The sequence below is a fragment of the Pseudomonas sp. FFUP_PS_473 genome (genome assembly GCF_002858665.1).
Classification (GTDB): Bacteria; Pseudomonadota; Gammaproteobacteria; order Pseudomonadales; family Pseudomonadaceae; genus Aquipseudomonas; species Aquipseudomonas defluvii.
In genome coordinates this window covers 1-113,257 of record NZ_PJQQ01000019.1, presented here as the reverse complement: position 1 = coordinate 113,257, position 113,257 = coordinate 1, and the positions used below count along the sequence as shown (strand labels likewise).

Sequence of the window (113,257 nt, the reverse complement as noted above, 5' to 3'; positions counted from 1 at the left end):
CGCTGACGACTCATGGCACCTCCTATTTGGGCCTCATTATGAGGCTTGGAGGTGTCTACGAAACCAGGGGCGATTCACAATGAACCCCTTGCATTGCGACATCGACCGCCTCGATAAGAATCTCCGCATGCTCTTTCGTAAACGCCAATAGCGGTCGTATCTTGAGCACGTTTTCGAGCGGGCCGGCGGCACTAATCAGCACCCCATGCTCACGCATTGAGTTGACGATCTTGCGAGCCTGCTCGGCTGCAGGTCTCTTCGTCGCACGGTCAGTGACGAGCTCAACACCGAGGAACATGCCAGCCCCCCTGACGTCACCGATCATTTCATGGCGCTCCGCAAGCTTTGTCAGGCCACTCAGCAGATAACCGCCAATGTCATGCGATCTCTGCTGCAGATGTTCTTCCTGGATGACGTCCAGGACAGCTTGGCCTGCTGCACACGAGACTGGGTTGCCTCCAAAAGTATTGAAGTAGCGCATGTTCTTTCCGAAGTCATCAACTACCTCAGAGCGTCCAACGATACCGGCTATGGGCTGACCATTACCCATGGGCTTACCGAGCGTGACAATATCCGGACGCACGTTATGCCTCGAAAAACCCCACATGTTCAGACCGGTACGAGCAAAGCCTGGCTGTACCTCATCTGCGATGTACAACATTCCTTCTGCCTGGGCCAATGCAACACCTTCAGCGAGGAAACCAACTGGCCCCGGCAGGACACCGTCGCTGGAGAAGATGCCATCCAGCAAAATAGCCGCGGGACGGATACCGTGCGCGTTCAAGTCATCGATCGCGGCACGTACGTCTGCGGCGAAAATCGACGCCACGTTTTCGGCCCCCAGACGGTAAGCGTCAGGTGCGCGAACGGTACGGACATGCTCCGGGAGCACCATGCCGCGACCGAGCGACGGCGATAGCTCGGCTATATCTCCAGTTACACCGTGGTAGGCAAATTGGGTGATGATGACGCCGGTACCGCCTGTGTACTGCTTGGCGATCCGAAGGGCGAGGTCATTCGCTTCACTCCCGGTACACGTGAACATGACTCGATCCAAGTCACCAGAGAATGTGCCCAACAGCTGTTCGGCATAATCGAGAATCCCCTCTTGCAGGTAGCGGGTATGCGTGTTCAGCAGAAGTGACTGCCGATACATTGCCTCAACCACTCGGGGATGGCAGTGACCAATGGAAGCGACGTTGTTATAGGCATCCAGATAACGACGGCCCTGCTCATCGTAGAGCCAAACGCCCTCCCCTCGAACGGTATGGAGCGGTCGTTCGTAGAAAAGACGGTACGCAGGGCCCAACAGACGCTCGCGGCGTTCAATCAAGCGTCGTTCCGTTTCCGAAAGCCGGGTTGCGTCCTCTGAAGTGAAACCGTTGATCATGCTCATGCTTTGACCTCTCGCAGGCACGCTGAAGAAATTCGATCTTCAATTTCAGATCGAGACAGAGACGACATTGCCTTCAAATTTGCCCACGCGCGCTGGGCGTTTCGAAGGATGTACTTGCGATTCTCAGGATGGAGCTCGGCGCGCCATGAGTTGATGCAAAGGGCCAATGCCAACCGCGTGGCCAGCAGCTCCGGCAGCAGCGCCAACTCATCATGCGTAAGCCGATTGTGCTGGTGGTAAGCGCCAATGACATCCAATGCCGGCTCCAGGACATCTCCGACCTGCCCAAGGTGGTATGAAGCGGCAACCGCTACTTCGTTGACCAATGGTGCGTACACCATGTCACCGAAATCAAGGATGCTCCGCAGCACATTAGGGCTCTTGGCATCCACGATAATGTTGTGCGGGTTCGTGTCATTGTGAATAACTTGCTTTCGGAGCCGAGGGATCCGGGGCAAGACGACGGATTCGTACAGGTCAAGACTTTGCTCGACCATGCTTCGCTCCTGACCAGGCTCGATGTGAATCAGGAGCGGTCGAAGGTGCGGGGCATGCTGCATGTCCCAGAGCAGAGCATGCCCGGCGGCCGGATGAGTGAAACCTTCCAGCGCTACGTCAAGCCGAGCAATGGACTGCCCAATGACTCGGCGAAACGCCGTTGTGGTGTGACTCACACAATTAAGAGGCATACCGTCTTCAAAAGACAGGAGTCGAGCTAGCATGCGCTGCCCATCAATCTCAACAGAGGTGGCGTATTGGCCCTCAAGTGACGGATGCACGCGTTGAACCGGAAGCTCGGGATCTCGACGCTCGATTCTTCGCATCGCCTGGTTGTGGAAGTCGACCACATCGGGGTTCTCAAGCGGATGGGAGAGCTTGAACAAACGAGATGACCCGTCTTCAAGAATCACGCGGAAATTGAGGTCTCGCTCTCCGCCCAATTTTTCGAGCTTGCCGCTTAAACCAAATTGCTGCTGGAGCACTGCGGACGCTTGTGCATCAGTAACCAGAGCTGGAGCAGCTTCCAGTAAGCTGTCATCAACAGCTAAATTTTCAAGTGGCATGACTCACGTCCTCATCCGGCTTTCGAATGGCGCCCCTGTTTCCAAGGGCACCATGCATCACTTATTGACCCAAGCGTTGAATCGCTCCTCCAGATCTTCACCATGATCGATCCAAAACTCGGCGTCGGTAGCCCGGGCGTTTTTTAGATTTTCGGGTGCAGTCGGGAGTTTTTCGCCAACACGTTTATCTACCAAGCTCATCGCGTTTGTGTTGCTGGGCCCATAGGGAATGGCTTCGACGTAATTCTTCTGTTGAACAGGCTCGCTAGCGAAGGCGATGAAGCTCTCTGCCAATTCCTTTTTCGGAGATCCTTTCACGATCGCCCAGTGGTCGAGGTCGTAAAGGCTTCCATTCCATTGCATTGCAAATGACTGGCCTTCCTCTTGGGCAGAGGTGACACGACCGTTGTAGGCGGAGGTCATGACCACGTCACCGGCTACCAGCCATTGCAGAGGCTGCGCGCCGGAATCCCACCATTGGATGTTGGATTTGATTTCGTCGAGCTTTTTGAAAGCGCGTTGAATACCCGCTTCAGTGCCGAGAAGCTTGTAGATGTCTTGGTTGCTTACTCCGTCCGCAAGCAGCGCGAACTCCAGCGTAAATTTCGCTCCGCGACGAAGGCCTCGCTTACCGGGATATTTTTTCATGTTCCAAAAGTCGGCCCAACCTTGCGGGCTAGAGGCTAGCTTCTTGGGATCATAGGTCAGCACAGTCGACCAGATGAAAATGCCGACGCCACAGTCGCTGACAGCGGCAGGAATGAAATCCTCCTTCTTCCCTATCCGGCTCCAGTCCAAGGGCTCGAACAACCCCTCACTGCAACCACGGATGAGCTCAGGAGATTCGACCTCCACAACATCCCAACTGGTTTTACCGGTGTCGGCCATCACCTTGATCTTAGCCATTTCGCCATTGTAGTCATCAGCCGTTATGGTCGCGGCGCTCTTGGCTGTGAAGGGTTTGTAGAACGCCTTTTCTTGAGCCTGGCGATTGTTCCCGCCAAAGGAAACCACGGTTAGCTTTTCAGCGGCACTCAGCGGGCCTGCAATTGTTCCAAGCAAAAGTACAGCTGCGATTTTCTTATTCATGCGTCTCTCCAGGTCAGCTACGGGTCGTGGGCAGCTTTAAAGGGATGGCAGTTTTCTTGTAGTGGCAGCAATCGATCGAATGTGACGCTTCCCCCGGTGGGGACAGAATTCATTAAAACACATAATAAATATGATGCATCATATTTTGCGCTACACTTGTTCTCACCACTGAGAGGGATCCCGCCATGACCGATCAACGTACTCTGCTTCTCACCGGTGCGAGCCGTGGCATAGGCCATGCGACCGTGAAACATTTCAGCGCCGCGGGTTGGCGAGTCTTTACCGCTTCGAGGCAGGATCTGGGCGAAGGCTGCCCATGGGCCGAAGGGATGGCCAACCACATTCACCTCGACCTCGGGAACGTGGAGGATGTACAGAGCAGACTGCCGGAAATAAGAGAGAAGCTCGGTGGCCGACTGGATGCCCTGGTTAACAACGCCGGCATTTCACCAAAAGGCTCAGATGGGGAGCGGCTAGGGGTTTTGGAATCCGACTATTCGACCTGGCTGAACGTTTTCAATGTGAACATCTTCTCGACAGCACTGCTGGCTCAGGGGCTTTTTGAGGAGCTCAAGAGGGCAAAAGGCTCAGTAATTAACGTCACCTCCATTGCGGGTTCGCGCGTCCACCCGTTTGCAGGTGTCGCTTACGCCTGCTCGAAAGCGGCGCTATCCGCCCTGACTCGTGAGATGGCACATGACTTCGGGCCTCACGGTGTTCGCGTAAACGCAATCGCTCCCGGGGAGATCGATACCTCCATCCTCTCCGCCGGCACCGAGCTGATAGTTGAGCGATCGATTCCAATGAAACGCATGGGTAAGCCAGAGGAAGTCGCCGCACTTGTGCATTTCCTCTGCACGCACGGCGCTTCGTATATCAATGGCGCAGAAATTCACGTAAACGGTGGGCAACATGTCTGAGTTACTCGATAATCGCTGCCGGTAGCCTCCCCTATCCAGCCGGGCATGTGCCGCACACGAGTACGCGATGAATTACCCTATTGAGAACCTAAAACGCTCCTATCTTGGCAGCGGTATCTATGGCTTGCTACGGGAAGCTTTGATCACAGGCCGCTTCCAGCCTAACGACCGGCTACGCATACGCGATCTTGCTGAACAATTAGGTACGAGTGTCACGCCTGTTCGGGATGCCATTCTTCAATTGGCGAAGGAGCAGGCTCTTGTTCTCAAGACGCCGAGAGACATTCGCGTCCCAGTACTGACCTCCAAGCAGTACCTGGAAATCAGAAGCATTCGGCTCTCGCTCGAAGGATTGGCAGCCGAAACCGCCGCGTCCTTAGCGACCCCGCAGCAGTTGATACGGCTGGAAACCTGCATTCAAAACAACCTCGCAGCGATTAAAGGCAATGACTTGACGTCAGCATTGACCTTCAATCACGAGTTTCACTTCAGCTTGACGGAAATCGCTGATATGCCGGTACTTGCAAGCCTGCTGGACGGCTTGTGGATGCGTACTGGGCCGCTGATTGCTCGCGCCTATGGAAGCTTCAACGAGCGCATGGCGATTGACCATCACTGGGATGTACTCGACGCGCTCAAGAAACGGGATGGCGCTAGAGCTCGCAAGGCAATCTGCAGTGACATTCTTGATGGGAGTCAGAAAATGTTGGAATACGTTCAACTTGAGCATGATTGAATACCCTGCGTCTGTTGAGGCTGGGTTTTGGCAACGTTACCGGGGCGTTGGCCACGATGGATGACAACATAAATGCGGTGCGCATTGGGATAGCTGACATCCTGTACGTGCGAGTTCGTGCCTGATGCAATCGTCGTAGTAAGCGCTGAAGTCGAAACGTGCCAAGTCACGATGCATGGATAGCTTGGCCACGTCCATCTGATGGCTCAAATAGCTGCGGTCGCTAAAAATAGAAAACCCCTGAAACCATTAGGAGTCAGGGGTTTAGAAGTAGTGGTGCCCAGAGACGGAATCGAACCGCCGACACGGGGATTTTCAATCCCCTGCTCTACCGACTGAGCTATCTGAGCCGCAGCGAAATTAAACGTTTTTACGGCTGGGGCGTCAAGCACGAAATCAAAAAAAATCAACTAAATCCTATGCTTAGGATTTTCCGTAATGTGGAAAAGCCACGAAGCTATTAGCGCTAAATAAAGCTGATGCCTCTCTCGCAAGGTCGCGAACACGATGAACAATTGAGCCTGATCACACTCAATTGAACACCCAGAGCACGCGGGTGAGCGCGTCCGTCAGGTTGGCATAACGGAAGCTTGCATGGGGTTGTAGCTGAAAACTATCGTTTGCGTAGAGCGTCACGGGATCGCCCTCATCCAGCCAGACGGTCAGCTCGCCTTCAAGCACGAAGCAGCCCTGCTCCGAACTGTCGTCCAGGTACTCTTCCCCACTGGTTGCCCCAGGCTCAAGACGGCTGTCAAGCATGGAGAAGCCTCCAGCTATCGTGGGCGAGACCAGGACATCGGTAATACCACCTCCGAAATACAGCGTACGACGTTCATGCGGACGCGTTACCCAACTAAGGTCACGGGGCTTGTTCAGGTTGTAAAAATAGGCTGTTGATACACCGAGTGTTTCGCTGATAGCCGTCAGGTCCGCCACGGTTGGACGCGACACACCCCGTTCAACCTGGGAAAGAAAGCCAACCGATCGGCCAATGCGTTGAGCCAGCTCGCCCAGCGTCAGCCCTTTGAATTTGCGCAAGTCGCGAATAAGTATCGCCAGGCCTTCAACTTCTTCGTGCATTTTCATCATTAAACCCATAGATCAAAAAAGTGCATGCGCTGAAAAGCCCTTGCTCAACGCCTCAAAAACCGACAACACGAATGCTTGCGCCTTATTGTCCAGGACACGGTTCACATACGTGTCAATCAACACCGGAGCTGCCGAAATTTTTGTGAAACGTGAGGGTAGAGAGCAGAGGAGATAGAACCCATCGCCCCCAAAGCGCTGCGCAGAGGTCGGCCAGGCAAGATGTCAGTATCGCGAGCAGCATGCTGTGAAGCGAGCTTGTGGGCCATGGTTAAGCGCAGCTGTAAAATTATTTAGTTATTTTCATGAAAAAATACATGAATAATTTCACAAATCAAGCGCGTCACGAAACTCGGCCGCAGCGTCGAGCGGTGCACGTTGTCGCTAGCGGGGCAAAACCCTGACGATGTACCAGGGCAAGTCAAGATCAAGGGCTCTGAAGGGTGATTCCTTTCAGCGACTGAGCGCAAAGCGAGCACCTCGGCATGAGTCTGCAGACTGTCAGCAGAATCATGCCGAGCTGCTATGTGTTAATGGATAGCCTGATAGGTCAGGTCCAGGCACTTGCGCGCCTTTTCCACCAATTCGTCGATCTCTTCAATGCTGATCACCAGCGGTGGTGCGATGATCATGGTGTCGCCCACCGCGCGCATGATCAGGCCGTTGTCGAAACAGTGCTGGCGGCAAACCATGCCGACACCCTTGCCTTCGTAACGCGCCCGCGTGGCCTTATCCTTCACCAGCTCGATCGCACCAAGCATGCCCAGGCCGCGCACTTCGCCCACCAGCGGGTGGTCAGCCAGTTCACGCAGGCGTTTTTGCAGATACGGCGCGGTCACTTCGCGAACCTGCTCGATAATCTTCTCTTCTCGCAGGATACGCAGGTTTTCCAGGCCCACCGCCGCCGCTACCGGGTGGCCGGAATAGGTGAAGCCGTGGTTGAAGTCGCCGCCTTCGCTGATCACCTTGGCCACTTCGTCACGCACGATCACACCGCCCATGGGGATGTAACCGGAGGTGAGGCCCTTGGCGATGGTCATCAGGTCGGGCTTGAGGCCGTAGTAGTCAGAACCAAACCACTGACCGGTACGGCCAAAGCCGCAGATCACTTCGTCGGCGACAAAGAGGATGTCGTACTTGGCGAGGATTTCCTTGACCTTCGGCCAGTAGGTCTGCGGCGGGATGATCACGCCGCCGGCGCCCTGGATCGGCTCGGCGATAAAGGCGGCGACATTGTTCTCGCCGACTTCCAGAATCTTCTTCTCCAACTGCTCCGCCGCCCACACGCCGAACTCAGCTTCGGTCATGTCGCCGCCTTCGCCGAACCAGTAAGGTTGCGGGATGTGCACGATATCCGGGATCAGGCCGCCCTGCTGGTGCATGCCGGCCATGCCGCCAAGGCCCGCGCCAGCCACGGTGGAGCCGTGGTAGCCGTTGATGCGGCCAATGATGACCTTCTTGTCCTTCTTGCCCTTGATCGCCCAGTAATGGCGAACCAGGCGCAATACGGTGTCGTTGCCTTCGGAGCCGGAGCCAGTGAAAAACACATGGCTCATACCTTGCGGGGCCACATCGGCAATCGCCTTGGCCAGTTCCAGCGCTGGCGGGTGCGCGGTCTGGAAGAACAGGTTGTAGTACGGCAGTTCCTTCATCTGCCGGCTGGCCACCTCGGCCAGTTCGTCACGACCGTAGCCGACTGCCACGCACCACAGGCCAGCCATGCCATCGAGAATCTTGTTGCCTTCGCTGTCCCACAGGTACACGCCCTTCGCCGAGGTGATGATGCGTGGGCCTTTCTCGGCAAGTTGTTTGACATCGCTGAAGGGTGCCAGATGATGATCACGGCTCATCGCTTGCCAGGCAAGCGTTTGCGAATTCTTTTCACTCATCTACTTCTCTCCATCAAAATACGCAGCTTGGCTGCGTGGGCATTTTTTTATATTGATAACGGCCAGTTTTCAGGCGGACTTCAGCATCAGTTGGCGCAGTACCGAGCGTTGCCGACAGGCTTTTCCAAATGACTGGAAGATCGTTAGGTAATGCGGGTTTTCAAGTACCTGAAACTCTGGATGCCATTGAACGGCCAGGGCAAAACCCTTGCTGTTTTCAACCGAGATCGCTTCCACCAATCCATCGGGTGCGCGTGCTTCCACTCTTAGCCCAGGCGCCAGTGCATCAATGCCCTGGCCATGTATGGAATTGACATCGATGATCGGCGGCAAGCCCATGCGATCCATCACGCCGCCCGGCTGTATATGCATCTTGTGGCGTGGGCCATATTGCTTTTCCATGGGTTCACCCTTGACCTCACGATGGTCCATGAACAAACCGGTCTCATGAACTTTCTGGTGGAGGGTGCCTCCCAGCGCCACATTCATCTCCTGAAAGCCACGGCAAATACCGAGCACCGGAACACCCGCCGCGATAGCCGCACGCATGAGTGGCAAGGTCGTGGCATCACGCGCTGGGTCGTGATGGCTGCCCGGCGCACTGGCCGGACCGTTGTAATGGAACGGTTCTATATTGGATGGCGAGCCGGTGAAGATCAGCCCATCCACCAGGTCAATGATGTCGGCGGTATCCATCAGGTCGGCGAGACTGGGAATCACAATCGGCAAACCGCACGCCGCCTTGCTCGCAGCACGGGCATACTTCTCACTGATGGTCTGGGTAGCATGCAGCTCAATTTCGCTGGTGCATGCAGTGATGCCGATAACTGGCACACGTGGCATATCATTCTCCGGCAAATCAATCTTTCGAGTTGTATTCAAACGTGTAGGTAGAGCGTGCGGCGTAACGAGAGCATCAGGACTTACAAAAACCAGCGATATTCGCGCGCATTGATTTCATTCAGAAAATCCAGTTGCTCCTGGCGCTTGTTTTCGCAATAGACCATCACGAACTCACTGCCCAGCCCTTCATTGATCACCGGATGGTGGCGCATGGCAGCCACTGCACTCAGCGCATCCTTGGGGAAGTCGATGCCGCTCTGGCGGTTGTCGTTCAGCGGCGCAATGGGTTCGACGCCGCGATCCAGGCCGTGCTCCATCCCCGTCAGAATGGCCGCCAGTACCAGATATGGGTTGGCATCGGCGCCAGCCAGCCGGTGTTCGATACGCAGGTTGCGCGGGTCGGACTCGGGAATGCGAATGCACGCGTCTCGGTCTTCAAAGCCCCAGCTAGCAAGGCTTGCAGCGTTGACCATCGCGCCGTAGCGGCGGTAGGCGTTGTGGTTGGGCGCGAAGATAGGCATGCAATGGGGCAGCAATTCCAGGCAACCCGCCACCGCATGGCGCAGGTTGCGCTGTTCGAAGCGTGCCAGGAGGTTGTTTCCGGCCTCGTCGTACAGGCTGACATGTACATGCATCCCACTGCCCGGAGCGTCCAGATAAGGCTTGCTCATGAAGCTGGCGCGATAGCCGTGTTTCATCGCAACGCCGCGGGTACTGCGACAGAACAGCGCCGACCAGTCCGCCGCACTCAGGGCATCATCACTGTGAGAGAAGTTGATTTCGAATTGGCCAGGGCCCAGTTCTGCCGTAATGACATTCGCCGGCACGCCCTGCTCGTTGGCGACATCGACCATTTCGTGCAGTACCGACGAAAAACGCGACAGTCGTTCGATATGCATGTTCGGCTGGTCGTCTTCATCATCGGTCGACGTATCGCGTGGGAACTGTGGCAGGCCGTCCTTAAGCTTGCGATCGAACAGGTAGAACTCAAGTTCGAAGGCAACCACCGGGCGCACGCCACGTCGGGCAAGGCGTTCGATCACACGGGCCAGCACTTCACGGGGCTCGAACTCGATAGGCTTCGAGGTGCCGTCCGAAGTGATCAGCATCTGCGCGATCACGTCCTTTTCCCAGCGCACCGGTTTCAACGTACCCGGCACCAGGCGCCGTGATGCATCCGGGTCGCCATCGGCAAAGCAATAGTCGCCAATATTGTACAGGCCGCCCTGGGTACCCAGCAGTACACAGTTCTGAGGCAACTTCAGGGGTGCACCCGCTGCGACTTTCTCAAGCATATCCATGGGGTAGCGCTTGCCATAGAAGTGCCCGGGAATATCCAGCGCAATCAAGTCCACGTAACGAACTTCAGGGTACTTCGCTCGAAAAGAGCGCACTTCAGTCAGCAGATCCGGAAAGATGGCACTCATCTTCTTTTCCTTGTGAGGTGAACGAATTCAATTGAATACCCAGAACACGCGGGTGAGGTTGTCCGTCAGGTTGGCGTAACGGAAATGCGTGTGGGGTTGCAGCTGGAAGCTGTCGTTTGCATGGAGTGTCACGGGGTCGGCGTCTTCCAGCCAAACCGTCAGTTCGCCTTCGAGCACGAAACAGCCCTGCTCAGAACGGTCGCTCAGGTACTGATCGCCACTGGTGGCACCCGGCTCAAGACGGCTGTCGAGCATGGAGAAGCTGCCAGTAATACGAGGCGAGGCCAGTACATCGGTAATACCTGAGCCGAGGTACAGTGTGCGCCGCTCATGGGGGCGAGTAACCCAAGTGATGCCACGGGGCTTACTCAGGTTGTAAAAGTACGCGGTCGATACACCGAGTGTTTCGCTGATAGCCGTGAGGTCCGCCACTGTCGGGCGCGACACCCCCTGTTCAACCTTGGAAAGAAAGTCATCCGAACGATCGACACGTTCAGCCAATTCGCCCAGTGTCAGGTTCTTGAATGTGCGCAGATCGTGGATAAAGATCGCCAGGCCTTCGACTTCTTCGTGCATATTCATTGTTCAGGAGCATGCCGTGAAAATATTTGAGTTATTTTTCATGAAAAAATACATGAAAAATTTCACAGGTCAAGTCGAACGCTGAATTTGGCCGGACCATTGGTCAAGGCAGGTGCTGGCGCAGCAGCAAGCGCTGGGTGAAATCCAGCGCCAGCTACTCAGGTCATAGGGTTTGATTCAAACGAAGGGGACGGAGCAAAAGCTCACGCTGAAGAGGCAGGCCAAGCGGTCGCTGCGTCTTGGAAACGTCATGTTCTAGCGTCTGTCACGGGGCATCAAAGCAGCCTGTAAATCTCGGAAACCACCAGCATCGTTGCGTCTTCGAGCGTTCCTTCATTGCGGCACAGAAACCAGCCGTGATCGGCAATCGCTCGCTCGAACGCCTTGGTACTCGCGACCTGCTCCTCCTGGGTATGGAGCAGCGTACTGCTCAGCCCACGCGACCGTGCCGCTGCCCTCGCCCATGAGATATCAGGGGCGGTGACAACCCCTACATGCAGGTCTGGCACTCGCACGTTTCGCTCAATGTTCAACTGCAGAATCTCTGCAAACGGGACTATCCGGCGAAACGCGGCATCCGACGGGTACCAGCGATCGATCAAGATGATGCTGTCCGGTGGCTGTTTAACCAGCACGTGCTGGGAAATCCAGGTACGGCTATCAGCAAAGCGTTCACAAACCCCCAACTCCAAATCCCGGCTGGGATTTCTGACGAGCGTGTTAACGAGGGCCATCGTTTCACCCCTGTAGGGATCGCTTTTTTTCTCGCAAAGTCGGATCACCTTCTTGTTGTCCGCCCTCAGCACTTTCGTAACGGCCTCCAACAGTGTGGTTTTGCCGGTCCCCTTGGGCCCATCCAGAGAAATAAATAACTGACGATTCATTCTTCACATAACGAGTGATATACGTCTTTTCCAAGACTCGAATCGCACAATAGCATTTTGCTTCCTTGACCATTGGATATAAGCAGTGAGGGCTGTCAGGTAAAACACTGCGATCGGGCGCAGCTTTGCCCAAGGGAAGTCATCTAGCCCGCGCGATCTGGTGCATAGGCTAACACCCTGCTGTTTTACCCTCTTGACCAAACAGTGATTCGATTTGCTCACCCTTGATCAGCACAGCACTGTTTTCTGACGCTCAACACGTCCAGCAATATAAACGAAACCATACTTTCGTTTTCATTGAATATCCGGCTCAAATCGTAAAAACGAAGCTATGGCTTAGTTTTCCTTGACTTCATGGGTTTCGCCCACATAATCGCAGTCATAGCTTCGTTTTTACTGACAGCCAGACAGGTTGACCACACCATGAGCGCGCTCGTACAGATCCATACCCCTGATGACTTGGGGAAGGCGGTACGCAAGGTTCGAAAGGCCCAAGGCATCACTCAGTCAGATCTGGCATTGATCGCTGGGAAGAGTCACGTATTGCTGAGAGATATCGAGACAGGAAAAGGCACTGTCTCTCTGGCCAGCGTTCTGCTCGTGATGCAGGAGTTAGGCATACGCCTCTACATGGATATACCCGGAAAATGAGAACACTCGAGGTTGTCATCAACGCGAATCACGTCGCGACGTTGAGAGATACCGCAGGCGTCTGGAGCCTTGAATACACCCCTGAATGGATTGCCAGCGCCGACGGTTACGACCTGTCTCCCGCCCTTGCAAGAGCAAAGGGCGTGATCGTTGATGGTTCTTCAGAGCGCCCTGTTCAATGGTTCTTCGACAACCTGCTACCTGAGGAGCAGGCGCGCTCATTACTGGCCAGCGATGCAAAAATCGAATTTTCGGATGCCTTTGGCCTGCTTGGCTATTACGGGGCCGAGTCCGCCGGCGCAGTGACGTTGCTCAACGACCCACACTTGCCAGCGGAGGGTGGGCTCAGACCGCTCCCCGATACAGAACTCAGCGAAAGGATTCGCAATCTACCACGCGTTGCATTGACCACCGGCGCCCCGAAGCGCATGTCGCTGGCCGGCGCACAGCACAAGCTGGCTGTCGTGCTGGAAAATGGCAAGCTGTTTGAGCCTATGGGCAGTACCCCCTCCACCCATATCCTCAAGCCTGATCACTCTCAGCGCGATCTGTATGACGCAACTGCCGTCAACGAGTGGTTTGTGATGAGCATTGCCCAGGAAGTAAAGCTGGGCGTTCCGGCGGTGTACATTCGTCGTGTGCCTGAACCGGTGTACCTGATTGAGCGGTTTGACCGCCGACGGGTGAACAATCGGCTAGAGCGGGAACACGTGTTGGATGCCTGCCAGATGCTGGGGTTGGATAAAAGCTTCAAGTATCAGCAGGCGACGCCTGAAACGTTGCGAAAAATCCTGGGCCTCGTGCGGAACGTTGCGCAGACGCGGATACAGTTGTTCAAGTGGTTGGTCTTCAACATCCTGGTTGGCAACAATGATGCCCACCTGAAAAATCTCTCATTTTTCGTGCGTGCGGACTCCTACTACCTTGCCCCTCACTACGACCTCTTGTGCACGGCGGTCTATGGAGAGTCCGCAGCACCTTGGCTAGAGGCCGAACTGGTGTGGAAGCCAGAGGGTATCCGTACGCATGCGGAGGTCACCAGGGCCGGTGTTATCAGCCTGGGTGAAGCCATTGGCGTGAACAAAGCCCTGGCAACCAAGATCATCAATGAACTGGCCGAAGGTGTGAGCAACGCAGCCAGCACAATTCTGAACGAATACGCTCATGCAATGAATGCCGGTGAGAGCAGGCTTGTCAGGCGAATCGTTCATGGTGTGATCGCTGACATGGTGCGACAGCTGAAGGATTGATCGGGATATCTGTGAAACCAATTGCAGTAGCTACCATTAGACATTGCACATCCTTGCCGACGGCGATGCATTGCAGCTCGGCAAAGGCACGGACCTTCACTTAGCTGTCGTTCACTTTATAACCTGAGGGCGGAGTCAAGCATGCTGTACTTTCAGGAAATGCTGGGCACCGCCGTGTTTGCCATTACCGGGGTGTTGGCGATCCATAAGGTTGGTGTCGATTTGTTTGGGGCCGTGGTCCTGGGCATCATCACGGCAATTGGGGGTGGCACCCTTAGAGACCTGTTGCTCGATCAACCGATATTCTGGATTGCAGATTTCAACTACATCTGGGTTGCCTTGTTCGCAGCGCTGCTGGCTTTTTTTCTCACCAAGCGACTGCAACGACGCTATCGTCTGTTGCTCTACCTTGATGGCTTGGCGGCTGCCCTCTTTGGGTTGGTCGCTACCGAGAAAGTGCTGGGACTGCATCTTGCTGCGCCGCTGGCGGTGATGATGGGCCTGTTGACCAGTATTGGAGGTGGTATCGCGCGTGATGTTCTGGCCGCAAGACCCTCGCTGCTGATCTCACGTGAGATCTACGCCACGCCGATCCTGTTTGGGTGCAGCCTTTATGTCCTGCTGCGCAGTGCATTTCCGTCGATCTGGATTGCCGGTTGGGTGGCCTTGATATTCACCTCGGGCTTGAGGTTTCTCGCCATCTACAAGGAACTGCAAATGCCCGCGATTTTCTCCACCAAGCAAGGGTAAGGACTGGCCCAAGGTCGTGACCGCTCACACGTAACGTGCGGCCTTTCTCGAGATCCGGCGTCGACTCCAGTACTTGCGAAACTCTTCAAGCCCGATCAGCGCCAGCACGAACGGTATTAACAACAGCCACACCTGCCAGGAAACCGGGCTGGTTCCCAGCAACTGGTTGCCCCAAGGGGTATAGGCGAACACCAGGATCAGCAAGACCTCGAGCATGACACCCCAGGTTATCAAGCGGTTCCCCCGCAGCCCTGTTTGCAGGCAAGACCGGCTTGCGCTACGGCACATGAAGACATTGACGATCTGCAACACGACGATTGCGACCATGCTGGCCGTGGTTCCCTGCAAGTAGAGCGCATCGCTGGAAGGCAGTGCCTGCCCCCACGTCCACCCTCCCCGCGTCAGCACAAAAAAGAACGCTGCCAATGTGCCAAGCGCTTCAACAAGCCCGAGAACCAGATAGCCTCGTAACGCCAAGGCCAGATTGAACAGACGTTGCTTGGGAGGGCGTGGTGGCCTGCGCATGATATCCGCGTCCGCCCGCTCTACCCCAAGCCCCAGCGCGGTCAATGAGTCGGTCCCCATGTCGATGGCCAGCATCTGCAGCGGCGTGATTGCCAGCGGAACCCTGGCAAGTGCGAAACACAGATAGGGGATCAGCTCAGCCATGTTGTGGGCCAGGATATAGGTCAGGAACTTGCGGATGTTGTCGAAGACTGCCCGGCCTTCAGCGATGGCGGAAACGATGCTCGCAAAGTTGTCGTCCAGCAGCACCATGTCGGCCGCTTCCCTGGCGACATCGGTTCCCGATACGCCCATGGCGATACCGACATGCGCATGCTTGAGCGCCGGCGCATCGTTAACCCCATCCCCCGTGACGGCAACGATCTCGCCCTTGCCTTCAAGCGCCGTGACAATACGCAGCTTCTGATCCGCCGAAATACGTGCACAGATGATTTGCGGTGCATCGAGCGCCAGCAGTAGCTGGGTATGCGACAGGTTCGTGATCTGCTCGCCACTGAGCACCAGCGGCGACGCAATGGTCACAAGGCCAATCTGCCGGGCAATGGCAACCGCGGTGTTAGGATGATCACCCGTGACCATGATGGTTTTGATGCCGGCCTGCCGACAGGCCATGATTGCCGCAGGCACCTCTGGCCTCGGTGGGTCCTGCAGGCCTGCGAGCCCTGCCAGTATCAAGCCTCGCTCACACGGTTCCTGCCCAGGTGGCAACCATCGCCAGGCCAGCGCCAGGACACGCAACCCTCGATCGGCCATGCGTTCTTGCGCGTTGAGAATGTTCGCCCTCAGCTCGCGTGAAAGCGGTTCTGGGCGCTGCAAATTCCAGGTCGACTCGCACAGCGGCAGCAATTTTTCCAATGCCCCTTTGCACAGCAACACCCGCCCTTCGGGGAGGTCATAAATCACCGACATACACATGCGAACGGCGTCGAAAGGCAGCTCGTCGATACGCTGTGCCCCATTCCACGGGGCGATCTGTGGCGCGGCCATGTGCATCAGCGCTTGCTCCATCGGGTCGCCACAGTACGTCGCGGTTTCACCCTGCCCGACAAGGCGCACGTTATGGCAAAGCCCGGCAACCCAGAAAAACGGCAGGTTCGCCTCGCACAATGTCGGTGGCAGGCCTTGCTCGACGTCCGGGTACTCACTGCCGTCCAGCCATAGGGTTTGTACGGTCATGCGGTTTTGCGTCAGTGTCCCGGTCTTGTCGGTACAGATCACCGTCACAGACCCCAACGCTTCCACACACGGCAAGTGTCGAATCAGTACCTGCTGGCGAGCCATGCGCTGAGTAGCCAGCACCAGCGCCAACGTCAGTGTCGGCAAGAGCCCTTCAGGTACCATCGCCACAATCAGGCCGATGGCGAAGATCAAGTCTTCCCAGAACGGAACGCCAAACAGGTTGCCCAGAAAGAAAAACAGCACGCTGATGCCCAATGAAAGTGCCAGGATGCTTCGGCTCAGGCGGATGATCTGAAGACGCAACGGCGACATCTGATCACCGCTGACTTGAGTCAGGTGTGCAATTCGCCCGAACTCGGTGTGGAGCCCCGTGGCAAATACGACGGCAGTGCCTTTACCGGACGTGATGGATGTACCGGCCAGCACGATGTTGCGGGCATGCAGCCGGTCTTCACTGTCGCAGGCAGATGCATCGCGCAGTTCGGCAGTGGCTTCGCCGGTGATCGTGGCGTTGTTGACCCGCATGCCAGAGGCTTCGATCAGCCGACCATCCGCAGGGACACTGTCGCCTTCCGCTAACAGCATCAGGTCCCCGGGCACCAGATCATCAATCATGATCGCTTGAACGGTTCCATCACGTTGTACCTGCACCTGCTGTGGCAACAACTTGACCAAGGCGCTTAAAGCCTTTTCGATGCGGTACTCCTGCCAGTATGAGAACACCCCGCTAATCAGGATGACGGCAACGATAGCCACGCCAAGGCGCCCCATGCCCTCACCGGGTACCTGCCATTCAACGGCAAAGGCCAGCAGTGCAGCAATCCAGAGCACAACGGAGAACAGTTGCGTGAACTCTGCGAGCAATGCCCACAAGCGGTTTCGGCGCTTGGCCGGTGCCACGTGGTTTGGCCCGAACTGCTGCAAGCGCCGCTGTGCCTCGCCAGAAGACAACCCCTGGGCCGTGGTGTGGAGGCTGGCCAGGGCATCGGTAACCGACTGCTGATGTATGTTCATGTGCGTGCCATTGGTGCCGAAAAGGAATGGACCGCTTCAATCACCCCATCAACAGCAAGTTAAGCTCAGGCAGAACTTGAGCTCAGGAATCCCTTGAGCGCCTTCAGCGAGCGGGTATTGAGCACGTCATGTTTTTCCAGCCAGGCACGGCGTGCCTGTGCGACCCCATACTGCAAATAGGCAAAGTCGGCGCTGCGGTGGGCATCCGAGTTGATGCTGATGAGCACACCTTCATCCTTGGCGTACCGGCACTGCAGGTCTAGCAGGTCCATGCGTTGGGGCTGTGCATTGAGCTCAAGGCAGCAGCCACGCTGGCGGGCAGCCTTGATGATTGCGGGCAAATCCAGGTTCAGCGGGTCGCGCTGGTTGATGAGTCGGCATGAGGGGTGCGCCAGCATCGTGAAATAGCGATGATCCATGGCCCGTAACAAGCGTTGGGTCTGCTGGCGCAGTGTCAGGAGAAAATGACTGTGTACTGCGCCAACCACCACGTCCAGCCGGCCCAAGATGTCATCCGGCAGGTCCAGGCTGCCGTCTTCGAGAATGTCCACCTCGATGCCCTTGAGCAGGGTAATGCCCTTCAGACGGGCATTTAGCGCATCAATCTGATCGATCTGCTTGAGCAACCTGTCGACATCCAGGCCATGGGCGACCCTGAGGGATCTCGAATGCTCGGTGATCGCCAGGTACTCCAACCCGGCCTGTTGTGCGGCCAACGCCATCACTTCCAGGCTGTGACTTCCGTCCGAAGCATCGGTGTGGGCATGCAAATCGCCTTTAAGGTCGCCCAACTCAATCAGCTTGGGCAAGGTGCCCGCTTGTGCCGCCGCAATCTCGCCGCGATCCTCACGCAGTTCAGGTGTCATCCATTCCAGCCCCAGCGCCTGATAGACAGCGCGCTCAGTGGCGCTGGCCACGCATTTTCTTGCGCTGAATACGCCGTACTCACTGAGTTTGAGACCTTGCTTTTGGGCCAGCTGGCGAATCGCAATGTTATGCGCCTTGCTGCCAGTGAAATACACCAGGGCTGCGCCATAGGCAGTTGGTTCGACCACACGCAGATCCACTTGCATACCGGTGCCCAGCACCACGCTGGCACGCGTGCGCCCGCGCACCAGCACAGTGGAAACGTCCTGATGCTTGAGCAAATGTGCGGTGACGTCCACCGACCGCGCAGCGGCAACCAGAATATCGATGTCCCCGACCGTATCGCGCATGCGTCGAACGCTGCCGGCAACCGTGGCAGCCTCAACACCGGGAAGCTGTTTCAGGTAATCGGCAAGCCGACTGGCCACGGGAGCCACAAAAGCCAGCGGCAGCCTGTGGTCCCTGCCGATCCCCTTCTGTGCCGCCTGCAGCAGCCGGGCCTCCATCTTTTCACCGAAGCCGGGCACATGACGAATGAGCCCCTCTTTGGCGGCATGGCACAGTTGCTGAACGGTTTCGATACCCAGGTCGTGGTAGAGGTGTTTGATTCGCCTGGGCCCCAAGCCGGCGATGGAAAGCAGTTCGACCAAGCCCGCAGGCAATGCGGTACAGAGCCGTTGGCGTAGCGCACAGTCGCCGCTGGTGACGATTTCATTGATCTTGCCCGCAAGATCAACGCCGATACCACTGAGTTTAGGAAGCGGCTCCCCCCGTGCGATCAGCTCTGCCACCTCGAAGGTCAAGGCCCTCAAGGTCCTTGCTGCATTGCGGTAGGCCCGAATACGGAAGGGATTGGCGTCCTCGATTTCCAACAGATTGGCGATATCTTCAAAGACCGCGGCGATCTGATCATTTCCGACCAACTGCCCCGCCGTGGCCGAAGAAGGCAAAGCGGGTGCCGACTCTTGAAGAGGTGCCACGGTCAGCTTCATAGCGCAATCGACTCGATGGACGTCATCAGATCAGCATTGCCGATCCTGCCACCCTGTCATTGATATACATCAGACATCGCCTGAATGTCGGTTCAATTTCACCCCCTGAAAATGTCGAACGGCTCGATTCTGAGCACCTTGCGTATCCCGACATAACTGGAGGCTGCGGCAATCAGCAGCACCAGGCCGAAGGCCAACCCCAGATTCCAGAATGTGATGATCGCGGCATAATTGGGCAGATAGGTGCGTACCGTGACGATCATCAACGTGACAAGGCCGACACCTAGACCGTACCCCGTGAGGGCTGTGAAGGTCGCCATGAAGAGGATCATGTAGATCAGCTCGCGGCCTTTGGCGCCAATAGCCTTGAGGGCTGCAAACTTGTCCAGGTTTTCCAGGATGAAGGTGTAAAACGTTTGCCCCGAGATGGATAGCCCGACCAGGAAACTGATGATGGTCATCGTCAGTATGTTGGTGCCAACCCCGGTCTGATAAATGTAGTACTCGGTGATGCGCTGATTGAACTCTTCCCTGGTCAAGGCGAGATAACCCAACTGGGCAACCTGCCGTTTGATGGCGGCTTGTGCGGCCTCGTTCCTGGGCTCCAGCAGAATGTAAGACACCGTAAAGCGGGTGGTCGGGATGTATTCGATGGCGCGTCGGTAGGTGGTGTAGAGCGTCGGTACACCGGTCAATCCGCTGGTCAGCACCTTGGCGATACCGACGATGGTACCGCGGTGGTCATTGAGCTCGAAGGCGGTGCCGATCCCGGGGCTCTCCAGTTTCGAATATTCAGTATCGCGAACGACGATAAATGCGTTGTCTGCGTAGATGTCTTCGATAGCCCCCTGTTCAAGCTCTGGGCGACCGAACAGGCTGGTGTCGTCCAGGCCTACCACACTGACCGCTTGATAGGTGCCACTGGCTAACCTGACTTGCGCCCCGCCAATGAATACAGGCACTGCATAGCGCACCTGCTCCATGCTGCGTACAGCATCGAGCAGGTAATCCGGCAGCGGAATGACACTGGTCGGCGTATTCACGGCCGGGTCCATGATCCACATCGCTGCACCGATATTGGTCACCGTCGAGTAGGCGCGGTTCAGAATGCCGGCGAACATTGCAGTCATCTGCATCATCAGGAACACCGAGAACGTAATCCCGACCAGCAACGCCGAAAACTTGGCCTTGTCGTTCACCAGCAGTTTGAAGCCGATTTTCAGGATGCCTGAGTACTTCATGGCATTTGCCTGCTATCGGCGCTTGGGGGTGCATTCCACCAGCCGCCCCCAAGCGCAGCGAACAGCCCGACGGTGTCCTGGTGCCGCTGAGCCAGTGCTTGCAGATAGGCAATATTGATCTGCTGAAGCTGGACGTCGGCCACCAGCAGGTCCAGATAAGTCACCAGGCCGGATCGGTAGTTGGCTTGCAGCAAGCGCAACGCCTCCTCAGCACTGGCCTGCGCCTGCGCCTGCTTCAGAAGGACCTTCGCATCGAACTCCAACGCCTTGAGGGCATCGGCCACCTGGGCGAAAGACTCAAGCACGGTCTGTCGGTAATTCGCCGCCGCTTGCTGATAAGCATCAATCGCGGCTTGACGACCAAACCACAGGCTCCCCCCCTGAAACAACGGGATGTCGATCGAGGGGCCGATGCTCCAGAACCTCCCGGCACCCGCAAACAGTGAGCCCAGGCTTGAGCCTGCCGTCCCATAGGTCCCGGTCAGGCTGAAACTGGGAAACATCGCCGCCGTTGCTACGCCGATGTTGGCACTGGCGCGGTGTAGCTGCGCTTCAGCGGACAAGATATCCGGTCGCTGCCTCACCAGTTGCGAAGGCAGGCTGACCGGCAAATCGGTGGGCAGTGAAAGCGCTGTCAGTTCGATCTCGGGGACGCGCACCTCCGTCGGCGCGACGCCTTCGAGGGTGGCCAACAGGTGTTCGGACTGGCTGATTTTCTGCTCAAGTGCCGGCAGCAAAGCCTCGTTCGTGGCAATCAGGCTGCGTAGGCTGAGGCTGTCCGAATAAGGCGCCGTACCGCTACGTACCTGCACCTCAATGGTCTGTAACTGTTGCTTTTGCAGCCCGATCAACTGCTCCGTTGTGCGCAGTTGTGCGGCATAGCCCGCCCGTGCAATGGCTGTATTGACGACATTGGCGGTCAGGGCGAGGTAGGCCGCGCGGGTCAACCAGGTTTGGTGGTCGACTTCTGCCTGCAGCCCCTCCACGGTGCGGCGCGCGCCCCCAAAGATATCGAGCGTATAGCTGATCGTTCCACTCAGGGTGACAACATTGAACGTCGACCCTGCACTGTTCAGCCCTGGCTGTACCGGAGAACTACGCTCACGGGTCGCACCAGCACGCGCATCAAGCTGCGGATAGAAAACGCCATGACCGGCCATGAGTGTATTCTGGCTTTGCCGCAGGCTGGCCTCGGCAGCCTGCAGGGTCTGGTTGTTGGCGATTGCCAGGCGGACCACCGAGTTCAGAGCGTCAGACTTGAACAGTCGCCACCAATCGAACGCAACGTCAGCACCCAGCGAAAAATGTTGCCCCTGGCCCTGCGCAGGGAGGGTGGCCGCTACCGGATTACGCACATAGGCGGTCTGCGGCGGCGCTGCCGGGCGTGAAAAATCAGGGCCTACCGTGCAGGCACTCATCAACATCAGCACGAGCATGGACAGCGCCCGTGCCTGTGGCCACAAAGGTCGATAGACGCTGAACAGGTCCATCATTTGCGTCCTATGAAGACATCCACCAACTGCCCCGGATACACCATCGGGAGGTCTTTTTTCTCGAACCGGAAAAGCACCGGCAACACCCTGAGGTCGACTTTCTCCTGCCGCTGATTGGACAACTGGATTTTCGGCGACACGTACGGCTGTACACGGACAAATTCCAGCGGCACCTTGATGTCCGAGCCATGAATCAGCATCTGTGCCTGGATATGTTCAGGCGCGGGCAAGCGGGTAATCAGGATCTCGTCCACATAGCAGCGTACCGCCAGGTGCGTCTGTTCAGCCCCCATCACCAGCAGCGGACTGAATTGCTGGGTGTATGGATCATAAGCGCCCTGAGGCGATACATAACTGCCCACCGTGGTATTGATAGCCAGGACCACGCCATCCACCGGCGCCATGATCGCGTATTGCGCCAGCGAGGCCTGCGTGGCCTTGAGCGCAGCCTGTGCTTGAGCAGCGTTATTTTTTGCAGTGTCCAGCGTGTCCTTGCTGATGGACTTGGGATCAATCTGGTATGAAGCCACGCGCTTGAGGTACTGATCCTGGGCGGTTCGCAGGTTGGCCTGGGCCAATTCAACGTTTGCCCTGGGCACTGCATCATCGATGCTCACCAAAGGCATGCCGCGGGTGACCACCTGCCCCTCGTGCACCAAGACGTGAGTGACCGGCCCGGAAACCTGCGGATAAATCACGATGTTGGAGCCACCGGACTGCTCGCTTTCGATGATGCCATTGGCATAAATGGCGGTTTCATAGGGGCTACTCGCCGGGGCGAAGGCTGGCGGCAAGGCATGGGGCGTACGCCCGAACAGATACGCAGCAACCAGGCCGGCCAGTACGCCGATGATCGCCAGCACAAACAGCACCCGGTTCTTCATGATGAAGTCCAGTCAGGTTCGCTGATACGGCCGTCCTCCATGTGGATGATTCGGTCGGCGTACTCGTTGATCCGCACATCGTGAGTGACGATCAGGATGCAACGCTGCTTGTTGAGGATCTTAGACTTTACAAAGGCAATGATCATCTTGCCCGTGTCGCCATCAAGAGAGGCAGTGGGCTCATCGAGAATCAGTATCTGCGGGCTGCCGATGATCGCACGGGCAATCGCCACGCGCTGTTGTTCGCCGCCGGACAGCTTGAGCGGCAGCACATCGCCACGGTCCTTCAGGCCTACCACTTCAAGGCTCTGCTTCGCCTGCGCGATGGCCGCGTCCCAGTCACAATGCTTGAGGATCAAGGGAATCGCGACGTTCTCGGCAGCGGTCAAGCGCGCAAAAAGATGGTAGTCCTGAAACACGAACCCAATGCTATTGAGGCGTAACGCTGCCAATTGATCATTGTTCAAGGCCCAGATATCACATCCATTGATATGCACGGTTCCGGCGTCAGGCCTCAGGATGCCCGAGATCATGCTCAGGAGCGTGGTCTTGCCGCTCCCGGATGGGCCGACGATGAATACCATTTCGCCAAACTGAGCAACCAGCGAGACCTGGTCGACCGCTTTCATCCGTGCGTCGCCCTCCCCGAACCATTTGGTCAGGCCGCGCGAGACGATCGCTGGATGCGGGGCCGCAGCCGTTTGATCTGAACTCATGGGCACTCACTTGGCTTTATCGCCAGAACACTGCACGGCGCCTGGTGCAGCAGGTACTCGGCAGTGCTGCCCAAGCGTTTGTTCAAACCGCTGTGCTGCACCGTTCCCATGACGATCACGTCAGTCTGATGATCAACTGCAAACGCACAGATACTCGGCAAGGGTGTGCCCTCGATAAAGTGGCAGCGATCCGCTGGAACGCCATTGCGTTCGATCAGGGCCGAAAACGCTTCGTGCTGGGCCTCTGACAACGCTTCGCAGATACCGGTGGCCAGCGGCAATGCACCGACCCCCATATCCATGGCATACACCGCGGCCCAGTCATACACATGGACCAGGTCGAGCTGTGCGTTGCATTGTTCGGCCAGCTTCACGGCTGCGGCGATGATCTGGTCGTTGAAAACCAGGTCCTGCGCTTCACTGCGTAATACATCGACGATCGCCAGCACGTTGCGCGGCCTTGGGTGGAGGGCATTGGTGACCAGATGCACGGGCGCCGGACAATCGCGCAACAACCGCCAATCCAGTGGCGTAAAGAAGATCCGTTTCAACACCGACTCCTCCTGGGCATCCTTGATGATCAGCGCCAAGGGCATCTCATTGACGAAGTGCAGGATTTCCTCATAGGGGTCTTGAACCCAGACCACCTCACTGGTCACCTCGATCCGGTGCTTTCTCGCCTGCGCGGCTTGCTCCTCAAGCCATTGCCGATGGCTCTCCAGGTAGCCGTCACGGGCTTGCCGGATTTGCTCGGGGGCAAAAAAACCGGCCACCGCCAAGGCTTCGAGGTAATCGAATGCCACGATATGCAAAGGTAGTTGCATCGCCTGAGCCAAGGCAGTTGCGCGTTCAAACGCAGGCGTACGGGTCATTGATGACGAGGCAATCAGGAGCAAACGCTGGGTCTGGGACATGAGGCACCTCGGCGCGGGGCCATTTCAATGCGAGAACGACCACTCAAGGTTGAGCGCTTCGGGCGCGGACGACTTGATTTTTATCAGTTCGAGGCAAGTCGTTTACGTTGAAGTCCGTTTCGAAGGGGGAATGCAGTGGGCAGGTCACGGGGGCGCCGCGCCAAAGGCCTGGAAATCGCTTTTTTAACGACTGAATTTGCCCGTCGAATAATCTCGAACTACAGTTTCAACGCGCCATCGCTCGTGTTTCAGGAGTCTTGTCTTTCACACATCCCGCAATAGCCAGTCAGTGCAGAATGGAGTTCTCATATGGCAATCAGCGCTATCGTCAATGCTGTCTTCAACATCGACAGCAAAACCTACACCGCGTCCCTCAACATCCCGAGTTCCGCCCCCACCAAGGACGCACCTTTCCAGTTCAGCGTGATCTCGCAGGCTCCGACGCCCGATGGAGGTAAAGCACCGGCTCCGCAGACACTGCTCGAGGTCGCCGTAGGCAGTACCAACCAGGTGTTCGTTGCCGTTTCACCGCCCATGGATGTGATTTCCGGTGCCATCGGCAGTGATGTGGTTCAAGACCTGAATGTTGTCGTGTCGGAAGGCACCTACAACCGCGAGAAGCATACCTTCAGCTAAGCAGCGCTCGAGTGTGCGACGGGGTGTTCCTGACCACCTCGCCGCATCGAAGCCTATCGTCTGCGGGAGGGCCCTTCGCCCATGGATATCCGCATCTCGGCCCAGTTCGGCTGGTCAGAAATTTTTGGTGGAAAATTCAATAGCCAGAGCACCTGCGAACTGGACTTATCGCGGCAATACAGTCTGATCTACGCCGATCTGGCAACTCCTGGCGGCACCGGGCTCGACGTTTTCTCGTTGTTGAATGATGCGTTCGACACGCAACTGCCCACAGGAAAGATCCTGGTGCAGGATGCCGGCTTTTTCACCTTCAGCCATTTTGGCGATGGCGCGCCACCGAGCGGTACGACGCTGCTCAATGTATTCCCTCAGACGCCGATTCCCATGAGCGTGGCTGAAACGACTCTGTCCATGGACAGCACCTGTGGCTTCTGGCTCACGGTGCGACTCAAGGACATCGAGTTGTTCGACAGCTTGATCCAGATCGGTTATGACACCTCAGCAGGCGCCGGAGACACGCTCTCGCTGTCCGCACTATTGGCCAGCGGCACATCTGCAGGCTCTGCCGTAAAGCAGGCCGTCTATGAGGTGGCCCTGCCGAACTTCAAGTTGTTCGGCATGTTCGGTTTCGAGAACATCAAGCTGGGCTACCAGTTCACCACGGCCAGGCGACTGAGCATCAGCGGAAACCTGACCGTGACGGTGTTCAGCAACGACTATGCCTTCTCCGGTGCGCTGATTTCCGATGACGCAAAGAAAACCGTAACGGCCTGCCTGCAGGCGGCGCAACTTGATGCCACGATACCCTCGCTGTTCGGGGGGGCCATGACCGGCATCTCGTTCTCAAACCTTGTGTTCGGCGCCTATGTCCAGTATGGCGATGCCTCGGCACAGAAGCATTTTCAGGTGCAAGGTTCGGTGAAGGTGGGATCGGCTCAACTCACCGGGCAGATCTACCTGCAAAACGGCACGCCTCAGGTGGCAAGCGTCAAGGTCGACCAGACCCTATCAATCGGCGATCTGTTCAGGCAGTGCCTGGGTATCAAGCAGCCGCCCACCTCGCTGATAGACATCACCTTCAAGGCCGGCAGCCAACTCTATTACTGCGCAACCGCAGGCTCCGCGCCGCTGAGCCTGAATACGTTCGCCTGCCCGGCGTCGGGAGGGACAGGCGTGGTGCCCGTCGCACCACCGGCCAGCAGCATTCCGTACCTGCCCGGTTTCAATATTCAGGCTGTTTTTGACCTGACGCTCGTCAGCACCCTCGAAGTGATCGGAAACATTCAGATTGCCAAGGATGGCATCACCGCGTCCATTGCCCTGACCAAACCCATCGACATCTATATTCTGACCATCGCTGCACCGAAGGCGACCAGCGCCACAGGCGGGCCGACGCTGTACATTTCCACGGTCGGCGATAAAGCGTCCATGGGGTTCGCCGGCAGTCTGTGGTTCATGCAAGCGTCATTTGGCGTCGATATCACCGTGGCGGCAAGCAAGAACCAAAGCGGCAACCTGCAGATCGATGGAACGCTCACCGCCCTCTCCGATTACGCCCCCTTCCTGCCCAAGAACACGTCATTGGGGGTGCGCTACAGCAAGGATGGCGGGTTCCAGATTACCCACTGGCCAAACTTTGAATACCTGACCAAGGCCATCGACTTCATCAAGACCCTGCAGAAGCTGTCAAGTGAAGGCAAGCCTGGCTGCGGCCAACTGGCAGATTTCGCTTTCAATACGCTGCTCAAGTCCAGCTTCACCATCAGCGTGTCGTTCAGTACGCAGAGTAACGGCGTAAGCTTGCAACTTGACGGCAATTACACCCTTTCGATCGCCGACACCGCCCTCACTGCTGTGGCGATCCCCTTTCCCGGCATCGTTTCGATCCCCCTGCCCAACACTGCCAAGCTCTCTGAACTAGGCGCTTACATCGATAAAGCGCTTGAACAAGCGGCAGAGTCGTTCGTGCAGGGGCTACTCAAAAACAGCGAAGCCATTGCCACGCTGATCGCCCTGACAGCCGGCAAGGCGGCCGCCTCCTACGCTGCCACACTGGCGTGCCAACATCTGATCGAAGGTGCGGCCGCCGACGCAGTAGCGAGCACCGCAGCGGCGGCACTGGCGGCTGCCGAAGCCGCTGCCGCCGGTGCGGCGGGTGCTGCCGCCGCCGTAGCCGGTACGGTAACGGCTGTCGTGGCGATCCTGAACGGTACTGGTACTGGCACTGGCACTGGCACTGGCACTGGCACTGGCACTCAGAGTGCTCCTACCCATCCCGCCGTCAATATCAACAACACGGTGGTGACACTGACGTGGGGCGGAGGCCAGGGTAACAGTGGCTATCATGCACAACTGCTCGACAGTGCCGCAAAAGTTCTGCTCGACCAGCCTGGGCTGGCCATCGAAGCACGCCAGACCACTTTCGAGTTCGCCTCCAGTTGGCCTACCGGCACCTACAAGGCCCAGGTGCAGGGCACCAATGCGTCATCCGCCAGCGCCTGGGTTGAGGCGCCGTTTCAGCGCCTGCCGACACCCGCGGACCTGGCCGCTCATCCCGACGACAGCCTCACGCCCCCGAACACCGGCGTAACCTTGACCTGGACGGCTGTGCAGAATGCCCTGTCATACGTGCTTTCCAGTACCCATGCAGGCAGCACCTGGACGCCGGATCAAACGCTCCAGCCGACGACGCCGGGGCAGGCGCCGCCCACTCGCTGCAATGTGTTGTTCGATACGGTCGCGCCGGCTGGCGACTTCAGCTTCACCCTTGTCGCCCACGGCAACTCTGCCACGGTGCCCAGCCTGCCGACCGAGGCTCTGGTGCTGACTCGCCTCGGCACGCCGGAGAACCTTCAGGCAACAAGCACAGGCGTCACCGCGACCCTTCGTTGGCAGCCAGTCACCGGTGCCTCCGGCTATCAAGCGCTGATCACCGACGCAGACAGCGCCCTTCAGGTCAGCCTGCTGAACGCGAGCACCCAGGGCGACAACCTGATTGCGTTACTGACGCTCAAGGGTGCCCCTGGAAAGTCGCTCGTCTACCAATTGGCCGTGCAGGCGCTACCCGTTGCGGGTCAGTTGAATGTCATTGCCGGGGCACCTTCGAACGCGGTAAACGTTACGATCACAGCGTTTTCGAGCGCCGCCGACATGGCCAAGGCCCTTATCGCCGAAGCAGTCGAGGGGGGCCGATGCGGCCAATTGCTGCTAGACGCGTTCCCGAACCTGAGCCTGGACACCCTGGCCAGCGCCATGGCCCAAGCCGGTTATGCAGCCGCCGACACCAGCAAAGGACTGCTCCGCGCCTGGCCAGACACACCGCCGGCTGCGTTGGCGGCGGCGTTGACCCAGTCCTATCCGGACCCGGTTCAAATCGCGCGGGATATGCGCCGTCAGGGAGCCCCTGGCACGGATTGCGCTCAGGCCCTGATCAAGGCGTACCCTGTCCTGACCGCCAAGGAGATGGCAAGCGCCATGGCGCAAGCCGGGTATCTGGCCAATGACACGTCAAGCGGATTGAAGGCGGCCTTCCCTGCCCTGTCGCCACTGGAGATGTCCGTCGCGCTAGTGAGTGCTTATCACTGAGGCAAAGAGCATGCGGTCACGCAAAGTGTGCTGATCGCCCCAAGGTCGGGTGGCATTCGACCGCCCTGTACAAACGCACGACCTGCATTATCACTACAAAGGAGCGTCACCATGATGATGGACGTACAACACATAGTCAGCCTCTTGGCCCCCTTGAAGCAGCAAGGCATGAGCCCGCTTCAGGCGGTGAATGCCCTGCTGTCGCAAGCATCGGCGGGCGACGGTTCGGTTGCGTTGGTAGTGCCCCATGAGGCGATCATCGCCAGCAGTGAAGCCGTGGCACGCGCCCTGACCCAGGTATTCGCGCCACTGAACCCTGCAGAACTGGCCATGATCCTGCATGAAAGCTACCCCGCACTGTCGGCCCTCGACATTGGCAACGTCATCCTTGCCGCCGAGGTCTTTCCAGACACGCCGGCAGCAGTGATGTTAAGCGCCCTGACCGGCGCCGGGTTCGATGCGAACACCGCAGCCGATGCCGTGAATGTGCTTTACCCCATCACAGTCTCGGTGCAATCCAATCAGCCCTGGCAAGCCACCGGGTTGCATGTCACAGGTCGCCAGGACACACAAATCAGCGCACAGGGCTCATGGACCGCCAACCCCGCAACCGGCATGGTGGGCCCCGCTGGCAACCGCGCATTCATCGCCAAACCCGGGTATACCCTGCCCGGTGCACCGGAAGGTGCGTTGGTCGCCAGGATTGGCGACAATGCGCCTTTCCTGGTAGGCACCCTGGGCCAGGCACCGGTCGGGCAGTCCGGGCAGATGCACCTGTGTATCAATGATGACGTCAATGGGATCTATGGCGCTGGGCTGAAGGATAACCACGGGACACTAGAGGTACATATCGTTACCCAACCCAGCTAGTACACAGCCACCAGGCAGCCGTTGCAGATAATCGGGCGGCTGTCTGGCAAACACCCGAGTGGGCTGATCGGGAGCCTGTGCGGTCATTCTGTGCCTGAGCGTTCCCGCTCGCCATAGAGCAAGGTTATGTTGACTCTTTTGTCAGCATAACCCGGTCGGAATCTGATCGGCGCCGTCGCATGAAACAGGTCCGAGTTGAAGATGATTGCCCGGTTACAGCGATACGGTATGACCACAGGCTTCGCACCTGCGTCTCTCAAAAAGGCCGAGATCCTGTCCCCTTGTCGGTTGTAGACCTCGAAATCCCAATCCATTGGTGCTTCCACGTCATAGATCAGCAGCCCACCAGACGCCTGGTCCAGATTCGCCTCATCTGGCGTAATCCAGAAGTTCACGTTCACCGCTGCAAAATCCGCATGAGGGTGCGTTGCAGGTTGGTCATGCCGGTACTTGAACCCCCACATCTGCAACAGCGGATGCCGGCGACCAATCACATTCGGGAATGCCTGCTGGATCTCTTCGGCAATCTGCAACAACAACGGGCAATTGAAGCCGTCCCTGAAGAACGCGCCCAGGCGGTCATAGGCATACCTGTTGGCATGCCAGACGGTGGATTCCAGGCAGAACGTCTGCAACTCCGAGAGTGCTTTCGGCGTCAGGAAATCATCGATTACCACGATACCCAGCGTGCTTGCCAGATAGGCCTTCTCAGCGTCCAGGTTTACCCCAGTGCGCGACAACGCGTTTTCAGGCAGCCTCGCCGCCGGATAATGATGAACGATGCGCCCGTAAGTGCTCTTCATGTGCACAGCGTCACCCACGCGCTGCCCCAACGCAGCGTCGTTTTCGTCAAAACACTGAACCGCCTGGCCATAGCAGTCGATGATGCCATCGAAGACCTCGCCCAGCAGGCCGTGACTGCGCAAATACCGGTACTGTTCTAGGTCATGCTGCAGCTTGCCCTTCGATAACCTTGGCTCGGGTATCGTTACCAGGGGCGGATGGGCTGGCATCGGGTGATAAACACTGGCCCGGGTGACTGCGGCATACCGGGTCGCCCAGTAGCCCGCATCGACGAGATCGTTGGCCTTCAATGCCGTGCTGATCAGGTTGTCCAGTATTTCCGGGTCATGCGGGTAGCGCTCGACCAGCACCCGCCACATTGCCCTTGCTTCGTCGAACTTGCCAATGTGGACATACAAATGGGCGAGCAGGTAGGCAAGGTTCGCACGCGCCAGTTCAAACCCGGGGTCACGTTGCAAAGCCGTCTTGTAGCTGGCCAAAGCTTCTTCATTCCTGCCTTGCGCCTGCAGAACCCAGCCCAGGTTGTTATGAGCCATAGGCCAGTCTGGCTGCTGTTTCGCAACAGCCCTGAAACAGACCTCGGCATCCTCGTAGCGACGAGAGAGGCACAGCCGGTGCCCCTCTTCGATCTGTGCGAGCCCGTCACCGGCTGCAGGCTGCTCATGCGCAGCCCGACCAGTACCCACCGCTGTGCCATAGCGAGGTGTTTGTGGCGCCAATGCTAGACAAACCCTCGAAACTGCTCCAGATACAAGCTCAGTTGCCTGGCATCGTCTATCGCTTCGTTGACGGTGCTTTCTACTGCGTCATTCCACGCGTGTATTTGCTCCCTGGCGGTATGGGTGTCGTCAAGCGCGGCCCAACTGGACTCTTGAACCTTAGTAACATCGAGCGCCCTTCGCTGACCATTTTCAGAAGCATTGAGCACAAAGTCATAGTTGAACAGAAAACTGCTTTCTATCAGTTTCGCCAGCATGCCGGTGCATCCGATAAACCCGACATAAACCTCGCCGTCGGCTGTGGCGATCGGAACCCCGGAGGTGGTCACTATCCCGCCAGGCGTCCTCATTTTGCTGATCTGGCCACCGGGCTGACTGTGCTCCTTGAGGCGAGTCTCCAGCGTGCGGGATGTATAGCCGCAATAGACCGGGAAGCACGCGCCGTCCGCGGTCGACGTGACGAAATAGAGAATATAGAGGCCAGCGCTTGTTACTGCCGGGGTATAGGTTCTGGTCATCTTGTAGGATGAGCCGCCATAGGCACGGATAATACCGGTTATGACCCGACTGTCCTGTTCTGCGTTCATGTGCACGTCCTTGTAGCCAGGGGTAGGAAATCATTCGTACAAGAGCATAGCTGACGATTATCCAGCGGCCAGTTCCGCCTCTTTCTGCGCCCTGCGTCAGGGCTGTGGTCGCGGCGACTCCTCACGAGCAGGTGCTCGATGAAAAGACAAATAATTGATAACCATTACCATTAGTGTTACTTTCAGCAGCCCTACTTCACGCGCCCTGACTGCCGGGGCTATTGCGAAAACACGATGTTTGAACTGCAATCGGTCAGCTTCAGTGTTCCCGGACGAACCCTGCTGCACCCGCTGAACCTGAGAATCCCCCACGGCCGCATGGTCGGCCTGATCGGGCATAACGGCTCGGGGAAGTCGACATTGATCAAGCTGCTGGCCCGTCAGCAACTGCCAGCCGAAGGGCAGATCACGCTGGACGGCAAACCCCTGTCAGGCTGGCAGAACCGTGAATTCGCGCGACAGGTCGCTTACCTGCCGCAGCAACTGCCACCTGCCGACAACCTCACCGTGCGAGAACTCGTCAGCCTTGGCCGCTACCCGTGGCACGGCGCCCTGGGGCGTTTTGGCAAAGAGGATCGCGAGCAGGTACAACGCGCCCTGGAGCTCACCCACACGCTCGTCTTTGCCGAGCGCATGGTCGACCATTTGTCCGGCGGCGAACGTCAACGTGTCTGGCTGGCGATGCTGCTTGCGCAAAACAGCCGCTACCTGCTCCTGGATGAACCCACCTCGGCCCTGGATATCGCCCATCAGGTAGAAGTGCTCGCGCTGGTCAAGAACCTGAGCGTTCAGTTAGGGCTTGGCGTGCTGGTGGTGCTCCACGACGTCAACATGGCTGCACGCTATTGCGACCATCTGCTCGCCCTGCATCAGGGGCGCCTGATGGCCGAAGGCAGCCCTGCCGAACTCATGCGCAGCGACACCCTGGAAAACATCTACGGCATCGCCATGGGCGTGCTGCCCCACCCTCAAGGCGGCTCACCCATCAGCTTCGTCTACTGACCCGGAGAGCATCCTGTTGCCTGCCATCGCGCTGCGTGCCGCTCTAACGATTGTGCTCTCTGTGTTGCTACCTGCCGCCTTCGCACAGCCTGTGACCTGGAACGATGATTTTGGTCCCGTCACCTTCAAGCAACCACCACGCCGGGTCATCGTGCTCGACTGGGGGCTTGTGGAGCAACTGCTGGCCATCGGCGTCACTCCCGTAGGGGTCGGCGAACCAGACGGTTATCGTCGCTGGGTATCGACCCCGGCGTTACCGACCAGCGTGGCCGATGTGGGGGCTCGTCGCGAGCCTAATCTGGAAGCCATGAGCCAGTTGCGCCCGGACCTGATCCTGGCAACACCCGAGTACGCCTCGATCCTGCCGCTGTTGAACGCGGTGGCGCCGACCATGCTCCTGGCCACGTTCGATGACAGTGGCCAGCCGTTGCAACGCTCGCGGCAGATCACAACGCTGCTTGGGCGCATGCTCGATCACCAAGCGCAGGCGGATGCCCTGCTCAAGCGAGTCGACAATCACTTCGCCGAAGCCCGGGCCGCGCTCGCCGGGCAAGCCCTGGAACCCTTGTACCTGGTCACCTTTCTTGATGAGCGGCACTTGCGCGTCAACGGTGGGCAAGGCCTTTACCAGGCGGTGCTCGATGAGCTCGGTTTACGTAACGCCTGGCACGGCCCCACCAGTTCCTGGGGGTTTGCGACCATTACCTTGGCGGCACTTGCCACCCCGTCCGATGCACGCCTGGTCCTGTTCGAGCCGTTGCCGGACGCCGCTGCGCTGAATCGCAACCCCATCTGGAAAGCCCTGAGCGCCGTGCGTGAGCAGCGCGTCGACAGCCTTCCTGCCGTATGGCCCTACGGCGGCGTCAGCAGTGCCGAGCGCCTCGCCCTGCTGCTAAAGCAGCGTTTTGCCCCGAGCGCCCAGCCATGATCCTGCGTTACATCAATCGCCACCCCGCACCGCTACTGACCCTGATGCTACTCGCAGCACTTGCCCTGGCAACCGGCAACCTTGCCACGCACCTGCCCCCTGGCCTGTGGTGGCAAGCCGTCAGCGCCCCCCAGACAGAACAACTCGACCAACTGCTGGTGCATTACAGTTGGCTGCCGCGAATGGCCATGGCCTGGTTGTGTGGCGCAACCCTGGCGCTGACCGGCTGCATACTGCAGCAAGCGTTACGCAACCCATTGGCCGAGCCTGCCACCCTTGGCATTGCTTCAGGCGCGCAACTGGCGTTGAGCATGGCCACCCTGTGGGCACCCGGGCTGCTCGTCCATGGCCGCGAATGGCTGGCGCTGTCCGGCGGCGCGGTGGCGCTGCTGCTGGTGTTCGCCCTGGCCTGGCGCAGAGCCTTCAGCCCGTTGGCACTGATCTTGGGCGGCATTCTTGTGTCGTTGTACTTCGGTGCGGTCAATGCCGGGTTGATGATCATCCACGGCCAGGAACTGGGGCCACTGTTCATCTGGGGAGCCGGCTCACTCGTGCAACAGGACTGGCAGCAAGTAGCGTTTTTGCTGCCACGGCTGCTGCCGGCCCTGGGTGTGCTGCTGCTGATTCGTCCGCTGACCCTGCTTGGCCTGGAAGATTCCGGCGCCCGCGCACTGGGCCTTTCACTCAATGGCAGCCGTGTGATTGCCTTGGTGCTGGCCCTGTGGCTCAGCGGCTGCGTGGTGGCCAGCGTCGGCATGATCGGTTTTATTGGCCTTACAGCCCCCAGCCTGTGCAGCATGCTCGGTGCGCGCCGGCTGAAGGATCGACTGTTGTGGTCACCGGTGCTCGGTGCGCTGCTGCTATGGCTCACCGATCTGTTGGTGCAAAGCCTGGAAGGCTTTGACAGCGGCTTCCTGCCCACCGGCGCAGCGACGGCGCTGGTGGGTGCCCCACTGTTGATCTGGCTGGTACAAGGCTTGCGCTTGCGCGGCGATGCGCCGCACTCAAGCGCCCACAGCAGCCGCCCCCGGTATTCAAACCGCATACTGTTGTCAGGCCTGGCGCTGTTGCTGGTCGCCACGGTGATGGTAGCGCTGGCCGTGGGCGATGGCCCGCAAGGCTGGACCTGGAGCCACGGCCCGATGCTTCAGGCGTTGCTGGAATGGCGCACGCCACGGGTGTTCGCCGCACTGGGCTGCGGAGCCTTGCTGGCGCTGGCGGGTTGCCTGATCCAACGCCTCACCGGCAACCCACTGGCAAGCCCGGAACTGCTCGGCATCAGTTCAGGGGCAGCCATGGGCATGTTGCTCGCCTTGATCGCACTGCCCGCTGCCAGCAACGGTACGCTGGTCGGGGCCAGTACCGCAGGCGCCGTGCTCACCTTCGCCGCGTTGCTGGCCTTGAGCCGACGTGACAACTTCTCGCCAACCCAACTGTTGCTGGTGGGGATCGCCGTCGGCGCGTTGTTCGATGCCCTGCTGCAAATACTCCTGGCCAACGGCGACTCACGCGCACAACACATGCTCAACTGGATGGCAGGCTCCACCTACCGCGCCAATGAGCAGACGGCGTGGCTGCTTGGGGGGATGTTGATGCTGTTCGGCGGGCTGTGCCTGATGCTTCATCGCTGGCTGGACATTCTGCCACTGGGTGAGGCCGCAACCCGAGGCTTCGGTGTCAGCCTTCGTGGTAGCCGCCTGGCATTACTGGGCTTGAGTGCGTTGATGACAGCCTGCGCCACGGTGGTCATTGGCCCCTTGAGCTTCATTGGCCTGCTGGCTCCGCACTTGACCCGTATGCTCGGGCTGGTGCGGGCACGGGCACAACTGATGGGCGCCATTCTGCTGGGGGCCTTGGTGATGGTCGCGGCAGACTGGCTGGGGCGCAATGTGCTCTACCCTTACCAGATGCCCGCCGGTTTGCTGGCGGCGCTGATCGCGGGGCCCTACCTGATGCTGCAGTTGTGGCGGCGCTGAGCCGTCGGCTCATTCGACGCTCAGGCCGCGCTCAGCCAAGGCATAGCGCAACAACAGCTCATCGCTGATCAGCGGGCAATCGCTACAGCATTCATAACCGGGTAGCCCGTCACGCAGGCAACACTGGCGGCGCTGGCGGATCTGCAGCGGGCCTTGTGGCCCTGGCATCTGCACATAGCGCACCGGCTCGAACAGCCGGTTGCGCTTGCCGTGCGGCCACTCGCGAACCCTGATCAGCGCCTCGCCATGGGCCAGGATATCGGCCGGAAAACCACGCCTGGCCAACACACCGACAATGCTCTCCACATAGTTGCCGGCGTTGCTCCATAGCACCCGGGGCGACAGCTTGACCACGCGTGCCAGCGCATCGATGAAAGGCTCCAGGTTGCCCTCTATCAAGGGTGCAAATCGCTGCCAGGCATCATCAGGCGCTACCCGCTCACCAGGGTTCGGCAATACCAGGCGGGCAGGCAGCCCTTGCGCATCGATGACCACCTCGATGTCGTCCAGCGTGACGGGCAAGTGCCACCCCAGCACCAGGCTTGACGCCACCACCGCAGGCAGCACGGTCAGGAAATAGTCCTTGGACCATAAGGAGGCCAAGGCGCGCCGGTCGGCACCGGGATACCCCACGGCATACAGGTCCAGGCACTGTTCAAGCTGCTCGGCTTCAACAAAGCGCCGCCCTGACACCACCGGCTGGTCGCCGGCACTCAGGCTCAGGCCTTCGGCGTATACCGCCAGTTCTCCACAAAACAGAGGGGCCAATACATCGATCAAGAGCTGTACATCCGTGTAAGAGGCGGGCTAAAAGTCATTTCAAAAGGCATTACTGTGCCCGGTTTGCAGGCACAACGCCCAGTCGCTGGCGACAATGACGCAGGGCATCACGCAGGAGAAAATTGATCAGGGTCGGCGAGGCGTCCTCACGGCGTGCGGCTTCGCGCTGGGTATGCCCTTGCAGTTGGGTCATTTCAAAAATGCGCCGGGTGCGCTCGGGCAATTCCAACAAGGCGCGGTGCACCTGCTCAAGCATTGCCCGATGGATAACGGCAGCCTCCGGCGAGGGTTTTGAACACAACAGGACATACGCCTGCTCTTCCCCAACGCTGTGGCAGTTCTCCCAGTGCTGACGCCGCAGGCGGTCGATGGACAGGTTGCGCACCATCCGGTAGAGATAACCCAGCGGATGGGCCACAGGCAGACAAACAGGCTGTTCACACAATTTGAGGTAGATATCCTGAGCAACATCTTCTGCCTGATAACGACAGCCCAGTATGGCGTTGGCTCTGTCGATCAATGCCTGGCGATTGTCCAGAAAAGCCATCAGTAGCTCCGGGTTGTTGTTCGTTCCATGAGTCGTCAAAGCGAAACACCTTCAGGTCAATAAGAAGGGGTGAGTCCGATCGCGAATAATGCTATTACAAACCATTATCATTAGCAATTAATGACAAGGTGTTACTACGCCGCGTTCGAGGCGAATCCGCCTGTGCGCTCATGAAGCCAAAACCACGTGCATGGCCCCATCCAGGCACGTGGTTAAGTTGCGTTCAAACCATTCAGGCGCCAGGCAACACCTCAGCCAGGCTGCGCAGGAACGCTGGCTCCCGGACGATTCCGGCATGACTGCCCTCGATCTCCTGCCTGCTTTGCGCCTGCACGCCAATCCCCCGCTCCAATGCGGTCTGCGCAGCCATGGAAACCTCTGCCACTTCGCTTGACCACCAGCACTGCGGTGCCACATCGCAAGGCTTCAATGTGCAGTTAGCCGTCAGACTATTGAGGTGGCGCATCACGGCGAAACCTTGAGCGATATCCCCCTGCTCGATACGCGGCGCATCGCCACGTGATTGTGCGACCGCCCAGGCCAGTACGCCCTCGATCAACTCGGCATCGCTGCAGCCCTCCCGTCGCGCCTCAGCGATACGAGCCTGGACAGCGGACAGCGGCACATCGCCGAACAACTCCACCAGATAACGGGCAAAACCGCTGTCCAGGTCGGCGTGCTGCGCCTCACCCGTCGCAGCACCCACGCCAGGAACGAACGGGTCGACCAACCCGAGGAAGGCTACCGGTTCACCGGCCTCACGCAGCAACCGCGCCATCTCCACGGCGAGGGCGCCTCCCAGGGACCAGCCCAGCAGGTGATACGGCCCCTGCGGTTGAACCCGGCGAATCGCCTGTACATAGTCGTGGGCCATCTGCTCCAGAGAGCTGTCGCGCCAGGTCGGCTCTACAAAACTGCGGCACAACAAACCATCAACCTGCCAGGTCGCTTCCAATGCACGCGCCAGAGGGTAGTAACCAAACAGCGTGCCGCCGCCCGGGTGTACGCAAAACAACCGAGGGGCTCCTGCGCTGGCCTGATTGAGAGGCACACGCGGTGACACCTCAGCAGATGGCCCTTGCACCCGTTGCAACAGCTCACTCAAACGCGGGTACTGCATCAGTTGATCGAGCCGGACCTTCAGGCCCAGTCGGTCTTGCAGTGCAGCGGTCAAGGTCAATGCCAACAGCGAATGGCCTCCGAGGTCGAAGAAGTTATCGTCAAGGCCCACACGCTCTACCTCCAGCACCTGCGCCCAGATACGGGCAACAGCCTGTTCAGTATCAGTCTGCGGCGCCCGGTACTCGCGGCCTGCAGCAGCGTCCGGCTCGGGTAGCGCGCGACGGTCGAGCTTGCCGTTGGCGGTCAGCGGCAAGCTCGCCAACACCACGATCTGTGCCGGGACCATGTACTCCGGCAGCCGTTCGTGCAGGTGGGCCTTGAGCTCGTCCTGAATCGCCGGGTCCGAGCTGGCGACATAACCCACCAGCCGGGGGCCACCGGCCCCTTCCTTGACCAGCACCGCCGCTTCGTTGACCTGCGGATGGCTCTGCAACTGCGCTTCGATTTCACCCAGCTCGATGCGGAAACCACGAATCTTCACCTGCTGGTCGATACGTCCCAGGTATTCCAGGCTGCCGTCGACCCGACGCCGGGCCAGGTCGCCGCTGCGGTACAGACGTTGGCTGGCATCGAACGGGCTGGCGATGAAACGTTCGCTGGTCAGCTCCGGACGGTTCAGGTAGCCACGGGCCAAACCAGCACCGCCGACGTACAGCTCACCGGCAATGCCGACCGGTTGCGGGTTGAGGTTGGCGTCCAGCACGTGCAGGCTGAGGTCGGCCAACGGCCGGCCAATCGGGCTCGGGCCTTTATGAGCAAGGTCTCGCTCGGTGATTTCCCGGTAGGTCACATGCACCGTGGTTTCGGTGATGCCATACATATTGATCAAGCGCGGCTGGCGATCACCGTAGCGCTCGAACCAAGGCCGCAGGCTTTCCAGTTCCAGGGCTTCGCCGCCAAAAATCACGTAACGCAGGCTCAACGGCGCCGTGTTTTTCTGCGCCAGCGGGATCAACTGACGGAACGCCGACGGCGTCTGGTTCAACACCGTCACGCCCTCGTCGACCAGCAACGCCAGGAACTCTTCCGGTGACCGGCTGGTGAAATACGGCACGATCACCAAAGTGCCGCCATGCACTAGGGCGCCAAAGATTTCCCACACCGAGAAATCGAAGGCATAGGAATGGAACAGGGTCCAGACGTCGTCTTGGGTGAAACCGAAATCGCCCTGGGTGGCCTGGAACAGCCGCTCGACGTTGCGCTGGGTCAACTGCGCGCCTTTCGGCTGACCGGTCGAGCCCGAGGTGTAGATCACATAGGCAAGTTGCTCCGGGTCGATGGTCACCTGTGGCGCGCTGCACGGCTCATGGGAAAGGTCCAGGGTATCCAGCGGCAATACCTGTACCGGCAACTGCAAGTCCAGGCTGGACAGGCTGATCACCTGTTGCAGGCCGGAGTCCTCGACCATGTAGGCCAAGCGCTCCGCCGGGTAGTCCGGATCCAGCGGCACATAGGCACCGCCGGCCTTGAGCACGGCCAACAGGGCGACGACCAGTTCCGCTGAACGGGGCAACGCAACGCCGACCAGAACATCGGTGCCCACGCCCAGGCGGATCAGCCGATGGGCCAGTTGGTTGGCACGTTGCTCCAGCTCGGCATAGCAGAGGCTGACGCCCTGATGACGGATCGCCACCGCGTCAGGGCGCAGGGCAGCCTGTTCGGCAATGCGGGACGATACCGGCACGAACGCCGGGAAATGCTGCTGCACTGCGCTCCACTGGGCCAACTGTCGCAACGCCACGGCATCGTTGAGCGGGATACGCCCCAACGCAACCTCGGCATCCTGGGCCATATTCAGCAAGATCTGCCGCAACTGCCCATCCAGGCGCATCAGTGTAGCTTGATCAAAGCATGAACAGTGGTAGCTGTAGCCGATCTCAAGGCGTTCACCGAGGTTGACGGTCAGGGCCAGCGGGTAGTTGGTCATCTCCAACTGTTCCATGGGGCCAAAGCGTGGGCCGCTGTCCGATGCCTGACGCAATGCCGCATCCACCGGGTAGTTCTCGAACACGATCAGCGTATCGAACAGGCCTTGGCCACCCTGCCCGGCCCAGCCCTGTATCGCGTACAGCGGCGTGTGTTCGTGCTCGCGCAGCGCCAGGTTGTCGGCCTGCAGCTTGCGCAAGTAGTCACCCACCGCCTGCCCGGCGTCGAGCCGAACCAGTAGCGGCAAGGTATTGATGAACAGCCCCAGCCAGGATTCGGCGCCCTCCAGCTGTGTCGGACGCCCAGCCACGGTGACACCGGTGCACACGCTCTGCAGGCCGGTATAGCGTTGCAGCAACAGCAACCATGCGCCCTGTACCAAGGTGTTGAGCGTAATCCGCTGGCGCTGGGCGAACGTTTGCAGAGCGGCCGTCTGCTCGACCGTCATTGCCTGTTTCCAGTTGCCCGAGCCCTCGCCGGCTGCAGGCGCGACCATGGTATTGGCCAGCAGGCATGACTCATCGAGCAGGCTCAAGCGCTCACGCCAGAACGCCTCGCTGACGGTTGCATCCTGAGCCTGCAACCACTGGATGTATTGGCGATAACCTCCAGTGACTGGCCGCAGGCTGTGCGGGTCGGCATAGGCCTGCAGCACCTCACCGATCAGTTGGGCGCTACTCCAGCCATCAAGCAGCAAATGATGGCTGGTCCAGATCAGCCGGTAACGTTCGGGCTCGAAACGGATCAGGGTCAAACGTAGTAAAGGCGCCTTGTCCAGCTCAAAGCCACGGGCGTGATCGGCAGATGCGAATTGCTGCAACAACGACTGCACGTCACCCCGGTCACGGTAGTCAAGTACCTGCAATGGCACCGCGACCTGGCGCCGAACCAGTTGCAGCGGTACAGGTAGATCACCGCGCCAGACAAAGCCCGTACGCAAGATGCCATGGCGTGCCAGCGCTATGTGCCAGGCGGCGCGAAAACGCTCGACATCCAGGTTGTCGACGTCCACACAAAGCTGATTCACATAGGTTCCGGCCTCGGGTGCGTACAACGAATGGAACAGCAGGCCCTGCTGCATCGGTGCCAGCGGGTAGATATCCTCAAGTGCATCAGCGCCCAGCGGCAGGCCATCAAGTTGCGACTGGCTCAAACGTACCAGCGGAAAGTCACTCGGCGTCACGCCGCCAGTACCGGCCTCCAGACAATGGTCGAGCAGCGCCTGCAAGGTGTCGCGGTAGTGATCCACCAGCGCTTGCATGCGGGCAGTGCTATGGCGGGAGGTGTCAAAGCGCCAACTCAGGCTCAGTTCGCCGCCATAGACCTGGCCATTGATTTCCAGGCGCCGAGCCGGGCCGGATTGCGCGCCATGCTCACGACCGGCAGACTCAACGGCCGGTTGCAGCAAGCCGCCTTCAGCAAAGCTGCCATCGAACTGGCCGAGGTAGTTGAAGGTGATGTCAGCCCGCGGCAATGCCTGCATCGCGGCCCGGACCTGTGGCGTACCGAGGTAGCGGAGTGCGCCGAAACCGACGCCCTTGTGAGGTAGATTGCGCAGGGCCTCCTTGCAGTCCTTCAGTGTCGTTGCCGGATCGCTGTGAGCGCCAAGGCGCACCGGGTACAGGCTGGTGAACCAACCGACGGTACGGGTCAGGTCGAGGCCATCAAACAACGCCTCGCGGCCATGGCCTTCCAGATCAACCAGCACGCTAGGCTGCCCGCTCCAGGCGCACAAGGTACGGGCCAGGGCCGTCAGCAGCAGTTCGTCAATGCGCGTGCGGTACGCTGTGTTCGCGGTTTTCAGCAACTGGGCGGTGCGGACCTTGTCCAGGGTCAGGGTCAGGCTTTCGATACCGCCGCCAGGGGTACCATCTTCGGGGAACTGATCCACGGGCCCGGCCAACTGCTGTTGCCAGTACGCCACTTCCGTTTGCAGCACCTCGCCGTGGGCAAAGGCCTCCATGTGTTCGGCCCAGTACTTGTAGGCGCTGGTCTTGGCTGGCAACGGTAACCCGGCGTAGGCCTGCTGCAGATCCTCCAGCAGAATGCGCCACGACACGCCATCAACCACCAGGTGATGCACCACCAGCAGCAAGCGGGCCGTACCATCGGCCAGCCGAATATGCACGGCGCGCAGCAGTGGGCCGTCTTGCAGGCTGAGGCTGGCTTGCGCTTCGTCGCAATGGGCGGTGATTTCTGCGGCAGAAGACGCTTGGCGCTCCCACAACACGCCCTGTTCGTTCGGAGCTCGATGGTGTTGAACCCAGCGGCTCCCCTCCTGCTGCCAGCTCAAACGCAACGCGTCATGGTGCGCCACCAAGGCCTGCAAGGCGCGGTTCAGCGCCTGGCTGTCCAGCGGTTGCGCAGCCTTGAGCAGCACCGACTGATTCCAGTGGTGCCGCTGAGGAATCGACTGTTCAAAGAACCAGGCCTGAATCGGCGTCAGCGGTACCGCGCCACTGACCGGGCCCTGGTCAATGGCCAACCCACCTTCCAGCGGTTTGGCCGCACGCGCCAGGGCTTGCAGGGTCTGGTGTTGGAACAGGTCTTTGGGGGTCAGCGCCAAACCGGCCTGCCGCGCACGACTAACCACCTGGATCGAGACGATGGAGTCGCCACCCAACTCAAAGAAGTTGTCGTGCAGCCCGACCTGTTCCAGCCCCAGCACCTGTTGCCAGATCACGGCCAGTGCAAGTTCTTCCGGCGTGCTTGGCGCCTGATAAACCTGGCTTTCCCACACTGGCTCCGGCAGGGCCTTGCGGTCCACCTTGCCATTGGGAGTCAACGGGAAGCGTTCCAGCACCAGGATCTTGCTCGGCACCATGTAGTCCGGCAACGCATCCTTGAGCTGTGCTTTAAGTTCATCGCCCAAGCCTTCATCGCGGCTCGACACCACGTAACCCACCAGGCGTTTGTCGCGCAGCAGCACCACCGCCTCACCGACGTCGGCATGGGCCTGCAGCCGCGCTTCGATTTCACCCAGTTCGATGCGGTAGCCGCGCAGCTTGACCTGTTGGTCGATACGCCCCAGGTATTCCAGATTGCCGTCGGCCAGCCAGCGTACGCGGTCACCGGAGCGGTACAGCCGACCACCGGTGGTGGAGAACGGGTCCGGCACAAAGCGCTCGGCGGTCAGGTCTGGGCGCTGGTGATAACCACGGGCCAGCCCTTCGCCGCCAATGTACAGCTCGCCCGCCACACCCGGTGGCAACAGGTTAAGGTCGGCATCGAGCACGTACAGGGTGCGGTTGCCGACAGCACGGCCGATGGGGGCATAGGGTGTTTCGCACGGTACATTGCCGTCTGCCCGCCACAAGGTCGGGGTGACGATGGTTTCCGTCGGCCCGTAACCGTTGATGATGCGCGGCGCTTTCAGGCCACGGCGCAGCAGCTCGAAGGTCTCCCGCGACACCGCTTCGCCGCCAATGGTGCAGGAGCGCAGCCGCAACGGCTGCGGATGCGCCAAGGCCCACTCGGCCAGTTGATGGGCATAGCTGGTGGGGAAATAGGCCACGGTGATGCCTTCGTCCACCAGCGTCTGGTAGCTCTGCTCTGCCGAGATCAGCCCCGGGCCACGCAATACCAGCCGGGCACCGAACATCATCGGCGACAGCCACTGCTCCACCGCGCCGTCAAAACTGATCGAGGCAAAATGCAGGGCAATGTCGTCGGCGCTCATGCCGTACAGCTCTGCGGCGGCGCGGCAGTGCATACTCAGGGCACCGTGCTCGACGGTCACGCCCTTGGGTTGGCCGGTCGAGCCAGAGGTGTAGATCATGTAGGCGCGTTGCTGCGGGACGACCGTTAGTAATGGCGCCTGTGTTGGCACGGAGCTCAGGTCCAGCTGGTCCAGGGCCACGACTTCGACGCCTTCCGGCCACTCCAGTGCCAGCGCGGCATCGCTCAGCACCCACTTCAGGTCCGCGTCCTTGGCCATGTAGGCCAGGCGCTCGGCCGGGTACTCCGGGTCCAGCGGCACGTAGGCGCCCCCGGCCTTGAGGATCGCCAACGGGGCGAGAATCAGTTCCAGCGAACGGTCCAGCGCGACGCCAACCAGGGTTTCCCGGCCCACGCCCAGCGCGATCAAGCGATGGGCCAGCTGGTTGGCACGCTGTTCCAGCTCAGCGAAGGTCAGCGAGCGATCGCCACACACCAGCGCCACGGCGTCGGGACGCAAGGCGGCTTGCTGGCTGATGGCTTCATGCACCAGCGGCAGGTGTGGCGTAACCTCCGCTGGCTGGCTCCAGGTGTGCAGTTGGCGATGCTCGTCATCGGTCAACCAGCCCAATGCCAGCAGCGGTTGTTGCGGTTGCTCCATCACTTGACGCAGCACCGCCTCAAAACGCTGAGCAAAGCGCTCGATACTGGCAGGCAGGAACACATCCACGGCATAGGTGAAGGACAGCACAATACGCCCGCTATCGTCTTCGCTGCTGTCCAGCCCCAGGTCAAACTGAGCAGCGGTTTCCACCTGATCCAAGGCGTCCAGGGTCAGCCCCGGCAGGTGAGCCAATGCGCCAAAGCGCTGCCGCTGATGGTTGAACAGTACCTGGAACAACGGGTTGTGGCTCAGGCTGCGTTCTGGATGCAACGCCTCAACCAATTGTTCGAAGGGCAGGTCCTGATTGGCCTGGGCGCCTAGGGCCCGTTCGCGTACCTGCTCCAACAGGTCGGCAAAGCCGGCGTGGCTATCGACCACGCAGCGCAGTACCTGGGTGTTGACGAACAGACCGATCAACCCTTCGATTTCCAGCCGATTGCGGTTGGCCGTCGGCACGCCGATACGCAGGTCACACTGGCCACTGGCCCTGTGCAGGCAGACGGCAAAGGTCGCCAGCAGTACCTGGAAGGTCGTCGAGCCCTGTGCCTGAGCGAACTGGCGCAGGCGTTGACCGAAGGCTTCGTCAAGTACACGCCGCTGCTGGGCACCGCGATAGCTTTGCACCGCCGGGCGCGGGAAGTCCCCCGGTAGCTCCAGCACCGCTGAGGTATCCCCCAACTGAGCCGTCCAGTACTCGAGCTGGCGTTGCAGCTCGCCGGCTTCGAGCCACTCGCGCTGCCATTGCGCATAGTCGGCGTACTGCACCGGCAACCCCGGAAGGTCCAGCGCATGGCCTTGAACGCAAGCACTGTAGGCGGCAGCAAACTCATCCACCAACACATTCATAGACCAGCCATCGGCAATGATGTGGTGCAAGGTCAACAGCAGCGCGTACTCGTCATCGGCCAAGGTCAACAGGGTGACCCGAAGCAACGGACCGTTAGCCAGGTCGAAGGGTTGCAAGGCTTCGGCTTCAACGGCGGCAGCCAGGGCTTCCGGGCCCTGCCCGCGCAAATCAATCGACCTGATGGCCAGGGGCGTCGGCGCATCAATCACCTGCCGTGGCTGTGCATCGGCATCTGCGATAAAACGGGTGCGCAGGCTTTCGTGACGCACCACTAGCCCATCGAAAGCGTTCTGCAGCGCATTTCGATCGAGTTGACCACGCAGGCGCAGCGCGCCCGGAATGTTGTAGGCACTGTTGGCCGGCGCCAGTTGCGTGAGAAACCACAACCGTTGTTGAGCATAAGACAAGGCCAGTGGCAGGGTGCGATCAGCCGGGCTGATAGGCATCTGCGCAAACAGGTCGATACCTTTCTTCTTCAAGAGTGCGGCCAGTGCCTTGCGTTTTTCAGGGGCAAGGTCTTTCAAGGATGCGATCAGGCTTTGCATAAATTCAGTTCTGTCCTATTCCGCCAGCAGGGCTTCAAGTTCTTCAGTCGAAAGACCGTCGAGTTCCGCCAATGCCGCATGGATATCGTCTTGCAGTTCTTGGCGCGCAGCCTCGGCGTAAGGGCGCAATGCCTCGACATAACGGGCGAAGGCCTCAAGCTGTGGGTGTTCGAACAGCTCGCGCACGCCAACGTCGAGATCGAACTCACGCTTGAGGCGTGAAACGGTCTGTACCGCCAGCAAGGAATGCCCGCCCCGTTCGAAAAAGTGGTCATCAAGGCCCACACGTTCCACGTCCAGTACCTGCGCCCAGATACGGGCGATGGCTTGTTCGGTGTCAGTCTGCGGCGCCCGGTACTCGCGGCCTGCTGCAGCGTCCGGCTCAGGTAGCGCGCGGCGGTCGAGCTTGCCGTTGGCGGTCAGTGGCAAGCTCGCCAACACCACGATCTGTGCCGGGACCATGTATTCCGGCAGCCGTTCATGCAGGTGGGCCTTGAGCTCGTCCTGAATCGCCCGGTCCGGGCTGGCGACATAGCCCACCAGCCGGGGGCCACCGGCCCCGTCCTTCACCAGAACCGCCGCTTCGCTGACCTGCGGGTGGCTTTGCAACTGCGCTTCGATTTCACCCAATTCGATGCGGAAACCACGGATTTTCACCTGCTGGTCGATACGGCCGAGGTATTCCAGGCTGCCGTCGACCCGGCGTCGGGCCAGGTCGCCGCTGCGATACATGCGTTGGCTGGCATCGAACGGGCTGGCGATGAAACGTTCGCTGGTCAGCTCCGGGCGGTTCAGGTAGCCACGGGCCAAACCAGCACCGCCGACGTACAGCTCACCGGCAATGCCGACCGGTTGCGGGTTGAGGTTGGCGTCCAGCACGTGCAGGCTGAGGTCGGCCAACGGTCGGCCAATCGGGCTCGGGCCCTTATGTGAAAGGTCTTGCCCGGTGATTTCCCGGTAGGTCACATGCACCGTGGTTTCGGTAATGCCGTACATGTTGATCAGCCGTGGCTGGCGATCACCGTAGCGCTCGAACCACGGCCGCAGGCTTTCCAGTTCCAGGGCTTCGCCGCCAAAGATCACGTAACGCAGGCTCAACGGCGCCGTGTTTTTCTGCGCCAGCGGGATCAACTGACGGAACGCCGACGGCGTCTGGTTCAGCACCGTCACGCCCTCTTCGCTCAGGAGCTTGAGGAAGTCTTCCGGTGAACGGCTGGTGAAATACGGCACGATCACCAAAGAACCGCCGTGCACCAGGGCGCCAAAGATTTCCCACACCGAGAAGTCGAAGGCATAGGAATGGAACAGTGTCCAGACGTCGTCTTGGTTGAAACCAAACTCACCCTGGGTGGCCTGGAACAGGCGTTCGACGTTGCGCTGGGTTAACTGCGCGCCTTTCGGCTGGCCGGTCGAGCCCGAGGTGTAGATCACATAGGCCAGTTGTTCCGGGTCGATAGTCACCTGTGGTGCGCTCGACGATTCTGCAGAAAGGTCCAGGGTATCGAGCGCCAACACCTGTACCGGCAACTGCAAGTCCAGGCTGGACAGGCTGATCACCTGTTGCAGGCCGGAATCCTCGACCATGTAGGCCAAGCGCTCCACCGGGTAGTCCGGATCCAGCGGCACGTAGGCACCGCCAGCCTTGAGCACGGCCAACAGGGCGACGATCAGTTCCGCTGAACGAGGCAAGGCCACGCCGACCAGTACATCGCTGCCCACGCCCAGGCGTATCAGCCGATGGGCCAGTTGGTTCGCGCGCTGCTCCAGCTCGGCGTAGCAGACACTGACGCCCTGATGACGGATCGCCACGGCGTCAGGGCGCAACGCCGCCTGCGCGGCAATACGGGACGATACCGGCACGAACGCCGGGAAATGCTGCTGCACTGCGCTCCAGTGCACCAGTTGTTGACGCGCGGTGACATCATTCAGTTCCAGCCGCCCAAGCGGTTGCGCGGCATCACGGGCCATACCGAGCATCAAGCAGCACAGTTGTGCCATCAGTTGCTGCACGGTTGTATCATCGAATGCCGCACGGTCATGGCTACAGGAAAGCGCCAACGCTTCACCCAGGTTAACGGTCAGGGCCAATGGGTAGTTGGTCATCTCCAATTGATCGACAGGGCCGAACTGCAGGGCCTGGTCCTGATGCTGGCGCAACGCCTGATCCACCGGGTAGTTTTCGAACACCACCAGCGTATCGAACTGCGCTTGCCCGCCTTGCCCGGCCCAGCCCTGTATCGCGTACAGCGGCGTGTGTTCATGCTCGCGCATGGCCAGGTTGTCGGTTTGCAGGGCGCGCAAGTAGTCGCCCACCGCCTGTTCGGCGAGCGGCTGCTGAATGACCGGCAATGTGTTGATGAACAGGCCCAGCCAGGACTCGACCCCTTCCAGCTGCGTGGGGCGACCCGCTACGGTGACGCCGGCGCACACATGCTCAAGACCGGTGTAGCGCTGCAGCAAGAGCAACCATGCGCCCTGTACCAAGGTGTTGAGCGTGATCCGCTGGCGCTGTGCAAATTCGCGCAGACGATGTGTTTCGTCTTTGGTCAGCACCCGTGCGCATGCGCCATAACCGCTTTCCTGGCTCTGGGAGACAGCACTGGCCAACAGGCACGGTTCGTCCAGTGGCGCCAGACGAGCACGCCAAAAGTGCTCGCTGGCCTCAACATTCTGCTCTTGGAGCCAGTCGATGTAGTCACGGAAACCGCCTTTGACCGGTTTCAGTGCCAAGGGATCCGCGTAGTGGCGAAGTACCTCGCCAATCAGTTGGGCGTTGCTCCAGCCATCGAGTAACAGGTGATGGCTGGTCCAGATCAGTCGATGACGCTGATCGCTAACGCGCACCAGGCACAAGCGCAGCAAGGGTGCGTGCTGCAAATCGAAGCCACGGGTGTGCTCTTCGCGTGCCACCTGTGCCAGGGCCTTTTCCTCAACGGCGCGTTCACGCCAGTCGAGCACCTGCATCGGCACCTGTAACTGACGATGAACCACTTGTACCGGCGCAGGCAGGTCTTGCCAGGCAAAGCCCGTGCGCAGGATCGCGTGACGCTCCAGTGCAGCCTGCCAGGCGGCGCGGAAACGCTCGACATCCAGGCCGTCGATATCAACACACAGTTGGTTGATGTAGGTACCGGCGTGCGGTGCGAACAATGAGTGGAACAACAGCCCTTGCTGCATAGGCGACAGCGGGTAGATGTCTTCAATTTCACGTGGTGGGACGGCCAGTCCATCGAGTTGCGCCTGGGTCAGTTGCGCCAGTGGAAAATCACTGGGCGTCACACCGTAGGCCATTGGGCTCATGCAGTGATCAAGCACGCGGATGAGTTCGCGCAGGTAATCGTCCAACAGCACCTGTAACCGGGCACGACTGAAACGGGCAGCGTCAAAGCGCCAACTCAAGCGCAACTCGCCGGCATACACCTGGCAGTTGATTTCCAGCGCAGCCAATGCGGGCGTACCTGCCCCCTGCTCCACCCCTGCCGATTCACTGGCGGGGTGCAGCAGGTCATCGGCGCCGAAGCTGGTGTCGAACTGCCCCAGGTAGTTGAAGGTGACCTGTGCCGCAGGCAACTCATGCAACTGCTCGGCCCTTGCCAAGTAACGCAGGGCACCATAACCAACACCTTTATGCGGCACCTGACGCAGGGTCTCTTTGGTCGCCTTCAGCGTCGTCGCCAGATCGCTGTGAGCGCCAAGGCGCACCGGGTACAGGCTGGTGAACCAACCAACGGTACGGGTCAGGTCGAGGTCCGCGAACAACGCCTCGCGGCCATGCCCTTCCAGATCGACCAGCACGCTGGGCTGCCCGCTCCAGGCGCACAAGGTACGGGCCAGGGCCGTAAGCAGCAGTTCGTCAATGCGTGTGCGGTACGCCGCGTTCGCGGTTTTCAGCAACTGGGCGGTGCGGGCCTTGTCCAGGGTCAGGGTCAGGCTTTCGATACCGCCGCCAGGGGTGCCATCTTCCGGGAACTGATCCACGGGCCCGGCCAACTGCCGTTGCCAGTACGCCACTTCCGTTTGCAGCACCTCGCCGTGGGCAAAGGCTTCCATGTGTTCGGCCCAGTGCTTGTAGGCGCTGGTCTTGGCTGGCAACGGTAACCCGGCGTAGGCCTGTTGCAGATCCTCCAGCAGAATGCGCCACGACACGCCATCAACCACCAGGTGATGCACCACCAGCAGCAAGCGTGCCGTCCCATCGGCCAGCCGAATATGCACGGCACGCAGCAGTGGGCCGTCTTGCAGGCTCAGGCTGGCTTGCGCTTCGTCGCAATGGGCGGTGATTTCTGCGGCAGAAGCCGCTTCGCGCTCCCACAACACGCCCTGCTCGTTGTGGGCTCGATGGTGTTGAACCCAGCTGCTCCCCTGCTGCTGCCAGCTCAAACGCAACGCGTCATGGTGCGCCACCAAGGCCTGCAAGGCGCGGTTCAGCGCCTGGCTGTCCAACGGTTGCGCGGCCTTGAGCAGCACCGACTGGTTCCAGTGGTGCCGCTGAGGAATCGGCTGTTCAAAGAACCAGGCCTGGATCGGCGTCAGCGGCACCGCGCCACTGACCGGGCCCTGATCAATGGCCAACCCGCCCTCCAGCGGTTTGGCCGCACGCGCCAGGGCTTGCAGGGTCTGGTGTTGGAACAGGTCTTTGGGCGTCAGCGCCAAACCGGCCTGCCGCGCACGGCTGACCACCTGGATCGAAACGATAGAGTCGCCACCCAGCTCAAAGAAGTTGTCGTGCAGCCCGACCTGTTCCAGCCCCAACACCTGTTGCCAGATCGCAGCCAGTGCACGTTCTTCCGGCGTGCTTGGCGCCTGATAAACCTGGCTTTCCCACACTGGCTCCGGCAGGGCCTTGCGGTCCACCTTGCCATTGGGAGTCAACGGGAAGCGTTCCAGAATCAGGATCTTGCTCGGCACCATGTAGTCCGGCAGTTGCTGCCTCAATTCAGCGAGCAAGGTTTCAGCCAGGCTTTCATCCGCAGCAGCGACCACATAACCCAGCAGATGCTTGCCATTGACCACTACCAACGCTTCGCGAACCGCAGCATGGGCCAGCAGGCAGGCTTCGATTTCACCCAGTTCGATGCGGTAACCGCGCAACTTGATCTGCTGGTCGATACGGCCCAGGTACTCCAGTTGCCCGTCATCACGACGGCACACACGGTCACCTGTACGGTACAGACGGCCACCGGTGTTCGAGAGCGGGTCGGGGATAAAACGTTCGGCGGTCAGGTCCGGGCGCTGGTAGTAACCTCGCGCGAGCCCTTCGCCCCCTATATACAACTCGCCGATCACGCCCGTCGGAACCGGGTTGAGGTCGGCATCGAGAATATGCGCCTGACGCGCCCCGACCACCTCACCCAATGGCGCATAGGCGCGCGTTGACGGCCGACCATCGGCCTGCCAGAGCATCGGCGTGATGACGCATTCGGTCGGGCCGTAGCCGTTGATCAACTGGCAACCCAGCGTCTGCTGGAGCAGGCTCAGGATTTGCGTTGGCACCGCTTCACCACCCAAGGTGCAGAGGCGAACCGCCAGCTTCCGCGGTTCACTGCGCAGGGTGTCGCCCAACTGCTGGGCATAGGACGGCGGCAGATCAAGCAGGCTGACCCGCTCGCTGTCCAGCACCTGCAACAAACGCTCGATGCCCCATACATCCTGCCCGCGCATCACCACCCGTGCCCCGGCGGCCAACGGCAGCAACCACTGCTCGGCAGCGGCATCGAAGCCCAGCGAGGCGAACAGCAACATCGCATCATCCGGCGTCACCTGATAGATACCCTGCATCGCCGCCAAGTGACCGGCCAATGCACCATGGCTGACAGCCACGGACTTGGGCTTGCCGCTGGAGCCGGAGGTATAGATCAGGTAGGCCAACTGCCCGGAATGCACCGTGACCTGGGGTTGGCTGTTGGATTCATGTTGCAGGTCCATCCGGTCCAGCACGTAGGCGCCAATACCCGTCGGCAGGCTCATCTCGGTCAGCGCTTCAGCCAGCACCCACTCAAGACCGGCTTCATGGGCCATAAGGGTCAGGCGCTCGACCGGCAATTCAGGGTCCAGCGGCAGGTAGGCAGCGCCGGCCTTGAGCACGGCCAGCATGGCGATCAACGCGCGTGGCGTGCGCTGCAGCAACACGCCCACGGGCTGCTCCGGCTGCAGCCCGTCACGGAGCAAGCGCTGAGCCAACTGGTTGCTGTGCGCATCCAGTTCAGCAAAGCTCATGTGCAAGCGTTTACCGTGCTCATCCCAGACCAGTGCCACCGCATCCGGCCGCTCAACCGCGTGTTGCGCGATGCGCTGATGAATGGGCAGTGCACCGCTGTAGCGGCTGGCGACTGCCGGTAGCTGACGCTCGGCGGGCAATAGCAGATCCAGGCCTGCCAGCGGTGCGCGAGGCTGGGCCAGCAGTTGCCCAAGCAAGCGCTCGAAGCGCTCAGCAAGGCGGGCAATGCTCCGCGCTTCAAACAGTTCGACGGCGTAGGTAAAACTCAACTGCAATGAACCGTCCGCCGCTTCCAGGCTGTCCAGAATCAGTTCAAATTGCGCGTTACCCACGCTGTTAGGCAGTACTTCGGCGCTCAAGCCTGGCAACTGCCGTAAACCCTGTGCGGTTTCACGCTGATGGTTGAACATCACCTGGAACAACGGCGTACGGCTCAGGCTGCGCTCCGGTTGCAGCGCGTCCACCAGCCGCTCAAAGGGCACGTCCTGGTTCGCCTGGGCTTCAAGGCCAAGGGCATTGACCTGCTGCAGCAGTTGCGCGAAGCCCTCGCGCCCATCGACCTGAATACGCAGCACCTGGGTGTTGACGAAAAAGCCGATCAGGCCTTCGAGTTCCAACCGGTTACGGTTGGCTTGAGGAATACCGATGCGCAGGTCACGCTGGCCACTGTGCCGATACAGCAGCCAGGCATAGGACGCCAGGAGCAGCTGAAACAGCGATGCCCCGTGCTGCCCGGCCAATGCGCGCAAGCGTGTGCCGAAGGCGGCTGGCAAGGTCAGTACATGCTTGGCACCGCGCAGACTCGGCATTGCCGGGCGCGGATGGTCCAGCGGCAACTCCAGCAACGGCTGCTCGCCGCCCAGCCTGTCACACCAGTAGGCCAGTTGTTCGGCGACCTGTGGGCCGTCCAGCCGCTGCTGTTGCCACAGCGCGTAGTCGGCATACTGCAGAGAAAGCGCAGGCAAACGCGCGGCGCGGCGCTCCTTGGCGGCGCGATACAGTTCGGCAAACTCCTCGATCACAATGCCCATCGAGGCACCGTCGGTGATGATGTGATGCAGGGTCACCAGCAACACCCAGCGGTCGTCCGCACGTTCCAGCAGGGTCACGCGCAACAATGGCCCATTGCCCAGATCAAACGGGCGCAAGGCTTCACGCCGGGCTTCTTCGAGTACGGCGGTGAACGACTGCCCATGCATCGGTACACGGGTGATGGAAATGGGTCGAGGCTCATCAATCAGCTGCTGCGGTTGGCCAGCGGCGTCGAGCGCAAAGCGTGTGCGCAGGCTTTCATGACGCGCCACCAGCGCGTCGAACGCCTGCTGCAGCGCCTGATGATCAAGCGTGCCCTGCAGTTGCAGCGCAGCCGGAATGTTGTAGGCCGCGCTATCAGGCTCCATCTGCGCGAGGAACCACAGGCGTTGCTGTGCGGCCGATAACGGCAACACCGATGGCCGAGGTGCAACCCTTAACGGTGCCTGCGCCGCAACCTGTTCAGGCAACTGTGCGACAGCGCTGGCAAAGCCGGAAAGGTCAGCGGCTTCAAACAGGCAGCGCAACGGCACTTCACGCTTGAGTTGTCGACGAATGCGGCTGATCACCTGGGTTGCCAACAGCGAATGGCCACCCAGCTCAAAGAAATTGTCGTCCAGCCCTACCCGTTCAACACCCAGCACCTGCGCCCAGATCCCGGCCAGGCTGATCGCAGGCTCGCTGTCGGCGGCTCGCCATGCGCGGGCCTGCCATACCGGCTCAGGCAAGGCCAGCCGGTCGATCTTGCCATTGGGTGTCAGCGGCAGTTGCTCCAGCACCACGATCTGCGCGGGCACCATGTACTCGGGCAGACTGCGACGCAGTTCGGCTTTAAGGGTTTCGGCCAGCGTTTCCCCCGCTGAGGCCGCGACATAACCGACCAGGCGCGTGCCAGCGGCGGCTTCTCGGGCCAGCACCACGGCAGCACGCACCTCGGCGTTGGCCAGCAGTTGCGCTTCGATTTCACCCAATTCAATGCGGAAGCCGCGAACCTTGACCTGATGGTCGATACGTCCGAGGTACTCCAGGACGCCATCGCGCCGCCAGCGCACCAGATCGCCTGTGCGGTACAAACGCGCCCCCGGCTCACCGAACGGGTCTGGCACAAAGCGCTCGGCGGTCAGGTCCGGGCGTTGATGGTAACCACGGGCCAGGCCTGCGCCGCCGATGTACAACTCTCCGGTGATGCCGACTGCAACCGGCTCAAGACGCGCATCGAGTACATAGGTCGAGGTCGCGGCGATGGGCCGGCCAATGGGTTGGTTCGCCGGGCTGACGGCGCGCATGGCTTGCGCGGTGGACCAGATGGTGGTCTCGGTGGGACCGTACAGGTTCCATAGCCGGGCACCGTTACTGCCCAGCGCTTCGGCCAGATCGCGCGGCAAGGCCTCTCCCCCGCAGATCAGGGTGTGCCGCGATGACGGCTGCCACCCGCTCTCCAGCAGGATGCGCCATGTCGCCGGGGTTGCCTGCATGACGTCGGCCTTTTCCAGCGCGGCTTGCAGCGCCAGGCCATCGCGGGCCTGTTCGGCACTGGCCAGCAGCACGCAGGCGCCACGCGTCAGCGGCAGGTACAGTTCCAACGCGGCGATATCGAACGACAGCGAGGTCACCGCCAGCCAGGACTGATCGGCAGCGATGCCCGGAGCCTCGGCCATCGATTGCAGGAAGTTGCTCAATGCGCCATGACGGACCATCACCCCCTTGGGTTTGCCGGTGGAGCCCGAGGTGTAGATGACGTACGCCAACTGCTCCTCAGCCACGGCAATGTTCGGGGCCGTGCTCGGCTCTGCGCCAAGGTCCAGTGTGTCCAGATGCAAGGCCTGGATCCCTTGCGCCACGTTCAGGCGATCTGCGACCACGGTGCTGGTCAATAGCAGCTCCAGGCCCGAATCTTCGATCATGTAGGCCAGGCGCCCCGCCGGGAACTCCGGGTCCAGCGGCACATAGGCCGCACCGGCCTTGAGCACGGCGAGTAACGCCACTAGCAGATGGGGTGAACGCTCCAGCGAGACCCCCACCCGCGCATCGGGGCCAACGCCCAGCGCCAGCAGCCGATGCGCCAGACGATTGGCCCGTTGCTCCAACTCGACAAAGCTCAGGGTTGTGCCCTCGGCAACCAGCGCAGGTGCATCCCCCTGGCGTGCGGCGCAGGTTTCAATCAGGCGGTGCACCGCTGTCAGTTCCGGGAAGCTGCGGGTGTTATTGGCCAAGGCCACGATGCTGCGACGCTCGTCCTCGTCGAGCAATGGCACTGCGTCCAGTGCACAATCCGGGGTCTGCGGCAGCACCTGCAACAGGCGCAGGAAGTGTCGCGCGAGCTGCTCAATACTGGCCGCGTCAAACAGGTCAGTGGCGTAGCCGAAGGTCAGCCGCAAGACGCCAGCGCTGTCCTCCTCACTGTCCAGGTTGAGGTCGAACTGCGCGTTACGGCTTTCACGCTCGAACGGCTCGACACGCAGCCCCGGTAACCGAGCCAGGGCATCAAGGTCACGACGCTGATGGTTGAACATCACCTGGAACAGCGGGTTGTGGCTCAAGCTGCGCTCAGGTTGCAACGCTTCGACCAGTTGCTCAAACGGCAGGTCTTGATGTGCCTGTGCCCCAAGGGCGGCTTGCTTGACCTGTTCAAGCAAGTGGGCGAAGCCCTGTTCGCCGTCCACGTCACTGCGCAACACCTGGGTGTTGACGAAGAAACCGATCAACCCTTCACATTCCAGGCGCTGACGGTTGGCGATAGGCACGCCAATACGCAGGTCCCGCTGACCACTGTAGCGATACAACAGGACCTGAAACGCCCCGAGCAGCACCTGAAACAGCGTACAGCCGTGACGCTGGGCAAACTGACGCAGTTCATCGCTGAGCGCGGCCGGTACGACCAGCGCATGTTTGCTGCCACGGTAATCGCGCACTGCCGGGCGTGGGTGGTCGGCGGGCAGTTCGAGCATCGGCTGACGCTCACCCAGTTGTTGCCGCCAGTAGGCCAGTTGGCGATCCTGCTCCCCCGCTTCCAGCCAACTGCGCTGCCACAACGCGTAGTCACGGTACTGGATCGTCAAGGCCGGGAGCTCAGGCTCGCTGCCGGCGCTGAACGCCGCATAGGCCTTGGCGAACTCGTCGATCAGTACCTTCATTGACCAGCCATCGGCGATGATGTGGTGCAGGGTTACCAACAGCACATGCTCGTCATCGGCCAGACGCAGCAGGCCAACCCGCAGCAACGCGTCGTGTTGAAGGTCGAACGGCGTCAGGGCCTCGAGCGTGGCCGCGCCTCGCGCAGCGCCTTCACGTTTAGCGGCCGGCAAATCGCACAGGTCCTGCTCGCGGATGTCCAGCGCTTGCTGGTTCAGCACGATCAACTGTGGCTGATCATCGTGACCACGCTGAATACGGCTGCGCAGTGTTTCATGACGCGCAACGATCCGCTCGAACGCACGCTGCAGGGCGGCACGGTCCAGTGTGCCGCTCAGGCGCAGCGAACCGGCGATGTTGTAGGCACTGCTCTGCGGCATCAATTGTGCGAGGAACCACAGGCGTTGCTGCGCGTATGACAGTACCCCACTGTGGGCACCGATCCCCGCAGGGATCGGCAGCAAGTTGAGGTTAAGGTTCTGTTCCCCCAAGCGTTGGAAAAACACCCGACGTTTCTCACCGGGCAGCGCCATGAAGCGCTGTGCCAGTTCTAGCGCGACAGTCTGGTCAAGCATGTTCAGTCAATCTCCAAATCGGTGAGAAGTGCTGCCATCCGGCGTGCGGTGTCGGCGTTCAACGCCTGGCTGTGGCAGGCATCGACCTGCGCGCAGAAACGCGTCAGGGTGGTGGCTTCAAAAAGCTCGCGCAGTGCAACCTGAGTATCCAACTGCTGTTGCACACGGGAAATCACCTGGGTTGCCAGCAGCGAGTGGCCGCCCAGTTCAAAGAAGTCATCGTCCAGGCCGACCCGCTCAACGCCTAACAGTTCGGCCCACAGGCTGGCTACAGCCCGCTCGGTATCGGTCTGCGGCGCCCGGTACTCGCGGCCTGCAGCAGCGTCCGGCTCGGGTAGCGCGCGACGGTCGAGCTTGCCGTTGGCGGTCAGTGGCAACATCGGCAACACCACGATCTGTGCCGGGACCATGTACTCCGGCAGCCGTTCATGCAGGTGGGCCTTGAGCTCGTCCTGAATCGCCGGCACCGGGCTGGCGACATAGCCCACCAGCCGGGGGCCACCGGCGCCCTCCTTGACCAGCACCGCCGCTTCGTTGACCTGCGGGTGGCTTTGCAACTGCGCTTCGATTTCACCCAGCTCGATGCGGAAACCGCGGATTTTCACCTGCTGGTCGATACGCCCCAGGTATTCCAGGCTGCCATCGGACAGGCGCCGGGCCAGGTCGCCGCTGCGGTACAGACGTTGGCTGGCGTCGAACGGGCTGGCGATGAAGCGTTCGCTGGTCAGCTCCGGGCGGTTCAGGTAGCCACGGGCCAAGCCGGCACCGCCGACGTACAACTCACCGGCAACGCCGACCGGTTGCGGATTCAGGTTGGCGTCCAGCACGTGCAGGCTGAGGTCGGCCAACGGCCGGCCAATCGGGCTCGGGCCTCTATGGACAAGGTCTCGCTCGGTGATTTCCCGGTAGGTCACGTGCACCGTAGTTTCGGTGATGCCGTACATGTTGATCAGCCGTGGCTGGCGATCACCGTAGCGCTCGAACCACGGCCGCAGGCTTTCCAGTTCCAGTGCCTCGCCGCCAAAAATCACGTAACGCAGGCTCAACGGCACCGTGTTTTTCTGCGCCAGCGGGATCAACTGACGGAACGCCGACGGCGTCTGGTTCAGCACCGTCACGCCCTCTTCGACCAGCAACGCCAGGAACTCTTCCGGTGAACGGCTGGTGAAATACGGCACGATCACCAAAGAACCGCCGTGCACCAGTGCGCCAAAGATTTCCCACACCGAGAAGTCGAAGGCGTAGGAATGGAACAGGGTCCAGACGTCGTCGTGGTTGAATCCGAAATCGCCCTGGGTGGCCTGGAACAGCCGCTCGACGTTGCGCTGGGTCAACTGCGCGCCTTTCGGCTGACCGGTCGAGCCCGAGGTGTAGATCACATAGGCCAGTTGTTCCGGGTCGATAGTCACCTGTGGTGCGCTGCATGGCTCTGCTGAAAGGTCCAGGGTGTCCAGCGCCAATACCTGTAGCGGCAACTGCAGGTCCAGGCTGGACAGGCTGATCACCTGTTGCAGGCCGGAATCCTCGACCATGTAGGCCAAGCGCTCCACCGGGTAGTCCGGATCCAGCGGCACGTAGGCACCGCCGGCCTTGAGCACGGCCAACAGGGCGACGATCAGTTCCGCTGAACGAGGCAAGGCCACGCCGACCAGCACATCGCTGCCCACACCGAGGCTCACCAAGCGATGGGCCAGTTGATTGGCACGTTGCTCCAGTTCGGCGTAGCAGAGGCTGACGCCCTGATGACGGATCGCCACGGCGTCAGGGCGCAACGCCGCCTGCGCGGCAATACGGGTCGAGATCGGCACGAACGCCGGGAAGTGTTGCTGCAGCGCGCTCCATTGCGCCAACTGCTGCCGCTCGGTAGCGCTGTTGAGCTGCACCCCACCCAGCGCTGTGTCACTGCCAGCCACCAGGTGTTTGAGCACCTGCAGCCAATGTGCGCCCAACCGCTCAATGGTCGAGTGTTCGAAACGTTCGGCGGCATACAACAGGCGTACGTGAACCACACCGTCAGTGTTTTCTTCGGTGTCCAGCACCAGGTCAAATTGAGCACTGCGCTCTGTCAGTTCCAGGCGTTCAAAGCCGAGCCCGCTGCGTTGCGCCAGGCCGGCGATATCGCGGCGCTGGTGGTTGAACAACACCTGAAACAGCGGGTGCGTCCCGGGTGTGCGCTGGCTGACCAGCGTCTCCACCAACTGCTCGAACGGCACGTCGGCGTGGGCCTGGGCGTTGAGGGTGACCTCCCGGGCCTGGCCCAGCAGTTCGCCAACCGTCTGCACAGCAGCCAATTGCAGGCGCAGTACCAGCGTGTTGATCAAACAACCCACCAGCCCCTGGCTTTCGCCCTGCTCGCGGCCACTGACCGGCAAGCCGATGCGCACATCGTGTTGCCCGCTGTACCGTTGCAGCAGCAGACCGAAACCGGCCAGCAGCACATGGAACAAGGTACAGCCATTGGTTTGCGCGGTGTGGCGCAGATCCGCGAGCAATGCCCCGTCCAGCGTAAAGCCATGGCAGGCGCCACGCCCCTGCGACAGTTCCGGGCGGGCACGGTCATACGGCAGGGCCAGCGGTTCGCCCGCGTCCTCCAGTTGCGCAGTCCAGTAACCCAGTTGGCGTTGCATTTCGGCGCCATCCAGACGCTCACGCTGCCAGGCGACGTAATCGACGTAGTCCCACGCCAACACAGGCAACTGCGCAGTCCGCCCAGCCTTGGCGGCGGCGTAGCACTCACCCAGTTCGTCCATCAACAATGCCATGGACCAGCCATCGGCGATCAGGTGATGTAGGCACACCAGCACGACGTGGCGGTCCTGTTCAAGCTGCATCAGCGTGACCCGCAGCAACGACGCATGCTCCAGATCGAATGGACGGGCGATCTCGTCGGCGGCTATCTGATGCACTGCAGCAAGGCGTTGCCCCGGCGCTACATGGTTCACGTCGACATCGCGCCACTGCGGTCTGCGCCCAGCGACGATCCTGAGTCGCGGTTGCCCGGCGTCATCGAAAAACGCGGCGCGCAGCATTTCATGGCGTTCCGCCAATTGGGCAAAGGCCTGGCGCAAGGCGTCATGCTGCAGTTCGCCGCTCAGTTGCAAGGCACCGGCAATGGTGTAGGCACTGCTTTGTGGGTCCAGTTGCGCCAGGAACCACAGCCGTTGTTGCGCCGCGGACAGGGGCAAGACGCCCGTGCGTGGCAGCCGGGGAATAGCCGGCGTCTCGGGTGCGGCCAAGGCCGTCGGCGCCGGTTGCAATGCCGCCAGGGCAGCAATGGTCGGCATGGCGAACAACTGTTTCGGTGTCAGCTTCAAGCCACGTTTTCTGGCACGGGCAATAATCTGCAGGCTCAGGATCGAGTCGCCGCCCAGTTCAAAGAAATTGTCGTCACGACCGACCTTGTCGCACTTGAGCACCGCCTGCCATATCTCGGCCAGGAGGGTTTCGTGCTCGCCTTGCGGGGCCGCGAAGTGCTGCGTGGGGCTGGCCTCGGTCGGTGCGGTCGGCAAGGGCAAGGCGTTTCGATCGAGCTTGCCATTGGCATTCAACGGCAAACGCTCGAGCAGGATCAGTCGGGCCGGCACCAGATAGTCCGGCAGGTGCTGTGCAAGGTGCTCGCGCAGGCTGTCCAGGTGCAGGTGCGTGCCTGTTTCTGCTACCAGATAGCCCAGTAATTGCGGATGTTCATCGGCGTTCAGGCTGGCCAGTCGCACCGCAGCGGCCGCGACACCCGGCAATGCACTCAAGCAGGCGGTGATCTCACCCAGTTCGACGCGGTTACCGCGAATCTTCACCTGATCGTCAGTGCGGCCGAGAAACTCCAGTTGCCCCTCACGCAGGCACACACGATCCCCCGTGCGGTACAGCCGCTCGCCCGGGAATGCCGGCGCGAAGACAAAGCGCTCGGCAGTCTGCCCGGCTTGCCCCTGGTACCCACGCGCCAGGCAGCGACCACTGAGGTACAGCTCTCCCGGTTGCCCGGCGGGCAACAACCGTTGCTCGGCATCCAGCACCCGCGCAACCACGTTGGCCAGCGGTCGGCCCAACGGCAGGCGATCGGGTGTCGAGTGATCGGCGCCCAGTGCCCAGGTCAGCACGCCCACCGTGGTTTCACTCGGGCCATAGTGGTTGATGATCCGGCAATCCGAACGCAGTGCGCGAATGCGCTCCAACAGCGCCCTGTCGCAGGCTTCGCCCCCCACGATCAGGGTATGGCCGGGCAGCACATCGGCTGCGCGCTCGGCGTGCAACAGGCCACGCAAGTGGCTTGGCACGATTTTCAATACCTCAACCTGATGGCGCGTCATGTACTCGGCGAAGCGGTCGGGGTCAAAGCGCCGCTCCTGCCCGGGCACATGCAGCAGGCCGCCATTACACAAAGCGCCGAACAGCTGGGTATGGCCCAGGTCCGCAGCACTGGTCGACACCAGCGCCATGCTTGCCCCGGAGGGCAATTGCAGGCGTTCCAGAATGGCCTGTACATAGTTGGCCAGTGCGCCATGCTCGACCAGAACGCCTTTGGGCTGCCCGGTAGAGCCCGAGGTGTAGATCAGGTAGGCGCCCTGCTCGGCGGACACCCGCAGCACAGGGGCTTCGGCGCTCTGGCCGCTCAGCTCAGCGCTGTCCAGCGCCAACAGCGGATGCGCGCAGGCTTCGGCCAACGTTTGGGTGGCAGCATGGCACAGCAGCAACGCCGCACCACTACCGTCAAGCAGCCTGCCAAGGCGTTCAGCGGGCTGGCGACAGTCCAGCGGCAGGTACACCGCACCGGCCTTGAGGATGCCGAGCAAACCGATGACCAGGTCAACCGATGGCTCGACACACAGGCCAACCGGCGTTTCCGGGCATACACCGCGCTGGATCAGTGCATGGGCCAGGCGGTTGGCGGCCGCTTCGACCTTGGCCCGACTCAGCCGTTGCTGTTCGTCCTGTAGCGCAGGGGCATCGGGATTCAGGGCCAACTGTTCGGCCCAGCCATCGAGCACCGTCACCCACGGGAACTCACGTGTATCGCCGCGCAGTTCACTCAGCGCGTGCGCTGCATCGCCTGGCAGCGCCACCGGCAGTTGCTGCACACGCTGTTCAGGTTGGTTGGCCATGGCCATCAGCACCTGCCGCACTTGCTGCAGCAAACGTTCGATCTGCTGGGCGCTGAACGCCGCGCGTTGGAACGAAAACGTCAGGTGCAGTTGCTCATCAAGACTGGCGATCAGGCTCAACGGGTAGTTGTTACGCCCACGCGCTGCTGCCTCGGCCGCCTGATCGTCGAGCAGGCTCAGCTTCAGGCCCGCCGGTTGCTGGCGCAGCACCTCGTCCAGCGGGTAGTTCTCGAACACCAGAATGCTCTCGAACAGTGCGCCGCTCTGCACGCCGTCGCCGGGACGGGCCATGCGCTGCACGTCGGCCAGTGGGCTGTGCTCCTGTGCACGCAAGTCCAGGTTGGTACGCTGCAAGGCTTGCAACCAGGACACCACCGATTGTTCCATCGGCAGTTGGACCCGTAGCGGCAAGGTGTTGATGAACAGCCCGACCATTTCTTCGACACCGGCCAGCGGCAAGCCGCGACCAGAAACCGTGATGCCGAACAGCACATCGCTGCTGTTGGCATAGTGCCCCAGCAACACGGCCCAGGCGCCCTGCAACAGGGTGTTGATGGTAACCCCCAGACGCTGCGCCGCAGCACGCAGATGCGCGGTTTCACTGTTTGCAAAGGTGCTGCCGAGTTCGGCATACCCTTGTTGCCCGGATGCTGTTGAAAGACGACCCGGCAGCGGCGTTGGCGCCGTCCAGTCGGCCAATTGCCCGTGCCAGAAGTCCTGGCGAGCCGCTACGGATTGCCGTTGCAGCCAACCGATATAGTCGGCGTACGGCCGTGAACCGATCGCGCCCGCCCCGGCTGCATGGCCATGATAATGGCCCAGCACATCGCGCAGGATCAGGCCCATGCTCCAGCCATCAAGGGCGATATGGTGGTTGCTCCAGATCATCCACCATTGCTCTTCAGCAACACGTAACAGGCCCAGGCGTATTTCACCGGCACGGCGGAAGTCGAAACCGGCACGGCGCTCCCCGTCCAGCAGGTCCTGACGGCGTTGGCGCTGTTCGCTCAGGCTCAGGCCGCGCCAGTCATGGGCCTGCAGAGTGACCCGGGCATGGCGCTGCACCACCTGCAACGGCATGCCGACTTCTTCCCAGTAATAGGCGGTACGCAATACCGGATAGCGCTCGGCAACCCGGGTCCAGGCCGCAATCAATGCCTCCTGGTCCAGCAGGCCTTCGATGAGGAAGCCACGCTGGTAGAAGTAGGCATCCTCGGCGCCGTCTTGCAGTGCGTGGAACAGCATGCCCTGTTGCAGCGGCGATAACGGATAGACGTCTTCGATTTCGCGAGCCGCCAACGGCAAGCTGTCCAGTTGCTCCTGACTCAGGCGGGTCAGCGGGAAATCGCTTGGCGTCACCCCGCCCGCCTCGGCGCTCAGGCAATGTTCGAGGACTTCGTGCAACGCCTCGACGTAGCCGTCCAGCAAGGCCTGCACACTGGCAACACTGTGCTGCGTCGTGTCGAAGCGCCAGTTCAGGCTCAGCTCGGCGCCATGCACCTGGGCATTGATTTCCAGGCGCTTGAGCGAGGGGGCTTGCGCGCTCTGTACTTGCCCACACGACTCCGCTGCCAAGACGAACAGCCCCTGCGCCGCGAAGCTGGCGTCCAGTTGGCCGAGGTAGTTGAAGGTAACCTGCGCAGCAGGCAACTCAGCCAGTTGGGACGCCCCCGCCAGATAACGCAGGGCGCCGTAACCGACGCCTTTGCTGGGCACCTGACGCAAGGCTTCCTTGATTGCCTTCAGGTTCTCGCCGATGCCTTCGAAGCGCATCAGGCGTTGTGGGTACAGGCTGGTGAACCAGCCAACGGTGCGGGTCAGGTCGATGTCCGCGAACAGCGCCTCGCGGCCATGCCCTTCCAGATCAACCAGCACGCTGGGCTGCCCGCTCCAGTCGCACAAGGTCCGGGCCAGGGCCGTCAGTAGCAGTTCATCAATGCGCGTGCGGTACGCCGCGTTCGCGGTTTTCAGCAACTGGGCGGTGCGGGCCTTGTCCAGGGTCAGGGTCAGGCTTTCGATACCGCCACCTGGGGTGCCGTCCTCCGGGAACTGATCCTTGGGCCCCGCAAGCTGCTGTTGCCAGTACGCCACTTCCGTTTGCAGCACCTCGCCGTGGGCAAAGGCTTCCATGTGTTCGGCCCAGTGCTTGTAGGCGCTGGTCTTGGCCGGCAATGGCTGCCCGGCGTAGGCCTGCTGCAGATCCTCCAGCAGGATGCGCCACGACACGCCGTCAACCACCAGGTGATGCACCACCAGCAGCAAGCGGGCCGTACCATCGGCCAGCCGAATATGCACGGCGCGCAGCAGTGGGCCGTCTTGCAGGTTCAGACTGGCCTGAGCTTCGTCGCAATGGGCAGTGATGTCTGCGGCAGAAGACGCTTCACACTCCCAGAGCACGGTCTGCTGGCTAAAATCACGGTGGCATTGAGTCCAGCGGTTCCCCTCCTGTTTCCAACTCAGGCGCAAGGCATCATGGTGCGCCACCAAGGCCTGCAAGGCACGGTTCAGCGCCTGGCTGTCCAGCGGTTGCGCAGCCTTGAGCAGCACCGACTGGTTCCAGTGGTGCCGCTGCGGAATCGGCTGTTCAAAGAACCAGGCCTGGATCGGCGTCAGCGGCACCGCGCCGCTGACCGGGCCCTGGTCAATGGCCAATGCACCTTCCAGCGGTTTGGCCGCACGCGCCAGGGCTTGCAGGGTCTGGTGTTGGAACAGGTCTTTGGGCGTCAGCGCCAAACCGGCCTGCCGCGCACGGCTGACCACCTGGATCGAAACGATGGAGTCGCCACCCAGCTCGAAGAAGTTGTCGTGCAACCCTACCTGTTCCAACCCCAGCACCTGTTGCCAGATCGCAGCCAAGGCCAACTCTTCGACAGAAGTCGGCGCTTGGAAGGTCTGGCTTTCCCACACTGGCTCCGGCAGGGCCTTGCGGTCCACCTTGCCATTGGGGGTCAACGGGAAGCGTTCCAGAACCAGGATCTTGCTCGGCACCATGTAGTCCGGCAGTTGCTGTTTCAGCTCGCTCAGCAGGGTTTCAACCAGGCCATCATCGCGGCTAGACACCACGTAACCCACCAGGCGCTTGTCACGCAGCAGCACCACCGCCTCACCGACGTCGGCATGGGCCTGCAGCCGCGTTTCGATCTCGCCCAATTCGATGCGGTAGCCGCGCAGCTTGACCTGTTGGTCGATACGCCCCAGGTATTCCAGATTGCCGTCGGCCAGCCAGCGCACGCGGTCGCCAGAGCGGTACAGCCGGCCACCGGTGGCGGAAAACGGGTCCGGTACAAAGCGCTCGGCGGTCAGGTCTGGGCGCTGGTGATAACCACGGGCCAGCCCTTCGCCGCCAATGTACAGCTCGCCTGCCACACCCGGTGGCAACAGGTTAAGGTCGGCATCAAGCACGTACAGGGTGCGGTTGCCGACAGCACGGCCGATGGGGGCGTACGGTGTTTCGCACGGTACATCGCCGTCGGCCCGCCACAAGGTCGGGGTGACGATGGTTTCCGTCGGCCCGTAACCGTTGATGATGCGCGGCGCTTTCAGGCCACGGCGCAGCAGATCGAAGGTCTCCCGCGACACCGCTTCACCGCCGATGGTGCATGAGCGCAACTTTAAAGGCTGCGGATGCGCCAAAGCCCACTCGGCCAGTTGATGGGCATAGCTGGTGGGGAAATAGGCCACGGTAACGTCTTGGTCCACCAGCGTCTGGTAGCTCTGCTCTGCCGAGATCAGCCCCGGGCCACGCAGCACCAACCGGGCACCGAACATCATCGGCGACAACCACTGCTCCACCGCGCCGTCAAAACTGATCGAGGCAAAATGCAGGGCAATGTCGTCGGCGCTCATGCCGTACAGCTCTGCGGCGGCGCGGCAGTGCATACTCAGGGCACCGTGCTCGACGGTCACGCCCTTGGGTTGGCCGGTCGAGCCAGAGGTGTAGATCATGTAGGCGCGTTGCTGCGGGGCGACCGTCAACACGGGCGCCTGTGTTGGCGCGCAGCTCAGGTCCAGTTGGTCCAGGGCCACGACTTCGACGCCTTCCGGCCACGCCAGTGCCAGCGCGGCATCGCTCAGCACCCACTTCAGGCCCGCGTCCTTGGCCATGTAGGCCAGGCGCTCGGCCGGGTACTCCGGGTCCAGCGGCACGTAGGCGCCCCCGGCCTTGAGGATCGCCAACGGGGCGAGGATCAGTTCCAGCGAGCGGTCCAGCGCGACGCCAACCAGGGTTTCCCGGCCCACGCCCAGATCGATCAAGCGATGGGCCAGCTGATTGGCTCGCTGCTCCAGCTCAGCGAAGGTCAGCGAGCGCTCGCCGCACACCAGCGCCACGGCGTCGGGACGCAAGGCGGCTTGCTGGCTGATGGCTTCATGCACCAGCGGCAGGTGTGGCGTAACGCCCGCTGGCTGGCTCCAGGTGTGCAGTTGGCGATGCTCGTCGGCATTCAACAGGGCCAGCTCGGCCAGCGGTCGAGACGCCCGCTCAGGCAACTGCGCCAGCAGGGCCAGCAATCGCTCGGCGATACGCACAACGCTGCGCTCATCGAAGCGCTTGTGCGCGTAGCTGAAGGTCAACACAAGGCTGCCGTCGGCCTGTTCTTCACTATCCAGGCTGAGGTCAAACGGGGCATCCCCGAGCAACCGTTGCAGGCCCAGCAATTGCAGGCCCGGCAAGGCGTGCAAGGCACTGTGATCCTGTTGCTGGTGGTTGAATGCCACCTGGAACAACGGGTTGTGGCCCAGGCTGCGCTCAGGCGCCAAGGCGTCCACCAGTTGCTCGAACGGCAGATCCTGATGGGCCTGGGCATCCAGCACCTCGCTGCGCGACTGGCGCAACAGCGCAACAAAGCTTTGCTGTGGATCGACATCGGCACGCAGTACCAGTGTGTTGACGAAGAAGCCGACCACGCCTTGCAGCTCCCGACGCGGACGATTGGCCACTGGCACGCCGAGACGGATGTCACGCTGCCCACTCAAGCGTTGCAGCAAGGCCTGGAACGCGGCCAGCAGTAGCATGAACAGGGTGCTGCCTTCGCCCAGCGCCAGGCGCCTTAACAGTGCAACCCGCGTGGCCGGCACGACCACGCTGTAACGGGATGCCAACTGGGATGACTGCTCGCCGGTAACGCTATCGACAGGCAATTCCAGGACCGGCTGTTCGCCGCCCAGGCGCGACGTCCAGTAGTTCAATTGCCGCTGCTGTTCGTCGTCACGCTCAAGGCGCAAGCGCTGCCAATCGGCAAAGTCGACGTAGCCCACCGGCAGCGCTGACAAGGTCAACGGCGTGCGGTCGCAGACCTGCTCGCAGAAATGCGTGTAGAGCCGGGCGAATTCGTCGATCAGCACGTGCATCGAGCTACCGTCAGCGATGATGTGGTGCAGGTTGACCAGCAACAACGCCTCATCGTCGGCGCGCTGAAGCACCTGCACACGGATCAATGGCCCGCACTGCAGATCGAACGGCTCACGCATTGCCTGATCGGCACGTGTGCGCAGTTGCTCCAGGCTGTCGGCAGGCCAATGGTTGAAGGTCACCTGCAAGGCATCGACAGGCAGCAGGCGCAACCAGGGTTGGCCATCGCGCTGCGGGAACTCACTGCGCAGGCTTTCATGACGGGCGAACAATTGGCCAAAGGCCTGCTGTAGCGCGAGGCGGTTCAATACGCCACGCAGGTGCAAGGTCGCGGCGATGTGATACGCGCTACTGTGCGGTTCCAGCTGAGCAAGGAACCACAATCGGCGCTGACCGAGGGACAACGGCAGCGCGCCGCTGCGCGGCAACCGGCTGATCACCTCCAAGGCCGGTCGACCGCTGGCCAGCACGGTGTCCAGCACCGCAGCGAACGCACGCAGGGTGGGCGCTTCAAACAGCAGGCGCGGCGCCAACTGGATGCCGAGTTCATCCTGCAGGCGGGCCAGGCCCTGCATGGCAAGAATGGAGGTGCCGCCCAGGGCAAAGAAGCTGTCTTCGGGTAACACCTGCTCGACCTTCAGCACGTCCTGCCACAGCGCGGCGACATGCGCTTCCCGTGGGCTCAAGGCGGCGGCTGGCGCGTTGCCCGGCTCGCGCACCTGATCGGTCGGGTAAGACGCGTACACGTCATCGCTGCCGGCCAACCACAAGTGGCGGCAGGTCGAGCGCTGCACTTTGCCACTGGTGGTCTTCGGCAATGTCCCCGGCTGCAACAACAGAATCACACTGGCCGGTTCTTGATGGGCCAGCGCCACGCACTCGCGAATCGCGCTGAACAAGGCGGACGGCGTGACCTGCTTCTGAACCGCACGGCTGACTTCCACGGCAATGCCGATACCCTCGCGGCCATCGACCTGCACCGCAAATGCCGCAACACGGCCTTTGCGCAGCAGGTCGATTTGATCCTCGAGGTTTTTTTCGATGTCCTGTGGGTACAGGTTATGCCCGCGAATGATGATCAGGTCTTTGCTTCGACCGCTGATAAACAGCGTGCCATCGTGCACAAAGCCCAGGTCGCCGGTGCGCAGGAATGTCTGCTGGCCGTCGCTCACGAAGGCTGCTGACGTGGCCTCGGGATTGCGCCAGTAGCCGTGGGTAACACTCGGCCCGGCAAAGCAGACTTCGCCAACCTGCCCGTCGGCCAGCGCGAGCAGTGAGCCCGGCGCGGCGATGCGCACCTCGTGCTCGGCCACCGGCCCGCCACACCCCACCAGGCAATCGCCCTGCTCTGCGGCAACGGCCTGCCCCTGCGCCAGTTGATCGCGCACGAAGTGCTCGGCGCGCAAGCCCTGGCCTCGCTGACCGGCACTGACGAACAGCGTCGCTTCGGCCAGACCGTAACACGGGAACAGCGCTTGTGGGTCGAACCCATAGGGTTCGAATTTCTCGCAGAACGCTTGCAGGGTGTCATGACGCACGGGCTCGGAGCCCGAGAACGCCAGGCGCCAGCCGCTGAGGTCAAGGCCGGCCAGGGCACTGTCACGCACCCGCTCGACGCACAGGCGAAAGGCGAAATCCGGCCCGCCGCTGACGCTGCCGCCAAAGCGCGACACCGCTTGCAGCCAGCGCAACGGGCGCTCAAGGAAGTGCCGGGGCGACATCAACACCACTTCGATGCCGCTGTAGATTCCTTGCAGCAGGCTGCCGATCAGGCCCATGTCGTGATACAGCGGCAACCAACTGACGATCACATCGCGGTCATGAATGCCGAAACCGCTGCGAATCGCCCGCGCGTTGGCAATCAGGTTGTCGTGACCGACCATCACGCCTTTGGGCGTCGAGGTAGAGCCGGAGGTGTACTGCAAAAAGGCCAGGCCGTCAGGATCAACGCACGGCGGCTGCCACAGCGAAGCCAGGGCCGGGTCGAGCACATCGACCGCCACCAGTTCAATGCCAGCCAGTGCCGGCAGTTCGCGCTGCAACGCTTGCAGGCCCGGCAGCAAGGCACTGTCGGTGAGAATGAAGCGTGGCTCGGCGTCGCCGATGATCGCCAGCAAACGCTCAAGGTGCTGTGGCTTGAGCGATTCGGGTGGGTAAGCCGGCACAGCGACACAACCGGCGTACAGGCAGCCGAAGAACGCCCCGACATAATCGAGGCCGCTGGGGAACAGCAAGACCGCCCGCTCACCGGCCCCTGCACTGCCCTGCAGGGCTGCGCCGACGCTACGGGCGCGTACATCCAACTGGGCGAAACTGCAGGTCTGGCTGGTTTCGTCGCCATCGACCAACCAGCGCAACGCGGTACGGGTGGGTTGCCGCTCGGCGAGGTATTGCAGGCGCTCGACGAAAGTGCTGTCCGCGGGAATTTGCACGCTCATCACATCACTCGCTAATAAAGAGTAGAAAAGCAGCGCCCGGTTAGGGGGCTGCACAATGCGAAGTCATCAAGAGGCCATCGACCCGTTTCAATCAGCGCGGTGGCCTTGAGCCATGGCTACCACCACCTTGCGCGGCCCTTCGAACGGGTGACGGGCGTGGGCGGTGAGCATGTTGTCGAGCATGAGGATGTCGCCGTTTTGCCAGGGGAAGCTGATCTCCTGTTCGGCGAGTACGCCGCGCACTTCATCGAGCAGGCTGTCCTCGATCGGCGAGCCGTCGGCGTAGTACACGTTGCGCGGCAGGTCGTGCGGTTCGACCACCTCCAGCAGCGACGCACGCACCTCAGCCGGCAAGTTGGAGACGTGGAACAGGTGCGCCTGGTTGAACCAGACGTTGTCGCCGGTGCGTGGGTGCACCGCCGTTACCTGGCATACCTGGCTGGTACGCAGCTCACCGTCCTCCTTCCACTCACAGGTCACGCCGTGGCTGCGGCAGTAGGCTTCGACATAGGCCTTGTCGGTACTGCCGAAGACGTCTTCCCAGGCCACATCCAGGCCGTTGCCAAAGTTGCGCACATAGCGCAGGCCACGGCGGACAAGGTGTTCGCGCAGGCGCGCATCGATACGCCGGTACACTTCGCGGCTGTCGGCAATCGGCGTGGCGCCGCCAACCGTTGCGGCTTGGGCACAGTAGAACCAGATGCGCATCGGCCATTCGCGGGTGTAGGCCTGCTCGTTGTGCAAAGGGATGTGCTGGTGCTTGGGGTATTCGGTCGAGGTGTAGACGCCGCTCGACACCTTGCTGCGGGGTGTCGAGCCGAATTCGTAGCTGAGCAGCGGATGGCCGAACGCCGCCGCGAAGCCCTGGAATTCATCGATGCCGTTGACGTCGAAACCGCGGAACAGTAGCCCCCCGGCCTGCTCCAGGCGCGCACCGGCCAGGTCGCTGAGGGCAGCGAAGTTGGCCATCAGGGGCGCCCGCCCCTGCTGCGGGGTAATCAATAGCGGCAGGCTCTGGCCGGGAATCAATGCCTGGACGTCGACGCCCCAATCGGTGCAACTCATGCGTTCGTGCATCTGTGTAATCCTCCTGAACGCCGCCTCGGCGGCCTGCTGATTCATCCGCACACCCGTTCGCTGCGGCGCAATCGCGCAAGGTGTGCGCGCAGGTGGTCGAGCACCTGGGCTTCACGCGCATGCAAAAAGAAGTGATCACCGACGAATGAGGTGCAACTGAAGGTGCCGAGGGTTTCCCCACGCCAGGCTTGCAGGGCGGCGGCGCCTATCGCGTCGCCATCACCGCCCAGCACGTGCACTGCACACGTCAGGGGTGGCCGGGGTACCGGGGCATAGTTGGCACACAGGCGAAAATCGGCGCGCAGCACTGGCAACACCATCGCCATCAGCTCAGGGCTGTGAATGACCGCTGCAGCCGTGCCGCCAAGCCGCTGCAACTCGTCGATCAGGTCAGCGTCGGCATCCAGCCGCGTGTAACGCTCATCGTCCCGATGACCGGGCGCGCTGGCACCAGAGAGGAACAGTTGCTCAGGTTGCGGCAACCCGCCGTGGCGCAAGGCATGCGCCACCTCGAAGGCAATCAATGCGCCCAGGCTGTGACCGAAAAAGGCGTAGGGCGCATGAAGATCGGCGCGCAACTCGGTGACCAGTTGCGCGACCAAAGGCGCCAGTTGCTCGTGCAACGGCTCGCCGAAGCGAGCACCACGGCCCGGCAGCTCGACCGGTCGAACATCGAGCCAGGCCGGCAAGCCGCGGCGCCAGCGTGCATAGCACTGAGCGCTGGCCCCGGCATAGGGGAAACAGAAGAGTTTTACCACGAGGTCTTCTCCACCAATCGTCTACAACGCACCACAGAACCTGATGCGTGTATGGAACGTTATGCAGAGAAGACGAATGACAATGAGAATAGTTTACAACAAGTACTTCAGACCCTGATCAAGGCCTCGGAGCCAGTTCCAGGGTGTGATGTGCCTGCTGCTCAAGCCGTTTACGCTCGCTGATCATCGGCACCAGGCGACCGTTGGCCCAGCCCTCCCGCATGTCGCTGTAGTGCGCTGAAAAGGGATTGCCTGACTGACCGCTACTGAGGATGAAACCGGACGCTTGCGGATCATTGAGGTCATACACCGCACGCAGGCCTGGCCCGACATCGTCGAGGTACTGCCTACTAACCGGGTCGTAGTAATAACCGGCATAGTTCACCGTATCCCGCCCACCATCGTTGGCAATACTCAGGTTGAACAGCCGCGACAACACCGGCACATCGCCGAACACGGCATGGCGGGAAACGGCCTTGTGCGCATCGCCCCACTGCCACCCGCTCATGGCATCGCCGTACTGCTGGCTCAAATTATCCAGCGCTTGAGCCAGGGAGTCGCCCAGCAAACGTCGGCAGGCCGTGACGCCGTCTGCCTCACCCAGGGCTTCGCCACACCAGCGACTCGCCCCCGCGCGATCCGACAGCACCGAAGCGATAAAGGCAGGGTTGTGTGCGCCAATCTGCTCAAACAGGTCCCCCAGGCGTTCGCCATACAGGCGCTCGGTGAACAGGCGCAACCACTCGGCATAGATCAGCGGCTCGGCGCGCTCACGCAGCATCGCGCCATCCCAGTTGGCCAGGCGTTGCACGGCTTCGCGGGTGCGGGCATCGTGCGCAGGAACCTGCAACATCAACGGCAGCAACTGGCGAGCGACCGGATTGCTGGCGTCCATTTGCAAGCGCTGCATGCCGTCGCGCGAACGCTTGACGCCTTCAGCCAGCAGTTCATGAATACGCTCAGCGCGATACGGCAGTACCCAGTTGGAGGTAATCCAGCGGTTGTAGCCCGGTGGCGTGATTTTCTGGTTTGCGGTGACCAGTTCGCCATTGGCCGGGTCGCGCTGTTGCGGCAAGTCGTCAAAAGGTATGAACCCTTGCCAGTCATAGCGGGCCTCCCAACCGGGTGACGGCGCGCGGCCCATCAGGTCGTTATCGGCTTGACGCTGCGGCACCCGGCCGGCAGCAATAAAACCGATGCTCCCGGCCGTATCGGCATAAACGATGTTCTGTTGTGGCGAGTGAAAGTCCCGCGTTGCGGCCAGCAACCCCGAACCATCGACTGCCAGCGCGGCCTTCAACGGGAATTGCAGGGAAAGGTCGTCATCACGCAGCCCGACCCACTCCAGTGCAATCACCCTGCCCTCGCCCGCCAGGTGTCCAGCGCGCTCCAGCACATCGGAAATCACCGGGCCATGGCGTGTGCTGCGTACACGCAGCAGAACATCGTCGCCATCCTTGACCCGAATACGCTCCTCACGCACGGCAAACGCAGCACTGCCCTCAGGCGTCAGGTAATGGCTGCTGTCGCCGGGCAACTGCTTTTCCAGAAACAGATCGACGACATCCGAATGGGTGTTGGTGAATGACCAGGCGACGTGCTGATTACGGCCCAGAATGACCCCGGGCATGCCCGGCAATGTCGCACCGATGACATCCAGCCCCGGCGCATGAAGTTGCGCCAGGTACCATAAAGTGGGCGCACTGAGCATCAGGTGCGGATCGTTGGCCAACAGTGGCTTGCCACTGTCGGTACGGCTACCGGCCAGCGCCCAGCTGTTGGAGCCGATGCCCACCGGCTGCCGCTCGGGCAAGGCAGCCAACAGCCCGGCCCATGGGCTGCCAGTGCCGGCATAGCGTTGCTTGAGGTCAGGCAGCACGGGGCGTTGATCGCCGGGATAAGCGGGCATCAGCTCGGCCACTTGCGCCGGACTGAACTGTTGGCTCAGTTGTGCCGTGGCCAACTCATCCCAGAGATTGCCGGCCATGCGCCAGGCCATGAGCCGGAAAAACGCCAGCGAGTCGCTTGGCTGCCAGGGCCCTGGGCGAAAGCCGGCAATCACGAACTCTGGCGCCAATACCGGGTGCCCGGCCAGGTAGGCGTTGACGCCTTGGCTGTAGGCGTCCAGCGTGGCCCGGGTATTGGCATCCAGCGCGGCCAGGTTGCGTTCGGCGATGGCCTGCAACCCCAGGGTGCGGAACACCCGGTCACTGGGCAACGCCTGGGCGCCGAACACCTCGGCCAAGGTGCCGGTGGCCATGCGCCGGTTCATCTCCATTTGCCACATCCGGTCCTGGGCATGCACGTAGCCAAGGGCGTAATAGGCATCAGCCGGGGTTTTCGCGAACAGGTGTGCGATGCCATCGGCATCACGCAGCACATCGACAGCGGCAGACAAGCCGCTCACCGACACCCTGCCCTCGGTTTGCGGCAACGAGCGCCAGGCGTAGACCGCCATGGCACCTGCCAGCAGCAGTAACGCCGCCAGCAGGAGGATGGCCAAGCGTTTCAGATAGATCATCGGGCTTCCGTTTCAACTGATCGATAGGCAATCACCGGGCGCCCTCAGTCGCTTGCGCTGAGGGCTGCCACGGCATCAAGAGAGGCGCGCGCCCGGGAAGGTCCCTGGAGCTCGACAAGTTGGCCGCCGTCCATCTTCAGCAAGCGATCGGCGAGGTGGAAATAGCGCTCGTCATGGGTAATGGCAAACACCGTTTTACCGGTACTGCGCAAGTACTCCAGCACGCCGAGGTAGAACAGCTGACGGTATGCGGGGTCCTGGTCTGCGGCCCATTCATCCAGCAGTAATACGGGACGCTCTTCCAGCGCGGCCAGCATCAGTGCCAGACGTTTACGCTGGCCCTGGGAATAGGCCGTGCTCGGCAATCGCCCGTTGCTGGGCGTCACCTTGTCGCTGAGGGCCAGGCGCTCCAGCCATTGCGCCACCAGCGTCGAATCGGCCGTAGCGCCCTTGCCATCAAGCAACTGGGTAAACAGATGGAAGTCGGAGAACACCGCCGCGAACAATTGCCGGTAGGCAGGAAGTTGCTCCACCGCCAATGGCTGACCATCCAGCAGAATTCGGCCGCTGTCGGGGACGCTCAAGCCACACAGCAGGCGTGCCATGCTCGACTTTCCGCTGCCGTTGCCGCCGATCAGGAACACCACTTCGCCGCGCTTCAGGGTCAGGTTCAACGGCCCTAGCGCAAACCCGCCTTCACCGTCACGCTCGGCGTACCGGTAGCACACGTCTTCCAGCACAAGGTGCTGCCAGTCCGCTGGCAGCGCCTCAGGCAAGGCAAACCCCGCCTGATAGGGTGCCAGCGCCAGGCTGTCGAGTTTGGCCAGCGCGACATTGCCGGCAATCAGCCCAGGCATCGCCCCGACCAGCAGCCCCAGCGGTGTACTGAGGTACAACAGGCTGATCGCGAACGTGGTGGCGACGGCACGGTCAGCCCAACCAAAGTGGCTGGCGAGAAAGAAGCTCACGCCGATGGCCACCAGCAGCATGACGCTGATCCAGTTGCTGTAGGCACTGTAGAACAGGTCGGCGCGGCTCTGGTGATAACGGTCCGCCTGGGCACTGCGCTCAAACTCCTCCTCATAGACCCGTCGCGCGCGGTGCCGATTGAGGCGCAATTCCTTACGCCCTTGCAGCACGGCAAGGTAACTGCCGTACAACTGATCGGCGGCCTCGCGGGCACTGGCCACTTCCCGGTTGGTGATCCCGAGCAAGCGCCAGGCCACCAACAGTGCGGCCCCGATCAGGGCCAGCGTCGCTAGAAACAAGGGCCAGGACAACCAGGCCAGGTAAGCACTGGCGGCGACGGTCAGTAGTGCGCCGTGAACCACCGCCGGCAGGCGTACGAAGGCTACCGACAAGGCTTGTACATCGACACTGAGGCTGGCCTGGAGTCGCGGCGCCCCCAAAGCGCCGAGGCGCGCCAGGGGCGTGTCGAGCATTCGCTTGAGCACGGTATTACGCAGCGCCAGCACGCCGCGATGCCCCAGCGTGGTCATGCCGATCTGCGCAATCACCCCCGAAACCATGACGGCAAGCAAGAGCACCGTGAACTGTGCCAATGCAGGCCCCAGTGCCGTACCGGGTTGAGCCAGACGCTGGTTGATGAACGCGATCACGCCAACACCGATGCCGGCATTCACGATGCTCAGCAGCGTAATGAACAGCGCGAGCCCGGGGTGGCGCCCAAAGAGCATTCGCATCAATCTCATGGCAATGCCCTCCCACGTTGTGCTTCACCTGGGGCAGGCACCGGTAACGCGTAGAGCTGCCCGCCCTCCATTTTCAGAAGCCGGTCGGCGAGGTGAAAGTAATGATCGTCATGGGTAATCGCAATGACGGTTACGCCCTGCTCGCTCAACTGCGGCAGCAACTGCTGATAGAAGGCACGGCGATACGCCGGGTCCTGATCGGCGGCCCATTCGTCAAGCAGCAACACACCCCGCCCCTCGAGCACCGCAAGCAGCAGGCCCAAGCGTTTGCGCTGGCCTTGTGACAGTTCCAGATCAAGCAAGCGCGCCTGCTCGATGCGAACTTTGTGCGCCATGCGCAGCAGTGCCAGCCAGGCCTGAACAACATCACGCGGGGCATCCTCACCCGCCACACCAAGGAGCTGGCGAAACAGATGAAAATCGCTGAACACGGTACTGAACAACTGCTGGTAGGCGGCAAGATCATGCTCGCCCACGGCTCGACCATCGACCCGCAGGCAACCGGTATCGGGCCGGTAAAGCCCTGTGATCAAGCGTGCCAAGGTGGACTTGCCGCTACCATTGCCACCGACCAGGAACACCCGTTCGCCACGTTGCAGGGTCAGGTCCAGGGGGCCGACAACAAAACCCGAACCGTCCTCGGAGCGGTAGCGGTACGTCACGGCATCCAGCTGCAAGCGCTGCCAACCCTCGAACGCCGTGGCAGCGGGCAGGTCGAAGTCTTCCCGGTAGGGCTGAAGTTGCAAGGCATTCAGCTTCTCCAGCGCCACGTTGGCCCCCAGCAGATTGGGAATCGCGCCCATGCTCGACACCAGCGGTGCGCGCACGAACAGGATCACCACGGCAAAGGTCGACGCCACGGTGTAATCGGCCCAACCGTAGCCACCGACCAAGGCAAACACCAGCGCGAGGCTGGCCAGGATCATGCAGTTGACCCAGTTGCTGTTGGACCAATGGAAGGTATCGGCACGCACCACGTGATGAAAGTAGTCACCGGCACTGGCCAGGTACTCCTGCTCGTACAGGTGCTGCGCCCGGGTGCGGTTCAGTGCCAGCTCCTGTCGCCCCTCGATAACTGCGCGGTAATGCGCGTGCAGTGCATCATCCGCCTCGCGCAACTGGCGCATGTGCGCCTGGGTACGGCGCATCAGCTGCTGGCTGACGACCACCATCAACGCCAGCCAGGCCAGGGTCGCGCCAAACAAGGGCAACGACAACCAGGCCAGGTAGCCAAAAGCGGCCAAGGTGAGGATCGAGCCATAGACGATCTCCGGCAGGTTGATGAACCCGATGGTGATCTTCTGCACATCGCCGCTCAGGCTGGCCAACAGACGCGCACTGCCCAGGCTTTCGAGACGATCCACATCCGAATCCAGCACTTGCTTGACCAACCTGCGGCGCAGACCATGAACAAATCGATGCCCAAGGCTGGCGATGAAGGCCTGCACGCCGAAACTCAACGCGAACAGCAATGCCAGCAAACCCGCGAACGCAAGCATCGCACCTTCGACAGCCCCCTCAGCGTCCATCAGCCGGTTCTTGATGAAGGCGATGACGCCAACATTCAGCACCGCGCTGGCCGCACTCAACAGCAACACCCCTAGCAACGGCCAGCGATACTGCCGGTAGATCAAGCCAAACACCCCCATTCGTCCTCCCTTGGTTTAAACAGGTTGCGAAAAACAGCCTTTGCAACGGCCACTGCCAGCAGCGGTCATGCCCGCGCCTGTCGACCGCCCTCTTCACGCGCATGGCTCCAGGTCAGCGGTGGTGGCACGGGCGTTGTCGCATACAGCGGCTTTTCCGCGATGCTGTTGATGATCACTGCCGATCGCCACGCGGCCAGACTGAGTTGCGGGTCTGCAATGCCATGGGTGTATCGGCCCGCGTTCTGGACGTAAATCCGGTTACTCGCGGGGCCATCCCACTGCGCGGAGTAGTCCTGATTGAGCACCAGGCCACCTTCCTGATCATGGACCAGCCGCGGAATCAAGGCGGCGATGCACTTGGGCAGGGTCTGCTGATAGCCCGTGGCGAGAATCACCTCATCGGCATCGAGGCGTTCGCGCGCACCGTTGAAACCGTTGTGGTTCGTGAGCTGGAAATGGCCGCCGTGGCGCTGCATGGCCACCACTTCACGCTGCGGCAAAATGCGTGCAGGCACCGCTTGCGTGTTCAAGAACTCGTTCTCGTACAGCGCCTGGGACAATTCGCGCAAGGTCACCGGCGATACACCGTCGCCCGCCAGTTTCTGTTGAACCACCAAGCGGCGCTTGTCGGCTTCCGGCAGCGCATAGAATTCACGCACGTAGTCCGGAGAAAAGTATTCGTTGGTGAACGGGGTCTCATCCAGCGGCTCAAGGTTGGCCCGGCGCGTGATCCAGTTCAGCTCGGACACAACGCCTCGACGCCCGGAGAGCACATCAAGGAAGATCTCCGCGCCACTCTGCCCGCCGCCCACCACGGTCACCCGCTTACCGGCCAGCGAATGCTGCGCATGCATGTAGCCATGGCTGTGCTGACAATGTTCACCGCCCAGCACGCGCCCCCACTCGGGAATGTACGGCAGCAAACCGGTCGCGACCACGATATGCCGGGCTTTCAAGGACGGACGATTGGCGAAGCCGATGACAAAATCATGGCCATCGAACGTTACCTCCTGAACGTCGCTGGAAAACGCGACATTGGGCAATTGCTCAGACACCCAGCGCATGTAGTCCGCGTATTCGACGCGGCGCACATTCGTGTATTCCGCATTGATGAATCGATAGAAGCGACCTTTGTCGACCAGGTAGTTCAGGAAACCATAGCGGCTGGCCGGGTCGACCGGCGTGACCATGTCCTTGAGGTAGGACGTCTGCATGTAGGTGCCGGGCAACATCATCCCGGCGTGCCAGTCGAAACGCGGCCTGCGCTCGAAGAAGCAACTGTTGAGCTGTGCCTGGGGGACCATAAGCGCGGCCAGACTCAGGTTGAACGGGCCGACGCCGATTCCGGCGACATCCAGACGCTTGGCCATTTGCAGCAGTTCCATCACGCGCTCCCTCTTGGTGCCCCCCGCGCTACCGACTTCGGTCAGACAAGGAGGCATTGATACATGGGGCGGAGCAAACGCATCCGCCCTTCAATTCCCGGCAGTCGCCGGCCTGTCAGTGGGCCAATTGCTGTTGCAGGCTCAAGGGCCGCATGTCGGTCCAGACGCTGGCGATGTAAGCCAGGCACTCCTGCCGCAGGCCGCGCTTGCCGGCCTCCTGCCAACCTTCGGGAATCGCCTTGTATTCGGGCCATATGGAGTATTGCTGCTCACCATTGACGACCACGACGAAGACTGCGCTTTCACTGTCAAAACTCATAGTGTTCCTTCCTGTCGAACGGAATCATCGAAATGATTCGTAGGCACATGCCTACAACCTGTTTGGGCTTGTCGAGGAAGTGACGAATGAGAATGATTTTAATTTAAGAACAGGCAACCAGCGCCTGTTCGCCGTGGTTCGGGGCATCGGCGAAGAACACTTCACGCGGCAAGATCATCATGGCTGCGCGCTTGTGCGGGAAGTCGAATTCCTTCTCGCGATAGAAACCGGCCCGCTGCAGATAGTTGATCATCTTCGCGTTGTCGGCACGCGGCTCGGCCACCACGCGCTGGGTACGGGCGTCATCAAGAAACAGGAAGTGCGCCAACGACGACAGCCAGGCACTCACCCGGTGAGCACCCCGGTAACGCTGCTCCCCGACCAGCATATGCACGCCACGGTCGTAATCTTGCACGTCGTAGTACGGCGCGATGCGGTCTTCGCGGGCCCAATAGGCCTCAAAGTACGCAAAAGGCTCATCATTGAAGCAGGCGATCAGGGGGTGCACCTTGGGGTCTGCCAGCAAAGCGTCCAGGTAGTCGCGATGCGCCTGCTGGCTGCCGGTCATTTCCCAGAACGCCGCTACACGCGGGTCATTCTGCCAACGGCTGAACACCTCCAGATCCTGCTGCGGATCGAGCGTGCGCAACGAAATCGTCTCAGCGATTTCCGCCACGTAACGTCGATACACCGTGCCAGGCTGACGCGGTGCACGTTGCGGATGGCGCTTGCCATTGCTCAAACGGTACTGCAACGGATACTGGCTGGACGGTGGATAGGCCAGCCAGGGTTGCGGATGCTGGCGGAACAAGTGCTGCGGGCAAATCAATGCTTCGCTGTCGGGCGCATGAACCGCCAGGCCTTCGCGCAACAAAAGGCTGACCTGAGCCTGCCCCGGAACCAACAGCGCAAGCTCACGTACCGGGTGCACCAGGAACGCCGCATGCAAGGCGGCCAGCGTCAGGTCCTTGACCTGCTCGACCTCGCACGGCTGCAGCATCAACCGGGCACGTTGGCCCCCCGTAGCTACGACGAGCGACCCCACAAAGCGACCTTCGAGGTCGATATTCAATTGATCACCCTGCTGCTCGATGGACAGTCGGCGGCCATCGACCTGCAGGAGGGATAAAGGAGAGAAAATCATGACAACACCTTGCTTGGCGGATGGGTTCACCCCCTCGATCCTGGAGGGGGCGAAGATGGCTACAGACGCTTACCAGTTGTAGGACACAGAGGTGGAAAGCATGCGCGGGTAACCGTAGTTGCAACGGAATTCCGTGCCTTGGCAGGTGGCATAGTTGTTGTCGAGCAGGTTCTTGGCGTTCAACTGCACACGCCAGTTTTCCAGGTCGTAATGCACCATGGCATCCACCAGGGCATAGGCCGGAATATCCAGTTTGTTGGCATCGTCACCGTAGCTGGAACCGACATAGCGCACGCCAGCGCCAAAGCCCAGGCCTTTGATATCACCATTCCTGAAGGTGTAATCCGCCCAGATCGAGGCCATTTTCTCCGGCACGTTGTACGGCCGGTTGCCTTCATAGTTGGTGTCCTTGGTGATCTCGACCTTGTTGTAGGTCAGGCTGGTAATCACGTTGAACGATTCGGTGATGCTGGCAACCGCTTCCAGCTCGACGCCGCGAGACTGGACCTCGCCAATCTGGACCTGCCGCTGGCCGCTCGGGTCGGTTGGATCGGGGGTCGGGACGTCCTTCTTGCGCAGGTCGAACAACGACAGCGTCACCGAGCTGTTGGAACCCTTGGGCTGGTACTTGATACCCAGCTCATGTTGCTCGCCGGTGGTCGGCTTCATGAGGTCGGTGGTCAGGCCCACGTTGGGGGCGAATGATTGAGAATAGCTGTAGTACGGCGCCAGGCCATTGTCAGCCAGATACACCACACCTGCGCGGTAGGTCGCCTTGCGGTCGTTACGCTGGTTGGTACCCGCTGCGTTGCGCGCAGTAGCGTAGGCACCGGTACCACCGTCGCTGTCCTGGTTCACACGTGCCCAGTCAACCCGGCCACCCAAGGTAAAGGCAAACTTGTCGATCTTGAACTGATCCTGGGTGTAGATACCCAGCTGACGCACCTTGCTGACCACGTCGTTGGACGTCGCCAGGTCGCTCGGTGTCCAGTTGCCGTAGGTTGGGTTATAGAGATCGAAGGGGTTCGGGTCACCGCCCGGGCTGCCCTGGTTGAAGATGTCGTAGGTGGTGTACTGCATGTCACCGCCCAGGGTGACGTTATGCTCGACAGGGCCGGTGTTGAAATTCGCATGGGCCTGGTTATCCAATGCCCAGCCAGTGACGGTGGTCTTGGAGGTCAACGCACCACGGTAACCCTGGCCAAAGTCGCCTGGTGCCAGGTCTGCCGTTGGTGCCGGGTTGTAATAACCCAGGCCATAAATGGACTTGTAGTCCAGGGTCAAATGGCGGTAGCGGAAATTCTGCTTGAAGCTCCAGACATCGTTGAACACATGATCGAAGGTGTAGCCGATGCTTTCCTGATCGCGATCGAAGTGGTCGAAGTCCGGCTCGCCAGCGAACAGGTCGGTGTCATAGCGGCCCAATGGGTTGGTTTTGACCGTGCCCTCGTACGGCAGGTACTGGAACACCGAGCCCAGGCGCTCGTGCTGAACCTGCGCAAGGACTGTCAGCGAGGTGTTGTCATCGATGTTCCAGGTCAGTGCCGGAGCGATGAACCAGCTCTCTTCGTCGACATGATCGATCTGCGTGGAGCCGTCCTTTATCTGGGCAGTCAGACGCCCCAGGAAACGGCCATCGTCATCCAGCTTGCCGCCAATATCGAACGCACCGACTTTCTTGTCGTAACTGCCGTACTCGGCCCGGATCTCACGGATGGGCGCCGCGGTCGGACGCTTGCTGACCTGGTTGACCAGACCGCCCGGCGAGCTTTGGCCGAACAGCACCGAGCTGGGGCCACGCACCACTTCAACACTTTCAAGGCTGTAAGGGTCGACACGCCACATGCCGTAGTTGCGGTTCAGCAGGTTCAGGCCATCGAGAAACAGGCCATCGTTGGACTGATCGAAACCGCGGATGTAGATGTAGTCGTTGCGGTTATCGGCACCGAACGGCTCGGCGTTTACCCCTGCGGTGTAACGCAGGGCTTCGCTGAGGGTTTGCGCATCCTGTGCGTTCATTTGCTTGCGCGTGACCACCGTAACCGACTGCGGGTTTTCGATCAGCGGCACGTTGCTCTTGGTGATGCCCTGCGCTTGAGTGGCGACGTAACCGGTGTCTTCCACCGCCTTGGCCTCCACTGCCGAAGGCGCCAACTCCACATACGTCCCGGAGCCGCTATCCGCTGCGTTCTGTGCGTACGCCACGCCCATCGGCAACAGCGAGCTCAACGCCGTCACAGCCCCCAGCCCTAGCCACTGTGACGAGAACGCACCGGCCCCGAATTTCCCTGCACTAAACCCCAGTTTCATGACGCTCCCCGCTCCCTGTAGACGTTGTTGACTGTTGCTATTGAGAATAGTTTACAGTTGCGAACGCTAACAGGAAACACTCTCCTTACACAAACGTAGGAAACGCCTGAGACGAAGCCGCCACCTTGAAGGTGGCGGTCTAGAGTGGAATTTTTGGGGAGGCCAGCGCGTAGCGACGGCCTTTCAGCGTCGCCTGGATGAAGCGCCCACACGACTTAGACGTGACGGCGAGCGCACTTCCTCTAGTTCGAAATCAAGCATCAACTTATGTGCCTCGGTATTTTGGATAATAGGGCTCGATCAGCACAATAAAGCCCTTCCAGGGTACCACCTGATCCATCTCGATCAGGAAGCGTTCGCGGCGGAGCGAATTACATTTGCCGGCATATAAGGCGTTAAAAATCCGTCAGCTCATATATTTTTTCATATAAGACGGTACATCTCTTTTGACCCGACGTGATTTATTTTCAGCCGTCCAAAATGGCAGAAATTGTACAACCAAGACATCATTCTGCCTTAGATAATTTTCGGTATAAGCCAAGTGACTGACACTTGGCTGAAAATGTCCAGATGAACCTGATAGAACTTGCACAATGCCATTTGTAGCAACAATTGTTCCTGCAGAGATTGGCCAGGAGCTCCCCAGTAGCGATGAGTGCTTGATTCCATCTGGATCATCAACTGTCTCAACGCCAAACATATCGCCACTTTGATCCTGTATGAACTTAAATCTACCATCCTCCCTTGTTGTTAGTGGAAAATTCTTATAGTAAAGCCTTCCATTTATTATGGTGATGCGGTATTGGTCTCTTACGGCAGTAAGATTCAAAAATTTACGATTTTTATTTTGAAGCATGTCCTCTAAAGCTTCTTGCTTTACCATTCGGAGTGGAGATAATGCAGATAGCGGGATTGGGATTCTTTCTGTTGAATCGGTTCTATATAGATCAGCGCCTATCGCTCCCCGCTTGTTTTGCAGCCTATTCAAAATAAACACTCCTTTTTTCATTTAACAACTGATTGACATCTAAAAACAGAACAGTAAATTTCATAGCCGCTGCCTAGCGCGAAATGCGCATCACATATGTGCCATTAAGATTTGGACTGCTCAATTAAACTATTAATGACAGCACAATCAAACCGCCTCACCCCCTGACTATCAAACGGAGCCCCCGCCCGGCCCACACGTAACTGCAAGCGCACTTCTTCGCCCTCGAAATCAAACACCAGCTGACGTGCCTCGGGATCTTCGGTCGGGATTTGCCGTGCCTGGTCGATCAGGCGAAACCACGCCCACGGCCCGGTGCTTTTGCGGATGAGGGTGCGGCCGTCAAGCAGTGTCACGCTGGCCCGGATTTCACTGCCCAGGGCTTTGCCGGGCCATTCGAACAGCGCCGAACCCAGCGGCCCGTGGCTGTAGTTCAAGCGCGCACCGTCGTAGTCCAGGGTAAAACTGGCGATGCGCTCGCTCATCATCAGCGGGCTGAGTTCGAATGCCAGCTGTGCCTGGTGTTGGCCCGCCGGGAAAAAGCTGTCGCGCAGCTGTGCGGCGTTCTCCAGGGTGGCCAACAGTGGCGCACTGACGCCGCCCACCGAGGCGCCCTCGTTCAAGCGCCAAGGGCGTGACCGGGTATCAAGCTGGCCGTCCAGGTGCTGCTCTACAAAGCGCTGCAGCACGCCGTCAGCCGCAAACAGCCGGTTGAAATCGTCCAGCGACACCTGGGTGTCTGAATCGCCGTCGAACGGGTAACGCCCGCTCAGCGCACGCTCACAGAGCGGCGCGACGTCGCTGGCCCATGCACGCTCAAGCACGTGTCGGGTGTGTTGCTGCACGTGCTGCTGACCGACCTGAACGATGTCCAGCATCATGGGTTGAAGCAGCGCGGGCAGTTGCTCCACCTCTTCCCTCAGGCGTTGCAACGAATCGCTGGCGTCCATGGGCACTTTCTGCCGCACGCCCTGTTGGCTGGCGTCGATGAACAAGGCGGTGTCTTTCAAGGCGAGCAGCAACTGCTCGGACGTGCTCGCCGGTGCCTCGGCCGCCAGCCATTGGTGCAGGGGCTTGAAATGCTGGGTGACCGGATGAGGCAACGGGCTAACCGCCGGTACCGGTTGAGCCAGGCCAACCCGCTGCTGCAAATGCTCGCCTTTCTGCAGGGCGCGCTCCAGCAAGCCGTGGGATGGTAGTACGGGCGACAGCTGGGTGTGGCGCGCCGCCGCGTGCAACAGTTCCAGCAACGGCGAGTCGCGTTGCGCCAGTTGCAACAACCGGCGCGGTACATGTTCGGACTGATCCAGGCCGCTGACTTGCAGGTCGTCGAAAAACGCCTCCCACTGCTCGATATAGGCCTGATGGTAGAGCGCTAGCACCTCGTCCTTGATGGGCTTGATGCTCAGCACCTCAGCCTGCCCCATCAGGCGTCGCTCTTGTACAAGCGCTAGCGCCAGCATTGGCTCGACGCGTGCGCTAAAACGCCGGTGCCCCTCCACGGTGTAAAGCCCCGGTACCCCACGGGCCTGGGATTCTCCGCTGCGCTTGGTGAACAGCAACAGGCCGCCCGCGCCCAGTACAGAGGCGATACTGAATTCGCTCAAGGTGCGATCATCCACCTGCTCCAGTAGCTGCCGGTACAACCGATGCGCCACAGGTTCAGCCGCCAGCTGGTTGCGCGCCTGCTCGATGAGCCCGCGGTCCAGTGGCCGTGGCGTAGACAGTGCCAGGCGTTTGAGCAACCGTTGCAGGTGCTCGTCAAACTGCTGATGCTGCGCGTCACTCAGGCGGCTTCCGGCACTGTCGCGAAAGGCGCTGGCGTACCACTCGCCCAGCGCTTGCGCATCAAAGCGCCCTTCACCGCCAAGCATCAGGTACAACGACAGGCTCTGGCGCAGTGTTGCTTCGCTAAGGGTTTGAGCACGGCGTAGACGATCTTCGAGACGCTGCAGCAGATCGGCCAGCACCTGCTGTTCAAGGGCATGCGCATAGGCTTGCGCCGCATGCAACTGCAATTGACGACCGGTCGACCAGGGCAACCAGCCCTGGTCGAGGGTGTGCGCCATGTGGGCGAGCCGATCGAGCCGCAGCAGGGTGTCGCCCCCCAGCACCGGGGTGTTGGCATGATGGGGCGCCTGCTGTAGCGCTGCTATCTGTTGATCGGCGTGTTCCAGGCGACGGGTCTGATCGCGGTGCAGGCTGAGCAACAGCAGGCCGAGCATCAGGCTGATTGCCGGCACCAGAACGTGTGCCCATGACCTGCCCCATGCCAGCCCCTGGCGCATTGGCGTGCGCAGTCGGCCGGGGCGCCAACAGGTGTGCAACGCCCGCAACAAGACCGGGGCCGGCGATTCGACCGTGGCCGGTTGTGCACTGAAACGCACCGACTGCAGGGCGACCTGGGCAATGCCGCGTTCTTGGGCCAGGGCCGTTTCCAGCACCGCCTGCAGGCTCATGGAGAGGGCGCGCCACATCGGCGTGAAGCCGAACAGCATGGAACGCACCTGAACATCCGGCTCGCGCTGAAGACGCTCGAGCGCGGTGCTGTGCAGGTCGGCAATCAGCGCCCTCATGCGCGGGCCTAAGGTCGCGAGCAGGTCTCTGTTACGCAGGGCAGGCGCAAACGCCAGGCTCAATTCACGCCGGTCTGCCGCCAGCCACGCCAGCGACTCCGTGTACCCAGGCAGTTGCTCACAACCGCTGACGATCACCTGCACCGACAGGGCGTTACCAAAGCGACTGGCCAGTTCTTCAAGGCGCGCACGGAGCATCAGTGCCAACTGATCGCGTTCGGCGACGCTCGCTTTGTGTAACTGCAGCGCCGACAGCACCAGCAGGATTCCGCGCGGCAGTGTGCCGCCAACCTCAGCCTGTTTGAGCTCATCGAGCAACAGACGCCACAGCCGTGCCTGCTCAGGTTGAGACGGGCTCAGCAGGCTGCCGTTGATATCGAACAGGGCGAAACCGCTCACCGTGGTGCAGCGCAGGTCGTCGTTGGCGTTGCCGCTCAGGCCGAGCAACGGGCCCTTGTCCAGCCCCGGCGGGCCGATCAGCAAGAACCCCGGCAATCGGCCATTGGCGCGTTGAAACCAGGCCTGCAGCCGCTCGCCCAGCAGCCGTTCCCGATCCGAACAGGCCTCCTGCGGCGCGGCGTCGGCCAAAGGCGCTGGATCGGTTTCCTTTGTGCGCCGACGCCGGCGCAGCCATAGCACCAGTGCCAGAACCGCAAGCCCGGCGCAGAGCAGCAAACGGCTCGCCACGCTGGCCAAGGGTGCGTAACCATCGACTGCCAGACGCTGGCCATGCATCAGGACCAGGTACATCATAACTACAAGGCCCAGCAGCGCCGAACAGGCGAACAGCAGGGTTTTCATGGCGCGCAGAAGCATGGCAGCAACATCCGCAAGTAAAAGGTGTGGGGGAATGCCGTCTCAGTCAGCCTTGCGTGGGATAGGCGAAAATTTCCACGCGACGGTTTCGGGCACGGTTATCCGGGCTGTCATTGGCGAACAACGGTTCAAGCTCACCACGCCCCTCGGCGGTATAGCGCAGAGGGTCAATGTCATTGCCCACCAGCGCGCGAAGCACGGTCTCGGCACGGGCCAGCGACAATGCCTGATTGGAAATCAAGCGGGTCGCCACCGGCGTGTCGTCACTGTGGCCAATCACCTTGATGTGCACCGGCCACTGCTCCAGTGCAGCGGCAATACGCTTCAATACAGGCTCGTAGAGCGACGCCACTTCGCTACCGCCGGCAGCAAACAAACCGGAGGAACTGATCGTGATGCGCACGCCAAGGCCGTCTTCAAGCAGGTACAGGCGGCCAGCCCGTACGTCTGCGGAAAGCGCCAGGGCCAGTTGCTGCGCCAAGGTGTTCAGCGGTGCCTGCTCCAGTGCCTGCAACCGCACCAGGGTTTGGTAGGAACGGTTTTCCAGGTGATAGGCCAAGCCGGCCGCCAGCATCACCAGCAATGCCCCACACCCCCACCAGACATAACGACGACGGCTGAAGTAGTCATGACGCCAACCACGCACCTGCTCATCCGGGCTGACCGTGGGCAGGTAGCCGCGTTGCATGCGAATCGTTTCGAACAGATGGTTGCGCCGCAGCGCAAGCGCGGCGCGCCCTTCACTCTGAATGCGGTAGCGGCCCTCCAGGCCAAGGGCCAGGCACAGGTACATCACCTCCAGCAGCGGGAGGTTTTCCTCAGGCTTGAGCTCTGCTGCATCGAGGTAGCCAAAAAAACCGTCTCCACCCGAGGTCTGGCCATGGAAGATCATCAGCAGGCTGTGTTTCGACCACTCTCCCCTGCCCCATTCAGCACTGGAGATGGTTTCATCGAGCAGCGTACACATCGCGTACTGGGCGCGCTCAACCAGGCTGACCGGTACGCGATCCTCCACCGCCTTTCGATGGAACGTACGCATCTGTGTGACCAGATGGGCGCGCAGATCATCAAGGTCGGGCGCCTGCTCAAGGCTACGCAGCAGCACGACCTCATACAGCAGGTCACTGGCATGCAGCCCAAGCCCCTCGCTGCTCAGCGCGGGCAAGGCGTCATGTGGCCGCGCTGTCGGGGCCGGCAACGCCGACGCGCCCCAGCGCGCCTTGATGTTTGCAAGAGGGGTCCAGAAACGGCGTTTCATTGAGGCTCCTTGATCGCCCAGAAGGCCAGTTGCAAGCCCGGAAAATCACCGGCCACATGCAGACCGAAACCGGCGCTGCTGCCAAGTGCCTGCCACAACGGGTTGTCGCGCTGAAGCTCGAAGTAGCTGAAGCCTGCGTAATACGGCAGTTCACGCGGCGCGGCCGGCAGAACACAGACGTTGATTCCGGGTAGCTGCAGGTCGACGAGGTCGGCAACGCGTTCGCTTGGCCCAACCTTCAGGCACGTCGGGAACACCTTGCGCAGTTCGTCATCCGGCACTTGCGCACGCACTGCAAGTACAAAGCGGGCGCTGCCATACAGGCTGGTGTCGAGCACGGCGGCAACACGAATACCGTGTTCACGCTGATTCAAGGCCAGGGGCACTACATCGGTTCCGGCCTGCGCACTGAGGATATGAGCCAGGTCGATCATGACGGGGTCGAAGCTGTCGGCGAGCCGATCATGCCGGTACACCGGATAGGACTTTGGCCGCTTGCTGGTTTCAGAGAAAATCGCCAACTCACCGGCCAGGGCGACCAACTCACGGAACAGGACCTCGGGGTGCAAGCCCGGGTAGCTTGCAAGGTGGGCGAGCATCGGCTCGGCTCGGTTGATCGTCTGCAGCATCAGAAAATGATGGACCTCGGCGATTCCGCCCAGCCCTGGTACACCCATGTTGGTCGCCAACATGTAGCCCCGCTGCCGAACACGGCCGAGGAAGTCATCCACAAATGCCGCCAGCCGCGGCGCCAGGCGCCAGTTCAGAACCGGTGCGATGAAGGCCTCATCCAGGCTGACCTGGCCACCAGAACTGCGTTCAAGCACCCGGGCGACATCCAGGTACACATGTGACTGCTCGACGTCCTGCCGACGTGCCAGGCGCAGGTTGAGCCGGGCAAGCTGCAAGGTCGCCTCTGCGGCACCCTCGGCGGTGCTGTCCTGCACCGTGGCCTCCAGCTGATGGTAGCGCGACAGGCTGTCGGCGGCAGACGCGTGCTCGACGTCAATGTGTGCAGCGCCCGCTCTGGGCAAGGCCAATACCACGTCCAGCCCGCGTGCACCCTCAGGGACCACAAAGCCGGCCTGCGCCAGGCCTTGGCTATCGAGGCTGAACAGCGTGCCATCGGGTAGAACACCTGCACACTCGAGCAACTGGATTCGCCCCAGGAGCAACTGCGCCGGGTCGAGTTTCAATGCGCTGAACCCCCAGACGTTAGCCTGTACCGCTTGCAACCCTTGAACCAACTGCGCCTGCACGTGGCGTTGTTGCTGTTGGAAATGCTGCGGCTGGAGGAACATGCCTTCCGACCAGACAACGCCGTCATTGCTGAGCATGTGTTAAGCCCTCTGCTATTGGAATGGCCTGAACCGATACCCTGTCCCGCGCCAGGTTCACCTTCAGTACCTCGGGGCTTTGGGCTTGAAAGACATCTACCGCGCGCCATTGAGCGTTATCCAGGTCGCGGTACTCCGCGACCACGCCCACCAGGCGCATCTGCGGATGGGGTACGAAAAGGTGTTCGCGCCGTTCGCCAGGGCTTAGCTGAAACGTCTCGCGCACGAGCCAGGTCGCATCGGCCGACGACTCATTGGCATGCTCAAGACGTGACAGGTCCGCCTTGAGGAAGGTTGTGGCATCGCTCAGTTGGTAGAACGTGAGCAACACAGGAGACGGACGACCGAAGAGGTTCGGATTGACATCGAGCGCCGCCACAATGTCCACGCGCTTTTTCGGGTCGAGTGGCGCAGGCGCCTGAAACCAGCCAAATGCCTGGCAGCCCTGCAGCAATCCCAGGGCCATCAGCAATGTGCCACGCAGCACCGTGCGCGGGACCTGTGCAATGGTGTTAGTCGCGGCCATCATCAGCCTCCTTGGGGGCTTTGGTTTTTTTCGGTTTTTGCGGTTGTTTGGGTGACGGCGCCTCTGCGGACGCCGAGCTACCCTCGCCGCCCCCGTTGATATCGACCTTGCCCTTGCCGTCGATGGCCACCATCGCGCCATTGATCGAAACCCCCTTGGGGCCCAACTCCACCGTGCTGGAACCGGCCTTGAGCACCAGCGTCTGGCCCGCTTCAAGGGTGATCGTCTGGCTGCCCTTGACGTCGACACTGCTGGCACCGAGCTTGAACTTGCCGCCAACCTTGGTATCGCTGTCTGCGCCGATGTCCAGTGAATGCGCGCCGCCCAACTTGACCTGCTGATCAGCGCCCACCTCGAGCGAGCAACTGCCGTTGATCGCACAGGCCTGGTCGCCACCGACATCAAGCGAGTAGTCCGCGCTGACCCGAGCGTTAAGGTCACCGTCGATGTGCTCGTGGGCGTCTTTCATCACCTGGCGGTAAGCGTTGCCGCCTACCTTGAGGTGTATGTCGTTGCCGATGTGTTCAAAGGCATCGTTACGCACCGTGATGTCCTGGTTGCGCCCGGCATGGAACAACAACTGCTCGGCGCCACCCTTGTCCTCGAAACGCAGTTCGTTGTAGACATCCTCGGCCCCCAGCGACTGGCTCTTGATACCACTGCGAGCGACCTGCGCGGGTAACGCGTAGGGTGGCCGCATGCCGCCGTTGTAGAGGCTCCCGGTCACCAGCGGACGGTCCGGATTGCCGTCGAGAAATTCCACCACGACCTCTTGGCCTACCCGTGGCAGGAAAACCGCCCCCCAGCGCTGCCCGGCCAGGGGTTGCGCGACACGCACCCAGCATGAGCAGTTCTCGTTGCGCTGGTCGCTACGGTCCCAGTGGAACTGCACCTTGATCCGCCCGAATTCGTCGACCCACAGCGGCTCGCCCTCCTTGCCGACGACGAACGCGGTCTGCGGACCAACGATCTTTGGCCGTGGCGTCTTGAGTTCGGCGCGGTAGCAACCGTCGCTGCGGATCGCCACGACCTGACAACTGAAACGTGGGCCACTGACGCCGTAGGTCGAGGTCACACAGGTTGCCTGAAGCTGTGCCTGGACGATCAGGTACTGCGTGTTCTGATTGTGCTCGGGATGCCCCTCGAGGGTGAAGCAGGCCCCGGGCAGAAGATACGGTGCGCAACCTGCTGCGCAGATGCGCTGCTGTTCGGCATTCAGCGCCTGTACCCGAACCTTGGTCGCTGCCTCACCCGCAGTGACGTCATTGAAGTGCCCTGGGTAGTGGTAGTGTTCATATGTGGCCTGATCATGCGCCATGACCACCGAGGCATCGGCGCTGAACACGCTGGCTTCGCGGGTGTTGGCCTTGGTGAAATCGAAGTCGGTGGCACGCACTCGACCACTGCACAACACCTGCTCCGGCACCCACGCCGAAAAGCGATTGAACAGCTCGGGCTGCCCTCCACCCAGTTCAAACCGATGATCACCTTCAAGCAGCGTGTGCTCACTCATTGAATCGGTGATCACCAGGCAGTGCCCTTCAGCGGTGTGCCGGAAAAAGTAGTAAAGCCCGGCCTCCTCCATCAGGCGGCTGACAAAGGCGAAATCGCTCTCACCGAACTGCACGCAGTATTCCAATGCCGGGTACTGCTCAAGGGGCACGCAGTCCAGGTTTCCCGGGTATACGCTCAGCACCTCCTTGAGCACCTCAGGCACCGACTTGCTTTGAAAAATCCGGCTGTTGCTCGCACAGGTTGCAAACCATAACCAGGGGCGCAGTAAAAACTCATAGCACGGCAGTTGGCCCTGATCCGCCACACGGCGGAAACCACAGATGTGCGCGTGCAGGACACGTGCAGGCGCTTGAAAGTCGTACGGGAGCTCGACGACAAGGGGCTGGCCCAGCCAATCATCGGCCTTCAGTTCGCCCTCCGGGCTCAGGGCCTTGACCGTGTATTCAAACAACTGGCTCAGCCCCTCGCTACCGTCCAGGCCGGCGAACAACAACGCAGTGGAACCTGGCGGCCCGGCGAAGGAGCAGGAGGTAGGGGCGTGTTTTGCAGAAGCGCTAGTCACGTGCAGCCCCTCAGGCAATCATCGTTTTACGGGTACCGGGCTGAACGATCTTGATCACGCCCCCCCAGTTGCACAGGCAGGTGCATTGGCTATGCAACGCCGGTTGCCCCGCGAGATGGGTCTTGGCAGCGCCGGGTGTCCAGGGCGAGGCCGTTGCCGGCACACAGGGCATTGGGGTCAGTACCCCCATTGCCGCAGACGTCGCGGCGGAGACCGTCGGATTGGCCATCGAAGAACACACGCCGAACGGGGCGATGTTGACCATCGGCTTATGGTCCATGATGTTGGCGGCGGGCTGGCCTTCAACGTTGTAGCGGTTTACCGGCAGTACAGCCAAGTTCGCAGGCGCGGCCCCGAATGAACACCGTAACAGCGCCCCCATTACAACTTGTTCTGGCACAGCAGCCCCTCCGCTGAATAATTGGTTACGTTATGCGGCAACCGACACCGATGAAAACGTGAAGCGGTATTTTGGCCAAAACCACGAAGCGTTAAATAGGAAAAATCCGAGAGGTACGAAGGATTTTCAGACAGCGTTTTGTTTAACCCAATGGTTTGACCGCACACCCATTTCATCTATTCACCCGCCAAACTCATTTACCATTACGCCAAACAAGCAAACACCTCGCGCCCACATAGCTAACAGGCGCGCTGTGTTAAACCGTATTGTGTTAAACCGAGTTGTTTTAAACCGAATTGCTTTAAACCGAACTGTAGCGAAGCAGCCTCTGTGGCCTAAACCGCGCGCCTTAAAACGGGGACTGCCGACTAAAAAAGGCCTTAGTCATTGGCAAACTCGTAAATAATCCCTGCATCCCCAACCGATAAACTGACCCGTTGAGGCACGGTCTGATTTATTTCGCCCAGCAAGAATGCGCGACTGAGCTGCGGTAAAAGCCCATTCGTCAAAATGGAATCAACCATGCGCCCGCCACTGTGTATATCGGTGCACTGGCTGACGATATAGTCCACCAATACCGCGTCATAGTGCAGCGGTACCTGATAACGCTGTTCTACGCGTGCGGCGACGCGCTTTAGTTGCAACTCGACAATACGGGCCAACATGTCGTCGTTGAGCGCAAAGTACGGAATGGCCACCAGGCGACCGAGCAGCGCGGGCGGGAACACGCGCAGCAGTTCCGGCTTGAGCAGCTGTTCAAGGTCTTGGTCCGTCTCGGTGCCTTGCCGGTTGAACAGCACTTCGGAGCCCACGTTGGTGGTCATCAGGATCAAGGTATTGCGAAAATCGATGACCTGGCCCTCGCCGTCTTCCATCCAGCCCTTGTCGAACACCTGGAAGAACACTTCATGGACGTCGGGGTGAGCCTTTTCAATCTCGTCGAGCAGGATCACGCAGTGCGGCCGACGGCGCACCGCCTCGGTCAAGACACCGCCTTCACCGTAACCGACATAACCCGGCGGCGCGCCCTTCAGCGAAGCGACCGTGTGCGGCTCCTGGTACTCACTCATGTTGATCGTTACCAGGTTGTGCTCACCGCCATACAGCAGTTCCGCCAGGGCCAGGGCGGTTTCCGTCTTGCCTACGCCAGAAGGGCCGGCAAGCAGGAACACCCCTACCGGTTTGCCCGGGTGATCGAGCCCGGCACGGGAGGTCTGAATACGACGGGCAATCGCTTCCATCGCATGGGATTGGCCAATGACACGCTCACCCAGGCGCTCGGCGAGGTTGAGGATGGTTTCAATTTCATTGCGCTGCAGGGTGCCCAGCGGAATGCCGGTCCAGCCTTGCAGCACGCTGGCCACCGACTGCGCGTCGACATCCGTCAGTACCAGGGCAGGCACTTCAGACTGGGCGGCGTGCAAGCGCTGCTGCAATGCTTCGGTGCGCTCCAGAAAGGCGGCCTGCAGTTCAGCCTGCTCCACGCTTGGCGCGAGGTGCTCGGTGCAGAGGCGTTCGCGCAACTGCTGGATCTCGCCGACCCAAGCGGTTTGCGCCTGCCAGCGCTTTTCCAGCTCAGCACTGCGCTGCTGTTCATCGCGCAGTTGCTGCGAAAGACGTTGCAGGCGCTCAGGGTCGAGCAGGCCAATGGCCTGCTCCGTTTGCACCACCACTTTTTCAGCGCGCAGGTTCGCAATGCGCTCGCGGCTGTCAGCCAGTTGTGCGGGCATCGCTTGCTGACTGATGCCAACCCGCGCACAGGCAGTGTCGAGCAGGCTGATGGCTTTATCCGGGAGTTGGCGATCCGGCAGATAACGGTGTGACAGGTGGACGGCAGCCACCACCGCCTCATCGAGGATCTGCACCCGATGGTGACGCTGCAACGTGGGCAGCACACTGCGCAACATGGTAATCGCAACCTCGGGGCTCGGTTCGTCTACCCGCAGTGCCTGAAAACGTCGCTTGAGCGCGGGGTCCTTCTCGATGTGCTTTTTATACTCGCTCCAGGTCGTGGCGCCGATCGTACGCAGTTTGCCCCGCGCCAGCATCGGCTTGAGCAGGTTGGCTGCGTCACCGGTACCGGCCTGGCCGCCTGCGCCGACCAGGGTATGCACTTCGTCGATGAACAAGAGTGTCGGTTGCGTGGCCGCCTGCACCTCGTCGACCACCTGGCGCAGGCGCTGCTCGAACTCGCCCTTGACGCTGGCACCGGCCTGCAACAAGCCGATATCCAGCGCCAACACGCGGGCCCCGAGGAACGCTTCGGGCACGTCACCGGCGACGATTCGCTGGGCAAAGCCCTCGACCACAGCGGTTTTTCCAACGCCCGCCTCACCGGCCAGCAATGGGTTGTTCTGACGCCGACGCATCAAAATGTCGATGAGTTGACGCACCTCCTCATTGCGCCCCAGCACCGGGTCGAGGTTGCCAAGCCGTGCCTGCTCGGTAAGGTCGCTGGTGTAGCGCTGCAAGGTGCCGGAAGTTTCACGGAGCTGGTCCGCTGGTGCCCCGTCACCGGGTACCACGGACTGTTCAGGTGAACGCTGGACAATTTCGTGGAACTGTTCGAGCAGCGTCTCACGATTGATCTTCTCGAACTCACGGGACATTGCGAACAAGGTATGCCGCAAGCTTCCCGTGCCCAGCACACCGAGCAACAAGTGACCGCTGCGAATTCTGCTCGCATCCAGTTGCAGCGCCCCATACAACCAGCCGCGCTCCATGGCTTCGTCCAGCTGAGCGGAAAGGTCGACGACCGAGGCCGCCTGCGCGGGCAAGCGGTCGAGGGCACTGATCAAATCGCTGGAAAGCGTGCCCGCGTTCAGGCCGAAGCGCTCGTTGATGCGTCGCAGGTCGGAGTCTGGCTGTTGCAGCACCAGCTGGAACCAATGCACCAGCTCAACGTAAGGGTTGCCTCGTACCCGACACAAGGTTGTGGCGGACTCCATCGCCTGATAAGCCAAGGTGTCGAGCTTTCCAAAAAGCTTGGCGCGGCTGATGTCAGTCATGGCGCAGTTCCTGTTGTAGTCATTGAAGACGAGCCGGGGTCAGAACACAGGCTCGTGGTTGAGTCGCGGGGCGGTGGCTGGACAACCAGGAGGTCAGGCCAAGGGATAGATTGCCCCCCAGACGCATCGGCGTATTGGCACTCGGTGCGAGCAGCAGTTGCACATCCCACTCAAAGCCGCAGCCCAGGTAGTCATCCACCAGGCGTGCCAGGTCGCGCAACGCCTCGGTGCCAGGCAAGAAGCGTGTCATATCGGCCAGCGACAGCGGCCCGAGTGTCACGCGAACGCTGTGCTGGACATTCCACGCCCTGCGCCCGAGCAAGGAACTGCGCCCCAGTTGAGCGGCCTCGGTGCCAGCGCCCAATTGCAGTTGATCTGTCGGCGCCAATGCACTCCAGCGCCCATGCCATTGATGCAGGGTGACGGGCACCTGCAGGTGATCGCGTAACACACCCAGCAGGCCCTCGGCACTGCGTCGCTGGTCGAGGTATTGGCTGGCGTAATAGCGTTCGCTGTGCGGAACGAACGCTTGCACATACTCGGAAAAACGGTCCTGGCTTGGTCGGTCTGCGCAGACGACCGGGCGCGCCATCGCCCAGCTGCGATACAACAGGCACAGCAGGCGGTGGTGAAAGATGTCCAGAAAACCCGCCAGTGTTCCGTCGTTGTGGTTGATCTGGCGGGACAAGGCCTCTTCACTGAAGGGCAACGGCATCGGGCCATTGACCCCGGTCAGGCCAAAAAAGGTCACCCGCAACTGTGGCGGCAGCCCCTCGCGCAGTTGCAGGTTGCGCAGCATGGCCGGCTCGAAGGCCAGTGACACCGCCTGGCCCAGGCGCAGTAGATCCTCACGCAGGTGTTCCGACGTGCCCAGGCGCGGGCGCTGCGGGTCGAGCGCATCCAGGCAGCGCAACGCGCTGAAAAAATCAAAACGCCAGGCCTGACGCTGCAATTGCTCCCAAGGGCTCACAGGGTCATGCATTGGCTACTCCTCACCGGCCAGCGCATGATCATCCCGCGTCCCACGGTGTACAGCACGGTCTGGGTAAACGCATTGATGGCCGCATAGCGGGCGAAAAAAACATCCAGCACCGCACCGAAAGCAACAGTACCAATGCCCTCGCACGCGGCATCATCGAGGGTCAGGTGCAGTTGCAAGCCTCGGCCGAACGCTACCGGCCCGCTGCCGGGCAAGCGCTGCGTCAGCACGGTGGCGCGCAAGGAAACGATGCCTTCAAGCAGGCGCTGCAGCACCGCATCATCCGGGGCGATGTAAAGCGATAGCAGTTCGCGCAACGCCTGTGCCCCGGCCTGTCCATCGTCATTGGCCAGTGGCAGGTAGTTCCGCGACAAATGCTGAATCGCCTGCCAGGGCCCCTCGCCCGAAACCGGCACAGCGAGCGGCGTCGACGGGCCAGCCAGCCTGCGAATGGCCAGTACGGGCGCGCTGACATCCAGGACAAAATCGGTATTGCCCTTGCCGAAGCCAATGTGCAACGGCAGGTCGCGGTTTGAGCAAAGCACTTCAGCCGCCAGTTGATGCAGGTCCGGCCGATACGGCGGGTGCTGAGGGTCTACCAGGGCAATCGACAGGTCACTGCCCGCATAAGACGGCTTGCCATGCAGTGCAGCCGAGCGCGGACGGCTGGGCGCCCGCTGTACCTGAAAAAAGCCGGTGCCGGCTGCGTCGGTTGCCCGAGCCTGCGGCGAATACAATGGTACAAAGCGCTGGCGCTCGCGGCTGCCGCTAAAGTAGCCGTGCACCTCCAGCACCTGATGAACTTCGTGGTTCAAGGGGTTCGCCTGGTCGACCAGCACAGGAATCTCCGGCCGATGGTGCAACACGTTGATGCGATCAGTACGTTTCTGGAACAGGTTCTGCACCGGCGCACAGAACAGATTGAACATCGAACCATCGAGCCCGGCGGGCAGCTGATTGGACAACGGCGCCAACACGATCAGCAGTTCCAGATGTTCGCTGTCGCACCGACGTACCGCCGGGCCCAACCCGGACAGGTTGATAAAGCGCTGCCCTTCGGGAAACGCCAGAAAACGCCTGAGCAGCGCGAAGCCGGCGTGCCCGCTGACGCCACGCAGGGGTTCCTGTGTGTCAGGCGCGCCTTCAAGATTGGCCTGGGTGATGCACGCGGGCTCAATGAATTCGCACCAGGCCGGGGTGTCCTCAACCGGCCTTGCAAGCACACCGACTGCACGCGAGAGCAGCGCTTCGTGAACCGCCAGCGCCCCTGCCCCACTCAGGTACACGCACAGCGCGTCCAGAGCAATCTGCTTGAACGTGACGCCCGTGGTGGTTCGCAAGCGCAGCCGCAACACCGAGTGCGCCTGGCCGGTAAACCTGGCAGGCAACCCTGATAGCAGGCTGGTACTGGCAAGGTAGTCGGCAGACTCGATCTGCACCGGCCACAAGGTGACCGGCTGAGTACTACGCCACTCACAACGCACGGTGCGCCCGTCAAGCTCGGCAACCGCGCTCAACGCGGTACTGGCAGGCAGGCAGAAGCCATTGAGCAGGCTGCCCTGATGTTTGTCCGGCGTGAACTGCACCACCGCCATGGACGGCAGCGGCATTAACGATTGAGGCTGGACCTGCTCCAGCAGGTTGCTGGTGAACTGCGGAAACTCCGACGCCATCTGCAGTTGAATGCGAGCCGTCAGGAAGCCCAGCCCCTCGAGCAGACGCTCCACACCGGGGTCGTGGCTGTGTTGGGTGTCCAGGCCAATGTGGCTTGCTACCTTGGGGTAGGCCTTGGCAAATTCGGCAGCCCCTTCGCGCAGGAACTGCAATTCGCGCTCGTACAAGCGCAACAGTCGCTCATCCATGCCGCCCCCTGAGGGGTGCTGTATCGACGTGTACCGCACCACTTTGGGTATTCCAGATGGAGCGAAAGGTGAACGGGTGAGCGACCTCTGCATCGCGCAGTTGCCCCTCGATGACCATCTGTATTTCGAACAGGGGCGCTTCGGTGCGGCTTACCCAGGAAACCTGCAAGCTGTGGCGAATCACCCTTGGCTCGTAGGCCAGAATGGCCTGATGAATACGCTTCACCAGAGCCTCCGGAGAAAAACTGGAGAGTGTCTTGCCCGCAATGCTGTCAATCCCGTAGTTCAGTACAGAACGAGCGACGTGAGGCGCTTGGCTGAGGTCCAGTGTGCTGACAAGCCCACGGGTGTTTAGCAGCGTGCTCAGATCTTCGCGTAAACGGGACAACTGAGAATTTTTGCTTGCCGCAATGTCAGGTGTGCTCGCAGCATGAAAATTCAGGTTTAAACGCTCAAGCAACGTGTGGGCACAGCTATTCATGGGTAGGCCTGGTCACAAGCGATAACTGATAACGCATAGAAATCCAACAGACGTAATCAAAAGGACCAAGGCAAACGCATTTCAAACGCGCCTTGATCCTGATAACCACATTACTTTGCAGCAGCCACGTCGAAAGTTTTGTCCGCCGTACCGTTCTCGGCGGTGCCATCAAATTCATTGTACTTGTAACGGATGCGCGTATAGTTTAAAGAGATGCGTTCAGAAGGCTGACCATCGGTGTGACAGTGCGTCGAGAAAGTACTGATAACTGGGTTAGTAAGTTCTATGCGTAGCAGCTCCTGCAGTTTTTGGTTTGTACCCGAAGCGTGTAGCACAACAATAATAGCCTCTGTAAATGCCGTACCTTTCAACGACTGAATGAAAAATTCCGGCGAACTCTTATCCGCAGACTTCGTAAGAGAAACTTCCGAAATATACCCAGCGAGAAGTCTGCGCTCAGCGCCACTCCCCGAAATGTCCCTAACTGTATTGAACGAATAAGAGTCAAACACGAGCCATTCCCTATAGCCTTCAACCTTGGAAGTACCCTTAATCTCCGAATAAAACTTTACCAAAATCATATATTACTCCTCGCATATTAAGCAAAAATTGAAAACTTTAAGACTTGACTGACGGCAATTTTGAGACCAGGCGTAACGAAACAGTCAACCCTTCCAACTGGTAGTGTGGGCGCAAGAAAAACTTGGCCCGATAGAACCCAGGGTTAGCCTCATTTTCTTCGACCGTCACCTCTGCCGCCGACAGCGGCTTACGCGCTTTATCGATATCCGTTGCCGTTGCCGGGTTCAGATCGACATAACGCATGATCCAACTGTTAAGCCAGCGCTCTAAATCCGCACGTTCTTTGAACGAGCCGATCTTGTCGCGCACGATGCACTTCAAGTAGTGGGCAAAACGGCAGGTAGCGAACAGGTAAGGCAAGCGCGCCGCCAATTGCGCATTCGCGGTGGCGTCGGGATCGTCGTACTGCTGCGGGCTGTGCAGCGACTGCGCCCCGATAAACGCCGCTAGCGAGGTGTGCTTGCAATGCACCAGCGGCATAAAGCCGTTGTTCGCCAGTTCCAGCTCGCGACGATCACTGATGGCGATCTCGGTTGGGCAGGTCATGTCAACACCACCGTCTTCGCTCGGGTAGGTGTGCACGGGAAGCCCGCTGATTGCACCGCCCGACTCGATACCGCGGATCTGCGAGCACCAGCCAAACTGCGTGAACGACTGGTTGATGTTCAAGCCCATGGCATAGGCCGCATTGAGCCAGAGGTACTTGCTGGCGTCGCCCTGCGTCACTTCTTCAAAGTTGAAATTTTCCACCGGCGCGGTTTTCGCGCCGTAAGGAATACGCCCGAGGAAACGCGGCAGTGTCAGGCCCACGTAGCGCGAGTCTTCGGAACTGCGCAGGTTGCGCCAAGCCGCATGCTCAGGGGTCTGGAAGATCTTGCTCAAGTCACGTGGGTTGGCCAGCTCTTGCCACGAGTCCATCAGCAGCGCGCCTGGGTCGGCAGCGCTGATCAATGGCGCATGGGCTGCCGCCGCGATCTTGGCCATGGACGACAGCAGTTCGACATCCGGCGGGCTGTTGTCAAAGTAGTAGTCGGCAATCAGTACACCGAAGGGCTCGCCACCAAACTGGCCGTACTCGTGCTCATAGATCTTCTTGAACAACGGGCTTTGGTCCCAGGCCGCGCCTTTGAACTTTTTCAGTTCACGGGCCAGATCGCCCTTGGAGACGTTGAAGAAGCGAATCTTCAGTTTCTCGTCGGTCTCCGTATTGCTGACCAGGTAATGCAAGCCGCGCCAGGACGCTTCGAGCTTCTGGAAGTCGTCGTGGTGCAAGATCGCGTTGATCTGGCTCGACATCTTGCTGTCGATCGCGGCGATAAGCGCCTCAATGGTGCTCAGCGTGTCTTCCGCAATCAGGTGCGATGCGCTCAGTGCCTGCTCAGCCAGGGTATGCACCGCAGCGTGCAGCGCTTCACTGGCCCGCTCGCTGCGCGGCTTGAACTCGCGTTGCAGCAGGCTGCCGAAACTATCGGGAGCATCGGTAGTGAGCTGACTGTCAGCGACCTGTATCTGTTCAGTTGCAGCCATGGCGGCTTACCTCATTCAGTGGTTTGGGCTGGGGACTTCGCTTGCGCCAGCAGCGAACTCATGAGCGCAGGGTCCTGGAGCAACTGCGCGACCAGTTGCTCAGCGCCACTCTTGCCATCCATGTAGGTCAAGAGGTTGGAGAGCTGATTGCGCGCCTCCAACAACTTGTTGAGGGGTTCGACATTGCGTGCGATAGCGCCCGGGCTGAAGTCGTCCATGCTCTTGATATCCAGGGCAATGGACAGCTGGCCTTCGCCGGTCAGCTCATTCTTGACTGCAAACTTCAACGACGGCGCAATGGCATTCATGCGCTCATCGAAGTTATCAATATCAATTTCCAGAAACTTCCGATCGGCCACGGACGGCAAGTGCGCAGTATTGGCACCCGACAAATCCGTCAATACACCGTTCACAAAAGGAATTTCTACTGTTTTCTCAGCCCCGTAGAGTTCGACGTCGTAGTCGATCTGAACCCGCGGCGCGCGGTTACGACCAATAAACTTTTGCCCACTATTACTCGACATGACACCCCCTCAAATAGAAACCTTAAACCCTCAATCTTCCTGTTCACCCGCCAACGCGCGCATCTCGCCAACACTTGACGGTGCAAGTTCGGCGATTATTTCCAGAAACTCTTTTCCCGCGAGCCGGCGTACTCTGCGGACCAACATGGGGATCGGACTGCTGGGCTCATGACGGCTGTAATACGCCTCGATCGCCTCAAGCGCGACGACCACCTCTTCTCGTGAGGAAAACGCTGTTGACCCTGCGTGCTGGTAAACCACCGGCGGTGGCGTCGGTCGCTCTTCCAGTCGCTCAATGGCCACTGCCTGGGCCGTGTTACGCAACCGGCTGTCAACGACCTGAATCCATTGCTGCAAGAGCAGCACCATGGAATGCAGCGGCGAAACCGCGTCCAGGCCGGTCTTTTCATCCAGGCACTGACCGATATCGACCAACAGCTTCTTAAGGCGCTTCAACACGCCCAACCCACGCATGAGATCCGCCGAGCAAAGTGGCTCGATCAAGCCGGTCAAGCGCACCAGCGAGGCGTCACGCTCCGCGGACTCGTTTGCACTGGCAATCAATGCCAGGTCCGAACAACAGAGGTTGTCGCCCCCTGGGATACGGGCTAGCACTTCGCGGCGCAGCCTGACACCGATGGTCGACGGCACGGCAAGTTCTGCAAGCGCATTGACCCTGACCAACGGATCAAAGTGATCTTCGGCACTGAGCCGGGGATGCACGCTCTCCCAACGCTCCCGAAGCAAAAAGGCAATCAACTGCAGGCCATTGGCAAAGCCCGTCAAGCCCTCACGCTCAAGCCATGCGCGCGCCAGGCAAACAGCCACGCGAAGATCATGTGTGCGCTTGAACAAACTGATGCAGCGCGCCTCGACGGAAATCCAGTCAATGGGTTCAGGGACAAATACATAATCGCCGTATTGCGACTCTTCCCGCACCGTTACTTGATTGAACAGCTCAAGGAACTCTGCGTCGTATTCAAGATGCTCACCACACCCTTCATTGGCAAGCGCAGCAATAAAATTATCCACACTCATGCGTTAGCCTTTTGCAACAAACGTTAGTTGCGAAACCTGTTGATCGGGGCATGACAACATTGCAGCCCAGGCCTTGAATACAAACGAGGAAGCGTAAAGAAGCGCTATAAGCACGCACCACTAAAAATGCAGCGGGCTGTTTTTCAATACCCTGATAGCGACACAATTACTGAAATGACTGTCAGCATGTTTTATCTATCGGTGTTTGCCGACGACGCTATTGTGCTGATCAACAGGGGCCGTGAAAGTAGGTTTAGTTACCGCAGCAATGTAGGACGCTTCCTGCGAAATGAAGGCGTCGTTACCCTATTGACTACAGATGCCTGCGCGCAGGGCGCTTTGGTGCATGCATACCCCGGCCAGTACGCTTAAACTGGGCGCGTTAACGCTGCCGTGCCCCGACACGCGTGCCGCAGATGATCACCTCAAGCAAGAGACCCTTAATGGCAAACCACGACCTCACCTTCCTCCCCGATCCCGACCCGGAATCCATCTCTTCGGACGTCGCCAGTTTCGGCGGCGTGCTGGTTTCCACGCAGATCCCGACCCGCGCTGACGGCAGTCTGGAACTGGGTGGCATCGTCGAGCAGAGCGAATGCACCCTGCAGGCACTCAAGGTTGCGCTGGAGCGCGCAGGCAGTTCCATGGACCGTGTGATGCACCTGACCATCTACCTCACCGACATGGCCGACCGTGCAGCGTTCAATGAGGTTTATCAGCGCTTTTTCGCAAGGCCCTGGCCGGTGCGCGCCGCGATCGGCGTGGCGGCCCTTGCCGTTGAAGGCATGCGCGTAGAGGTCACAGCGATGGCCGCCAAGGGCTGAATCCACGGTGCTATCCAGTGGCGGCCCTCCGCGAGCGGCCGCCACCGGGCAGCAGGTGGGTGCCGGTCAAGCGTTTCGCAGCTACAATGCGCGCCTTGACCGTGACAAACGACCAGAAAAACATGTCCCTGCCCAAGCATCACCTGGAATTACTCAGCCCCGCCCGCGATGTTGCCATTGCTCGCGAGGCTATCCTGCATGGCGCTGATGCCGTGTACATCGGCGGCCCGAGCTTCGGCGCCCGCCACAACGCCTGCAACGAAGTGAGTGATATCGCTCAATTGGTAGAGTTCGCCCGCCGCTACCACGCCCGGGTGTTCACTACCATCAATACGATCCTGCACGACAACGAGCTGGAGCCGGCACGCAAGCTGATCCACCAACTGTACGATGCCGGTGTCGATGCACTGATCGTCCAGGACCTGGGCGTGATGGAGCTGGATATCCCGCCAATCGAACTGCACGCCAGCACCCAGACCGACATCCGTACGCTGGAGCGGGCGAAGTTCCTCGACCAGGCAGGCTTCTCTCAATTGGTACTGGCCCGCGAACTGAACCTCAGTGAAATCCGCGCCATCGCCGATGAAACCGATGCGGCAATCGAGTTCTTTATTCACGGCGCGCTGTGCGTGGCCTTCTCTGGCCAGTGCAATATCTCTCACGCCCAGACCGGCCGCAGCGCCAACCGCGGCGACTGCTCCCAGGCCTGCCGCCTGCCCTACACCCTGAAGGACGATCAAGGCCGCGTGGTTGCCTACGAAAAGCACCTGCTGTCGATGAAGGACAACAACCAGAGCGCCAACATTCGCGCACTGGTGGAAGCCGGCGTGCGTTCGTTCAAGATCGAAGGGCGCTACAAGGACATGGGCTATGTGAAGAACATCACCGCCTATTACCGCCAGCGCCTGGACGAGGTCCTCGAAGACCGCCCGGACCTGGCCCGTGCCTCCAGCGGCCGCACCGCGCACTTTTTCGTGCCCGATCCAGACAAGACCTTCCACCGCGGCAGCACCGACTACTTCGTCAGCGAGCGCAAGATCGACATCGGCGCCTTTGACTCGCCAACCTTCACCGGCCTGCCGGTGGGCGTCGTCGAGAAGGTCGGCAAGCGTGACCTGCTGGTAGTCAGCCATGAGCCGTTGTCCAACGGCGACGGCCTCAATGTGCTGGTCAAGCGCGAAGTGGTGGGTTTTCGCGCCAACATCGCCGAAGCCAAGGGCGAGTTCGAAGAAGATGGCGAAAAGCGTTACCGCTACCGCGTCGAACCCAACGAAATGCCCGAGGGCCTGCACCAGTTGCGCCCAGGCCACCCGCTGAGCCGCAACCTGGACCACAACTGGCAGCAAGCGCTGCTCAAGACGTCCGCCGAGCGCCGGGTCGGTCTTTCCTGGCGCGCTCGCCTGCGCGAAGATCGCCTGGAACTGACCGCCACCAGTGAGGAAGGCATCACCGCCAGCGCTGCCCTGGACGGCCCGTTCGGCCTGGCCAACAAGCCGGAACAGGCCCTGGAGCAATTGCATGACCTGCTTGGCCAGTTGGGTACCACCCAGTACCACGCCACGGCCATCACGCTGGATGCACCCCAGGCGTATTTCATCCCCAACTCGCAGCTCAAGGCGTTACGCCGCGAAGTCATCGATGCGCTGACCTTGGCCCGTATCAACGCCCACCCACGTGGCAGCCGCAAAGCCGAGACAGACCCGCCACCGGTATACCCGGAGTCGCACCTGTCGTTCCTGGCCAACGTCTACAACCAGAAGGCCCGCGATTTCTATCACCGCCATGGCGTGAAGCTGATCGACGCCGCCTTCGAGGCCCACGAGGAAACCGGTGAAGTGCCGGTGATGATCACCAAGCACTGCCTGCGTTTTTCCTTCAACCTCTGCCCCAAACAGGCCAAGGGCGTCACCGGTGTGCGCACCAAGGTCGCACCGATGCAACTGATACATGGCGACGAGGTGCTGACGCTGAAGTTCGACTGCAAGCCTTGCGAAATGCACGTCATCGGCAAGATGAAGGGCCACATCCTTGACCTGCCGCAACCGGGCAGCGTGGTGGAACAGGTGGTCGGGCACATCAGCCCGGAAGACTTGCTCAAGACCATTCCTCGCGCCCCTCACTGAGTGATCGTGTAGCGCTCAAGGCAGTCGCAACCGCTCATTTCGGCCTGCACCTACAACAGGGCCCTTGGTTTTCCAAGGGCCCTGTTGTCATTCAAGGGCCTTGTCAGCGAGAAAGCGTGAAGTGGGAAAATACACTTTGAATGTTAACGATAATTACTATTATTATCGCGCATTCAAATTGCTACCACTCGCCTCCAAGGATTGCGCCTTCCATGCGTCGCACGTTCGTCTCGCTATGCCTGCTTCATGCTGTTACACCCACCGTGTGGGCTAATCCTTCAAATGAAACCGAGCCACCGCTGGTCGAGCTGCAAGCCTTGAGTATCAATGCCGACGCCGCCGATGCCGAGCGCGCCGACGGCCCGGTGCAAGGCTACAAGGCAACCCGTTCGGCCAGTGCGACCCGTACCGACACCGCCCTGCATGAAACCCCGCAGTCCGTCAGTGTGGTGCCACGCGATGTGCTTGAACACACCGGTTCGACCCGATTGCAGGACGCGCTGGACTACGCTGGCGGCGTTGGCCGGGCCAACAACTTCGGTGGCCAGGGCTTGACCACCTTTACTGTCCGAGGCTTTACCACCGGCGAGTTCTACCGCAACGGTTTTCCTATCAACCGCGGCTACCCGAACGCCCCCGATGCCAACACCGTCGAGCGGCTCGAGGTGTTACGCGGCCCGGCTACCAGCCTTTACGGCCGTGGCGATCCCGGCGGCACCTTCAACGTGGTCAGCAAACAGCCGCAGGTTGAGCAAAAGGTGACTGTCGGCAGCCAGATTGACGACCAAGGCATGCACCGTGCCACCCTCGATGCTACGGGTGCGCTCAACCAGGAGGGTTCACTGGCGTATCGTTTGAACCTGCTGGGCGAAGGTGGCGAGAGTTTCCGCGACAATGTCGAGAGTGAGCGTTACGACGTTGCGCCCGTGCTGAGCTGGCAGGTCAACGAGACGACCCGGATCGTTTTCGAGGGTGACTTCATGCGTAACAACCACCCGCTCGACCGTGGCCTGACCCGCTATGCCACGCAAAAAGGCAGCGCCTCGCGTGATACCAACATCTGGGAAAAAGGCAGCGACAACCTGCTGCACAATGACAACAACATGGCTCAACTGCGCTTCGACCACGCGCTGAACGACGACTGGACACTGGCCGGTGGCGTGCAGATGCTTGACGGCAGCCTCGAAGGCAACGCCGTGGAAGCCAACGCCCTGCAAGCGGACGGCCGCACCCTGAACCGTAACTTCAACTATCGCAAGCTGGAGTGGACCGACCGGGACGTGCAACTGAACCTGACGGGGCACTTCGATACCGCCGGTTTCGCCCATACCCTGCTGACCGGCGTCGAGTACGAGGACTACGACTACAAGTCGATCATCCAGCGCTCTGCGGCTGGGGCATCGGCGTACCCCATCGATATCTTCGATCCCGTACTCGGCCAACCCCGCCCTGCCCTGACCCGAACCACAACCCATGACAAGGAAAACCTGAAGACCTGGGCGTTTTTTGTCCAGGACCAGGTAGCTCTGACCGAACGTCTCAAGGCATTGGCCGGGGTACGCGTCGAGCGCTTCGAGCACGACTACAACAACTACCTGCCCAACAGCAAAGGCTGGGAAGCAGCCGACAACGCGGTCACCCCACGCTTTGGCCTGATGTATGACCTGACCGATACCCTTGCGGTGTATGCCAACACGGCGCGCTCGTTCAAGCCCAACAGCGGTGCCAGCCGCCAGGATGAGGGTTTTGCTCCGGAAAAAGGCAAATCCGTCGAACTGGGTATGAAGTGGGAAGCACTTGAACGTCAGTTGAGCGTCGATGCAGCGGTGTATCAGATCGTCAAGGAAAACGTCCTGACCGTCGACCCAGTCAATGAAGACTACAAGGTTGCAGCGGGCGAGGTGCGCAGCCGTGGTTTGGACCTCAACATTGCAGGCAACCTCACGCCCGAGTGGCGGGTTATCGGGGGCTATGCCTACGTTGATGCCGAGGTGACCAAGGACAACTCACTGGAGACTGGGACACGACTGGCCAACATTCCCCGCAACACCTTCAGCCTGCTCAACGTCTATGAGTTCCAGGATGGCATAGCCCAGGGGCTGGGGCTGGGCATGGGGGTCAAGTATGTCGATGACCGGGCCGGGCAGACCATCGCACAGACCTACACCATGGACCGTTACAGCGTGGTCGACCTGTTGAGCTTCTACACGCTCAACGAACATGTACGTCTGAACCTCGACGTGAAAAACGTGTTCAACAAAGGCTATGACGAAGGCGCGTTCAACAACTACGTCTATCCCGGTGCGCCGCGTACGGTTCAGGCGGGCATCGCCTATACCTTCTGACGCGTCAACGGCATACGGCCCAACCACTGGACGAGCGGGTACTTGCGCACCGGCTCGTCGCCCTGTTGCGTTTGCTCAATTGCAGCGCACTTCTATAGTGAGCTGATGGGTTTGCGGCACCGTCCGCAACGCCACCCGGTGGCCGATACGGGTGGCGGCGTTCCGATCCCGTTCAGGAGGGACATACGTATGCCTGCAAACCGCTTCCTTGGTGTAAACAGCGGTAGGGAACTGCTGGACGTGCTGATTCGTGCCGGGATGATCGCCGTGCTGGTGAGCTGGTGCTTTCAGATTTTCCAGCCGTTCTTGAACCTGATGCTATGGGCAGTGATCCTGGCAATCACACTTTACCCCTTGAATCAGAAACTCGCGGTCGTATTCGGCAATCGACCGGGGCTGGCCAGCATTCTGCTGATTCTGCTGGGGCTCGCCTGCCTGATCGGCCCGTTGAGCTTGCTGGGGAGCTCAGTCGCCAACTCCGTACAAAACAGCATGCAGACGCTACATAACCAGGCCCTAGAAATTCCTCCACCGCCAGACTCGGTGCGCAGTTGGCCTTTGATCGGCGAAACCCTGTTTGGTATCTGGAGCCGTGCGTCCAATGACTTGAGCTGGGCATACTCGCAGATCGCCCCCCATATCAAAGGGGTCAGCAAAACCCTGCTGGTCCAGCTTGCGGGCATCGGGACGGGCGTCCTGGTGTTTGTCGCAGCCCTCATGATCGCCGGCCTGATGATGGCAAAAGGCGACAGTCTGCAGCACAGTGCAGTGGCTATCGCCTCACGCATTTCCGGCGCCGAGCGCGGCACACAGCTTGCAGCGCTGTGCACCTCCACCATCCGTGCAGTGGCCCAAGGCGTTGTCGGCATTGCCTTCATCCAGATGTTGATGGTGGGTATTGGCCTGGTCGCGATGGGCGTGCCCGCAGCCGGGCTGCTGTCACTGGTCGTGTTGCTGCTGGGCATTACCCAGCTGCCGACGATCTTGATCCTCCTGCCCATTGTGATCTACGTGTTCGCGCATGATGGCGTGAGCGTCGCGACCATCGTCTTCACGGCCTGGATGATATTTGCCGGGCTTTCGGACAACATTCTCAAACCCCTGCTATTGGGACGAGGCGTGGCGGTGCCGATGCCGGTTGTGCTGATTGGCGCCTTGGGCGGGATGTTGAGCAACGGCATCATCGGGTTGTTCATCGGGCCGGTGATTCTGGCGGTGGGGTATCAGCTCTTCATGAACTGGGTCTATCAGACACTGCCAGATGACGGTCCCGACGCAAGTGACACGCCGGAAAAACCGCCCGCCGACTGAGCTCACGGCCACCCGGGCATCTGTGCGTCGGGCTGCGCGCCCAGCAGAATATCGAACAGCGCCTGCGCCGCAGCCGAAAGCTCATGGCCGGGCTTGGTCAACACGCCAATTGCCCGCTCCACCGGATCGCGCAAGGTAATGCACCGTGCGCCCAACTCCTGCATTTGCCTGGCGCACAACGCCGGTACCGTACTGACACCCAGCCCGCTGGCAACCATTCGGCCAACGGTCGCAAGCTGATGGCTTTCAAACTCCACCGCCAACTTCAATTGCCGCGCTTGAAGGTGATCTTCAAGCATCACCCGCACGCTTGAGGGGCGTTGCAAGGTAATAAAGGGCTGCTCAAGCAAGGTTTGCCAGTCGACCTCTTGAAGTTCAGCCAGCGGCGAGTCAAGCGGCACCACGGCAACGAATCGATCACGGTACAGCGTTGTAAACGCCAGTGACGAACTCTGCAGCGGCTCAAAAGCGACGCCCAGTTCCACCTGGCGATCGCGGACCATTTCCACCACCTGCTCGTTGATCACATCGTTTACCGTGACGCCAACCTTGGGGTATCGCGTACGAAAGGTTTTCAGGATCGGCGGCAGCAGGTTGCAGGCGAACGATGGCATCGCCGCCAGGGTGACGCGGCCCCGCTGGAGCGTGAACCGCTGGCGGATTTCATCCTCTGCGTTGTCCCAGTCGGCGATCAGACGGCGGGCCAGGGGCAGTAGCGACTCGCCTTCCGGGGTCAGGGTAACCGTGCGCGTGGTGCGGCTGAACAATCGCCCACCCAACCCCTCCTCCAAGGACTTGATGGTCAGGCTCAGCGCTGATTGCGACAGGTGCAACCGCTCGCAGGCCACGGCAAAACTCAGGCTCTGCGCCACCGCCCAAAAGGCCCGTATCTGCTTGACCGTCATGACTGCTCCTGTATCGCTGCGCTTTATTGAGATTTATCGATCAATTCATCTTAAAAATCAATTTAACAAATATATGTATTGGCGCAACACTTCAGCACAAATGGCCCTGAACACGGAGAGAGTCAATGCAAGAAGTCGTCATTGTCGCCGCCACCCGCACCGCGATCGGCAGTTTTCAAGGCTCACTGGCCGCGATCCCTGCGACAGAACTGGGTGCTTCGGTGATACGCAACCTGCTGCAACAGGCCGGGATTTCCGGCAGTGAAGTGGATGAAGTCATCCTCGGCCAGGTACTCACCGCTGGCAGTGGCCAGAACCCGGCACGTCAAGCGGCGATTCTCGCCGGCCTGCCCCATGCGGTGCCAGCACTGACCCTGAACAAGGTCTGCGGCTCAGGCCTCAAGGCGCTGCACCTCGGCGCCCAGGCCATTCGGTGTGGCGACGCCGAGGTGATCATCGCCGGCGGCATGGAAAACATGAGCCTGGCGCCTTATGTGCTGCCGGCCGCCCGCACGGGACTGCGCATGGGCCATGCCAGCATGATCGACAGCATGATCAGTGACGGCTTGTGGGATGCCTTCAACGACTATCACATGGGTATTACAGCCGAGAACCTGGTGGAGCAGTACGCGATCAGCCGTGAAGCGCAGGACGCGTTTGCCGCAGCCTCCCAGCAGAAGGCCTGCGCCGCCATCGAGGCCGGTCGCTTCATCGATGAAATCACACCGATCCTGATCCCGCAGCGCAAGGGCGAGCCCATTGCCTTCGCCACCGACGAACAACCACGCAGCGCAACCACTGCCGAATCCCTGGGCAAGCTCAAGCCGGCGTTCAAGAAAGACGGCAGTGTGACTGCTGGCAACGCGTCCAGCCTCAACGACGGCGCAGCAGCGGTGCTGTTAATGAGTGCAGAGAAAGCCAAGGCCTTGGGCTTGCCTGCACTGGCCCGCATTGCAGCCTACGCCAATGCCGGGGTTGACCCGGCAATCATGGGCATTGGCCCGGTCGACGCAACCCGCCGCTGCCTGGAAAAGGCCGGTTGGACCCTGGACCAACTGGACCTGATCGAAGCCAACGAGGCCTTCGCCGCACAAGCGCTCTCGGTAGGTAAAGAGCTGGGTTGGGATGCAGACAAGGTCAACGTCAATGGAGGTGCCATCGCGCTTGGGCACCCTATCGGTGCTTCCGGTTGCCGGGTGCTGGTGACCCTGCTGCATGAAATGATCAAACGTGATGTCAACAAAGGCCTGGCCACACTGTGCATCGGTGGTGGTCAGGGTGTTGCCCTGGCACTTGAGCGCGACTGATCAAGCCGAGGTGCAATAGAACAGCGCCGGTCAGCACAAGCGTGTGCTGACCGGCGTGTTTGCTGGCGTTTTAGCCCAGCAACTGAACCTTGCCACTCGCCAGTTCGTAAACCCCACCGACAATCTTCAAGCGCTTGGCGGCCAAGGCTTCGGTCAACACCGCAGACGCCCCTTTCAGGCGCTCGACGTTGTCCAGAACGTTCTGGCGAATGGCGTTGTCGAGCACATTGCCCGATTTGCCCATCACAGTCTTGACCGAAGGCTCCACGGCTTTGGCAAGCGTGTCGATATGCCCTGGGAAGGTCGTGCCATCGGTTGCCCGCTGCACCCCTGCCTTCACCGCGCCACAGGCTTCGTGACCCAGCACCATGATCACCGGGGTGCCCAGCACCGCTACGGCGTACTCAAGGCTGGCCAGGCCATCGGTGGTAACGAAATTGCCGGCCACGCGCACAGCAAAGATGTCGCCACGGGCACTGTCAAAGGCGTACTCCGGGGCAATGCGCGAATCTGCACAGCTGAGGATGGCCGCAAAGGGGTTTTGCCCGGATGCCAAGGCTTCCCGCTCGGAGAGGAAGTCATGCCGACGGGCGACGCCCTCGACATACCGCTGATTACCTTCCATCAACCGAGACAGCGCCAGGTCGGGCGTGAGGTCATTCTGTGGTTTAGGTAACGGGCCATCCTTGGGTGCAGCTATTGCTGGCATGGCCGGTAGCATCATCGCCCCAGCTGTCAACAAGGCGGCACCGCCACCAAAACGTAAAAACTGTCGGCGACTGGCTTGGCTGGCCGTATTGCGTTGCTCGTTACATTCACACATGGGCATACCTTCTCGGAAGCACGTAAAACGCGCATTTTCCGGTTATCTACCCTCCGTGAACGCCGGATGAGTCTGATAGTTCTGTAGGCGAAATCTTTATATGACACGTAAAGCTTCAACCCAGTCGACGCCTGGACCGCCAAGCCCCCGCGATGACTGCTTATCGTAAAGCAGCCATTATTCTGCGTATGCACTGAATGTCGGCCTATATTGAAGGTGTCGATGCCGGTGAAGCGTGCGCGCCTGAAACCTTCATTGACGCACGCTATTTCAGGGAGCTAGCGGACCATCCAAACCGTTGGAGGTGTCACATGAGCCAATATCAGCGCATCTTTCTCATCGCCGGCCCGAGCATGCGCCATTCGCCCGCCATGCAGCGCGCGCAAGCAATTGCCGATGCTACCGGGGCGGCCCTGCACATCACGTTGTTTATCGAAGATGTCGACATTCTGGGCCTGATGAGCGGTGGCGAAGCCTTGCGCAAACAACTGCAGGATGAACACCGCAAGTGGCTTGCCGATGAGGCTGACGTCATGCGCCGCAGCGGCATTGATGTCACCAGCGAAGTGGTGCTCACCCGTACCGTGTACGAAGACATGCTTGAGCAGGTGAAGCGGCTGCAGCCGGACCTGGTGATCAAAGACGTTCACCATGAGTCATTGCTCAAACGTGTATTCATCACGCCGCTGGACTGGCACTTGCTCAGAGAATGTCCGGCTGCTGTGCATTTTGTCAGCCAGATTCAATGCCCATTGCCACGTGTCATCGTCGCTGCCGTGGACCTCGCCCCACAACACACGCAAAACCCGGCCTCAACTACCAACGACTGCATCATGGCGACGGCTACCCGGCTCGCTGAACAATGCGATGCTGAGCTCCACTTGCTGCACGCCTACGATACGGCACACACCCATATCACCGATGCAGGTGCCGGGACGGTAACGATGCCAGGGTTCAACAGTGAAGTACGCAAAGCACTGCAGCATGCGTTCACTCAGCTTGCCGAACACTATGGGATACCGCCTGAGCGACAACACCTTCTTGCCGGATTCCCCGTCAAGGCGATTGCCGAATTTGCCACTCAGCACCGCGCAGACGTCATCGTCATGGGCAACACCCATCACACAGGTCTTGATAAACGAGTAGGCAGCACCACCGAGCATGTGCTCTATCAAGTGCCCTGCAACATACTGGCAACTCGAGAAAAACTTGAACCCTGAGGAACCGTCCATGTTTACACCCGGTCATCTGCGTCGCACTAAGGAAACTCTGAAAAAGGCTTCGAGATTTGGTGAAATACCCGCCTCACAGGAATCGAACGGTTGAGTCCCGATG

At 60.6% G+C, this 113,257-nt stretch carries 66 protein-coding genes, 1 tRNA gene and 1 pseudogene; 17 read left to right on the top strand and 51 right to left on the bottom strand.

Features of this window, described 5'->3' with window-relative positions:
• Window positions 1-55 precede the first annotated feature (55 nt).
• The 3 genes from CYD26_RS14910 to CYD26_RS14900 are packed head-to-tail and all read right to left on the bottom strand — an operon-like array spanning window position 56 to window position 3,549.
• Entirely contained in the window at window positions 56-1,396 is a 1,341-nt protein-coding gene (locus CYD26_RS14910; RefSeq protein ID WP_102052964.1) for an aspartate aminotransferase family protein, read from the bottom strand.
• Entirely contained in the window at window positions 1,393-2,460 is a 1,068-nt protein-coding gene (locus CYD26_RS14905; RefSeq protein WP_102052963.1) for a phosphotransferase, read from the bottom strand. Before CYD26_RS14905 ends, CYD26_RS14910 begins: the two co-directional genes overlap by 4 nt.
• 57 nt (window positions 2,461-2,517) lie before the next feature.
• The gene (locus tag CYD26_RS14900) at window positions 2,518-3,549 is read right to left on the bottom strand and encodes a polyamine ABC transporter substrate-binding protein (RefSeq protein ID WP_102052962.1); all 1,032 of its coding nucleotides are present in this window, start codon (window positions 3,547-3,549) and stop codon (window positions 2,518-2,520) included.
• 185 nt (window positions 3,550-3,734) lie between these two features.
• Here CYD26_RS14900 and CYD26_RS14895 point away from each other — a divergent pair, with 185 nt between their 5' ends.
• Together CYD26_RS14895 and CYD26_RS14890 are read left to right on the top strand one after the other, a co-directional pair.
• Window positions 3,735-4,469, top strand: a complete 735-nt coding sequence (locus CYD26_RS14895) for an SDR family NAD(P)-dependent oxidoreductase (RefSeq protein WP_102052961.1) — start codon at window positions 3,735-3,737, stop codon at window positions 4,467-4,469.
• Between the two features lie 67 nt (window positions 4,470-4,536).
• Window positions 4,537-5,205 (top strand): GntR family transcriptional regulator, encoded by a 669-nt coding sequence (locus CYD26_RS14890; RefSeq protein WP_102052960.1) that lies wholly within the window; start codon window positions 4,537-4,539, stop codon window positions 5,203-5,205.
• Window positions 5,206-5,479: 274 nt separating this feature from the next.
• On the opposite strand, the gene CYD26_RS14880 is transcribed toward CYD26_RS14890, so the two are convergent.
• From CYD26_RS14880 to CYD26_RS14850, 7 genes are all read right to left on the bottom strand, one after another.
• Window positions 5,480-5,555 (bottom strand) — tRNA-Phe (locus CYD26_RS14880).
• 181 nt (window positions 5,556-5,736) lie between these two features.
• Window positions 5,737-6,291, bottom strand: coding sequence for a helix-turn-helix domain-containing protein (locus CYD26_RS14875; RefSeq protein ID WP_102052959.1), 555 nt, complete (start codon window positions 6,289-6,291; stop codon window positions 5,737-5,739).
• 530 nt (window positions 6,292-6,821) lie between these two features.
• On the bottom strand, window positions 6,822-8,180 hold the full coding sequence (locus CYD26_RS14870) for an aspartate aminotransferase family protein (protein WP_102052958.1): 1,359 nt from the start codon (window positions 8,178-8,180) through the stop codon (window positions 6,822-6,824).
• A 69-nt stretch (window positions 8,181-8,249) separates the two neighbouring features.
• Window positions 8,250-9,023: a gamma-glutamyl-gamma-aminobutyrate hydrolase family protein gene (locus tag CYD26_RS14865; protein WP_102052957.1), complete on the bottom strand. Its 774-nt coding sequence runs from the start codon at window positions 9,021-9,023 to the stop codon at window positions 8,250-8,252.
• Between the two features lie 80 nt (window positions 9,024-9,103).
• Complete coding sequence (locus CYD26_RS14860) at window positions 9,104-10,450, bottom strand: glutamine synthetase family protein (protein ID WP_102052956.1); 1,347 nt, start codon at window positions 10,448-10,450, stop codon at window positions 9,104-9,106.
• Window positions 10,451-10,477: 27 nt separating this feature from the next.
• Window positions 10,478-11,032 carry a helix-turn-helix domain-containing protein gene (locus CYD26_RS14855; protein ID WP_102052955.1) on the bottom strand — a complete coding sequence of 185 codons (555 nt, stop codon included), beginning with the start codon at window positions 11,030-11,032 and terminating at the stop codon, window positions 10,478-10,480.
• A gap of 275 nt (window positions 11,033-11,307) precedes the next feature.
• A complete protein-coding gene (locus CYD26_RS14850; protein ID WP_102052954.1) occupies window positions 11,308-11,916 on the bottom strand; it encodes a dTMP kinase in 609 nt (202 codons plus the stop codon).
• A 423-nt stretch (window positions 11,917-12,339) separates the two neighbouring features.
• On the opposite strand from CYD26_RS14850, the gene CYD26_RS14845 reads away from it, so the two are divergent.
• The 3 genes from CYD26_RS14845 (at window position 12,340) to CYD26_RS14835 (ending at window position 14,567) form a co-directional block, all read left to right on the top strand.
• Window positions 12,340-12,567: a helix-turn-helix domain-containing protein gene (locus tag CYD26_RS14845; RefSeq protein WP_065761721.1), complete on the top strand. Its 228-nt coding sequence runs from the start codon at window positions 12,340-12,342 to the stop codon at window positions 12,565-12,567.
• The gene (locus CYD26_RS14840) at window positions 12,564-13,817 is read left to right on the top strand and encodes a HipA domain-containing protein (RefSeq protein ID WP_102052953.1); all 1,254 of its coding nucleotides are present in this window, start codon (window positions 12,564-12,566) and stop codon (window positions 13,815-13,817) included. The genes CYD26_RS14845 and CYD26_RS14840 overlap by 4 nt, the downstream gene beginning before the upstream one ends.
• Window positions 13,818-13,958: 141 nt before the next feature.
• Entirely contained in the window at window positions 13,959-14,567 is a 609-nt protein-coding gene (locus tag CYD26_RS14835) for a trimeric intracellular cation channel family protein (RefSeq protein WP_102052952.1), read from the top strand.
• A 24-nt stretch (window positions 14,568-14,591) separates the two neighbouring features.
• On the opposite strand, the gene CYD26_RS14830 is transcribed toward CYD26_RS14835, so the two are convergent.
• The 7 genes from CYD26_RS14830 to CYD26_RS14800 all read right to left on the bottom strand — a co-directional run bounded on the left by CYD26_RS14830 (window position 14,592) and on the right by CYD26_RS14800 (window position 24,392).
• Window positions 14,592-17,285 (bottom strand): cation-transporting P-type ATPase, encoded by a 2,694-nt coding sequence (locus CYD26_RS14830; protein ID WP_102052951.1) that lies wholly within the window; start codon window positions 17,283-17,285, stop codon window positions 14,592-14,594.
• A gap of 65 nt (window positions 17,286-17,350) precedes the next feature.
• The gene (gene polX / locus CYD26_RS14825) at window positions 17,351-19,132 is read right to left on the bottom strand and encodes a DNA polymerase/3'-5' exonuclease PolX (protein ID WP_256588030.1); all 1,782 of its coding nucleotides are present in this window, start codon (window positions 19,130-19,132) and stop codon (window positions 17,351-17,353) included.
• Window positions 19,133-19,242: 110 nt separating this feature from the next.
• The gene (locus CYD26_RS14820; RefSeq protein WP_102052949.1) at window positions 19,243-20,385 is read right to left on the bottom strand and encodes an ABC transporter permease; all 1,143 of its coding nucleotides are present in this window, start codon (window positions 20,383-20,385) and stop codon (window positions 19,243-19,245) included.
• The gene (locus CYD26_RS14815) at window positions 20,382-21,875 is read right to left on the bottom strand and encodes an efflux transporter outer membrane subunit (protein ID WP_102052948.1); all 1,494 of its coding nucleotides are present in this window, start codon (window positions 21,873-21,875) and stop codon (window positions 20,382-20,384) included. The genes CYD26_RS14820 and CYD26_RS14815 overlap by 4 nt, the downstream gene beginning before the upstream one ends.
• Window positions 21,875-22,762, bottom strand: coding sequence for an efflux RND transporter periplasmic adaptor subunit (locus CYD26_RS14810; RefSeq protein ID WP_102052947.1), 888 nt, complete (start codon window positions 22,760-22,762; stop codon window positions 21,875-21,877). The genes CYD26_RS14815 and CYD26_RS14810 overlap by 1 nt, the downstream gene beginning before the upstream one ends.
• Window positions 22,759-23,478: an ABC transporter ATP-binding protein gene (locus tag CYD26_RS14805; protein ID WP_099774837.1), complete on the bottom strand. Its 720-nt coding sequence runs from the start codon at window positions 23,476-23,478 to the stop codon at window positions 22,759-22,761. Before CYD26_RS14805 ends, CYD26_RS14810 begins: the two co-directional genes overlap by 4 nt.
• Window positions 23,475-24,392, bottom strand: coding sequence for a universal stress protein (locus CYD26_RS14800; RefSeq protein WP_102052946.1), 918 nt, complete (start codon window positions 24,390-24,392; stop codon window positions 23,475-23,477). Before CYD26_RS14800 ends, CYD26_RS14805 begins: the two co-directional genes overlap by 4 nt.
• A 309-nt stretch (window positions 24,393-24,701) precedes the next feature.
• Here CYD26_RS14800 and CYD26_RS14790 point away from each other — a divergent pair, with 309 nt between their 5' ends.
• From CYD26_RS14790 to CYD26_RS14780, 3 genes are all read left to right on the top strand, one after another.
• Window positions 24,702-25,028, top strand: coding sequence for a hypothetical protein (locus CYD26_RS14790; RefSeq protein ID WP_065761036.1), 327 nt, complete (start codon window positions 24,702-24,704; stop codon window positions 25,026-25,028).
• Window positions 25,029-25,109: 81 nt separating this feature from the next.
• A complete protein-coding gene (locus CYD26_RS14785; protein WP_102052944.1) occupies window positions 25,110-28,613 on the top strand; it encodes a hypothetical protein in 3,504 nt (1,167 codons plus the stop codon).
• Between the two features lie 111 nt (window positions 28,614-28,724).
• A complete protein-coding gene (locus tag CYD26_RS14780) occupies window positions 28,725-29,483 on the top strand; it encodes a hypothetical protein (RefSeq protein WP_102052943.1) in 759 nt (252 codons plus the stop codon).
• 83 nt (window positions 29,484-29,566) lie between these two features.
• On the opposite strand, the gene CYD26_RS14775 is transcribed toward CYD26_RS14780, so the two are convergent.
• Complete coding sequence (locus CYD26_RS14775; RefSeq protein ID WP_256588029.1) at window positions 29,567-30,973, bottom strand: tetratricopeptide repeat protein; 1,407 nt, start codon at window positions 30,971-30,973, stop codon at window positions 29,567-29,569.
• Window positions 30,974-31,008: 35 nt separating this feature from the next.
• Entirely contained in the window at window positions 31,009-31,593 is a 585-nt protein-coding gene (locus tag CYD26_RS14770; protein ID WP_102052941.1) for a hypothetical protein, read from the bottom strand.
• A 234-nt stretch (window positions 31,594-31,827) separates the two neighbouring features.
• Here CYD26_RS14770 and CYD26_RS14765 point away from each other — a divergent pair, with 234 nt between their 5' ends.
• Genes CYD26_RS14765 through fhuB form a run of 3 tightly spaced genes read left to right on the top strand, consistent with a single transcriptional unit; the run spans window position 31,828 to window position 35,499 of the window.
• Complete coding sequence (locus tag CYD26_RS14765; RefSeq protein ID WP_065761041.1) at window positions 31,828-32,595, top strand: ATP-binding cassette domain-containing protein; 768 nt, start codon at window positions 31,828-31,830, stop codon at window positions 32,593-32,595.
• Between the two features lie 16 nt (window positions 32,596-32,611).
• Window positions 32,612-33,523, top strand: a complete 912-nt coding sequence (locus CYD26_RS14760) for an ABC transporter substrate-binding protein (protein WP_158240130.1) — start codon at window positions 32,612-32,614, stop codon at window positions 33,521-33,523.
• Window positions 33,520-35,499 (top strand): Fe(3+)-hydroxamate ABC transporter permease FhuB, encoded by a 1,980-nt coding sequence (gene fhuB / locus CYD26_RS14755; RefSeq protein WP_102052939.1) that lies wholly within the window; start codon window positions 33,520-33,522, stop codon window positions 35,497-35,499. The genes CYD26_RS14760 and fhuB overlap by 4 nt, the downstream gene beginning before the upstream one ends.
• A 9-nt stretch (window positions 35,500-35,508) precedes the next feature.
• Here the strand turns inward: fhuB and fhuF are convergent, their stop codons facing one another.
• The 30 genes and pseudogenes from fhuF to tssA all read right to left on the bottom strand — a co-directional run bounded on the left by fhuF (window position 35,509) and on the right by tssA (window position 102,284).
• Window positions 35,509-36,279 carry a siderophore-iron reductase FhuF gene (fhuF, locus tag CYD26_RS14750; RefSeq protein WP_102052938.1) on the bottom strand — a complete coding sequence of 257 codons (771 nt, stop codon included), beginning with the start codon at window positions 36,277-36,279 and terminating at the stop codon, window positions 35,509-35,511.
• Between the two features lie 49 nt (window positions 36,280-36,328).
• Entirely contained in the window at window positions 36,329-36,826 is a 498-nt protein-coding gene (locus CYD26_RS14745; protein WP_065761045.1) for a sigma-70 family RNA polymerase sigma factor, read from the bottom strand.
• 232 nt (window positions 36,827-37,058) lie between these two features.
• A complete protein-coding gene (locus CYD26_RS14740; protein ID WP_102052937.1) occupies window positions 37,059-45,587 on the bottom strand; it encodes a non-ribosomal peptide synthetase in 8,529 nt (2,842 codons plus the stop codon).
• Window positions 45,588-45,602: 15 nt separating this feature from the next.
• Window positions 45,603-56,543: a non-ribosomal peptide synthetase gene (locus CYD26_RS14735; protein WP_102052936.1), complete on the bottom strand. Its 10,941-nt coding sequence runs from the start codon at window positions 56,541-56,543 to the stop codon at window positions 45,603-45,605.
• A gap of 2 nt (window positions 56,544-56,545) precedes the next feature.
• Entirely contained in the window at window positions 56,546-69,430 is a 12,885-nt protein-coding gene (locus tag CYD26_RS14730) for a non-ribosomal peptide synthetase (RefSeq protein WP_102052935.1), read from the bottom strand.
• Window positions 69,431-69,517: 87 nt separating this feature from the next.
• Entirely contained in the window at window positions 69,518-70,495 is a 978-nt protein-coding gene (locus CYD26_RS14725; RefSeq protein WP_065760196.1) for a TauD/TfdA family dioxygenase, read from the bottom strand.
• A 53-nt stretch (window positions 70,496-70,548) separates the two neighbouring features.
• Window positions 70,549-71,265 (bottom strand): thioesterase II family protein, encoded by a 717-nt coding sequence (locus CYD26_RS14720; RefSeq protein ID WP_099774857.1) that lies wholly within the window; start codon window positions 71,263-71,265, stop codon window positions 70,549-70,551.
• Window positions 71,266-71,383: 118 nt separating this feature from the next.
• Window positions 71,384-73,786, bottom strand: a complete 2,403-nt coding sequence (locus CYD26_RS14715) for a penicillin acylase family protein (protein WP_102052934.1) — start codon at window positions 73,784-73,786, stop codon at window positions 71,384-71,386.
• 44 nt (window positions 73,787-73,830) lie between these two features.
• Window positions 73,831-75,498 (bottom strand): multidrug ABC transporter permease/ATP-binding protein, encoded by a 1,668-nt coding sequence (locus CYD26_RS14710; RefSeq protein ID WP_102052933.1) that lies wholly within the window; start codon window positions 75,496-75,498, stop codon window positions 73,831-73,833.
• Entirely contained in the window at window positions 75,495-77,147 is a 1,653-nt protein-coding gene (locus tag CYD26_RS14705; RefSeq protein ID WP_065760189.1) for a multidrug ABC transporter permease/ATP-binding protein, read from the bottom strand. Before CYD26_RS14705 ends, CYD26_RS14710 begins: the two co-directional genes overlap by 4 nt.
• A gap of 65 nt (window positions 77,148-77,212) precedes the next feature.
• On the bottom strand, window positions 77,213-78,532 hold the full coding sequence (locus CYD26_RS14700) for a lysine N(6)-hydroxylase/L-ornithine N(5)-oxygenase family protein (RefSeq protein WP_158240129.1): 1,320 nt from the start codon (window positions 78,530-78,532) through the stop codon (window positions 77,213-77,215).
• Between the two features lie 115 nt (window positions 78,533-78,647).
• Complete coding sequence (locus CYD26_RS14695) at window positions 78,648-78,851, bottom strand: MbtH family NRPS accessory protein (protein ID WP_102052931.1); 204 nt, start codon at window positions 78,849-78,851, stop codon at window positions 78,648-78,650.
• A 103-nt stretch (window positions 78,852-78,954) separates the two neighbouring features.
• Complete coding sequence (locus CYD26_RS14690; protein ID WP_102052930.1) at window positions 78,955-79,995, bottom strand: GNAT family N-acetyltransferase; 1,041 nt, start codon at window positions 79,993-79,995, stop codon at window positions 78,955-78,957.
• A gap of 69 nt (window positions 79,996-80,064) precedes the next feature.
• Window positions 80,065-82,305, bottom strand: coding sequence for a TonB-dependent siderophore receptor (locus CYD26_RS14685; protein ID WP_102052929.1), 2,241 nt, complete (start codon window positions 82,303-82,305; stop codon window positions 80,065-80,067).
• Window positions 82,306-82,576: 271 nt separating this feature from the next.
• A pseudogene (locus tag CYD26_RS14680) lies at window positions 82,577-82,708 on the bottom strand (IS5/IS1182 family transposase); the annotation flags it as partial.
• Window positions 82,709-82,711: 3 nt separating this feature from the next.
• The gene (locus tag CYD26_RS25020) at window positions 82,712-83,314 is read right to left on the bottom strand and encodes a hypothetical protein (protein ID WP_145991797.1); all 603 of its coding nucleotides are present in this window, start codon (window positions 83,312-83,314) and stop codon (window positions 82,712-82,714) included.
• 83 nt (window positions 83,315-83,397) lie between these two features.
• Window positions 83,398-86,685, bottom strand: a complete 3,288-nt coding sequence (gene tssM, locus CYD26_RS14670; RefSeq protein WP_102052928.1) for a type VI secretion system membrane subunit TssM — start codon at window positions 86,683-86,685, stop codon at window positions 83,398-83,400.
• A 46-nt stretch (window positions 86,686-86,731) separates the two neighbouring features.
• On the bottom strand, window positions 86,732-87,943 hold the full coding sequence (gene icmH / locus CYD26_RS14665) for a type IVB secretion system protein IcmH/DotU (protein WP_102052927.1): 1,212 nt from the start codon (window positions 87,941-87,943) through the stop codon (window positions 86,732-86,734).
• Window positions 87,940-89,280, bottom strand: a complete 1,341-nt coding sequence (gene tssK / locus CYD26_RS14660; protein ID WP_102052926.1) for a type VI secretion system baseplate subunit TssK — start codon at window positions 89,278-89,280, stop codon at window positions 87,940-87,942. Before tssK ends, icmH begins: the two co-directional genes overlap by 4 nt.
• Window positions 89,267-89,806: a type VI secretion system lipoprotein TssJ gene (gene tssJ / locus CYD26_RS14655; protein WP_065760182.1), complete on the bottom strand. Its 540-nt coding sequence runs from the start codon at window positions 89,804-89,806 to the stop codon at window positions 89,267-89,269. Before tssJ ends, tssK begins: the two co-directional genes overlap by 14 nt.
• A complete protein-coding gene (locus CYD26_RS14650) occupies window positions 89,793-91,883 on the bottom strand; it encodes a type VI secretion system Vgr family protein (protein WP_102052967.1) in 2,091 nt (696 codons plus the stop codon). The genes tssJ and CYD26_RS14650 overlap by 14 nt, the downstream gene beginning before the upstream one ends.
• A gap of 10 nt (window positions 91,884-91,893) precedes the next feature.
• On the bottom strand, window positions 91,894-92,265 hold the full coding sequence (locus CYD26_RS14645; RefSeq protein ID WP_065760180.1) for a DUF4280 domain-containing protein: 372 nt from the start codon (window positions 92,263-92,265) through the stop codon (window positions 91,894-91,896).
• 398 nt (window positions 92,266-92,663) lie between these two features.
• Window positions 92,664-95,291 (bottom strand): type VI secretion system ATPase TssH, encoded by a 2,628-nt coding sequence (tssH, locus tag CYD26_RS14640; protein ID WP_102052925.1) that lies wholly within the window; start codon window positions 95,289-95,291, stop codon window positions 92,664-92,666.
• 19 nt (window positions 95,292-95,310) lie between these two features.
• The gene (gene tssG, locus CYD26_RS14635; protein WP_102052924.1) at window positions 95,311-96,273 is read right to left on the bottom strand and encodes a type VI secretion system baseplate subunit TssG; all 963 of its coding nucleotides are present in this window, start codon (window positions 96,271-96,273) and stop codon (window positions 95,311-95,313) included.
• Window positions 96,258-98,132, bottom strand: coding sequence for a type VI secretion system baseplate subunit TssF (gene tssF, locus CYD26_RS14630; RefSeq protein WP_102052923.1), 1,875 nt, complete (start codon window positions 98,130-98,132; stop codon window positions 96,258-96,260). Before tssF ends, tssG begins: the two co-directional genes overlap by 16 nt.
• Window positions 98,125-98,613 carry a type VI secretion system baseplate subunit TssE gene (gene tssE / locus CYD26_RS14625; RefSeq protein WP_145991796.1) on the bottom strand — a complete coding sequence of 163 codons (489 nt, stop codon included), beginning with the start codon at window positions 98,611-98,613 and terminating at the stop codon, window positions 98,125-98,127. Before tssE ends, tssF begins: the two co-directional genes overlap by 8 nt.
• A 110-nt stretch (window positions 98,614-98,723) precedes the next feature.
• Window positions 98,724-99,194 (bottom strand): type VI secretion system tube protein Hcp, encoded by a 471-nt coding sequence (locus CYD26_RS14620; protein WP_102052922.1) that lies wholly within the window; start codon window positions 99,192-99,194, stop codon window positions 98,724-98,726.
• Between the two features lie 37 nt (window positions 99,195-99,231).
• On the bottom strand, window positions 99,232-100,722 hold the full coding sequence (gene tssC / locus CYD26_RS14615) for a type VI secretion system contractile sheath large subunit (RefSeq protein ID WP_102052921.1): 1,491 nt from the start codon (window positions 100,720-100,722) through the stop codon (window positions 99,232-99,234).
• Window positions 100,723-100,733: 11 nt separating this feature from the next.
• Entirely contained in the window at window positions 100,734-101,246 is a 513-nt protein-coding gene (gene tssB / locus CYD26_RS14610) for a type VI secretion system contractile sheath small subunit (RefSeq protein ID WP_102052920.1), read from the bottom strand.
• Window positions 101,247-101,276: 30 nt separating this feature from the next.
• On the bottom strand, window positions 101,277-102,284 hold the full coding sequence (tssA, locus tag CYD26_RS14605) for a type VI secretion system protein TssA (RefSeq protein ID WP_102052919.1): 1,008 nt from the start codon (window positions 102,282-102,284) through the stop codon (window positions 101,277-101,279).
• Window positions 102,285-102,727: 443 nt separating this feature from the next.
• Here tssA and CYD26_RS14595 point away from each other — a divergent pair, with 443 nt between their 5' ends.
• The 4 genes from CYD26_RS14595 (at window position 102,728) to CYD26_RS14580 (ending at window position 108,887) form a co-directional block, all read left to right on the top strand.
• Window positions 102,728-103,108: a RidA family protein gene (locus CYD26_RS14595; RefSeq protein WP_099774894.1), complete on the top strand. Its 381-nt coding sequence runs from the start codon at window positions 102,728-102,730 to the stop codon at window positions 103,106-103,108.
• Window positions 103,109-103,230: 122 nt separating this feature from the next.
• Entirely contained in the window at window positions 103,231-105,231 is a 2,001-nt protein-coding gene (locus CYD26_RS14590) for a U32 family peptidase (RefSeq protein ID WP_102052965.1), read from the top strand.
• Between the two features lie 212 nt (window positions 105,232-105,443).
• Window positions 105,444-107,576, top strand: a complete 2,133-nt coding sequence (locus CYD26_RS14585; RefSeq protein ID WP_102052917.1) for a TonB-dependent siderophore receptor — start codon at window positions 105,444-105,446, stop codon at window positions 107,574-107,576.
• Between the two features lie 189 nt (window positions 107,577-107,765).
• Window positions 107,766-108,887: an AI-2E family transporter gene (locus CYD26_RS14580; protein ID WP_102052916.1), complete on the top strand. Its 1,122-nt coding sequence runs from the start codon at window positions 107,766-107,768 to the stop codon at window positions 108,885-108,887.
• 2 nt (window positions 108,888-108,889) lie between these two features.
• On the opposite strand, the gene CYD26_RS14575 is transcribed toward CYD26_RS14580, so the two are convergent.
• Entirely contained in the window at window positions 108,890-109,792 is a 903-nt protein-coding gene (locus tag CYD26_RS14575) for a LysR family transcriptional regulator (RefSeq protein ID WP_099774899.1), read from the bottom strand.
• A 125-nt stretch (window positions 109,793-109,917) separates the two neighbouring features.
• On the opposite strand from CYD26_RS14575, the gene CYD26_RS14570 reads away from it, so the two are divergent.
• A complete protein-coding gene (locus tag CYD26_RS14570) occupies window positions 109,918-111,099 on the top strand; it encodes an acetyl-CoA C-acetyltransferase (RefSeq protein WP_102052915.1) in 1,182 nt (393 codons plus the stop codon).
• A gap of 70 nt (window positions 111,100-111,169) precedes the next feature.
• Here CYD26_RS14570 and CYD26_RS14565 read toward each other — a convergent pair whose 3' ends face one another.
• Window positions 111,170-111,922, bottom strand: coding sequence for a carbonic anhydrase (locus CYD26_RS14565; protein ID WP_065758358.1), 753 nt, complete (start codon window positions 111,920-111,922; stop codon window positions 111,170-111,172).
• Between the two features lie 311 nt (window positions 111,923-112,233).
• Between CYD26_RS14565 and CYD26_RS14560 the strand changes: the two genes are divergently transcribed.
• A complete protein-coding gene (locus CYD26_RS14560; RefSeq protein ID WP_102052914.1) occupies window positions 112,234-113,142 on the top strand; it encodes a universal stress protein in 909 nt (302 codons plus the stop codon).
• Window positions 113,143-113,257: the final 115 nt, after the last annotated feature.

Coding starts and splice junctions, on each gene's coding strand:
- CYD26_RS14910 (WP_102052964.1), bottom strand. CDS start 1,396: ATGAGCATGATCAACGGTTTCACTTCAGAGGACGCAACCCGGCTTTCG.
- CYD26_RS14905 (WP_102052963.1), bottom strand. CDS start 2,460: ATGCCACTTGAAAATTTAGCTGTTGATGACAGCTTACTGGAAGCTGCT.
- CYD26_RS14900 (WP_102052962.1), bottom strand. CDS start 3,549: ATGAATAAGAAAATCGCAGCTGTACTTTTGCTTGGAACAATTGCAGGC.
- CYD26_RS14895 (WP_102052961.1), top strand. CDS start 3,735: ATGACCGATCAACGTACTCTGCTTCTCACCGGTGCGAGCCGTGGCATA.
- CYD26_RS14890 (WP_102052960.1), top strand. CDS start 4,537: ATGAATTACCCTATTGAGAACCTAAAACGCTCCTATCTTGGCAGCGGT.
- CYD26_RS14875 (WP_102052959.1), bottom strand. CDS start 6,291: ATGAAAATGCACGAAGAAGTTGAAGGCCTGGCGATACTTATTCGCGAC.
- CYD26_RS14870 (WP_102052958.1), bottom strand. CDS start 8,180: ATGAGTGAAAAGAATTCGCAAACGCTTGCCTGGCAAGCGATGAGCCGT.
- CYD26_RS14865 (WP_102052957.1), bottom strand. CDS start 9,023: ATGCCACGTGTGCCAGTTATCGGCATCACTGCATGCACCAGCGAAATT.
- CYD26_RS14860 (WP_102052956.1), bottom strand. CDS start 10,450: ATGAGTGCCATCTTTCCGGATCTGCTGACTGAAGTGCGCTCTTTTCGA.
- CYD26_RS14855 (WP_102052955.1), bottom strand. CDS start 11,032: ATGAATATGCACGAAGAAGTCGAAGGCCTGGCGATCTTTATCCACGAT.
- CYD26_RS14850 (WP_102052954.1), bottom strand. CDS start 11,916: ATGAATCGTCAGTTATTTATTTCTCTGGATGGGCCCAAGGGGACCGGC.
- CYD26_RS14845 (WP_065761721.1), top strand. CDS start 12,340: ATGAGCGCGCTCGTACAGATCCATACCCCTGATGACTTGGGGAAGGCG.
- CYD26_RS14840 (WP_102052953.1), top strand. CDS start 12,564: ATGAGAACACTCGAGGTTGTCATCAACGCGAATCACGTCGCGACGTTG.
- CYD26_RS14835 (WP_102052952.1), top strand. CDS start 13,959: ATGCTGTACTTTCAGGAAATGCTGGGCACCGCCGTGTTTGCCATTACC.
- CYD26_RS14830 (WP_102052951.1), bottom strand. CDS start 17,285: ATGAACATACATCAGCAGTCGGTTACCGATGCCCTGGCCAGCCTCCAC.
- CYD26_RS14820 (WP_102052949.1), bottom strand. CDS start 20,385: ATGAAGTACTCAGGCATCCTGAAAATCGGCTTCAAACTGCTGGTGAAC.
- CYD26_RS14815 (WP_102052948.1), bottom strand. CDS start 21,875: ATGGACCTGTTCAGCGTCTATCGACCTTTGTGGCCACAGGCACGGGCG.
- CYD26_RS14810 (WP_102052947.1), bottom strand. CDS start 22,762: ATGAAGAACCGGGTGCTGTTTGTGCTGGCGATCATCGGCGTACTGGCC.
- CYD26_RS14805 (WP_099774837.1), bottom strand. CDS start 23,478: ATGAGTTCAGATCAAACGGCTGCGGCCCCGCATCCAGCGATCGTCTCG.
- CYD26_RS14800 (WP_102052946.1), bottom strand. CDS start 24,392: ATGTCCCAGACCCAGCGTTTGCTCCTGATTGCCTCGTCATCAATGACC.
- CYD26_RS14790 (WP_065761036.1), top strand. CDS start 24,702: ATGGCAATCAGCGCTATCGTCAATGCTGTCTTCAACATCGACAGCAAA.
- CYD26_RS14785 (WP_102052944.1), top strand. CDS start 25,110: ATGGATATCCGCATCTCGGCCCAGTTCGGCTGGTCAGAAATTTTTGGT.
- CYD26_RS14780 (WP_102052943.1), top strand. CDS start 28,725: ATGATGATGGACGTACAACACATAGTCAGCCTCTTGGCCCCCTTGAAG.
- CYD26_RS14770 (WP_102052941.1), bottom strand. CDS start 31,593: ATGAACGCAGAACAGGACAGTCGGGTCATAACCGGTATTATCCGTGCC.
- CYD26_RS14765 (WP_065761041.1), top strand. CDS start 31,828: ATGTTTGAACTGCAATCGGTCAGCTTCAGTGTTCCCGGACGAACCCTG.
- fhuB (WP_102052939.1), top strand. CDS start 33,520: ATGATCCTGCGTTACATCAATCGCCACCCCGCACCGCTACTGACCCTG.
- CYD26_RS14745 (WP_065761045.1), bottom strand. CDS start 36,826: ATGGCTTTTCTGGACAATCGCCAGGCATTGATCGACAGAGCCAACGCC.
- CYD26_RS14740 (WP_102052937.1), bottom strand. CDS start 45,587: ATGCAAAGCCTGATCGCATCCTTGAAAGACCTTGCCCCTGAAAAACGC.
- CYD26_RS14735 (WP_102052936.1), bottom strand. CDS start 56,543: ATGCTTGACCAGACTGTCGCGCTAGAACTGGCACAGCGCTTCATGGCG.
- CYD26_RS14730 (WP_102052935.1), bottom strand. CDS start 69,430: ATGAGCGTGCAAATTCCCGCGGACAGCACTTTCGTCGAGCGCCTGCAA.
- CYD26_RS14725 (WP_065760196.1), bottom strand. CDS start 70,495: ATGAGTTGCACCGATTGGGGCGTCGACGTCCAGGCATTGATTCCCGGC.
- CYD26_RS14715 (WP_102052934.1), bottom strand. CDS start 73,786: ATGATCTATCTGAAACGCTTGGCCATCCTCCTGCTGGCGGCGTTACTG.
- CYD26_RS14710 (WP_102052933.1), bottom strand. CDS start 75,498: ATGAGATTGATGCGAATGCTCTTTGGGCGCCACCCCGGGCTCGCGCTG.
- CYD26_RS14705 (WP_065760189.1), bottom strand. CDS start 77,147: ATGGGGGTGTTTGGCTTGATCTACCGGCAGTATCGCTGGCCGTTGCTA.
- CYD26_RS14700 (WP_158240129.1), bottom strand. CDS start 78,532: ATGGAACTGCTGCAAATGGCCAAGCGTCTGGATGTCGCCGGAATCGGC.
- CYD26_RS14695 (WP_102052931.1), bottom strand. CDS start 78,851: ATGAGTTTTGACAGTGAAAGCGCAGTCTTCGTCGTGGTCGTCAATGGT.
- CYD26_RS14690 (WP_102052930.1), bottom strand. CDS start 79,995: ATGATTTTCTCTCCTTTATCCCTCCTGCAGGTCGATGGCCGCCGACTG.
- CYD26_RS14685 (WP_102052929.1), bottom strand. CDS start 82,305: ATGAAACTGGGGTTTAGTGCAGGGAAATTCGGGGCCGGTGCGTTCTCG.
- CYD26_RS25020 (WP_145991797.1), bottom strand. CDS start 83,314: ATGAAAAAAGGAGTGTTTATTTTGAATAGGCTGCAAAACAAGCGGGGA.
- tssM (WP_102052928.1), bottom strand. CDS start 86,685: ATGCTTCTGCGCGCCATGAAAACCCTGCTGTTCGCCTGTTCGGCGCTG.
- icmH (WP_102052927.1), bottom strand. CDS start 87,943: ATGAAACGCCGTTTCTGGACCCCTCTTGCAAACATCAAGGCGCGCTGG.
- tssK (WP_102052926.1), bottom strand. CDS start 89,280: ATGCTCAGCAATGACGGCGTTGTCTGGTCGGAAGGCATGTTCCTCCAG.
- tssJ (WP_065760182.1), bottom strand. CDS start 89,806: ATGGCCGCGACTAACACCATTGCACAGGTCCCGCGCACGGTGCTGCGT.
- CYD26_RS14645 (WP_065760180.1), bottom strand. CDS start 92,265: ATGGGGGCGCTGTTACGGTGTTCATTCGGGGCCGCGCCTGCGAACTTG.
- tssH (WP_102052925.1), bottom strand. CDS start 95,291: ATGACTGACATCAGCCGCGCCAAGCTTTTTGGAAAGCTCGACACCTTG.
- tssG (WP_102052924.1), bottom strand. CDS start 96,273: ATGCATGACCCTGTGAGCCCTTGGGAGCAATTGCAGCGTCAGGCCTGG.
- tssF (WP_102052923.1), bottom strand. CDS start 98,132: ATGGATGAGCGACTGTTGCGCTTGTACGAGCGCGAATTGCAGTTCCTG.
- tssE (WP_145991796.1), bottom strand. CDS start 98,613: ATGAATAGCTGTGCCCACACGTTGCTTGAGCGTTTAAACCTGAATTTT.
- CYD26_RS14620 (WP_102052922.1), bottom strand. CDS start 99,194: ATGATTTTGGTAAAGTTTTATTCGGAGATTAAGGGTACTTCCAAGGTT.
- tssC (WP_102052921.1), bottom strand. CDS start 100,722: ATGGCTGCAACTGAACAGATACAGGTCGCTGACAGTCAGCTCACTACC.
- tssB (WP_102052920.1), bottom strand. CDS start 101,246: ATGTCGAGTAATAGTGGGCAAAAGTTTATTGGTCGTAACCGCGCGCCG.
- tssA (WP_102052919.1), bottom strand. CDS start 102,284: ATGAGTGTGGATAATTTTATTGCTGCGCTTGCCAATGAAGGGTGTGGT.
- CYD26_RS14595 (WP_099774894.1), top strand. CDS start 102,728: ATGGCAAACCACGACCTCACCTTCCTCCCCGATCCCGACCCGGAATCC.
- CYD26_RS14590 (WP_102052965.1), top strand. CDS start 103,231: ATGTCCCTGCCCAAGCATCACCTGGAATTACTCAGCCCCGCCCGCGAT.
- CYD26_RS14585 (WP_102052917.1), top strand. CDS start 105,444: ATGCGTCGCACGTTCGTCTCGCTATGCCTGCTTCATGCTGTTACACCC.
- CYD26_RS14580 (WP_102052916.1), top strand. CDS start 107,766: ATGCCTGCAAACCGCTTCCTTGGTGTAAACAGCGGTAGGGAACTGCTG.
- CYD26_RS14575 (WP_099774899.1), bottom strand. CDS start 109,792: ATGACGGTCAAGCAGATACGGGCCTTTTGGGCGGTGGCGCAGAGCCTG.
- CYD26_RS14570 (WP_102052915.1), top strand. CDS start 109,918: ATGCAAGAAGTCGTCATTGTCGCCGCCACCCGCACCGCGATCGGCAGT.
- CYD26_RS14565 (WP_065758358.1), bottom strand. CDS start 111,922: ATGTGTGAATGTAACGAGCAACGCAATACGGCCAGCCAAGCCAGTCGC.
- CYD26_RS14560 (WP_102052914.1), top strand. CDS start 112,234: ATGAGCCAATATCAGCGCATCTTTCTCATCGCCGGCCCGAGCATGCGC.